Genomic DNA, 111,424 nt, shown 5'->3' with positions numbered 1-111,424 from the left:
CCATCAGGCGCGGGAGGCCGAGCTGCAGGGCCTTCCGTCCCTTCTTCGGCCGGAAAACCCGGTGCGGCGCGCCACGGGTCATTGCTAGCCTCCGCGGCATGCGTACCGCTCCGATCGAATAGCGCCCGGCACGAGGTTCCAGCCGCCTTGTGTCCGTACGCGCTAACGGAGTGTCACCACATGAACACCGCCCTCAGGCGGAACAAGAACTTCGCCCTGCTCCTGTCCGGCCAGATCGTCTCCAACGCCGGCGACCACATCCAGGACTTCGCCTTCCTCCTCCTCGTGCTGGCCATGACCGGGTCGGCCGCGCAGAGCGGGCTCGTCCTCGGCGTCAACACCGCCGCCTACCTGCTCGTCGGCCTGGCCGCCGGCGCGCTCGTGGACCGCTGGGACCGCCGGCGCACCATGATCTGGTGCGAACTCGGCCGCGCCGCCCTCGCCGCCACCGTCGCCGCCGCGCTCTGGCTGGACCGGCTCACCCTGCCCCACCTGTACGCGGTCGCGGCGCTCGGAGGCGTGCTGCACGCGCTCTTCCAGTCCGCGAGCACGGCCGCGCTGCCCACCATCGTCGGCCCCGCCCAGCTCGCCCGCGCCCTCGCCGTCACCCAGGGGACGCTCAACACGCTGCGGGTCAGCGGCGCCACCCTCGCCGCGGCCGTCCACGGGCTGGGCCGGACCGTGCCGTTCGCCGTGAACGCCGTCTCGTTCGTCGCCTCGGCCGCCAGCCTGCGGCTCATGCGGGCGTCCTTCCAGGAGGAGACCCGCCCGCCGGGGCCCGGCAGCCTCGTCGCGGAGATCCGCGAAGGGCTGACCTGGCTGTGGCGGCAGCCGGTGATCCGCCTGTTCGGCCTGCTCCAGACCGGCGACATGCTCAGGTACGGGGCCGGCTACCTGGTCATCATCACCCTGGCGCAGGGCGTGGGCGCCTCACCCCAGCAGATCGGGCTGATCTTCAGCGCGGCCGCCGCCGGGTCGCTGCTCGGCTCACTGCTGGCGGCCCGGCTCGCCGCCCGCTTCCCGATCGGCCGCCTCGCCGCGGCCATGCTGTGGGTGGAGGCCCTCGTCTTCCCCCTGTACGCGGCCGCGCCCGACGCCCTGCTCCTCGGCCTCGTCGCCTTCGCGGAATCGGTGCTGCCGCCCGTCTACTCGGTGGCCATGACCAGCCACCGCCTCGCCATCACCCCCGACCACCTGCGCGGCCGCACCTCGGCCGCCCTGGAGACGCTCACCATGGGCGCCCTGTCGGCGGGCACGATGGCGGGCGGCGCCATGATCGCCGCCTGGGGACCCAAGCCCGCCACCCTGACCCTGGCGGCCTGGCTCCTCCTCCTGGCCATCACCGCCACGGCCGCCCCATCCGTCCGCCGGATCCGGTGACCCCTCGCCTCACTGGTTCGAACCCGGTGCTGTACACCCTGGATATCCTCCGCACCCACCCGTTGCCCCGGGCTTCCCTTGACCCCGCACGCCCGCCCGTCCACGAAGGGCCCCGCTGCGCTCGGACGTTCTTTGGTGCCGGGCTTCGCCCGGCGGCTATCGCCCAGCCGGGACGGATGGCTCGAATTCCTTGACTCGGCGCGATGACGGGTGCGTCATCCGACGTCGTGCCGCTGACGCCGGGCGGCTGAACTTGATAGCCGTGCCCGCCTTCACCGGGCGACGTACTCTGCCAGCACGTTCGCCGCGCCCTCCGGATCGCGGCGGGACACCGGGCCGGGCACCGCATGCCTGCCCCGCCGTACCAGTCGAACGCTCGGACCGGGGTTGCCGCGCCGCCGCACAGATGCAGCCCTACGATTGCCACTGCATGGCTGAACCCCGTACGTGCTTGGGGGCGGTCGACGATCCAGGGTTCGTTTTCTCACCCTGGCTCACCGGAGAACGTGGCTCCAACTCCGTCCGTGCCTATTGTCGCTCAGGCGTATGTCGTCGAGGTGCTGCCCCTGTCGGTGACGGCTGCCATCATGCATGTGACTGATCACGGGAGTTACGGTGATGGACGTACACGAAGAATTTGGCTGGCTCGCAAAGCATGGCCCGTTCTATGACGTCTCCTGTGTCACCTTCGCCCGATCCCTCAGCCCTCGTGAGGCGTTGACGCGTCTAGGTGCAGACTGCAACGGGATCGGAGAGGTGACCTTCGAAGAGCACCAAGAACGAACGATGAGGTACATCGACTCGGACAACATGCGCACCAGCTATGTGGGCGCGCTGGAGATGAACGGCTGGACCGTTCTGATCCAGCTCTGGACTGGATCGATCGGCCTCAACAAGCGCCTACTCCGCAGCCTCTCTCAGGCGACTGAGGTGGTGTCGATCTATCGCAACCTCCATGCCACGGACTATTTCGTCTACGCGGTCGACAGTGAAGAGGTCACGAGCTTCGATCAATTGGTTCCTGATACACGCTTGGGCAGTGATCCCGACCGCCTGGCCAGCGAGATGCGCGAAGTCGGCCTGTCCTGGGAGGGGCCCGGTATCGACGCCCCCTTCCCCCGGTCTTTCGCTCTGGCGAAGAAGATCACTGGCTTTTCTTTCTCGGAGGACATGCTCAGCACACCATTCCTCGGTGCCGCGATCCGTGACTGATGACCGGATCCAACGCCCCTACAGTCGGTCGCGGTGGCAGGTCGATGAGAACGTGTCATCCGTGCCATTAGCGTGCCATTAGCTCCGACCGGGCGACATGACGATTGCTCGCCGGGGACGAGCGAGAGGGGAGCTGGGGCAGGTGTCGCGTTCGCCATGCTCACGGTCCGTTTTCCCGACCTCCCGACGAACCCTGAGGAGCCGCACCACGCCGCGTTCTGCCAAATCCGCCATCTGGCGCATCACGCCGACCGCAGTCTGTGTCAGGCCCCGGGGTCGACGTTCGGGTCTACTCTGGGGAAGGAGGACGACATGATCGACAAGAGCGACCAGGCGGACCCCGGCGCAGACGACACCGACGGGCAGCGCTGGGGGCAGCGGACCTTCAGCCCCGAGGTGGTCGAGCGAGCCCACGAGGAGATTCGCCGCCAGGAGGCGGAGCGCCGTCGGCGATTGTTCGGCGACCGGCAGCCGTTCGCGGTTCCCGAGGACATCATCGACTTCGAGCCGGAGGCTGGTGTGCCCGTCGACTACGCCTTGAATACCGCGGCGGCAACGGACGCCACGGGAGGGCGCATGTCGCACGAGCGGTGCTACGAGCTGTCGATCGCGGCGGCGCGGCAGCAGGGTTTCCTGACCCGTGCCCAACTGGCCCGGCTCGGGGTCGACGACGGTGAGCTGGACCGTCTCCGGGAGGCCGGGCTGCTGACCGAGCTCGACCACGGCGTCTACCAGCACGCCGCCAGCTCGGTGGCACTCAAATACGGCTATTCCTACGCCGCGTGGCTGGCGCTGGCTCCCGACCGGTTCCGCTGGGAGCGGCCGCAGACCGCGACCGACGACGCCGTGCTGTCGCACGAGTCGGCGGCCGGGCTGCTCGGCCTCGGGGCGCTCGCCGTGCCGCGGACGATCTTCACCGCGCCGGCCGAGCTGCCCGCGCCACGGGCCACGATCATCCATGTCGAACGGCTGGCGGCGGCGGACGTCACCGTCGTCGAGGGCATTCCGGTGACCACGCCCTTCCGGACGATCCTGGATCTGATGCGGGGCGGCACCGACCACGACGACTTCGGGCGCGCGCTCCAGGAAGCCGTCCGGCGCGATCTGGTGGACCTTCAGGAGGTCTATGACGCCATGCTGCCACTCGCTCCGGCCCACAGTTTCCCGACCGCCGGACCGGATTTCGTCGCCTACTTCCTGCCGGACCTCGACCCGTCCGGACTGACGCCGAGAAACTTGCGGGCCTATGCAGAGCTGACGGCTGCCGACAGCGTCGCTGAAGCGCAGAGCCGGGTCGCGGTCCTGTTGGCCGAGCTGCGTTATCCGACAGGTGCTCAGCACCCTGCCGACGACGGGCTGAGCCGGCAGATCGCCGCCGAGATCGTCGGGCGGCTGTGCCGGTAGCTCGACTCCCTGGAAGGCGAGGCAGACTCAGCTCTCTGAGTCTGTCCGTGCCACTCCGTCGCCATCGCTACCGCACGCCGACCGGCCGCTCGCTGCGCGGACGCGGGCGACTGACTCGCGAAGGTCAGCCGGCTCTGCCGCACTGAGCTGGAAGAGCAGCTCGTCCCGGTCGCGGACCGCTCGCGCAGTCCCGGGTCGCCGCACAAACCCTTAGCGCCGCCACTACCGCCGCGCCGCGCTCCTCGGGCGCCGCCGCGTAGGCCCGCACGTGGAGGTCGGCCTCGGCCGGTACGCCGTGGTCGGTGTGCAAGGTGAAGTACGGATGCACGAGCGTGTTGTTGGGGGTCTCCGGGTCTCGGTCGAGGCCGGGGTCCAGACGGGAAACGGCCTTTCCCATGGCCTTCCGGCGCGAGGATAGTTGCGGGCAATCGGCTTGTAAGCGGGCTCCGAAGAATGGGTGACATGACAGATTTCTCTGTGGTGCGCAGAGTCGCCCCCGGCCGCACCAGTGCCGTCCTCGTACTCCTCCTGCTTGTGCTCTCGGGATGCGGCTTCGCCGGTGGCGAGACCGGGGGCGCTGAGACCGCTCCGGCACCCGTGACCAGCCATACGACCAGCGAAAGTGCACCCGCTCAGGCGGAGAGCGCGCCGGCCCAGGAAGCGAATGACGAGCCTTCGACGGCGGTCGAGCCGGGCGGCACCCTGACCGACGGCAGCACGGTGTCGGCCGAGCTGACCCGGGCGGGGCAGAAAGACAAGTTCACCCTGGACCTGGGCGACGCCAAGGAGTTCTACGTCGCCGACATGCAGGGTGCCGACATCCAGTTACAGGTGTTCTCCGAAGTCGACGGCGAACCGCTGGGCCCGTCCAGCGTCGCGATGAGCTTCGGCACCTCGCTCTTCAAACTGACCAAGGTGGGCGGGCACCGGCTGGAGGTTTGGGGGAACACGAACGTCATAGGCGCGTACAGCTTCCGGATCGCGACCGTGAAGGTCCGCACCTTCCCCGTGGCGGTCGGCCTGCAGATCGGCGAGGGCAGCCCTGACGGGGCCGGGCGGCTGGACGTCCCCGGACGGATCGACCGCTTCGAGTTCGACTCCGACGGCGCGACGGCCGTCAAGGTCCTCGGGGGCGCGGGGGCGTGCACGGCCATCCAGCTGGAACTGTACGACGCCGCCGAGAAGAGCGTCGCCGACGCCCGGCAGCCTATCCCGCTGTGCGGCTACGAGTTCGACATCCCACTGTCGGGCGGGGACGGGCGCTATGCGCTGGTCGTCAGGTCGGGCGAGGCCAAGACCGGGGCGTACTCCTTCCAGATCGCGCGCGCCGGCTGAACGGTCAGGAACGGCGCAGGCTCCCGCGGTACTCCAGCGAGCCCGCGCCCTCCTGTCGTACGAGGTCCAGTGTCCCGGCGGCGTTCAGCGTGAGCGTCATGTCTCCGCCCGCGCACCGATCCCGCTGCGCCACGGCCATGTCGAGCACGGTGTCGCTCCTGACGCGAGTCAGCGTGGCCTGCTGGTCACAGTCGCCGTCGGCCCACGTCCCGGCGCTCTGCCCGCCCGGCAGGGTGACCGTGACCTCGACGCTCTTCTTACGGTTGTCCTGCGAGATGACCTGTCCCGTCCAAGTCCCCGCGAAGGCTTCGGGGATCCCGCCCGTCCCGGCCGTAGCCGATCTGGACGACGATGCCGGAGATGACGTCGAAGTCCGCCCGGAGGCCGATTCCCGGTCAGCGGGCGGATCGGACGCCGTCTGCGTCGTCGCCTCGCCGCCCTCGGCCGGGACGCCGATCGTCCCCGTCGCGTACAGCACACCGGCCGTCGCCAGAACCGCCAGGGTGATGGCGATCAACGGCAGGGCCGGCCGCATCCTCCGCCGGGTGACCGTCTCGCCGTACGAGAAGTCGCCCTGCCCCCGCACCGTCGATCCATCGAGGGGCGGCAGGGCCGGGCCGGATCCGGGCTCGGCCGGCAGCACCTTGGTCGGGCTCGGGGCCGGCCAGTCCGGGGGGACGTACGCGCTGGGAACCGGGCCGACGTCGGGAACCGTGACGGTGGAGGCTCCGGGGTCGACCAGGCGGATCAGCAGCGACCGGGCAGAGGGACGGGCCCGGGGATCCTTCGACAGGCAAGCGGCCAGGGTTTCGCGCAGGCTCTGCGGAATGCCGGAAAGGTCGGGCTCCAGGGTGAGAATGCGGTGGAAGACGGCGGCAACGGTGTCGCTGCCGAACGGCGCCCGCCCGGTCGCCGCATAGACCATGGTCGCGGCCCAGGCGAAGACATCGGCCGCTGAAGACCCGTACTCTCCCTTGAGCTGCTCAGGCGCCATGTACGGTGGCGTCCCCGACATCGTCGAGGTCGCCGTGCCGTCGCCGAGCGGCCGGGCGATGCCGAAGTCGACCACGCGTGGCCCGTCGGGACCGAGCAGCACGTTGGCGGGTTTGAAGTCCCGATGGACGACCCCGGCACCGTGGATGGCCGCGAGGGCGCTGGCCGTGCCGACCGCCAGCCGCTCCAGGTCGCCGTCCCGCAGGGGACCGCCCGCGCGTACCCGCTCCTGCAATGACGGGCCCGCGACGAATTCGCTCACCACGTACGGCACCGGCCCGTCAGGCTCGGCCTCCAGCACGCGGGCCGTGCAGAAGGGGGCCACCCGGCGGGCCGACTCCAGCTCCCTGGCCAGCCGGCGGCGGGTGTCGGGATCGTTCCCACCCCTGAGAACCTTGATCGCAACGCGGCCGCCGGACGCGCTCCGCCCCTCGTAGACGACCCCCTGTCCGCCCTCGCCCAAGCGTGCGACCACCTGGAACGCCCCGAGCACACGTGGGTCTCCCGGCTCCAACGGGCCAGCGGACATGATCTCCTCCACGCACGTTGGGCGAGCTGCCACCGGCACGCCGGGATTCTCCAGGATCATGTCAGATTTTAGTGACGATTCGTGGATCAAGCAGAAACGCCGGCGGCCCGCCCGGGAGTCGGGGCAGGCGCGCCGCAGTGCTTCCCTGTGTCCCACCTGAGGGCTGCCGGTCCGAGATCAGTGAGCTCCTCAGCGGTCGAGCCTGATGGAGGTGGGAAGACTCAGATTCACCGACCCTCGCCGAGGTTGATCGCCGGACACCTCCGGTGACTCGCCGACCGGCTTCACCCTCGTCCGAAGCCGGTCAGCCCCGTCATCGCTCGGCCGGCTCCTTGACCGCCACCGGAGCCTCGGCGTGCCTGCCCGCCGAGGGGCGGCCGGTGACGTAGGTGGCCAGCAGGAGCAGGAGGGCCGCCTGGGCGAGCATGCCGGGGGCCAGCGGCGGGGCGTCGCCGACCGACTTGGTGAACGCGTGCCACCATTGCCCGATCATCGACACTCCGTCGAGCGCGCCCGAGAAGGACCCCACCGTCATGTTGGCCGACACGTGCGCGAACACGCCGAAGGCCGAGGCGAGCAGCACCACGGCGGCGATCACCCGCACCGTGCCGGAGAGCCGGGTGGCCAGCAGCAGGAGAACGCCGACGGCGAGCAGCGTCAGCGCCGCCCACGGCACGAGCTGCTGGACGCTGCGCCAGTGGCGCTCCACGGCGAGCTCGAAGCCGGCGCCGAAGATGGCGATGACGGTCAGCGCGGCCAGGGCGCGCCGCACGAGCGTCGGGTTCACCGCGCACCCGCCGACGCCGCGACGAGGCTCGCACCGGCCGTGTGAGCCATGAGAGGCGCGTTCATTCTCACCGTTTTCATCGTGAAACCGTCTTTCCACGTCAGAGGCCTGCGCAACCCATGTTCGCCGGGCCGCCTGAAGACGACCTCTGCGGAACATGAAGACCATCTGAGAAAACCGGTCAATTGACTGCTCTGCTGCTGCGGCACGCACGCACCTTCGCCTAGCCAGGCGTTCCCAGCGCGCCAGCCGGTCAGCATCTTGTCCAGCCGGGCGGGGCCGCACTCTTCACGAGCCTTGTGGGCGGCGCGGGAGGTGGCCACGCACTGGTTCCACGCCCACCGGCACCGGTCCCACTCGGCCAGTAGCGCCGCGAGTGCGGTGGACGACACGCGAAGCCGGTAGGTGTACCGGGCATGCTCAGCCCCTCGGCATCATTTGGTGTCGTCATGGTGTCATTATGCCTCTGGCATGCCACCATGAACGTATGGAAACCGAGGTGCGCATCACCCTTCGACTACCCGCCGACCTCCACGCCCGGCTTACCGCTCAGGCGAAGACCGACCGGCGATCCCTCAATGCCGAGATCGTGCACCTACTGGAGGCCGCAATCGGCACTCCCCGGGTGAACAGCGATTCACCTTGAAGGCGAATCGCTGCTTCGCGGCCCCGCTACGCGGACAACCGGATTCCTCCCCGGCCTTAAGGCCGGAGCATCCTCCGGTTTATCCGGTGATGTCACGCCGCAGAGTGATGAACCGGGCGGCGAGCACCGCGGCGGCGATGTAACCGGCGAACAGCAGGCCGCCTCCCCAGGCAGGCAACAGCTCGCCGCCCGAGTCGAGCCGCATGCCGCCGAGCGCCCTGGCCGCCCCGGTAGGCAGCCACCGGAACACGTCGGGCACCAGCCAGGCCAGGAACGCGTCACCGTACATGAACAGCAGGCAGGCCAGGGCGATCGCGCCCACCTGGTGGCGGATCAGCGCGCCGAGCCCGACCCCGAGCAGCGCGTACAGGGTGCTGCCCAGCACCGCGCCGGTCAGCACCCACGGCACGTCGGAGCTCAGCGCGGGATGCCCTTGCGACGACAGGAGCGCCGCACCCGCCACCAGCGTCGCGAGCGCCGACAGCGCCGAGACGACCAGCCCCACCAGCCCGTAGACGGCCAGCTTGGCCAGCACCACCCGGCCCCGGCGGGGGCTGGCGAGGAAGCTCCAGGTGATCGTCCCGTGACGGAACTCGCCGCACATCCCCAGGATGCCGATGATCATCGTGAACACGTACGCCTGCTGCGCCATGTTGTAGACGTTGGCCATCCGGACGGCGTCGGACGCGGCCGGCATCAGCGCGGGCAGGCAGGCCCACAGCGCGCAGAACAACGGCGTGACCGCCACCAGCACCCTGGTCGTGCGGCTCGCGCGGGCCTTGAGCAGCTCGGCCTTGATGAGGGGGATCATCCCGCCACCTCCAGGTAGAGGTCTTCCAGACCGGCTCCGGCCAGGGGGCCGCTCCAGCGCAACCGCCCGGCGGCGATGATGACGACGTGGTCGGCGATCTGCTCGACCTCGGCCAGCACGTGGGTGGAGATCAGCACCGTGTGGCCCTCGTGGGCGTACGCCCGAAGGAAGCCGCGCAGCCAGCGCATGCCGGCCGGGTCGAGCCCGTTGGCCGGCTCGTCCAGGATGAGCGTGTCAGGCTCGCCGAGCAGGGCCGTGGCCAAGGCGAGCCGCTGGCGCATGCCCAGGGAGAAGCCGCCGACCCTCCGGTGAGCGGCCGCTTCGAGGCCGACCTGCTCCAGCACCCGGGCGACCCGGGCCGCAGGAAGGCCGGCCGCGATCCGTACGGCCTCCAGATGGGTGGCGGCGGTGAGGCCGGGATGGAAGGACGTGGCCTCCAGGACCGCGCCCACCCGCTCCAGCGGGCGGTCGAGCTCGTGGTAGGGCACGCCGCCGAGGACGGCCTCGCCGGACGTCGGCCTGACCAGCCCGAGGAGCATGCGCAGGGTGGTGGTCTTGCCGGCGCCGTTGGGGCCGAGGAAGGCGGTGATCGTGCCCTCGGGCACGGTGAAGGACAGGTCGTCGACGGCCAGGACCTTGCCGAACGACTTGCGCAGACGATGGACGCGGATCGAGGTCATGCGCCTACGATCGGTGATCGCGGGGTCGTCGCGCATGGGAGCAGGGGTTGATTTCCGTTCTCCAACCACGGGTTGATGTGCGGTGCGCGGCCCGCGATTACCTTGGGGGACGTGGCATTTCTCCGCAGCCGGGCGGCCCGCGTCACGGGGTTCGCCCTCGTGGCCCTCTACCTGCTCTGGGGGCCCTTCGCGATCGCGCACTCCAGGGCGACGGCTCAGGAGACGCTGCTCGCGCTGCTCGTCGGCGTCACCACCTGGGGCTGCGCGATCTGGCTGCTCCGCTCCCGCGCCGTCTCCGGCTACAACGTGCCACCGCTCCTGGTCACCGTCGTGGGGGCGGCGGCGATGCAGGCGATGGAGCCCTACACCGGTCTGGGCTTCGCCTTCTTCGCCGCCATCGCCGCGCCGCACAGGGTGCGGCTGCGCGCCGCCGTCCCGCTGACCGCGCTCCTGCTGGCCGCCCTGCCGCTGGTGTCCTACCTGACCGGGTTCGACATGGCGGCGGCGTGGGGGATGACGGCGGGGATGGCCTACACGGTGGTGTTCTCGTTCCTGATCTGGCACGTGTCCACGACCAAGCGGCAGGCGGTCGAGGTGGCCGAGGCCCGCGCGGGCGAGGCGGTGCTGCAGGAGCGCGCCCGCCTGGCCCGCGAGGTCCACGACATCCTGGCCCACGCGCAGTCCGCGCAGATCGTCCATCTGGAAGGTGCCCGTGTCCTGCTCAGGACGGGCGCCGACCCGGCGCTGGCGCTCGACCGGGTGGAGCGGGCCGTCCACCTCGCCAGGGTCGGCCTGGAGGAGACCCGTCGCGCCCTCGACACGCTGCGTGGCAGGGACCTGCCGCTGCCGGAGCGCCTCGAACGGCTCGCCGCCGAGTTCCGCGCGACCACCGGGGCGTCGTGCGTGCTCAGCGTCGACTCTGGGGCGGCCGGGCTGTCGGCGGAGGCCAAGCTCGCCGTCGCCCGCACCGCCCAGGAGGCGCTCACCAACGTCCGCAAGCACGCTCCCGGCGCGCCGGCCGAGGTGTCGCTGCGCCTGCTCGGCCGCTGGTGCGAGCTGGAGATCCGCGACGGCGGCGCCCCTGCGGCCCGCCTGCCCGGTCCCGGCCTCTCTGATACGGGAAGCCCTCCGGGCAACGGTCCTGCCCTGAGCAACGGGAGCGCTCAGCAGGGGAACGGCATCGGGCACACGGCTGACTGGCTCCACCCGTCAGGCAGTGATGACACATGTTCGTCTGGCGACGCCGACATCGGGGGTGTCAGGGATGGGGTTGGTGAAGGAGCCGCGGAGCCGGGCGGGCGGATGGCCGCGGGAAGCGGTGCGGGTTACGGGCTGATCGGCATGCGTGAGCGGGCAGAGCTGATCGGGGGGTCGCTGACGGCGGGGGCCGACGACGGAGGGTTCGCGGTGGTGCTGCGGGTGCCGGCATGACGGTGCGCGTGCTCGTGGCCGACGATCAGACCGTCGTGCGCGAAGGATTGGTGCTGCTCCTCGGGCTGCTCCCGGACACCGAGGTGGTGGGCGCCGCCGGTGACGGCGAGGAGGCGGTCAGGCTGGTGGCCCAACTGGCCCCGGACGTCGTGCTGATGGACCTGCGCATGCCTCGCATGGACGGGGTCGCGGCGACGCGGATCATCCGACGGGAGCACCCCTGTACGGAGGTCGTGGTGCTGTCGACGTACTCCGACGACGAGTCTGTCTTCGCGGCTCTGAGGGCTGGGGCCCGGGGTTACCTGACGAAGGACACCGACGCCGAATCCCTGGCCAGGGCCATCTCGGTGGTGGCTGACGGCGAAGCACACTTCGCGCCTCCGGTGCAACGCCGCCTGGCGGAGACCGTGGCGGGCGGTCCTGGGGATGGCGAGGTCTTGAGCCCTGGAGCGGGCTCAGGCAACGAGGAGAGGTGGGGGTACGCGGCGCCTGGGGATGCCCACGCGCCTGGGGATGCGCGGGGATTCGGCACGGGCGGGGGCGCTGGCGTTGGACAAGGTTTCAACAAAGGCGGGGACGCTGACGTCGGACGGGGATTTGGCACGGGCGGGGGTGCTGACGTCGGTCGGGGATTCGGCACGGGCTGGGGCGCTGACGTCGGACAAGGTTTCAACGAACGCGGGGACGCGGACGTCGGACGGCGCTTCAGCAGGAGTCGAGACTTCAACGGGAGGCGGAGGAACGCGGCGGGGCGGCGTGACGAGGCCGGGCCGGAGAATGTTCAGCCGAGGCGGCCTGACGGGCTGACGCAGCGGGAGGTGGAGGTGCTCGGGCTGATCGCCCAGGGCCGGTCCAATGCAGAGATCGCCGGGCAACTCCACATCTCCGAAGCCACCGTGAAGACCCACATCAACAACTTGTTCGCCAAAACCCGGGTCCGCGACCGCGCCCAGGCCGTCACCTACGCCTTCCGCCAAGGTCTGGCCCCGCCATGAGGACGGGACTTCATTACCGCTGGTAGGTCGGTGGTCTGGTCTGCCATGGGGACGGGATGTCTGGTGCGAGCGTCGTGCTGCTGGTGGGTCGGTGGTCTGGTCCTGTCATGAGGACGGGACGCCTGTGATGTCGGGGCTCCCATGCGATCACGCAGGCCGCCGTGTCAGCCGATGCTGATGTGTGGAAGGTAGGGGACGGCTCGAAGGCGAGATCGCTCCGAGCCATCCTCGATCTAGTCATGCTTGCTGATATCGGACGAGTCGATGATGAGGTATCCGCCTTGACGGCGGCATCTTCCAGGCGCTTGCAGAAACAAAGGATCCTCACGCTGTCGGATCCCTGCCCCGCTGAAACCGTCGCCGTCCAAGAGCTGCCCGACGCCAGGCAGCGAAATCCCGCGCCGTTCTCCTACACGGAGCGATGTCGCGCCTATAGGCCATATCGGTATCATCCTGCCGCCTCCAGCCTCCACGGCCAGGCAGGACTCGCTTTCGATCCACGTCACTCGTCCGGTCAGGGGAGAGTAGCCATTTGGTCGCGTGTCGTGTACGAGAATTTCAGGATCGGAACCGACCATGCAGACCCCCGGACACGCGGCCGTTGAGGAGGCCGTGGAAGGGATGAATGCGCATCCCGATAACAGCGCGATGCCGACCAGTGCGGTAGCGATGGGTGTGGACCTCATCATCGGGCCTCCTAGGGGATAGACAGAGGCTTCGGAGATAGCCATCGTCATCCGCGAGGGCACCCTCGAGGACCCCATAGGCTTCCGCGTCCCGATAGAAGGGGCCTCCGCTGTCGCCGAACGTGCAGGTGCTGCTGCCGTTGAGAATGCTCGTGAGAACCTGGCCACCGACAATGCCCCCGAGATCGCCGTCGTAGACGGAGTGGTTGAGTTGGACCACCGTGCCGCAATCACGCGTGGATTCTTTGCCGAACTTGCATACGGGGTCGCCAATCTTGGGCCCAGCGGACCGAGCGTCGGCGTAGCGCTTGGCACCCGTATCCCAGTGACACTTCGCGATCTTGAGGCGTTGGGGTTGCATGGCGACGGCCACCGCGTGATCATTCGGAGTTTGTGAAGACGACAAAAGACCGTGCGGTGGCCGCGAGCCACAGCGTAGACCTTGACGGCTGGTGGTCATCTTCAACGAGCTGATGACCCGGATCGCCGGAGCCGAACCGTGCCGCGCCGCCAGTGCGTATGTGCGCGGGCTGCTGGCCGACATCGACCGTAAGAACTGCTGGAACCTGGCCGAACATGCCGGGCTGCTCGGTCGTCCCGGACGAGATCGCCATGGTGCTGGCCGCGTTGGTACGCCGGGGCGCGCATCGACCAGGACGAGCCGGAGGGGCATCGATGGCTGCTGATCCGCCGGTCAAGGGCCGGGTTGGACTGGACCACCATCAGGTCGGAGCTGGACGGCCTGGCACCGGCATGTCACCTTGGCCATGCTCACGCCGGCCCTGGTGGCGGAAGCGGGGGATTGCTCAGCGCGGGGACACTTCGCCGGGTTCGTGATGCGCGCCGAGGAGGTGCTTCCGGCCCCAGTCGCCGAGCGGTGCCAGCGCTTCGTTGAGGGAGACGCCGAGCGGGGTGAGGGTGTAGGCGACCCGGCGCACCGCCCCTTCGAAGGCCTCGTCCCGGGAGACGATGCCGTCGTTCTCCAGCTCGCGCAGATGGGTGGTGAGGACTTTCTCGGTGACGCCGGGGATGCCGCGGCGCAGCTCGCCGAACCGGAGCGGGCCTTCGTCCAGGGCCCAGAGGATGAGCACCTTCCACTTGCCGCCGACCACGTCGATGGCCGCGTCGATGCCGCACACGTACGTGTCTCGCCTGGTCATGCACTTACCTTAAGGTAACCACCCACAAAAGAGTGCGTACTTGATCATGGTCCAGGGCGTGCCCGAACCTGGTGGACATGGATACCGGCATCACCTCGAAGACTCCCATCACCCTCCTGGGCCTCGGCGACATGGGGACAGCGCTCGCCCACTCCTGGCTCGCCGCGGGGCATCCGCTGACCGTGTGGAACCGTACCCGGGAGAAGGCCGAACCGCTCGTACGCGGCGGCGCGCGGGCGGCGGACACGGCGGCGGAGGCGGTCGCGTCGGCCGCCGGTCCCGTCGTCCTCTGCCTGCTGGACGACGACTCCGTGGGCGAGACCCTGGACGGCGCCGACCTGAACGGCAAGGACGTCGTCAACCTGACCACCGGCACCCCCGCCCAGGCCGGGCGGCGTGCCCGCTGGGTGAATGAGCGCGGGGCCCGTTTCCTGGACGGCGGGATCATGGCCGTGCCCCCGATGATCGGCCGTCCGGAGACCGGCGGCTACGTGTTCTACAGCGGCGACCGGGAGCTGTTCGACCGCCACCGCGAGGCGCTGGAGGTCCCGGCCGGGGCGGAGTTCGTCGGCGAGGACCCCGGCCACGCGGCGCTGCACGACATCGCCCTGCTCAGCGCGATGACCGGCATGCTCGCGGGCATCACCCACGCCTTCGCCCTGGTGAGCCGGGAGAAGGACCTCGACCTGGCCAGGTTCGCCGGGCTGCTCGCGGAGTGGCTCGGCGCGATGGCGGGCAGCAGCCAGGAGATGGCCGCGCAGCTGGTGAGCGGCGACTACACCGAGGGCGTCACCTCCAACCTCGCCATGATGACGGCGGGCAACGACGCGCTCCTGGCCACGGCGCGGGATCAGGGCGTGGATTCCCGGCTGCTCGTCCCGTACATGGAGCTGATGCGTCATCGGGTGGCCCAGGGGCACGGCGACGAGGGCCTGGCGGGCCTGGTGTCCCTGCTTCCGGCGGCTCACTAGGAGCGGGGCGGCTCTCGCCGGAGGCCCGCGATGACCATGTCGATGAGCAGCTCGTAGCTTTCGTCCAGGTCCTCCGGCAGTTGGAAGGCGCCGCGGGTCTCCAGCACCGCGAACCCGTGGGCGGCGGCGCGCAGGCAGCGCGCGGCGTGGATCGCCTGCGATCCCTCCAGGTCGTACGCGCGCAGCGCGGCCAGCAGGATGTCCACCAGCCGCTCGGCGATCGCGGCGGTGGCGGGCTCCGGGGACTGGAGGATGGCGGCGTAGCGGTGCGGGTTGCGGACCACGTACGCGCGCCAGGCCCGCATGAGCGCCCGCAGCGCGTCGTCGCCCGAGCGGCCGAGCACGGCCGCGTTCCCGTGCTCGGCGAACTCCTCCATGACCTGGCCGGACACCAGCACCCGCAGCTCGGCGAGGTTGCGCACGTGCTTGTAGAGCGACGGCGGCGCCACCCCGGCGCGGGCGGCGACCGCGGCGAGCGTGAGCGCGGCCGGCCCCGACTCGTCCACGATCTCCAGCGCGAGGCCGACCACCGCCTTGGCCGAGAGCGCGGCCCTAGCCATCCAGCCGCTCCTTCAGGAAGGTCAGGATGGCCCCGGCGACCTCGTCGGGATACTGCGCGTGCGGGTAGTGGCCCGCGCCCTCGATCATCACGACCCGGCCGATCCCGTCGGGCATCCCGGCGACCACACCCTCGGCCTCGGCGCGCGGGTCGTTCCAGTCGGGGTCGGCCGTGCCCATGACGACCAGCGCGGGGGAGCGGACGCCGGCCAGCTGGGCGCCGGCGTCCTTGGGCGCGGCCATGCCCATCTTGCTGATCACCGCCATCCGGCCGGGCCTGCTCAGGTCGCGGCCCAGCTCGTCCAGGTAAGCGGCGAAGTCGGCCGGTTTGCGGCCCGGGTAGGCGTGGTCCAGGTAGCGCTTCCACAGCCCGAGGCTGCGCAGCGTCCCGGTGGCCATCAGCAGCGACATGCCCTTGCGGTAGGCGGGGTTGCGCACGAGCCCGCCCAGGTCCGGCTGCTGGGGGCGGGTGAACGGGGCGATCTCCACCACGGCGCGCACCAGCTCGGGCTCCCGCGCGGCGGCGATGGTGGCCGCCCCGCCGGAGAACGAGTGACCCACGATCACGGCGGGCCCGCCCAGGTGGCGGACCAGGGCCAGGAGGTCGTGCGCGGTGTCGGTGCGCGAGTAGGAGGACCAGCCGAGCGTCGAGTCGCCGTGGCCGCGCAGGTCGGTGACCGCCACCCGGTATCCGGCGGCGGTCAGCCGCGGCGCCAGGAACCGGTAGGCGGCGCGGTCGTTGCCCATGCCGGGCGCCAGCACGACGAGCGGGCCCTCCCCGGACACCTCGTATCCGAGCCGCCCGCCTTCCACTTCCAGTGTCTCTGCCATGGTCCCGCCTCCAGCTACGATGTATAGCTTGAAAGCTAATGTCATTAGCCAGTGATGTCAAGGATCCGGGTCTGTCTCGGCCGTCCGGCCCGGCGTAGGCTTCGGGCATGTCGCGGCTGGCGATGGCGGACGAGCTGCTGATCCTGGCCCTGTGCGCGTCCGCCGACGGATGGGTCATCGGTCGCGACGGCAAGGTCAGGCTGCCGCCGCACCTCGACCTCGGGCTGGCGGCGGCCGAGCTCGCCGGGCACGGCCCGCAGCCGGGCCTGCCGCAGCGGATCGTCAGCGTCGCGGCGGGCCGCCCCCACCTGCGGCGCATCGCGGCGCTGCGCGAGCAGGGCAGGGTCGTCGTCTGCGAGCGGCCGGCGCGCGGGCTCTTCCACGACCGGACGGTGACGCGGCTGTCGGCGCCCGAGTACGGAGCCGAGTACGCGATCGTCGACCGGCTGCTCACCGCCCTGCGCGGCCTGCCCGCGCACCACGACACGGTGGCCCTGCTGGCCATCATGCGCGCCTGCGACCTGCACCGCCGGTGGTTCCGCGACCTGCCCAGGCGGGAGCGGGCACGCAAGATCGACGGGCTGACCAGGGACCACTGGCTGCGGGTGGCCGTCGAGTCGGCGATCGTCGCCGAGTTCGCCTGGTCCGCCGCCGCCAACGGCACGCTCTAGCGGCTCTCCCTGATCAGCCGAGGCTAAGCTGGGCGCCATGGAACTGCCGCCGGTGGTGGCGCGGATGTGGGGGCGCGAGCCGGTGCCGCGCCGCGGCCCGAAGCCGCGGCTCGACCTGGCGCGCATCGTGGCCGCCTGCATCGAGATCGCCGACGCCGAAGGGCTGGGCGGCGTCTCCATGGCGACCGTCGCCTCGCGCGTCGGCGTGGCCACCATGGCGCTCTACCGCTACGTCGGCAGCAAGGCCGAGCTGCTGACGATCATGGCCGACAGCGCCGCGCCCGACCCTCCCGAGCGTGACGGCCTGCCCTGGCGCGACTACCTCGGCCTGTGGGCCCGTGCCAACCGGGACTTCCTGCTGGCCCGGCCCTGGCTGCTCTCCGTCGACCGGTCCGTCCCGCCCGCCGGCCCGCGCGCCATGCTCTGGCTGGACCGGGCGCTGGCCGCGCTCGGCGACGCCGGGCTGGACGCGGGGGAGCGGGTCCGCGCCGCCACCACGCTCTCCGGGTACGCGGCCTCCGACGCCATGCTCACGTACGCGATGCGCGCCCCCGCCCCGGACGGCTACGACGGCCTTTCCGGAGCCGCCGACTACGGCCAGATGCTGGACGCGCTGCTCGACCCCGCGGTCTACCCGGCGCTGTCGGCGGCCGTGCGGGAGGGCGCGTTCCGCGGGGCGGAGGGCTGGACGGACGACGCCGACTTCACCTTCGGCCTGGACCTGCTGCTCGACGGCGTCGAGGCGCTCGTCGCCCGCCGCGCCCGCTGACCTGTCAGTGTCCCGGCCAGCCCGCCCGCGGGGCCGGGGCGTCGACGGCCAGCACCTGGCCGGTGCGCGGGCCGCCGAACGGGTCGGACGGGTTCCACTCGGCGGCCACGACATACAGCGTCCGCCCGTCCGGGCCGCCCAGCATGCACGCGAACGGGCCCCGGTCCAGCTCGACCCGCTCCAGCACCTCGCCGCCCTCGCGCACCCGCACCACCTCGTTGCCCCCGGTCGAGGTCCACACCGCGCCTTCCGCGTCCATGCAGATCCCGTCGGGGCCCAGCCCGGCGGCCCAGGTCCGGCGGTTCGACAGGCTCCCGTCGGACGCGACGTCGAACGCCGTGAGCGTGCCGGTGAACGACTCGGCGATGATCAGCGTACGGCCGTCCGGTGAGACGACCATGCCGTTGGGGAACGCGATGTCGCCGGCCACCTGCCGGGCCCGCCCGTCGGGGGTGATCAGCGCGATGTAGCCGGGCACGAAGTCCGGTCGCTCGTGCAGCGGCGTGTCCATGCCGTCGGCCATGGCCTTCTCCAGGAAGGCGAGGAAGTCGAAGTCGGCGCCGTTGACGTAGACGTTGCCGCGGCCGTCGACCACGATCTCGTTGAAGCCGGAGGGCAGGCCGCTGAGGTCGGCGTGCGGGACCAGCGAGCCGTCGGCCTCCCGGCGCAGCAGCCGGCCCCGGTCGGTGTGCTTGGGCACGATCAGCATCCGGCCGTCGGGCAGCCAGTCGATCGAGTGGGCGCCGACCCCGGGCTCGGAGAACACGACCTCGGCCCGGCCGTCCGGGCTCAGGGCGATCACCTCGTCGTCCCCCCAGTTGCAGAACCAGAGCCGGCCGTCGTGCCAGCGCGGCGACTCGCCGATGCCCAGGCCGTCCATCAGGATGCGCGGTGCCGTCATGTCTCGTCCCTCTCGTGGTCGTGGGTCTCACCCCTATACGAACGGCTCCCGCCCGGATCGACACACGCGCCGATGACGTCCAGGAGAATCGCGAAATCGGCGTCCCGCACCTCCCGCGCGTGGTGGCCGAACCGGCCGGCGGCCTCACTCGCGGCGTACCCGAGCACGGCGGTGCTGATCAGCCGCTCGGCGCGGGCGGCCCGCTCGTCGTCGAGCCCGGCTTCGCGCAGCGCCGCCAGCACGCCGTCGCGCACCCGCCGCGCCTGGTCCGTCTCGGCGGGCCGCCGCAGCAGCAACGGGAACACCGCCGGATGGCGGCCCGCCGAGGCCCTGACCGCGGTGGCCGTCAGAGCCAGCCGCTCCCGCCACGGCAGGCCGGGGTCCGGCGGCGGGAACTCGGTCAGCAGCGCCTCCACCAGCCCGTCGAGCAGGTCGTCCTTGCTTCGGACGTGCCGGTAGAGGGCCATCGCGGTGACGCCGAGCCGGGCGGCGACGGCCTGCATGGTCACCGCGTCGAGGCCGTGCTCGTCGGCGACCTCCAGCGCGGCGGCCAGGACGGCGGGACGACTGATCTGCGCGGGTCTGCCCATGGCATAAGTATATGACGTACGCTTACCTCATACACAAACGGAGGCGGCCATGCGGATCCTGCTGTCGGACGGGTCGGGCGTCACCTCGCGGCAGTGCGCCACCGTGCTGTCGCGGGCGGGGCACCACGTCGAGGCGCTCTCGCCCGATCCGCGCTGCCTGTGCGCGTTCACCCGGCACGTCCGCCGCGTGCACCGGGTGCCCTCCTACGGCGCCGACCCGTACGGCTGGCTGGAGGCCGCCACCGGCGTCTACCGGCGGGGCGGGTTCGACGTGCTGCTGCCGACGCAGGAACAGGTCGCGGTGCTGTCGCGGGAAGGCGGAGCCGGCACCGCCACCGCCGTGCCGCCCTTCGCGGCGCTCGCCGCGGTGCAGGACAAGGTGTCCGCACATGCCACGCTGGCCCGGTTCGGGCTGCCGCAGCCGGCGTCCGCCGTCGTACGCGACCTATCCGGGTGGGACGGCTATCCCGCGTACGTGAAGCGGCCGATCGGCACCGCCGGCAGCGGCGTGCGGCGGCTCGCCGGGCCGGGGGAGCCGCTCGGCCCCTCGTGGGACGGCGAGCCGGAGCTGCTGGTGCAGCGGGAGGTCCAAGGGCCGCTGGCCATGGTGCAGTCGGTGTTCGCCACCGGGGCGCTCGTGGCCTTCCACGCCTGCCTGCGGGTGCGGGAGGGCGCCAGGGGCGGCGCCGGGCACAAGCGCGGGGTGGCGCTGCCGGAGGTGCGCGAGCACCTGCGGGCTCTGGGCGAGGGGCTCGGCTGGCACGGCGCGCTGTCGGCGGACGTGGTGCTGGGCGCGGACGGGCCGGCGTTCATCGACGTCAACCCGCGACTGGTCGAGCCGGTCAACGCCCTGCTGTCGGGAGTCGACCTGATCACGCCCCTGCTCGACCTGGCGCTGGGGCGGGCGGCCCGGCCGCAGCCCGCCGCGGTGCCGGGCGTGCGGACGCACCAGCTGCTGCTCGCCGTCCTGGGCGCGGCCTCGCGCGGCCGCGCCGCGGTGCTGGCCGAGCTGACGGGCGCCGTGCTCCGCCGCGGTCCCTACGAGGGAGGCACGGAGGAGCTCACGCCGGGCTTCGACCCGCGGGCCATGGCCCTGGTGGCCGCCGCGGCCGGGGCCACGCTGGTGCGCCCGGCCGCCTGGCGGTGGTTCGCCTCGGGCAGCGTGACCGCGTACGCCCTCGAACCTGAGGGCTGGCGGCTCATCACGGGCGCGGCTCCGTGAACCGCAGCCGCATGGCCGGGTCGTGGGTGCGTACGAAGCCCAGCGAGGCGTAGAGCGGCTCGCCCTCCGCGGAGCTGCGCAGGTCGACCGTGGCGATGCCGCGCTCGCGATACCACTCGACCAGGGCGGTCACGCAGGCCCGCGAGTAGCCGCGCCGCCGGTGCTCCGGGTGGGTGGCGACGTTGAAGATGTAGCCGACCAGGCCCTCGAGGGCGCCCGGCCCGCCGAGCCGCTCCTCGACCGTGCCGGTCGCGCACGCGGCCAGCCCGCCGCCCGGCGCGTCCACCACGAAGGCGAGCATCCGCGGGTCCGGCTCGTCCAGCCGCGCCCGCAGTCTCCGCTCGGCCGCCTCGCGCCACCCGTCGTCCGCCGGCTCGCGGCCGGTCATGCTCGCCAGCATCACCGCTCGCAGCCGTACCAGCTCCGCGGCGTCCGCCGCCGTCGCCTTGCGCGCTCTGACCATCCCCCCGACGTTAGCGAGGCCGCTCGCCGGCGGGCAACGGGCTTTACCCGGCCAGGGCGCGGCGCAGGGCGGCGCCGAGTTCGGCGATCTGCCGCTGTGACACCTCGGCCGACAGGATGGCCTGCGAGCCGTGGAAGGTGCCGGACCACTGGTGCAGCTCGACCGACACGCCGGCCTGGAGCAGGCGCAGCGCGTACTCGATGTCCTCGTCGCGGTTCGGGTCGAGCTCCGCCGTGGCGATGTAGGCCGGCGGCAGGCCGGACAGGTCGGTGGCCCGCGCCGGTGCGGCGTACGGCGTGGCGGGCGCGGAGCCCAGGTAGTGTCCCCAGGCCGCGGTGACCTTGGCGCGGTTCATCCAGGGCGTGTCGGTGAAGTTCCGCGCCGACCACGTCTGCTGCCGGTCGTCGAGGCCGGGCTGGTTGAGCAGCTGGAAGCGGATCGGCGGCCCCTGCTGGTCACGCGAGCGCAGCGCCATCGCCGCCGCGAGCCCCGCCCCGGCGCTGTGACCGCCGACCGCGATCCGGGCCGGGTCGAGGCCCAGCTCGGCGGCATGCTCGGACGCCCAGGCCAGCACGGCGTAGCCGTCGTCCAGGGCCGCGGGGAAGGGGTTCTCGGGGGCCAGGCGATAGCCCACCGAGATCACCGTCGTGCCGGAGACGTCCGCGAGCCTGGCCGCCCACGGGTGCTCGGTGTCCACGTCACCCATGACGAAGCCGCCGCCGTGCAGCCAGATGATCGCGCCCTGCGCCCCGTGCGGGCGGTAGAGCCGTACGGGCACGCCGGGGTCGGCGGGCACCGTGTGGTCCTCGACGTCCATGTTCGAGGTGTCGGGCGCCGGGACCGAGGTGGCGAGTTCGGCGAAGCTCTTGCGCTCGACGACCGGGTCGGTCAGGTCGGCGCGGGGGAACAGCGGGATGAACGCTTCGAGTTCGGGATCCATGCCAGCCATACTCGCGTCCTCGCCGCCGGGGATCAGCCGCCAACCGTCGGGCATCGTGACCGGATCGTGCGCCGATCGGCGCGGCCCGCCCGGGTCAGGGCTGTCCGGCGGCGCGGCGCGCCAGGTAGCCGGCGATGTGGTCACGGGCCGCCGTCCGGGCGCGCGCGGCGTGCGCGTCGGCGTCGCGGGGCAGGCGGCCGCCCTTCGTTAGCAGGGTCGCGTAGCCGTGCGCCGCCGACAGGTGCACGTACACGAAGTCCAGCAGCTCGGCCCACGGGGTGTCGGCGGGCAGCACGTCCGCGGCCAGCCGGGTCAGCGTGTCGGTGAGCCGGCGGCTCTGCTCGTGGACGGTCTGGCAGTGCTCGGCGGCGAAGTCGTGGGTATAGACGAGTTCGACGCCGGCGCGATGGTCCAGCGCGTAGCGGGTATAGGCGCTTGCGGTGGCGGCGAGCCGGTCGGCCGGGTCGGGCCCGGCACGCTCGGCCGCCTCGGCGAGCAGGTCGGTGATCTCGCCGATGACGGCGGCCGCGCAGGCGGCGAGCAGCGCCTCCCGGTCGGGGAAGTGGCGGTAGGGCGCGGCCGACGACACGCCCGCCCGCACCGCGACCTTGGCCACGGAGAAGCCCGCGACCCCGGTCTCGGCCAGGAGCGCGATGCCTTCGCGGACCAGGCCGGCGCGCAGGTCGCCGTGATGGTAGCGGCGGCGCGGCGTCGTGGGACTGCTCACGGTGGACGATCCCCCCTTTCCGGATGTTAGAGTACTCTCACATTCTGATGTTAGAGTGCTCTTACATTCACCCACGGGAAGGTGAGCATCATGCGGCAGCGGAGCCTCGGACGGCAGGGCCTGACGGTCTCGGCGATCGGCTACGGAGCGATGGGCGTCTCCTTCGCCTACGGCCCCTCGGACAAGAAGGAGGGCGAGGCCACCATCCGCCGCGCCCACGAGCTGGGCGTGACGTTCTTCGACACCGCCGAGCTCTACGGCCAGGGCGAGAACGAGCGGATCGTCGGCGCCGCGCTCGCGCCGGTGCGCGACGAGGTGATCATCGCGACCAAGTTCGGCTTCGACTTCACCGGTACGAGACAGGGCGGCGTCGACAGCAGGCCCGAGCACATCCGCGAGGTCGTCGACAACAGCCTGCGCTACCTCGGCGTCGACGTCATCGACGTGCTCTACCAGCACCGCGTCGACCCCAGCGTGCCGATCGAGGACGTGGCGGGCACCGTCAAGGAGTTCGTCGACGCCGGCAAGGTCCGCTACTTCGGGCTGAGCGAGGCCGGGGCCGGCACCATCCGCCGGGCGCACGCCGTCCAGCCCGTCTCGGTCCTGCAGACGGAATACTCCCTGTTCGAGCGGGAGGTGGAGGCGCTCTTCCCGGTCCTGCGCGAGCTCGGCATCGGGTTCGTCGCCTACTCGCCGCTCGGCCGCGGCTTCCTCACCGGCCAGGCCAAGCCCGGCGCCGAGTACGAAGAGAGCGACATGCGCAGCTGGGACGCCCGCTTCCAGCCGGGCAACTACGAGAAGAACCTGGAGGCCACCCGCCTGCTCGGTGAGCTCGCCGCGGGCAAGGGGGCCACCGTGGCCCAGCTCGCCCTGGCCTGGCTCCTCGCCCAGGGCGACGACATCGTGCCCATCCCCGGCACCCGCAGCCCCGAGCGGCTGGCGGAGAACGTCGCCGCCGCCGACCTCGTCCTCGACGACGCCGACCTTACGCGGATCGCCGAGATCCTGCCGACCGGCGGCTACGGCGCCCGCTACCCGCAGGGCATGCTCCCCGTCTGGGACTGACCTCGGGTCACCGGCGGGTGCGCGGCACCACCAGGCCCGACTCGTACGCGGCCACCACGGCCTGCGTACGGTCGCGCAGCCCGAGCTTGGCCAGCACCCGGCTGACGTGCGTCTTCACCGTCTCCTCGGTGACCGTGAGCCGGGCGGCGATCTCCGGGTTCGACAGGCCCTCGGCGAGCAGGCGCAGCACCTGAGTCTCGCGCGGGGTGAGCGCGGCGATCGGCACCGCCTCCATCTCCGGCCGCAGCCGGGCGAACTCGCTGATCAGCCGCCTGGTCACGGCCGGGGCCAGCAGCGCGTCCCCGGCGGCGACCACCCGCACCGCGTCGAACAGCCGCTCGGCGGTGACGTCCTTGAGCAGGAACCCGCTGGCCCCGGCCCGCAACGCGTCGTAGACGTACTCGTCCAGGTCGAACGTCGTCAGGATGAGCACCCTCGGGCCCGAGCCGGCCAGCCGCCTGGTGGCCTCGATGCCGTCCATGCGCGGCATGCGCACGTCCATGAGCACCACGTCCGGCCGGACCTCGCCGCACACCCGCACCGCCTCCGCGCCGTCGGCGGCGGTGCCGGCCACCTCGAAGTCCGGCTGCGTGTCGAGCAACTCCCCGAACCCGGTACGCACCACGAGGTGATCGTCGGCCACCACGATCCGAACCCGCCCGCCACCTTTCCCGGCCGGGGGTGCTGGTCCGGGGGTGTGTTCGCCGCTCACGTCGTACTTTCCGGTCGGCGGCGTTTCACCGGGAACGCGGTCGCCTTCATGCCGTCGCCTCTCGTGGTAGGTGGGCTTCCACCAGGAATCCGCCGCCCTCGGCGGGGCCGGCTCGGAGGTCGCCTCCGGCGGCGGTGGCGCGCTCGCGCATGCCGGCCAGGCCGAAACCGCCGTCCGGGTCGGTGGGGAGCGTGCCGCCGTTGTCGCGGATGAGAAGAAGGAGACCGTCGCCGTCGTAGCGCAGTTCCACGTCGACCGCGGCGCCGGGGGCGTGACGGCGGGCGTTGGTGAGGGCCTCCTGCACGATGCGGTACGCGGCCAGCTCGACGCCCGGGTCCAGCGGGACCGGCGTGCCGCCGAGTATGAGCCTCGTGGCGGACCCGGAAGCGTCCCTTGACTCGTCGACCAGCTCGATCAGCTCCTCCAGCGTCAGCCCCGGCTGCGGGCGGCGCTCTACCTCGGTGTCCTCGCGCAGCACGCCGAGCAGCCGCCGCATCTCGGTCAGCGCGGCACGGGCCGTGTCGCCGATGGCGGACAGCCGTTCGGCGCCGGCGGCGGGCATCCCGGGGACGGCCAGCCTTGCCGACTCCGCTTGCACGGCGACCATGGAGACATGGTGGGCCACCACGTCGTGCAGCTCACGGGCGATGCGGGCGCGCTCGCCGCGGGCCGTGTGCTCCAGCAGGGTCCCGGCGATCTCCTGACGCGCCGCGCTCCCGGCCGCGGCGTCCGCGTGCGCCCGCCGCGCCGTCCCCGCCAGCGCCGCCGCAGGAGCAAGCGACCCCAGCACCAACACCAACCCCGCCGCCCCTCCAGCGGAGTCCGATCCTCGCCTGAAGTCCGCCGCTCCCGCGGAGTCCGCCGCTCCCGCGGAGTCCGCCGCTCCCGTGGAGTGCGGCCCTCCCGTGGAGTGCGGCGCTTCCGTGGAGTGCGGCCCTCCCGTGGAGTGCGGCGCTTCCGTGGAGTGCGGCCCTCCCGTGGAGTGCGGCGCTTCCGTGGAGTGCGGCGCTTCCGTGGAGTGGGGCGCTTCCGTGGAGGTCGGCCCGATTGACGGCGCGGGCCTTTCGTGTGGTGTCAGTTCTGTGGTGGATGTGGGCTCTCCTGATGGTGAAAGCCCTGGGGTCGGGGGTTGCGACGGTGCTGGGGTCGAGATCTGTGCCGGGACTCGTACGTCGGTCGCGGTCAGGGCAGGGAACAGGGCCAGCAGGGGAAAGGGGGCCGCGAGCAGTACGGCGAGCCGCCAGGAGCCGTGCCGCCCGAGCCGGTACCCGCAGGCGAGCTGGGCCGCCGCCCCCGCGACGGTCAGGGTCTGGAACGCCGTCAGGGACAGCAGCACCGACACGGTCACCACCGCGGCGGCCACGGCCGGTTGCCCGGGCAACAGCGCCGGCGGGACCGTGGTCGCCAGCCCCACCAGGAAGAGCATCGCCAGGGTGAGCGGCCGGGCTCCCTCCGCCCGCAGGGCGATCTCGCCGACCGCCAGCACCGCCGCCGACACCCCCGCCACCACGGGCGCGTGCCCCATGACCCATCGCCCGTACGTTCCTCCACCCACGACGGCCATTCTCTCGGTTCACCAGAAAGCTGACATCCCTCGTACGAGGGACGAAGAGGGCGTACGGCGGGACAGAACCTTCAGCCCGCACGGAGGAGAAGGGTGGGTGCGAGCCGGGGAATCCCCGCATGAGAGATCCACGACCGTCCGCCTCGCGGGGAAGTGAACGCGGGCGCGGCTCCCTCCGGTGCCCGAAAACGTCGAGGCGCCGGAATCCCTCGTGTGGGGAACGTCGGTGACCGGAGGTGCCGGAGTGTGGGGAACGTCGGCGCCCGGAAACGCCGGAGTCCCCCGTATGAGGGAGGCCGGGTCGCTGGAGGCAGGGAGGGAGAGGATCGCTCGGCGGCGTGACGACCCGGGGTGCCGCCGCTGCCTAGGCTGCGCGGCATGGAAGCGACGATCGAGGTAACCGGGCTGCGCAAGCGGTTCGGACGGACCGTGGCGCTGGACGGGATGACGTTCAGGGTGCCGCCGGGCCGGGTCACCGGGTTCGTGGGGCCGAACGGCGCGGGCAAGTCCACCACGATGCGGGTGATCCTCGGCCTGGACGCCCCCGACGAGGGCCGGGCGCTGGTCGGGGGCGTGCCGTACCGGAGTCTGGAGGAGCCGCTCACCCGCGTGGGCGCGCTGCTGGACGCGGGCGCGCTGCAGCCGAGCCGTACGGGCCGCGACCACCTGCTGTGGCTGGCCCACTCCCAGGGGCTCGGGGCGGCGCGGGTGGACGAGGTGATCGGCCTGGTGGGGCTGGGCGGGACGGCGCGCAGGCGGGCGGGCGGCTACTCGCTGGGCATGCGGCAGCGGCTCGGGATCGCCGCCGCGCTGCTCGGCGACCCGCCGGTGCTCATGCTGGACGAGCCGTTCAACGGCCTCGACCCGGACGGCATCGTGTGGATCCGCGGCCTGCTGCGGTCGCTGGCCGCCGAGGGCCGGGCGGTGCTGGTGTCCAGCCATCTGATGAGCGAGCTGGAGGGCACCGCCGGTCAGCTCGTCGTGGCCGGGCGGGGCCGGGTGGTGGCCGACATGGGCGTGGCCGAGCTGATCGAGGCGGCCTCCCACGACCGGGTGACCATCCGCACCACGGCCCGCTCCCGCGCGATGGAGACCCTGGCGGGGGCGGGCGCCACGGTCGCCGTCACGGGCGGCGACACCGTCACCGCGTCGGGGCCGTCCGCCGAGCGGGTGGTGGAGCTGCTGACCGGAGGCGGGGTGCCGTTCTCGGAGGTGACGGCCCACCGGGCCACGCTGGAGGAGGCGTACATGGAGCTGACCAGGGACGCCGTCGAGTTCCGCGCGGACGGGGCGGCCCGATGAGCCCGGCGGCCGGGTTCGCGCGGACGCTGCGCGCGGAGTGGACGAAGTTCCGCACGGTCCGCGGCTGGGTGCTCGGCACGGTGATCGCGGCGCTGCTCGTCCCGCTGCTCGCAGCGGTCTCCGCGGCGGGCAGCCACGCCTCGTGTGACAGGAACGGGGTCGAGACCGCCTGTCCCGAGCCGCCGCTGGGCCCTGACGGCCGCGCTGTGCGTGACAAGTTCTTCTTCGTGCACCGGACGCTGGACGGCGACGGCTCCATAACCGTGCGGCTGACGTCGATGTCCGGCATCATCACCTACCCGCCGCCGGACCACGACGAGATCGTGCCGGGGCTGGTGCCGTGGGCGAAGGCCGGAGTGATCGTCAAGGCGAGCATGGAGCCGGGCTCGTCCTACGCGGCGGTCATGGCCACCGGCGAGCACGGCGTGCGGATGCAGCACGACTACACCGGGGACGTGGCGGGCCGGCCCGGCGGGGCGCCGCGCTGGCTGCGGCTGACCCGCGCGGGAGAAACCCTCACCGGGTACGAATCCGCCGACGGACGGCAGTGGGCCGAGGTCGACACCGTCCGCCTGCCGGATCTGCCCGCCGAGGTGGAGATCGGCATGTTCGCCGCCTCGCCGGGTGACCTGACCGTGAAGCAGGCCGATCTGGGCGGGCTGATCGAGCAGATGCGGTTCACCGAGACCACCGCCGTGTTCGACCGGGTGAAGGTCGAGGGCGCGGCGCCCGGGGCGTGGCGGCACACCGACGTGAGCCCCACGCCCGGCACGAACCCCGGAGAGGTCCACCACCCGGGCAGCGCCGTGGAGTCGGGCGGCACGTTCACCTTGGTCGGGAACGGCGACATCGCGCCGGTCGGCACCGACGGCGGCATGGCGGTGGAGCTGACGCTGACCGGGGTGCTGTTCGCGCTGGTGGTGGTGGTCGTCGTGGCGGTGCTGTTCGTGACGGCCGAGTACCGGCGCGGGCTCGTCCGCGTCACCCTGGCGGCCTCGCCGCGCCGGGGCCGGGTGCTCGCGGCCAAGGCCCTGGTGATCGGCGGGGTCGTGTTCGCCGCCGGGCTGGTCGCCTGCGCTGTCGCGATCCCGGTCGGCAAGTGGCTGCTGCGGGGCAACGGCAACCACGTGCTGCCGGTGCCCGCGCTCACCGAGGTGCGGGTGATCGCGGGAGTGGCCGCGCTGCTGGCCGTGTCCGCCGTGCTGGCGCTGGCGCTCGGGACGCTGTTCAGGCGCAGCGCGGCGGCGGTCGTCACCGCGCTGGCGATGATCCTGCTGCCGCACGTGCTGGCCACCGCCTCCGTGCTGCCCGTCGAGCTGTCGCTGTGGCTGCTGCGGATCACGCCCGCCGCCGCGTTCGCCGTCCAGCAGAGCATCCCCGAGTATCCGCAGGTGGTCGACTTCTACGTGCCGCAGGGCGGCTACTACCCGCTGCCGCCGTGGGCCGGGCTGGGCGTGCTGTGCTGCTACGCCGCGCTCGCGCTCGGCCTGGCCGTGGTGAGGCTGAACAGGAGGGACGCGTGAACCGGGCGCTGCACGCCGAGTGGACCAAGCTGCGCACCGTGGCGGGGACCGGCCCCCTGCTGCTGCTCGCCGTCGTGCTGACCGTGGCCATGGGCGCCGCCCTGGCCGCCACGCTGACCTGCCCCTGGGGACGGTGCGCGCAGGACTCCGTCAAGCTCACGTTCAGCGGACTCCAGGCGAGCCAGGCATGCGTCGCCCTGCTGGCGGTGCTGGCCGTCGGCGGCGAGTACGGCACCGGCATGATCGGCACCACCCTGACGGCGATACCGCGCCGCGGGCGGGTGCTGGCGGCCAAGGCGGCCGTCGTCGCCGGGCTGACCGCGGTCGCCGGGACCGTCGCCGTCCTCGCGTCGGCGCTGGCCGGGCGGCTCATCCTGCCCGGCCGCGGCTACCCGGCACTGTCGCTCGCCGACGGGCCGACGCTGCGCGCGGCCGCCGGCTCGGTGCTCTACCTCGGGCTGGTCGCGCTGCTCGGCGTGGGGATCGCGATGGCCGTCCGCGATCCGGCGGCGTCGATCGCGGCCGTGCTCGGGCTGCTCTACCTGTTCCCGCTGCTGGCGCACATGGTGTCGGATCCGGGCTGGCACCGGGTCCTGTGGAGCCTGGCGCCGATGAACGCCGGCCTCGCCGTGCAGACCACCGTGAACGTGGCGAGCCTGCCGATCCCGCCCTGGGCGGGTCTCGGCGTGCTCGCGGCCTGGTCGGCGACGGCGCTGCTGGCCGGCGGGCTGCTGCTGCGGGCCCGCGACGCGTCGTGATCCGCATCGTCGACCGGCGCCATCGATTACTCTGTACGGCATACACAGTTTTGAGGAGTGCCGATGGAGATCCGGACGTTCAGGGAAGACGATCGAGCCGAGCTGCGCGAGCTGTTCGCGCGCGCGGGGGAGGGGTCGCCCACCGGCTCGCTGTGGGGGCACGCGGAGTCCGAGCGTGACATCTACCTGGAGCCCTACATGGACCGGGCGCCGGACTCGCTGTTCCTCGCCGCCGACCGGGGCGTCCTCGTCGGCTACCTGACCGGTTGCCTGGACGGCGCGGCGTTCCCCGGCGAGAGCGAGCGGATGACGCGGGCGATCAGAAGGCACCGGCTCTACCTGCGGCGCGGCCCGGCGGCCTTCTTCGCCCACGCCATGCTCGACGCGGCCGGTGCGGCGATCCGCCGTCAGCCGGCCCCCGGCGACTTCGAGGACCCGCGCTGGCCCTCCCACCTGCACATCAACGTCGCCCCTGAAGCTCGCGGCACCGGCGCCGCCCAGCGGCTCATGGAGTCATGGCAGCGGCGGCTCAAGGAGGCGGGATCGCCGGGCTGCCACCTGCAGACGCTGGTGGAGAACACCCGGGCGGTGCGGTTCTTCGAACGGGCCGGTTTCACCGCGCACGGCCCCGCGCCCCTGGTGCCGGGCCTGCGCCACCGGGGCGGGCGCGTCCACCAGCGGACGATGGTGTGGAGCCCGTAACTCAGTCCCAGGCGACCGGCAGGCTCTTCAGCCCGTAGATGTCCGCGGTCTCCGGGCGCAGCCGGACCTCCTCCGGCGGCACGGCCAGGCGCAGCGTGGGGAAGCGGGTGACCAGCGCGGGGAAGGCGACCCGCATCTCGACGCGGGCCAGCTGCTGACCCAGGCACTGGTGGATGCCGTGGCCGAACGCCAGATGCCCGCGGGCCTCCCGCCCCAGGTCCAGCACGTGGGGGTCGGCGAAGCGCTCGGGGTCGCGGTTGGCGGTGTTGTACGACAGGATGACCGTCGTCCCGGCCTCGACGGTCCGGCCGCCCAGCTCGACGTCCTCCAGCGCCGTCCGCGTGAACGTCTTGGCGACGCTCAGATACCGCAGCAGCTCCTCCACGGCCCGGTCGGTGAGCGCGGGGTCGGCGCGGAGCGCGGCCAGCTGCGCCGGGTTGCGCAGCAGCGCGAAGGTGCCCAGCGCCAGCATGTTCGCGGTGGTGTCGAGCCCGGCCGCGAGCAGGATGAGAGCGATGCCCCGCAGCTCCTCGTCGGTCAGGTCGCCGTCGGTGAGGTCGCTGAGCACGTCGTCGGTCGGGTTCGCGCGCTTGGCGGCCACCAGCTCCCCGAGATAGCGCTGGGTCGCCGTGTAGGCGGCGAGCATGTCCTCGTCGCTCGTCTCCCCGCTGAGGAACGAGTCGACCTGCTCCTGGAAGGAGCCCCGGTCCTCGTACGGCACGCCCAGCAGCTCGCAGATGACGATGGTGGGGACGGGCTTGGCGAACGCGGTCACCAGGTCCACCGGCGGCCCGGCCTTCTCCATGGCGTCCAGGTGGTCGGCGGTGATCTGCTCGACGCGCTCGGTGAGCTGCCGCATGCGCCGCACGGTGAACTTGCCCACCAGCGGTTTCCGGTAGCGCCCGTGCTGCGGCTCGTCCATGAGGAGGAACTCGCCGGGCGGCGCGGGAGGGATCTCCATGCCGCTGATGTCGATGGACGGGTGGAGCATGAGCTCCTTGCGCGAGCTGAACCGCGCGTCGGCCAGGACCGACCTGACCAGGTCGTATCCGGTGATCAGCCAGCCGGGCCTGCCCCCGGGGAAGGTGTAGCGGCTGATCGGGCCGTGCTCGCGGGCCTGGATCAGCTCGCCGGGCGGGTCGAAGGGACATCCGGGCCGGCGCGCGGTCGGCATCGTGGCGACGGTGTGTTCCATGGTCAATCCGCCTTGGTGTCGTGGTCGAACGGTCATCGCGTCCAACCTTCGCCTGCCCCTCTGACACCGGGCCGTCGCCGTGCTGACACGGCCGCTGACGCGACTGCTGACACGGCACAGCCTGCCGCCCCGGCGGTCCGGGACGCCGCCGGGGTTCGGCACAATGACCCCTGTGCGAGTTGGACTGCTCGGGCCGTTCGAGGTCCGCAACCCCGACGGGGCCGTGGTAGAGGTCCCCGGGGTCCGGCTGCGCGCGTTGCTCGCCGCGCTCGCCCTCGAACCCGGCCGGATCGTCCCCCGTACGAGACTGGTCGACTGGATCTGGGGGCGGCGACCGCCCGCGGACGCGGTGAACGCCCTGCAGGCGCTGGTGTCCCGGCTGCGCAGGGTGTTACCCGACGGGGTGATCGAGGCGGACTCCGGCGGCTACCGGCTGGCCGTCGCCCCCGATGCCGTGGACGCGTGCCGGTTCGAGCGCCTGACCGGTCAGGCCCGTGCCGCCGAGCCCGCGGCCCGGGCGGAGCTGCTGCGCACGGCCCTGGCGTTGTGGCGCGGCACGGCGATGGCGGACCTCGCGCTGCGGGACAGCGAGCTGTTCGACGCCGCCGTCAGGCGGCTGGACGAGCTCCACGTGGCCGCGCTCGGGGACCGGGTGGACGCGGACATCCGCCTCGGCCGCGGCTCGGAGCTGGTCTCTGAGCTGACCGACCTGGTCGCCGCGTACCCGCTGCGCGAGGGGTTCGTGGCGGCGTTGATGCGGGCGCTCGCCGAGGCGGGGCGCACGCCCGAGGCGCTGACCGTCTACCAGCGGACGCGCGAGCGGCTGGCCGAGGAGCTGGGCGCCGACCCGTCGGCCGAGCTGTCCGCGCTGCACGTCGCGCTGCTCCGCGGCGAGGTGGGCGAGCGGGCGGAGCACCGCAGGACCAACCTGCGCGCCGAGCTGACGAGCTTCGTCGGCAAGGACGAGGACGTCTCCGCGGTCGCCGCCCTGGCCGTCAGGCACCGGCTGGTCACCTTGACCGGGCCGGGCGGCTCGGGCAAGACGAGGCTGGCCGCGGAGACCGCGCGGACGATGCTGGCCGAGCTGCCGGACGGGGCGTGGCTGGTCGAGCTGGCCCCGGTGCGGGCGGGCGGTGAGCTGGCGCAGGCCGCGCTCACCGCGCTCGGCCTGCGCGAACAGGCCCTGCTCGGCGGCGTGCGGGGCGGGGACCGGACGGACCGGCTCATCGCCGCGGTCCGGGAACGCGCGATCCTGCTGATCCTGGACAACTGCGAGCACGTGATCGAGGAGGCCGCGGCCTTCGCCGATCGGCTGCTGGGGGAATGCCGGAGCCTGCGCATCCTGGCCACGAGCAGGGAGCCGCTCGGGATCACCGGGGAGGTGCTGTGGCAGGTCGAGCCGCTCGCGCTGCCCGCCGAGCGGGCGGACCCGGCCGAGATCGGGTCCTCGCCCGCGGTGCGGCTGCTGCGCGACCGCGCGCGCCTGGTGCGCCAGGACATCGGCGCCGACGCGGCCGCCCTGCCGGCCATGGCGCGGATCTGCCGGGCGCTCGACGGGATGCCGCTGGCGATCGAGCTCGCCGCGGCACGGCTGCGCACGATGTCCGTCGATCAGCTGGCACGCGGGCTGGACGATCGGTTCCGGCTGCTGACCAGCGGCAGCCGGACGGCGCTCCCTCGGCACAAGACGCTGCGCGCGGTCGTCGACTGGAGCTGGGACCTGCTGAGTGAGGCCGAGCGACGCGTGCTGCGGCGGCTCTCGGTGTTCTCCGGCGGGGCGAGCCTGGAAGCGGCCGTACGGGTGTGCGGGGACGAGTCGTCCGGCGGGGAGCAGGTGTTCGACGTGCTGACCGCGTTGATCGAGAAGTCGCTGCTGCTCGCCGACGGCGGGGGCGCGATGCGCTACCGGATGCTCGACACCATCAGGGAGTACGCGGCCTACCGGCTCGCCGAAGCCGGGGAGACCGAGCCCGCGCGCCGGGCGCACCTCGCGTACTTCACCGAGCTGGCCGAGACGGCCGATCCGCACCTGCGCCGGGCCGGGCAGCTGGAATGGCTGGCCACGCTCGACGCCGAGCACGACAACATCACCGCGGCCCTGCGCCGGGCGATCGCCGGGGGATGGGCGCAGGAGTCGATGCGGCTGGTCGCGGCCGCGGGCTACTTCTGGTATCTCGGCGGGCACCGAGCCGAGGGCGCCGAGCTGAGCGTCGCGGCGGCCTCGCTGCCCGGCGAGGTGTCCGACGAGGTGCGGGCGATGGCGTACCTCATCGTGACCATGTTCGTGACCGCCGGGATCGGCGGTGACCAGTATCAGGCGCGGGAGTGGATCCAGGAGGCGCACCGGTTGGCCCGGCGCAGCGGGTCCCGCCGCCCGCTGCTCGGCTTCGTCGAGCTGCTGGAGCGGACGCTGCGGGGCCCGGCGGAGTTCATGCCCGCGTTCGAGCCGCTCATCGCCGGCGCCGATCCGTGGGTGCGCGCGCAGGCCAGGCTCACCCGGGGCCGGTTCCGGCTCACGCTCGGCGGCGACGAGACCGACGTGGACCTCGACGCCGAGACCGCGCTCGCCGAGTTCCGCGCGCTGGGCGACCGGATGGGCATCGCGCTGGCGCTGACCTTCCTGGCCGACCGGCTCGCCACCCGCGGCGAGTTCGCCCGCGCCTGCGAGCACCACGAGGAGGTCGTCGGGGCGCTGACCGAGGTGGGCGCCGTCGAGGACGTGGTCGGCGTGCGGGCGCGGCAGGCCCAGCTGTACTGGCTGCTCGGCGACGAGCGGTCCAGCGCGTCCGCCATGGCGGAGGCGCAGCGGTGCGCGGGCGGGATCGTCTGGCCGGACGCGCTCGCCGAGCTGGCGCTGTCGAAGGCGCAGCTGGCGCGCTGGCGCGGCGAGCCGGGCCAGGCGCACGAACACCTGGCCACGGTGCGGGCGGTGATGGGCGAGCCGGGCATGCCCGGCTCGGTCCACGCCATGACCATGCACCTGTACGGCTACCTCACCGAGGACATCGAGGAGGGCCGCGCCTACCGGAGGGAGGCGTTCCACGCGGCCGCGGCCACGGAGCACCCGCACCCGCCGATGATCGCCGAGATGCTGATCGGGATCGCGGACCTCGCGCTGCGCCAGGGGGAGTACGAACAGGCCGTGCGGCTGCTGGCGGCGAGCGACGGTGTACGCGGCACGCCGGACCGTTCGCAGCCGGACGCCGCCAGGATCGCCGCGGCCACGCGGAGCCGCCTCGGCGAGACCGTGTTCGCCGAGGCGTTCCGTGCCGGTCAGCGGCAGGACTGGCGCGAGCTGGCCGGGATCACGCTCGCTTCGTGAACGTCCTGCGCGCCCACAGGTAGCCCACCAGCGTGAGCCCGGCGCACCAGGCGACCGCCGTGATGGCCGGGCCCGCCGACGGCGCGCCGGACAGCAGCCCGCGCAGGGTCTCGATGATCGAGGTGAACGGTTGGTACTCGGCGAACTGCCGCGCACCCGGCCCCATCGTCTCGGCCGGCACGAAGGCGCTGCTCAAGAAGGGAAGGAGCATCAGCGGGACTCCGGCGAGTCCCGCGCCTTCCGGCGTCTTCGCGGCGAGCCCGGACGCGACGGTCAGCCAGCCGATCGCCAGCACCGTCAACGCGACGATGCCGATCGCGCCGAGCCACTGCGGGAGACTCGCCGCCGGCCGGAATCCCAGCAGCACCGCCACCCCGATGATGATCGCGATGGCCACCATGGTCCGCAGCATGATCGCGATCACGTGCGCGTTCAGCACCGCGGCCCTGGACACATCCATGACGCGGAGCCGGTTGATGAATCCGGTCGTCATGTCCGAGTTCACCGCGGTCGCGGTGGGGCCGATGCCGTAGCCGATGGTCATGATGATCAATCCAGGCGTCGCGTAGTCGACGTAGTCGGCCCCGACGTCGAAAGCGCCGCCGAACACGTGGACCATGAGGAACATCACGAACACCGGCACGAACACGGCGTTGAACAGCGTCAGCGGATTGCGCATCGTGTGCCTGAAGTCGCGCCGCACCATGGTGGCGGAGTCCGCCAGGAAAGCCGAGAAGGCGTTCATCGGGCACTGACCTCCTTGTTGCCGTGCCCGGTGAGGGCGAAGAAGACGTCATCCAGATCCGGCGTGTGCACCGACAGTTCGCCGACCTCCACCGCATGCGTGTCGAGCCGTTCGAGCAGCGCCCGGATCGACCGCACCCCGCCGTCGCCGGGCACCCGCAAGGTCAGCTCCTCGTCGTCCCTCGTGGACCCGGGCAGGACCCGCGCCGCGGCGTCGAGTTCGTCCCGGCTGGTGAACCGCAGCCGGACATGACCGCCGGGAACCCGGCGCTTCAGCTCGTCGGCCGTGCCCTCGGCGACCAGCCGGCCCTGGTCGAGCACCGCGATCCGGTCGGCGAGCTCGTCGGCCTCCTGGAGATACTGAGTGGTCAGGAAGATGGTCGTGCCGTCGGCCACGAGTTCCCTGATGATCTGCCACATGGTGCGGCGGCTGCGCGGATCGAGTCCCGTCGTGGGCTCGTCCAGGAAGATGATCCGCGGCTTGCCGACCAGCGTCATGGCCAGGTCCAGCTTGCGGCGCATGCCGCCCGAGTAGGACGCCACCAGCTTGCCCGCCGATCCGGCCAGGTCGAACCGGTCGAGCAACCGGCCGGCGATCCTCCTGCCCTCCGCCCTGGGCAGGTGCAGGAGGTCCGCCGTCATCAGCAGGTTCTCCTCGCCGGTGAGGAGGTCGTCGACCGAGGCGAACTGCCCGGTGACCCCGATGGCCGCGCGCACCGCCTTGGTCTCCGTGGCCACGTCGTGCCCGGCGACGACGGCCTTCCCGGCGTCGGGGGCCAGCAGCGTGGTCAGCACGTGCACCGTCGTGGTCTTCCCGGCGCCGTTGGGCCCCAGCAGGGCGAAGACCGTGCCGGTCCGGACGTCCAAGTCGACGCCGTCGAGCACGACCTTGTCCTTGTACGCCTTGCGCAGCCCGGAGGCGGCGATGGCTGAATCGTTCATGGCGCCCACCATCGCCGGCCGCTCTGACACGGGGCCGTCGCCGGGCTGACGCGGCCGCTGACACGGCCCTGGCTACGAGCTCGGGCGCTCCCCGGCGTCCGCGCCGGCCAGGGGGATGCCGCGCACGGTGAGCACCATGAGGACGACGCAACTGGCGGTCAGCGCGATGTCGGCGACGTTGCCGACGAACAGGCCGCCGTAGTCGATGAAGTCGACGACATGACCCTGAGCGAAGCCCGGCGGGCGGAACAGGCGGTCGAGCAGATGGGAGGTCGCGCCGCCGAGCAGCGCGCCCAGCACGACGGTCCAGGCGGGCGAGCGCAGCCGCCGCCCGGTGTAGAGGATGCCGGCGACGGCGGCGGCCGCCGTCAGGGTGAACACCCACGTCGCCCCCGCCCCTATCGAGAACGCGGCACCGGGGTTGAACAGCAGCCGCAGCTGGATCAGCTCCGGGATCACCGTGACGCGCTCGCCGCCGGAGAGCGCCGAGACCGCCCAGAGCTTGGACGCCTGGTCCACGGCGAGCACCGCCGCCGCGAGCACCAGCATCCATCCGTAGGGCCGCATGCCCCGTCCCGGCTCCCGGGACCCTCGTCCGATCGGCACCTTCGACCTCGCCATCCGATGACCGTTTCGCCCAATCTAGCGGCCACGCGAGGGGGAGACGCCCGATACGGTCCGGGTGACGAGGAGGGCCGGCGGGCGGGGCTTCAGTCGGAGTCGACGCGACCCAGCGGGTCGGCGCTCTCCAGCAACGCCGCGCGCGCCGCCGCCCAGCCGGAATACTCCGGGTCGAGCGCGCTGCGCAGGTAGGCCGTGGTGAGCCGCTGGATCAGGGCGACCCGTTCGGGGTTCTCGTCCGTCGTCTCCGTGACGTCGCGGCCGACGATGCCGCCGAGCCCGTGCTCGGCCCCGAACAGCGTGAGCAGGCTCTTGCCGCCCGGGCTCAAGGTGTACGGGTCGGTGAACCAGTCCGGCCCCCGGACGCTCAGATGGGACTGGTCCCGGTCGCCCGCGACCACGAGGGCCGGTGTGGTCATGTGGCTGAAGTCCGGGTTCATGAAGGGCATGTGCTCGGCGGCGAACGGCGTCAGGTCGGCGCCGCCCCGGCCGGGCGCGGCGAGCAGCACACCCGCCTTGACCCTGGGGTCGGACAGGTCCTGCCCCGGCCCGCCTTCGGGGTCGACGATCCGCGCACCCAGCAGCATGCTCGCCGTCTGGGCGCCCCAGGAGTGCCCGGCCACGGCGACGCGGCTCCGGTCCAGACGCCCGCTCAGGCCGGGGACGGCGGCTTCGACCAGGTCGAGGTGGTCGAGTACGCGCTTCAGGTCCTCGACCCGGAACCGCCAGATCAGCGGTGTACGGGGATCGTCGGGCGGAAGGTTCAGCGTCCTGGAGTCGAGATGGGTGGGCTGGACCACCGCGAAGCCGTGGGCGGCCCAGAAGCCGGCCAGCGGGTCGTACCCGTCCATCGACCAGCCGAAGCCGTGCGAGAAGACGATGATCGGCAGGTCGCGCCCGGCGGCGGGCGCGGACACGCGCACCTGGAGGTCCTCACCCCGGCCGGGGGCCGGCAGCACCACCGGCCGCGCCGAGAGGACCGGGATGGGCGCGCCCTGGGCCGCGTGTGCGGGCGCGATGACTGATCGGCTCATAGGAAGGTCTTCCTCGTTCGTGGGTGAAGTGGCCGGCGTGGTTGGCCGGCGGGCGCCCGCTCTGGCATCATGAAGAAAACGGGACAGCGTCCCGTTTGACGATACGGGACACTGTCCCGTTTAGCAACACCGGAGGGACGGCGCGATGAACGACGGCGAGCGGGGCGCGGGGCGCGCGGCCCGGCCCAAACGGGCGGACGCCCGGCGCAACGAGAAGAACCTGCTCGACGCCGCCGGAGAAGTCTTCGTCACGTCGGGCGTCGACGCGCCGATACGCGACATCGCGGCCAAGGCGGGCGTCGGCACGGCCACGATCTACCGTCACTTCCCGACGCGGGCGGACCTGATCATCGCCGTCTACCGGCACCAGGTCGAAGCCTGCGCCGAGGCCGGTCCGGCCCTGCTGGCGACCAGTGCCACGCCGTACGCCGCCCTGGAGCGCTGGATCAACCTCTTCGTGGACTTCCTGGTCACCAAGCACGGGCTCGCCGCCGTCCTGCAGTCCGACAACGCCGGCTTCGACGCCCTGCACGCCTACTTCCTCGACCGGCTCGTGCCCGTGTGCGCCCGGTTGCTCGAAGCGGCGGCCGCCGCCGGCGAGATCCGCCCCGGCCAGGACGCCCTCGAACTCATGCGGGGCATCGGGAACCTCTGCGTCGGCGCCGGCGATCCCCGCTACGACGCCCGCCGCATGGCCGGGCTCCTCGTCGCGGGGCTGCGCCTCGGCTAGGGCCTCTCCTGGTCAGGAGACGGTCCACTGCTGGGCGGTGTTGCCGTTGCAGGTCCACTGGCGGACCTCCGCGCCCAGCGTGGTCACCCAGTTGTAGTCGTCCAGGCAGAGGCCGCTGTGCCGGTTGCGGATCCGCGCCGTGGCAGGGGTGGGCTCGCCCGAGGGGCCGGGGATCACGGTCGAGGTCGAGACGGGGACGCCGAGGTTGGGCGTGCCGTCGGCGTTCCAGGAGATCTTCTGCACCCGGGTGGTGCGGGTGGTGCCGCAGCCCTGGCTCGACGAGGAGTTGGCGTGGTAGGCGATCCAGGTCTCGGTGCCGTCGGGCGAGGTGAAGAAGGAGTGGTGGCCGGGGCCGTAGACGCCGTTCGCGTCGTTGCGCTGGAAGATCGGGCTGGCGAACTTGGTCCAGGACGCGGCCGACAGCGGGTCACCGCCGCGGTACTCCAGCATGCCGAGCTTGTAGTTGGGGCCGTTGCAGTGGCTGGCCGAGTAGGTCAGGAAGGTGCGGCCGCCCCGCTGCAGCGCGAAGGAGCCCTCGTTGACGGCGCCGTTCTGACGCTCCCAGTCCAGGGTCGGGGCCGAGATCCGCCTGCCGAACGCGCTCGCCGTCCACGGGTTCGACATCGGCGCGATGAACAGCGACTGCAGGCCGTCGGACGCGAACGCCGAGAACGTCATGTAGAGGTTGCCGTCGAGGGGGGCAGGCTGCCCTGCTCCACCGAGTAGTACAGGTACCAGCGGCTGCCGACCATCTCCAGGTGCGGCGCCCACATCGTGTTGCCGCCGGTCCGTACGACGACCTGCTCGGGCGCGCTGCGCAGCCCGGCGATCGTCGCCGAGCGGCGCATGACCACGTCGGAGTTCCACGTCGTGGCGACGTAGTAGTAGAAGCCGTTGTGGAAGACCAGCGTCGGGTCGGCGCTGTTGGGCGTCGGGACGACGGGGTTGGTGAAGGACGGGCCGGGCGCCGCCTGGGCGCGGCCGGTCGTGAACAGGGCTGACAGGACGATCGTGACGACGGCGAGCGTCAGGATCCGGCGCGCCGTGCCCGGCAGGGAAGCCAACACGAGGACTCCTTGGGGGGTGGGGTCGACCGGTTGTGTTAGCGCTAACACAACTGGTTGCTTCGTCGTGCTCACTTGCTGGTGGAGAGACGTGTGCCAAGTGTTAACGCCAACACCCCAACCGTCAAGGGCGCCTCCGCCGCTGGCTGGGAGGTGGGACAACCTTCAGAGTGCCTGAAGCTTCCGCTAAGCTTCAGTAACCCTGAAGGTTGGAGGATCGAACGTGAGGGATCACGTCCTGCTGTCCGTGCACGTCCTGGCGGCCATCGTGTTCGTCGGGGGCTCGGCCGTGGCCGCGAGCCTGTTTCCCCGCTACGCCCCCGTGGCGGGCCCACCGGGCGAGGGCGAGCGCAGCCCGTCCGTGGCCGCCGCGCTGCACCGCATCACCCGCGGCTACAGCCTGTTCGGTCTGGTGGTGCCCGCCGTCGGCATCGTGATGGCGCTCGCGCAGGGCCGGATGGGGGAGCTCTGGATCGTCGCCTCGATGGTGCTGACCGGCGTCGCGGCCGTCCTGCTGGCCACCCAGATCTACCCGCGCCAGCGGGACGCGCTGCGCGACCCGGACGACGGGAGCCGGCTGCGCGCGCTGTCCATGCTCGCCGGCTTCTACAACCTGGTCTGGGCGGCCGTGGTCGTGCTGATGGTCGTCCGGCCGGGAGCGTGACCGGCGATAGCGCCGGTCAAATCCGAATTGTGGTGAGTTGCGGCGTTTGTCAGATTGCATTACGTTGAGGCTTCATTTGCCCAGACCGTGCGTGCCCCACCCCCGGGGAGCGCACGGCCGCCGAATCCGTTCGCGGAGCCGGGGACCCATTCCCCTTGGGGTGAATCGGCGCACCACGCGCCGTAGGGCACTTCCACGCCCGAACCCGTCAGCTAACCCGGTAGGCGGCATGGAAGCTAGGAGCAAGCCCCCAGATGAACGTCACCCACCGGTTCGGCGGAGCGCTGATCGGCCTCGCCGTCGCCGCCGCGGCGCTGACCGCCGGCAGCACCGCCGCCCACGCCGCCCCGCCGGTCGCCACCCCCGTCGACGCCGCGCACGCCCCCGCCGTCCTGGCCACGGCCGCCCACCTGGTCGACGCCACCACCGGCCAGGTCCACTTCAGCAAGGAGGCCGACCTGCGCAGGCCGGTCGCCAGCCTCACCAAGATGATGACCGCGTACGTGGTGCTCCAGCGGGCCGAGCCCACCGACAAGGTCGAGGTCACCACCGCCGACGTCGGCTACGCCGCCAGGGGCGGCGCCGCGGTCGCCCACCTGCGCGCCGGCGACACGCTGACCGTCGAGGACATGCTGCACGCGCTCATGCTGCCCTCCGGCGCCGACGCCGCGCACGCGCTCGCGCGCACGTACGGGCCGGGCGTCGAGGAGTTCGTGGCCGCGATGAACGCCACCGCCCGGCAACTCGGCATGAACGACACGCTGTACGTCAACGCGGACGGCATGCCCTACGGCGGCGGCGGCCACTCCACCGCCCGCGACCAGGTCCGCCTGGCCCAGAAGGTGCTGGAGAACCCGACCCTGGAGAAGGTCACCTCGACCCAGTACCACACCGTCCCCGCGACCTCCGAGCGCCGTTCGTACTCGTGGCGCAACACCAACCGCCTGCTCGGCACCTCCGGCGCGCTCGGCGTCAAGACCGGCTACACCCGCGCCGCCGGTTACACGCTCGCCTTCGCCGCCGATCGGGGCGGCAGCCGGCTCGTCGGCGTCCTCCTCGGCGAGACCAGCTCCAGCCGCCGCTTCCAGACCGCCGAGGCCCTGCTCGGCTGGGCCGGCGCCGCGGCCGCACAGCGATAGCGGTCTCCGTGCGAGCGGCCCGGCCAGGGCCGCTCGTACGGACGGACCGCCGCACCCTCTAAGGTCCTGTTGACCATTTCAAGCCGCGTGAGAACGGGACCCCCCATGAACCTCGCACTGTGGATCGTCGCGGGCCTGCTGGCCGCCGTGTTCGGTGTGGCCGGGCTGATGAAGCTGGCGCAGCCCAAGGAGAGGCTCGCGGCCGCCGGCCTGGCCTGGACGGAGGACTTCTCCGTCGGCGCGGTCAAGGCCATCGGCGGGCTGGAGGTGCTGGCCGCGCTCGGGCTGATCCTGCCGGCGACGTTCGGCGTCGTCCCGATCCTCACCCCGCTGGCGGCGGCCGGGCTGGTCATCGTCATGATCGGCGCCGCGGTCACGCACGGCCGGCGCGGGGAGCATCCGGCGATCGCCGTCAACGTGGTGCTGCTCGTCCTGGCCGCGTTCGTGGCCTGGGGCCGCTTCGGCCCCCATGCCTTCTGACGTGACAGCTCGGCCCGGGATTCACGGGTGCGCCGTCGAGACCCGCTCCACCAGGTCAGGCTGGAAGACCACGTGACGGTGCTCGTGGCCGCCGGGGCTGTTGGCCTCCTCCAGCAGCATCAGCGCCGCGGTGCGGCCCAGCTGCTCGCGCGGCTGGCGGATCGACGACAGCGGCACGGCCGCCGCCGCGGCGAAGTCGATGTCGTCGTACCCGAGAATCGCCACGTCGGCGGGGACCCGCAGGCCGCGCTGGGTGAGCTCCTGCAGCACGCCCATCGCCACCAGGTCGTTCGCGCAGAACACGGCGGTGGGCCGCTCCTCGCGGGCCAGGCCGGCCAGCTCCTTGCCGGCCTGGCGGCCGGTGGCGACGGTGAGGTCCGGCAGCGGGATCACGGTCAGCTCGCTGTCCGGGCCCAGCACGCCGGCCAGGCCGTGGTGGCGGTCCTCCACCTGGCGGACGGGGAACGGCCCGCCGGCGAAGGCGATCCGCCGGTGACCCCGGTCGAGCAGGTGACGCCCGGCGAGCCGGCCGCCGAGCACGTCGTCCACCGAGACGGCGCACCCGTAGGAGTGGCGCGACGAGCTGTCGAACGTCACCACAGGGATGCCCCGGGAGATCAGCCCGCCCAGCCGCTCCCGCTGGCCCGAGGCGTTGACCGGGGTGATCAGCACGCCCAGCGGGCGCTCCTCCTCGAACATGCGCAGCAGCCGCGCCTCCCGGGCGGCGTCCTTGCTGCTGTTGACCACCATCACGTTGACGTCGACGTCCTGCGCGGCGGTCTCGACGCCGTTCAGCACGTCGATGAAGAACGGGTTGGTCAGGTCGAGCGCGACCACGGCGATCGTCGTGCTGCGCCCGGCCCGCAGCTGGCGGGCGGAGCCGTTGCGCACGTAGCCGAGCTGGGCCACCGCCGCCTCCACCCGCATGCGGGTCTCCCTGGCCACCATCTCGGGCCGGTTGAGCACGTTGCTCACGGTGCCGACGGAAACCCCGGCGAGTCGGGCGACGTCTTTGATGCTCGGCATCGTTCCTCGGTCATGAAGTGCGGCGGCGCTTGAACCGTATCAATGCTACGGGCGCCCCCGAGAGACCGCGTCTCAGCGCGGATCGCGCCGCAGCGGATGCTCGGGCGGCACCTCCACCAGCACGATCCGGTGCCCGTCGGGGTCGGCGATCCAGAGCTCGATCAGCCCCCACGGCTCCCGCCTGGCCTCGCGCAGCACGGTGACGCCCGCCCGCCGCAGCCGCTCCTCCTCCCGGCCCACGTCGCGGACCTGCAACCACAGCATCATGCGCTCGCCCGCCGGTCCGCCGGAATGCCCCGACAGTTCGAGGAACCCCTGCCCGAGGAAGAAGACGACGCCGGGATGGTCCGGCGGGCCGAACTCCCGGTAGACGGCCAGGCCGAGCGTCTCGGCGTAGAAACGGCGGCTGCGCTCCAGGTCACCGGGGCGCAGCAGTACGCGGCTGCTCAGCACTTCCATGACCCGGAGCGTTCCCCGCCGGCGCCGGTTCAGGCGCCGCCGGTCAGGACGGACGGCGCGCGTACACCTCGATCTCGATCTTCATGCGCGGGTCGGCGAGCCCGCAGACCAGCATCGTCGCGGCCGGGCGGACCTCGCCGAAACAGCGGCGCAGCGCGGGCCAGCAGGGCTCGAAGTCGGCGCGGTCGGGCAGCAGGTAGCGCACCCTGACCACGTCGCCGAAGCCGCACCCGGCCTCGGCGAGCGCCGACCCGATGTTGCGCAGGCACTGCTCGGCCTGCTCCACCACGTCGCCGGAGATCGTCATGGTGGCGTAGTCGAAGCCGGTCGTCCCGGACACGTGCACCCAGTCACCGTCCACCACGGCGCGGGCGTAGCCGATCTGCTCCTCGAAGACCGAACCGCTGAGGATGGCGCGTCGCTCTGTCATGCGCGGCACGATAGGTGATCGGCGGCGATACGTCGAAGACGCGTGGACTCATGGGCTGATATCTCTGGGCGTATGGACCGTCCCGAGCTTCCGCTGCACCACCTGCACGCGTTCGCCGTGCTCGCCGAGGAACTCCACTTCGGCCACGCGGCCGTCCGCCTCGGCATCGCGCAGCCGCCGCTGAGCCAGCAGATCCGCCGCCTGGAGGAGAGGGTCGGCCACCCGCTCTTCCACCGCGAGCCGGGCCGGATCTCCCTCACCGCCGCGGGCCGGGAGCTGCTGCCGGCCGCCCAGCGGGCCCTCGCCGGCGTCGCGGCCGGGCTCTCCGCCGCGCGGGACGCGGGAAGCGGGCGGACCGGCCGGCTGCGGATCGGGTTCGCCGCCTCACTGGCGCTGACCGTGCTGCCCGGCCTGCTGCGCGCCTTCCTGGAACGGTTCCCCGAGGTGCGGCCCGACATCCGCGAGATGACCACGGCCCCGCAGCTCGCCGCCCTGCACGACGGGACGATCGACGTCGGCCTGCTGCGCGAGCCGCACTCCGGTGAGGCGGAGCTCGGCTTCGCGACGGTGCTGACCGAGCCCTTCGTCGCCGTCCTGCCGTCCGCGCATCCGCTGGCGTCCCTCCGGTCCGTCCCGCTGACGCGGCTGGCGGACTCGCCGTTCGTGCTCCTGCCCCGCGCGGCGGGGCCGGGCCTGTACGACCAGATCACGGACCTGTGCGCCGGCGCGGGCTTCACCCCGCGGATCGGCCGGCACGCGGTGGAATGGCTGACGGTGTGCGCCCTGGTGGAGGCCGGGCTGGGCGTGTCGCTGGCCCCGGCGAGCATCCGGCGCGTCCGGCTCGCCGGGGTCGCCTTCCGCGCGATCACGCCCGGCACGGCCCGCACCCGCGTCGCCGCCGCCTGGCGCCGTGACGACCCGAACCCGGTGGTCGCCAACTTCCTGGCGACGCTGCCCTGACGAGGGGGTCACGCGACCTTGGCGGACGGCGCCTTCCACGTGTTGCACGCGCCCGGCTTGCCGGCCTTGTGGCCCTGCCCGGCCCAGTGAGCGCGGTTGGCGGGCTTGCCGTCGTTCTTGGCGAACCTGGCATACGCCTTGGGCTGAGCGGACTTGAGGAAGGCCGGCCAGTCCTTGACGGTGCGGCCCAGGCTCTTCACCGACACGCCCTGGAGGCAGTCGGACTGCAGGCCGTACCGGCGGTTCTGCTCGTTCATCACCTTCTCCGAGCCGTCGTTCCGCAGCGCCCACCAGGCCCGGCCGATGCCGGTCTGGCCGAGGACGACGCCGCTCCAGGTCCGGGTGAGCGAGGAGAGGATCTTGTCGTCCTTCTTCGCCCTGATCCAGTCGTCAGCCAGCCGCACCTTGATGACGGTGCCGCAGACCTCGGAGAAGGACTCGCGCAGGTCCATGCCGCTGGAGCAGGACTGGAGGTCGTCCTTGGCCCTGAACTCCACCTTGACCGGCTGGAAGTCCTTGATGGCCGGCTTCCACGCCTTGTTGAGACAGCCGACGAGCTTGGTGATGTACGTCCTGGTCGAGGCGGCGGTCGTGCCCTTGGCCGCCCCGCAGGAGACCTTGGGCAGCTTGGCCGCCTTGTAGAGCGCGTTGTGGGTCAGTTCAGGTGCGCCCTTGACCGGGTCGGCGTGGGCCGCACCTGACAGAAGCACCACACCGGCGGCCACCGCCGCAGACAAACGAATGATCATGACGCGGAATCGTACGGCCCGCGCCCGCGGAAAGGCCAGCCGTCACGTCACGTCACGGGTGATCATGACCGGGCAGGGCGCGTGCTGGGCGCAGTACTCGCTGGTGGACCCGAGCAGGACGCCTTCCAGCCGGCTGCGGCCGTGGGAACCGAGGACGAGCAGGTCCGCCTCGGCGCCGAGCCTCGTCAGCACGTCGGTGGGATGGCCCTGGACGACGAGGGGCCGGGCCTTGACCCCGGTCTCGGCCAGTTCGCGGTCCAGCGTGCGCTCGCCCCACTCCATCAGCCGGTCGGTGTCGGGCTTGACCAGTTCGACCCCGACGGAGTCCCAGTGCACGGCGTGCACGGCGTGCAGGTCGACGCCGCGCAGCGCGGCTTCCTCGGCCGCCACCCGCAGGGCGTGCCGGGCGTGCTCCGATCCGTCGACCGCGGCGATCACGTGGCTGTGCGAGTCGGACAGGCGCGGTAGGTCCGGGACGACGGTCACCGGGCAGGGCGCCTGGTACAGGCAGGCCTTGCTGACCGAGCCGAGCAGCAGCCCGGCGAGCCGGTTGTGGCCCCGCGAACCGACGACGAGCAGGTCGCCGGGGGAGCAGGCGGCGATGAGGCCGGCCGCGGCACCGCCGTGGCCGAAGCGCGGTTCGGCGTAGCCCCGGGTGATGTCGCCGGCCGCCCGGCGCAGGCCTTCCTCGGTCTTCTCGCCGGTCGCCGATGTCCGGTCCGGCAGGATCGTCCGGGGCTGGAGCTCGGCGCGGTGCAGGCGAGCCTGGCCGAGCGCCCACCCGAGCGCCCTGACGGAGCCCGGCGAGCCGTCGAATCCGGCGATGACGCGTTCCACGGAAATGTCCTCCTTGGCGTGGTGGAGCAGATGATCTCGCGGCGTGGTCGCTTGTCGAGGGCGGTGGGGCGCCCCATACCCCGGGTCACGCTCCGTACGCGGCTTCCTTGAGCCCGTCTGCCGATCGGGTGGAAAGGACTTTGGTCCTTCCCGAGATGACCTTCGGCCCCCGACCGGCGGCCTGAGCTCGCCCTACGTTGGTCACGTCCCTCCCGGAAGTGGAGCAACCGCCCGTGCCGACGACCCGTGCGCACCCCGGCCCCCGTCTGGCCGCCGGGCGGCTCCCCCTGCTGGGCGGGGCCGCGGTGGCGCTGGTCGCGGGCCTGTTCGGCGGAGTGGCCCTGCTGGTCGCCTGGCTGCCCGCCCCCGCGGCGTTCACGGAGCAGCACGGGCCGCTGATGGCGCTGGGCTTCCTGGGCACGCTGATCTCGCTGGAACGCGCGGTGGCGCTCCGGCAGCTCTGGGGATACGCGGCCCCCGCGCTGTCCGCTTTCGGGGCGGTCGCCCTGGCCGCCGGCGCCGAACAGGCAGGCAAGGCGGCGCTGACCGCCGCCGCCGGCTGGCTGGTGGCCGTCTACGTCGCGCTGCTGGGCCGGCGGGTGAGCCGCGAGACGCTCATGCAGCTGGCCGGCGCGCTGGCCTGGTTCGGCGGCGGCCTGCTGTGGCTGGCCGGACGGCCGATCCCGGAGCTGGTGGTCTGGTTCGCCGCCTTCCACGTGCTGACCATCGCCGCCGAACGGCTGGAGCTGGCGCACGTCGTCTTCCTGCGGCCCGGGGCGTGGGGCGGCCTGGTGGCCGCGGCCGCGCTGGTCGGCGGCGGCGCCCTCGTCTCGCTCGCCGGCCCGGCCATGGGCGCGCGGACGGCCGGGGCCGGGATGGTCCTGGTCGCCGTCTGGCTGGCCTGGCGCGACGTGGCCCGCCACACCGTCCGCGGCTCCGGCCTGCCCCGGTACGCGGCCGCGTGCCTGCTGGCCGGCTACGCCTGGCTCGGCGTGGCCGGAGTCCTGTGGGCCGCCACCGGCCTGTCGTCCGGCCGCTACCTGTACGACGCGGCCCTGCACGCGCTGTTCCTCGGCTTCGTGATGTCGATGGTCTTCGGCCACGCCCCGGTGATCCTGCCGGCGGTGCTGCGGGTGCGGCTCCCGTACCGGCCTGTTCTGTACGCGCCGCTGACGCTGCTGCACGTGGCCGTGGCCGCCCGGGTCGCCGGTGACCTGGCCGCCCTGGACGCGGTCCGCACGCTCGGCGGCGTCCTGGCCGTGTTCTCCCTGCTCTTGTTCGCCGGATGCGCGGTCGCGGCGTCGCGCTCGCGGTCCGGTCACGATAAGGAGGTGCCGGCGGTGAACCCCGTCGAGATCCGTAAGGGGCCGGGTGCCCCGAGCACGCCGCCGCAGCGCCCGCGCGCGTCGTGGCACCTGCGGGCGAACGCGATCGTGGTCGGCTGGCTGGCCCTCACCGTCGCGGTGGCGCTGGCCGGCGACGTGCTGCCGGCGCCGCGCTGGCTGCTGATCCACGTGTTCTTGCTCGGCGGGGTCTCCACCGCGATCCTCATCTGGAGCGAGCACTTCACCGTCGCGCTGCTGCGCACCAGGACCCCCGCGCAGACGGCGAGCCTCGCCCGGCTCGCGCTGCTCAACGCCGCCACGATCGCGATCCTGTACGGGGTCGCCGCCGGTCCCTGGCCGCTCGCCGCGGCCGGCGCGGGCGTGGTGGTGGCCGTGGTGCTGTGGCACGCGTACGTGCTGGTCGCGCTGCTGCGCCGGGCGCTGCCCGGCAGGTTCGGGCACGTCATCGGCTGGTACGTGAGCGCGGCCGGCGCTTTGGCGGCCGGTGGCGTGCTCGGCGGGCTGCTGGCCGCGCACGTCCTGCACGCCGATGCCCACGAGCGCATGCAGGCCGCGCACGCCGAGGTGAACCTGCTCGGCTGGGTGGGGCTGACCGTGCTCGGCACGCTGTTCACGCTGTGGCCGACCGTGCTGCGCACCCGCATGCCCGACCGGACCCGCAGGGCCTCCAGGATCGGGCTGTGGCTGGCCGCCCCCGGCTTGGCGGTGACCGTGGCCGGGCTGCTGACCGGCTGGCGGTGGGCCGCGCTCGCCGGGCTGGCCGCCTACGCGGCCGGCACCGTGGCGGCGCTGGCACCGCTGGCCGAGGCGGTGCGCCGGCGGCGCCCGCACACCGGGGCGGCCTGGACGATGGGAGCGGGCGTCGTCTGGTTCGGGATCGCGCTGGCCGCGAACCTGGCGATCGTGGCCACCCGCCCGGCCGCCGAGGTCACCGCCGGGCTGGATCCGCTGCTGCCGCTGGTGCTCGCCGGGTTCGTCGCCCAGGTGCTGCTCGGCTCGCTGCTGCACCTGCTCCCTGCGGTGCTGGGCGGCGGCCCGGCCCGTTTCAAGGAGAACGCGGCGCTGCTGGAGCGCGGCTGGGCGGTGCGGCTGGCGGCCTTCAACCTCGGGGTGCCGCTGCTGGCGCTGCCGGTGCCCGCGCCCCTGCGCCTGCTCGGCTGGGCACTCGTGCTCGCCGCGACCGCCGCGTTCGTGACCCTGGCCACGATCGCCCTGACCCGTTCCCGAGCGCTCGGGCGTACGCGCCCAGCAGCCGAGAAGACAACCGTCACGACACCAGGCCACGGCCCCACCAGCGGCGGCGCGACGCCCCTCATGGGACCCGACGGCGGCGCGATGAGCCCCATTGGACCCAGCGGCGCGACGCCCCTTATGGGACCCGGCGGCAGCGCGACGACCCGCCCCGGACCCGGCGGCGGCGCGACGACCCGCCCCGGACCCGGCGGCGGCGCGATCGCAGGAGGCGCTTCCGCCGACGGCGCGTCCCGCAGCGCCTCTGCTGGCGACGCGTCTCGCGGCGCCTCCATCGGTGGCGCGACGGCCGCCGACGCCGCCCCAGGCGCCGCCCCAGGCGCCGGCGGCGGTGACGGTGATGGTGAAGGGACTGGTGGTGGGTGGCTGCGGGCTTGGCCCGGGCTGGCCGGGGTGGTGGTGGGGATTCTGCTGACGGCGGCGGCGGTCGTGGTGTCGACGACCAGTGGTGAAGGGACGGCGGAAAGGGTCACCGCTACGGGGGCGCGGACGGTCGAGGTGACCCTGGCCGGGATGAGCATCAGGCCCTCGGTGATCGAGGCCGCGCCCGGCACCGTGCTGACGCTGCGCGTCACCAACACCGACGCCCAGCGGCACGACCTGCGGCTGGCCACCGGCGAGCGCACCCCGCTGCTGGGCCGCGGCGAGAGCGCCACGCTCACGCTGCCGCCCCTGGCGGAGGCGGTCGACGGCTGGTGCACCGTGGCCGGGCACCGCGCCGCGGGCATGACCATGCGCGTCGTCCCCGCCGGCACCGCGCACGGCGGCCACGCCACCGGCGGCGACACCGGCGGCGACACCGGCGGCGACACCGCGGCCCCCGCCCGCCTCGACCTGTCCGCGCCCATGTCACCGGAATGGACCCCGCACGACGCGACGCTCAAGCCCGCGCCGGGAGGCGTGGAGCACCAGGTCGAGATCCGCGTGGACGACCAGGCCGTCCAGGAGGTCGCGCCCGGCGTGCGGCAGCGCGTGTGGACGTTCAACGGCAAGGTCCCTGGCCCGGTGCTGCGCGGCAAGGTCGGCGACACCTTCACGGTCACGTTCGTCAACGGCGGCACGATGGGCCACGGCATCGACTTCCACGCCGGGGCGAACGCGCCGGACGAGGTCATGCGCACCATCGAGCCGGGCGAACGCCTCACCTACCGCTTCCGCGCCGGGCACGCCGGAGCCTGGCTGTACCACTGCTCGACCATGCCGATGACGCAGCACATCGCCAACGGCATGTACGGCGCGGTGGTCATCGATCCGCCGGGGCTGCCGGAGGTGGACCGCGAGTACCTCCTGGTGCAGGGCGAGCTCCACCTCGGCGAGCCGGGCGGCGACGCCCAGGTGGCCAAGATCCGCGAGGGACGCCCTGACGGCTGGATGTTCAACGGCACCGCCGCCGGGTACGACCACGCGCCGCTGGCGGCGAAGGCCGGGGAGCGGGTGCGGATCTGGGCCGTCGCCGCAGGTCCCAGCTCGGGCACGGCACTGCACGTCGTGGGGGCGCCGTTCGACACGATCTACAAGGAAGGCGCGTACCGGCTGCGGAAGGACGACGCGGGCGGCGCGCAGGTGGTGGATCTGGCCCCCGCCCAGGGCGGCTTCGCCGAGCTGGTCTTCCCGGAGGCGGGCACGTACCCGGTCGTGGACCACACGATGCGGCAGGCGGAGGCCGGCGCGCACGGCCTGTTCAAGGTGAGCGCCCGCTGAGCGGAGCCATGCCCGCCCTCGCACCCCACCGCCGCGCCAGGTGCGCACGTCGTGGGCGCCCCAGCGGCGGCGGGAGTCGTCGCCGAGAGTGGGCAGTTCGCCGACCAGGTCGAAGCGGCCCGGGCGTCGAGGAAGGTGAAACCGGCGAAGTTCAGCGGCCGGGTGAGGTGGGCGCAGACGTCAGGCACGCAGACGTCAGGCACGCAGACGTCAGGCACAGGGCGCGGCCGAGGAGGTTGGCGGTTCCGACCGGTCGTTGCCGACGATCGCCGGGGCGGTGGTGAGGGTGTCGAGCATCCACTGCAGGCCGGGGCGTGCCGTCGGCTGCGTGGGGCGGCGGCGCGGGATGGCGTTGCCGCCGTTGGCCTCGTGCGCGAGGCGCGGCAGGTGGGCGCGTTCGAGCCTGGCGTAATACTTCACGCTCATCCCGGCATACTTCACGCTCATCCCGGCCCGCTTGGGAGTGATCTTGGCGCGCCGGGAGGTGAGGAATTCGCGCACTTAGGATGGCCGGGTGTTCGCTCAGGCCGCGGTCGAATCCGGCGAGCGTCACTCCGGGGGATGCCGGTCGTGCTGTGGCTCGGCTACCAGGCTTGTGAACGTGATTTACATGCTGCCGTCGCGGCAGTTCGCCGTGATGTTGCCGCGGCTGACGGACGCGACCGGCCTGGACGGGCTCGCCGAGGCGGGCGAACGGGTCACGGTCCGGATCGAGCCGGCCGCAACCGGCTCTTGACCACCGGGGCGACCCTCGTGGCGCTCTGGCCGAGGTGGCCGGGCCTTGTGGTCAGGGACGGCCGATGCGGACCTTCCAGACAGTCGGGCCCGACTCGAGGTACTCCCAGGTGAACTCGCCCGGGTGCTCGGCGGCGAACTGGTAGTAGAGAGGTTTCGGGTCATGGTCGTTGACCAGCACGAACGCCGTACGCGCGGTCAGTTCGCCGAACGTGGCGAAGATCTGCTCGTGGCGCTGCGCCGGGACCAACCGGCGCACGTCGAGCTCCGGCGACTCGGCCGGGGCCCGCTCCTCCTCGACGGCCTCGACGGTGTCCGGCTCGCCGCCGAGGACCTCCTGCATGCCCTTGAGCAGGGCGGCGAGGTCGACTCCCGCGTCCGCCAGCGCGGGCAGCAGGATCTCGTTCTCCTTCTCCACGTGGCTCTGGAAGACGGCGTTCAGCGCCGTGGCTGCGGCGGAGATCTCTCCCGGGGAGCCGGCCGAGGCGAGGTCGCCGACCAGCTCGCGCAGCGTCAGGTGCTCGTCGTGCATCGCCCGCACCAGCAGCCTGGTCCTGGGCAGGTCGGCGGCGACGCGGTACACCGTCTCCTCCTCCGCCATGGCGTGCGGGAGCACCTCCTGGTTGCAGAAGTCGACCAGCACCCCGCGCCGGGCCGCGGGCGACGCCAGACGGTCGATCGAGCGGCTGATGGTGAGCGCGTGGTCGGACATGGTCCGGCCGAGCTGGTCGTGGTGGGCGCGGATCGTCGCCAGCACACCGTCCTGAGTGCCGCGGTCCGTGGATGCGGTCATGGGTTCAGCCTTTCTGTCGGGTGAGCAACGGGGCGCGGCCGCGCGTACTCGGCATGCTGAAACGCTAGGCCGCGGTTCCGGCCGGTGTCACCGGCTACAAGTCACCGGGCGGGCGGGCACTAGGACCCCGATTTCCGGGCCCTTCGCCTCTGGCGGGCGACGGCTCACGTAGCCTGCAGGTCACGCAGGCCCGGCTCCTCGGCCAACCGGCCGGCCTGCACCCAGTACCAGCCGAGCGAGGCGGTGAACCGCTCGGTCAGCCGCGTGTCGCCCAGGCTCATGGCGGCATCCAGCGCGCCGCGCAGGTTGGCGGCCTCGGCGTCCAGCCGCCGGATCCAGCGGTGCCGCGCGGGCCCGCTCCGGTACGACTCCGCGCACTCGGCGAGCTGGGTGTAGTAGGTGGCGTACCAGCTCAGGACGCGGTCGTGCTCGCCTGCCTCGCGCAGGCGCTCCAGCCCGTACGCGGCCACGGACTCCAGCAACCGGTACCTGTCGCCCGACCGTACGATCAGCGACCGGTCCACCAGCCGGGCCAGCAGGTCGGCGACGTCGTCCGGCGCGAGGTCCGACCCGCGGGCGGGCGGCGCTCCCTCGATCGGCAGAGGCACGGCGCAGACCCGTTCGGCGGCCTCCAGCGTGCAGCCGCCCACCTGGACGGCCAGGCGGCGCAGCACCACGCGTTCGGGCTCGGTGAGCAGCTCCCAGCTCCAGTCGAGTGCCGCCCTGAGGGTCCGCTGGTGGGCGGGGCCGGCCCGGCGTCCCGCCGACAGCAGCCGGAAGCGGTCGTCCAGCCGCGCCGCCAGGGCCGCCACGCCCAGCGAACGCGTCCGGGCGGCGGCCAGCTCCAGCGCCAGCGGGATGCCGTCGAGGCGGCGGCAGATCACCTCGGCGGCGTCGGCGTCCCCAGCGGTCAGCGCGAAACCCGGCTGCGCGTCGGCGGCCCGGGCGGCGAACAGCCGCATCGCCGCCCATACGTCCAGCGGCGGCACCTCCCGCACCACCTCGCCGGTCACCCCCAGAGGCTCCCGGCTGGTGGCGATCACACACAGCCCGGACCCACCGCGCAGCAGCCGCTCCACAAGCTCGGCCACCGCCTCCACCACATGCTCGCAGTTGTCGAGCACCAGCAGAGCCCGGCGATCGCCGAAGACCGCGGCGATCGACTCCCCCATTCCGCCGGGCACCCCCGGCACGGTCGCGCCCGCGCCGCCGCTGATCACTCCGCGCGTTGTCCCGTCGGCTTCGCCGTCGCCGGTCATGCCGGGTGCCGCCCCCGCGCCGCCGTCGTCGCGTACCCCGAGTGTCGTCGCGATGGTTTCGGCCACGTCCGGGCCCGCGGTGACCGATGACAGTTCCACCAGGTACGCGCCGCCGGGGAAGTCGCCGGCGAGCCGGTGGGCGGCAGCCAGGGCGAGGCGGCTCTTGCCGACGCCGGCCGTGCCGGTGAGCGTCACGAGCCGGGTGGCGGGTGGCAGCGCGGCCAGCTCGTCGAGGGCCTCGTCGCGGCCCACGAGCTCGGTGAGCGGTTCGGGCAGCCGGGCGGGGGCGGGCGCCGGGACGACCGCCGGGCGGCGCAGGCCGGGGCTCTGCTCCAGGATCGCCTGGTGGAGAGCGGCGAGCTCGGGACCGGGGTCGAGGCCCAGCTCGTCGCGGACGCGCTCACGCAGGGACCGGTAGACCTCCAGCGCCTCGGCCTGCCGCCCCGAACGGTAGAGGGCGCGCATGAGCAGGCCGTGGAAGCGTTCCCTCGTGGGGTGCTGAGCGGCCAGTTCGGCCAGCTCGCCGATCTGGGAGGAGTCCTGCCCGAGAGCCAGCCGTACGTCGGCGTAGTCCTCCAGAGCCGTCAGCCGCTGCTCCTCCAGCCGGGCCGCGGCCCCCCGCACGAGCGGTTCGCCGGGGAAGCCGGCGAAGGCCGGGCCGCGCCACCACGACAGCGCCTCGGCCAGCAGGGCGGCTCTCTCCCGGGGGTCCCCGGCGGCCCCGGCCCGGCCGGCGGCCTCGCGGAAGCGGCGGGCGTCGGTGTCGCCGCCGACCAGGTAGCCGGGCGACCGCGTGACGATCAGCTCCCTGGCACCCGGCTCCGCCTCGTCCAGCGCCCTGCGCAGCTGCGACGCCTTGGCGCGCAGCGCGCCCAGCGGGTTGCCCGGCGGCTCCGGCCCCCACAGGTTCCCGATCAGCCGGTCGGCGGCCACGACCTGCCCGTCTCCGGCGAGCAGGCAGGCCAGGAGCGCCCGTACCTTGAGCTCGGGCACGCGCACGGCACGCCCGTCGTCGGCGATCACCTCGAGCGGCCCGAGTACGGCGAAGCGCATGGATCTCACCCTAAGCAGTTCCGAACAGGACCCGAACGTCCGCCCTCCAGGCTGATCGCATGACGACCACCACGACTTCCCCCAGGACCGGGGCGCGGGCGTGGCTGGGGCTGCTCGTGCTCGCCCTGGCCACGCTCCTGCTCGCCGTGGACAACACGGTGCTGATGCTCGCGCTGCCTCACCTGGCCGCCGACCTGAACCCCAGCGCCACCGAGCTGCTGTGGATCACCGACGTGTACGGGTTCATGATCGCCGGATTCATCATCACCATGGGCTCGATCGGCGACCGGATCGGCCGCCGCAGGCTGCTGCTGATCGGTGCGGCCGCGTTCGCCGCCGCCTCGCTCGTGGCCGCGTACTCCACCACGACCGTGATGCTGATCGGCGCCCGCGTGCTGCTGGGGATCGCGGGCGCCACGATCGGGCCGTCCGCGCTGGCGCTGGTGGCCGGGCTGTTCGCCGACGCCAGGCGGCGCGCCCTGGCCATCGGCGTGTTCACCGCCTGCTTCATGGGCGGGGCGGCGGCCGGGCCGGTGATCGGCGGGGTGCTCCTGGAGCACTTCTGGTGGGGCTCGGTGTTCCTGATGGGGGTGCCGATCATGGTGGCCGTCCTGGTGGGCGGTCTGGTCCTGCTGCCGGAGACCAGGGCCGAGGGCTCCGGCAGGCTCGACCTGGCGAGCGTGGCGATGTCGCTGGCCGCGATCCTGCCGCTCGTCCACGGACTGAAGGAGCTGGCCGACGACCCGGGGCAGCCGGTGGCGTACGCGGCCCTCGGCGTCGGGCTGGCGTTCGGCTGGGCGTTCGTCCGGCGGCAGCGCCGGCTGGCGGAGCCGCTGGTGGACCTGCGCCTGTTCGGCGACCGCTCGTTCAGCGCGGCCCTGCTGATCCTGGCGCTGGCCATGGTGCTGCAGGGCGGCGTCTACCTGTTCGTGAGCCAGCACCTGCAGCTCGTCGAGGGCCTCTCGCCGCTGGCCGCGGGCCTGTGGATGGCCGTCCCCGCTCTGGGCCTGGTCGCGGGGTCGCTCGCGGCGCCGCTCGTCGCGGGCGTGTTCCGGCCGGGCCTCGTCGTCGGGGCCGGGCTGGTGATGTCCGCCGCCGGGTTCGCCGTCGTCGTGGCGGGCGACGGCCTCGGCACGCTGATCGCGGGTGTCACGATCGCCTTCCTCGGCATGGCGCCCGTGGGTGCGCTGGGGCTCGGCCTCATCGTCGGAGCGGCGCCGCCGGAGCGGTCCGGGTCCGCGTCGGCGATGGCCGAGTGCGGCGGCGAGCTGGGCATCGCGCTCGGCATCGCGCTGCTCGGCAGCGTCGGCACCGCCGTCTACGGCGGCACGGTCACCTCGCCGCACGCGGGCGGCTCGCTCGGCGAGGCGCTGACCGCCGCAGCCGCGCTGCCGCCGGGCCAGGCCGCGGACCTGGTGGCGGAGGCGCAGGCCGCCTTCACCCAAGGGCTGCTCGTCGTCACGGCCCTGAGCGGGGTGCTCATGCTCGGCCTGGCCGTGACCGCCATGACCTTGCTGAGGCATCTCCGCCCGATCGGCGGGGACCGGTAAGCACCGCCGCCGGAAGCGGGATGACGGCCCGCCGGGACGAGGGGCGAAGGTCCGTCCCATCACGGGACCGTGGCCTCTGACCCACGAGCCGGGATCGCCGGACGATGAGGGCATGAGAATCGGAATCAACGGCTGCTACGACAACGCATGGGGCTGTGCCGACCGGCTCGTGGAGATGGCCCAGCGGATGGAGGAGCCGGCATGTCAGCGGTGATGGTCGAGGGACTGCGCAAACAGTACGGGACGGTGAAGGCCGTCGACGGGGTGAGCTTCACCGTCGAACGGGGAGAGGTGTTCGCGCTGCTCGGACCGAACGGCGCGGGCAAGACCACCACGGTGGAGATCCTGGAAGGGCACCGCGGGCGCGACGCCGGTCACGTGTCGGTGCTGGGCTTCGATCCGGCCACCGGCGGCCGGGCCTACCGCGAGCACATCGGGATCGTCCTGCAGGAGGCCGGCTTCGAGGAGGAGTTCTCCGTCTTCGAGCTGGTGCGGCTGTACGCAGGCTTCTACCCGCGCCCACGCGATCCTGACGAGGTTGTCGAGCAGGTCGGGCTCCATGACAAGCGCGACGCCCGCGTGCGGACGCTGTCCGGTGGGCAGCGGCGCCGGCTGGACCTGGCGCTCGGCCTGGTCGGGCGCCCGGACGTGCTGTTCCTGGACGAGCCGACCACCGGCTTCGACCCGTCGGCCCGCCATCACGCGTGGGAACTGATCGACGGCCTGCGTTCGCTCGGCACGACGATCCTGCTCACCACCCACTACATGGACGAGGCCCAGCACCTCGCCGACAGGGTCGCGGTGCTGCGCGCGGGCCGGTTGGCCGCCTGCGGCGCGCCGGACACCCTCATCGCGGCCGAGCGGGCCAGCGTGCTGTCCTTCCTCCTGCCCGAGGGCACGGCCGCAGCCGACCTGCCACCGCTCACCGGCCGCGTCGAGGTGCGTGGCGCGGCGGTGTCGGTCGAGACCGCGCGGCCCGCCCACGACCTGCACGCGCTGACCGGCTGGTCGCTGGAGCGCGGCACCGAACTGACCTCGCTGACCCTGTCCCGGCCGTCGCTGGAGGACGTCTATCTCGACTTAGTCGGCGAGGCGCCATCATGATCGGGCGGCTGGTCCGGCACGAGACCCTCTCCTTCGTCCGCACCCCGATGGCGGCCTTCTTCACCGTCGCGATGCCCCTGCTGATGACGGTGATCGTCGGGGCGGCGGTGGGGAACCAGGTCGTCCAGCCCGGTACGGACGTGCGCGTCATGCAGTTCGTGATCCCCGTCATGGCCGTGTTCGGCGTCGCCCAGGGCTGCTTCGGCGCGCTCGCCATCCGCCTGGCGGATCTGCGTGACCGCGGCTGGCTCAAGCGGCTGCACGGCACGCCGGTGCCGGCCTCGGCGGTGCTCGCCGGGCTGACAGGGGCGTCGCTGGCGGTCGCGGCCACGACGGTGGCCGTGCTGCTCACCGTCGGCGGACTCTTCTACGGCACTCAGATGGTCTGGCGCACGCTGCCCGCTCTGCTGCTCACCCTGCTGCTCGGGGCGGCCTGCTTCACCGCGCTCGGCTTCGCGATGGTGGCGCTGCTGCGCAACGCGGCGGCGGTGCAGTTACTCGGCACCGGCCTGCTGCTGGCGCTGGCGTTCATCTCCGACGTCATCCTCGTCGGCGCCCGGCTGCCCGCCTGGCTGGACGTCGTGGGCTGGGTCTTCCCCTTGCGGCACTTCGCGCACGCCGTCCGCGACGCCATGAACCCGTTACTCACCGGAGCGGGCTTCCAGGCCGGCCACCTGGTGGTGCTGGCGGCATGGGGTGCCGGCGGCGCCGTGGTGGCCGTCTGGCGCTTCCGCTGGGAACGGCCCCAGGCCCATGCCCAGACCGCGAGGGCGGCGCGGAACCGGCGCCCCCTGCGGCAGGGGCGCCCCGCGCGATGGCGGCTGGTGACCGATCAGGTCACGCACGCGCTGGTCCGGTTGCGCAGGGACCTGTCCGCGGCGTTCTTCACGGTGATCCTGCCGGTCCTGCTGCTCGCGCTGATCTCATTGATCTTCGCCGGCGCCCGTGTCTCGGGGGTGCGGCTGCCGGTGTTCATGCTCGCCGCGATGATCACCTACACGGTGGGCGTGGCCTCGTACGTGAACATTCCCGACACGATCGCCGGCGATCGCGAGCGCGGCGTGCTCAAACGGCTGGCCGGCACCCCGCTGCCGCGCTGGGCCTACCACACCGGCCACCTCGCCACCGCACTGCTGGTCACCACGGCCACCACCGTCCTGCTGGCGCTGGTGGCCGCGCTCGGCCACGGCGTCAGGATCGGGCCCGGCGCGCTCGCCGGCATGCTCGCCGCGATCGTCCTCGGCACGGCGTGCTTCACCGTGCTCGGAGCCCTCGTGGTGGCGTTCGCGAGCAGGCAGCAGACCGTCAACGCCATCACCCTCGGCACGTTCCTCCCCCTGGCCTTCGTCTCCGACGTCTTCGTCATCGGGGGCGAACTCCCCGGCGCGCTGCGCATCGCCGGGGACGTCTTCCCGCTCAAGCACGTGTCGCACACGGTGCTCGCCACGCTGGCGGGACGGCCGTGGCCGTGGACGGACCTCGCCATGGTGACGTTCTGGACCCTGGGCGGGATGGCGGCCCTCGCCGTCGTGGAAGCTCGGCGCAGGACGGGCGGACGGCTCCAGCCGCCATGATCGCCGCAGGGGGCCGCCTCACGGCTCCAGCGACTCCGGGACGGAGTCGGACGGGCCGTAGGGCCGCTGCGTGTGGCCACCGGCGTCGTAGATCTTCACCCACTTGACGGAGGGGAACTGCTTGAGCGTCGGCCTGATCTGGTCGGCGACCGTGAACGTCGACCCTCCGCTGGTGAGACGGCCGGTCAGGTAGACCCTGGCGACTCCGTTCTTCACGGTGAGCCTGCTGAAGCCGGTGGCCCTGGAGCTGACGAAGCGCAGCCCGTGCGCCTTCTCCGCCTGGGTGGGACCGGCGAACAGCCGCTGCAGCGCGCCGTGGGCGGTGGCGGGTGGAATCACCGGCCGCCGTACGCCGGTGGTGTGCGGCTCCCGTCCGGTCTCGTACCTGGCGGTGTCGAGGAAGTGGGCACGTACCGGCACCGTCCGATGGGGCGTGGCGATGTCGATGACGACACGGCTCGGCCGGGTGAGCGTGTAGACCCGGTAGGGCGCGCGCCAGGCCAGCCCCGCGCCGAAGGTTAAGGCGGCCTCGAAGTCGCCGGTGTTGACGACCTGGATGAGGCCGGGCAGCGCGTACGTCCGGCTGGCCGGGCCGTAGGTGACCTTGCCGTTACGGTCGTGGCCGTCGGCCCCGGCGAAGCGGATCCGCAGCAGCGCGCTGCCCACCGCGTTCACCCGCCGGCCGGAGCCGTCGGCGATCAGCTTGGACACGTAGCGGACGTCCCGCTGGTCGGGCACCCGCCCGCGGAACTCGAAGACCAGCCGGTCCAGGCCGTTGTGGTGCGCGGCCCGGATCCCGACGAGCGTGGGCGTGGCCTGCTGGACGGCCTGCGCCGGTACGGCGAGCAGGCCCGTGGTGGTGGCCACCATCGTGGTGGCGATGAGGGAACGAATCGGGAGCATGTCGATCATCTTCTTCCCTGTGAGTGCTCCTGACCCCAGGGTGGACCCTCCGGCCGTCCCGCGACACCGGCGATCGTCCCCTCTCCCCAGGCCTTTCGGCGCGCGCCCGTCATGGTGCCGGAACTCCCGTACGAGGTCCGCGCCGCGGACCTCGTACGGGACTGCGCACGCCTCAGGCGTCGCGGGACAGGACGACCTTCAGCGCCCCGCTGCCCGCCGGGTCGGAGAACGTCTGGTATGCGGCCTCCATGTCGTGCAGGGCGTAGCGGTGGGTGACGAACACGGTCGGGTCGAGCCGACCGGCGGCGACCATGTCGAGCAGGGCCGGGGTGGAGTAGGTGTCGACGAGGCCGGTGGTGATGGTCAGGTTGCGGATCCACAGGTCTTCGAGGTGCAGGGTGACCGGAGCGCCGTGGACGCCGACGTTGGCGAGGTGCGCGCCGGGGCGGACGAGGCGGGTGCAGAGCTCGAAGGTCTCCGGGATGCCGACCGCCTCGATGGCGACGTCGGCGCCCAGGCCGCCGGTCAGCTCGGCGACCGCGGCCTCGGGGTCGTCCCCGGAGCCCACGAGAAGGTCCGCGCCGAGCCTCTTGGCCGCCTCCAGCCGGGTCGCGGCGGGGTCGACGGCGATGATGTGGCCGGGTGTGAACAGCCGCGCGGTCGTGATGGCGGCCAGGCCGATCGGTCCGGCGCCGACCACGACCACGGTGTCGCCGGGCCGGACCCGGCCGTTGAGCACGCCGACCTCGTAGGAGGTGGGCAGGATGTCGGCGAGCATGAGCGCCGCCTCGTCGGTCACGGCCTCGGGCAGCAGGTGGGTGGAGGTGTCGGCGTACGGCACGCGGACGTACTCGGCCTGGGTGCCGTCGATGCGGTGGCCGAGGATCCAGCCGCCGCCGCCCAGGCACTGTCCGTACATGCCGGTGCGGCAGTAGCGGCAGCGGCCGCACGCCGTGATGCAGGAGACCAGGACCCGGTCGCCCTGCTCGACGCCGGTGACCGCGCTGCCGGCCGCCACGACGGTGCCGACGGCTTCGTGGCCGAGGACTCTGCCCGGCTCGACCGCGGGCACGTCGCCCTTGAGTATGTGCAGGTCGGTGCCGCAGATCGTGACGGCGTCCACCCGTACGATCGCGTCCGTCGGGGAGGTGAGCTGCGGGTCGGGGACCTCTTCCCAGGTGCGCCGACCCGGCTCGTGATAGGTCATCGCCTTCATAGGAGCCTCCTTGTCCTTCCTGCCACGCTCCCGGCCGCGGGCGGGCGGGAGTAGGGGCGAAGGTCCCGCCGGGCGATACCCTTCGCCGGGAGAACGGGTCAGCGCGCCGGAAGTCCAGCGCGGCCACCACCGAGCGGGGCTGTTCGTAACCGGTGGCGAGCAGGAAGGCGGGGGCGCGACCGTAGCTCTTCATGCCGATGGCGTAGGAGCCGGGCTCCGGATGGGTCAGCTCGTCCACGCCGTGCGGGCGTACGGTGCCGCAGGAGTGGTCGTCGGGGTCGATGAGCGGGGCCCGCAGGCGGGTGGTGCCCAGGATCGGGTCCAGGTCCAGGCGGAGTTCGGCGGCGATGGCGTGGTCGGGGCGGAAGCCGGTGGCCGCGACGACACGGTCCGCGGCGAGCCGCCGTTCCGAGCCGCCGGCCTGCCGGGAGACCAGTTCGACGCCGGTTCCGCCCGGTCGTACGCGCACGGCTCGAATCTTGACGTTCGCGGCCGGTCCACCGATGTCGTCCGGCGGTACCGGTAAGGAAACGGTAAGGGGCCGGCGGCAGCCTGGAATCAACAGGTGAGCGGCACACCGGGCCGCGCACGCTGACCAAGGAGTGAGACCATGCGCAAGCTCATCGAGTCGACGTTCGTGTCGCTGGACGGCATCATCGACGACACCCGCCCCTCCACCGCGTCACGGGCCGAGCCCCAGCACTGGGGCCACCCGTACTGGGACGACGAGCACCACGGCTACGTCACGAACCTGTCCGCCTCGGCGGACGCCATGCTGCTGGGCAGGGTGACCTACGAGGGATTCGCCGAGGCGTGGTCGGCGCAGGACGGCCCCCAGGCCGAGGCCATGAACAAGATGCCGAAGTACGTGGCCTCGCGCACCCTGACCGAGACCACCTGGAACGCCACCCTCATCCGGGGCGACGTGGCCGAGGAGGTCGCGAAGCTGAAGGAGCAGCCCGGACAGAACATCATCAAGTGGGGCACCGGAGAGCTGGACCGCACGCTGGTGGAGCACGGCCTGGTCGACGAGTTCCACTTCTGGTACTTCCCGGTCGTCGTCGGGGCAGGCAAGCACCTGTTCGAGGGCGCGGGGTTCGACACGACCCACCTCAAGCTGGCCGAGGTGAACCGGTTCGGCTCGGGGATCGTCGTCCACGTCTACGTCCCCAAGTAGGTCACGTGCCCGGGGCGTCGTCGAGCAGCCGGCGCGCCCGCTCCAGCGAGAGCCCGCCACCGGCGGCGAACAGGGCGGCGAAGCCGGGCTCCGCGGCCTCGACCCCGCCGGTGATCCTCGCCAGCTCGTCGCGCTCGGAGTCGGACAGCGGCTGCCCGGATTCCCGCCACGCGGCCGCGGCGGCGCCGAGCGACCGCGCGGCCACGCCGGGCCGCCCGTCGGCCGCCGCCGCGGCGGCCATGCCCGCGATCGCCCAGGCCATGCCGCGGGCCGAGCCCTGGTCGCGATACGCGTCGAAGCCTTGCCGGAGCCAGGGGAGCGCGGCGGCGTGCTCGCCCCGCTCGCCGGCCAGCAGCCCCATCTCGACCAGCACCATCGACAGGTACGGCGGGTCGCCGTCTCCGGCCTGCCGGTCGCGGGCCTCGGCCAGCAGCCCGCGCAGGTGCTCCTCGGCGAGGTCGAGCCGGCCCGCCCGGCGGGCGGCGAAGGCCAGGCCGATGGTGGCGAACACCTCACCCGAGCGCTGACCCAGCTCCGCGGCCAGCCGCTTGGCCTGCTCGGCGTGGCGGAGAGCACGCAGTGGGTCCCCGGTCTGGACGTGGACCCAGGCCAGCCAGGCCTGCCGACCGGCCACGTCGGACCACAGCCCCAGGTCCTCGGCCATCCGCAGGTCGTCCTCCGCCAGCCGGGCCGCCTCCGCCCAGTCGCCCGTCAGGTCGGCCAGGCCGATCAGCCAGTCGCGGGCCTGGAGCACCCCCCAGTCGTCACCCAGGTCGCCGAACAGGGCCGCGCCGCGCCGGGCGTCGTGCTCCAGCGCGCCCTGGTCGCCGTGCAGGTGCGCGAGCATCGCGCGGGTGCTCAGCACCGCTGCCTCGCCCCACCGGTCGCCGGTCGCCCGGAACGTGTCCAGCGCCGGCTCCAGCAGCTCGCCGGTGGTCTTCTCGTCCCCGAAGTCGATGATGGACGCGGCCAGGAACCAGGCGGCGTGCGCCCGTCCGGCCTGGTCGGTCTCGGGGAACCCGCGCAGCGTCTCCGTCACCCGCTCCGGCCCGGCCTGTCCCAGGCGGATCGAGAGACCCAGGTGCCAGGTCCCGGCCCGGGCCCGGAGCTCCGGGGGAGCGTCGCCCGCCACGGCCAGCGCCGCCTCCAGGGCCCGGCGCGCCTCCGCGAACCGGCCCCGCAGGAACCAGTACCAGACCAGAGCGGTGGTGAGCCGCAGCGCCGGCTCGGCCGCGCCCTCGTGCCGGAAGGTCTCCAGGGCCGCCCGCATGTTCGCGGCCTCGGCGTCCAGCCGGCGCAGCCACTCCCGCTGGCCCGGCCCGCGCAGCCGGGGTCCGGCCTCTTCGGCCAGCGCCAGGTAGTGGCCGGCGTGCCGGCGCCGCAGCTCCGCCTCCTCGCCGCTGCGGCCCAGCTGGTCCAGGCAGTAGGCGGAGACCGACTCCAGCAGCCGGAACCGGGGCCCTTCCCCGCGCGTCACCAGCGAGCGGTCCACCAGCCCCGCCACCAGATCCAGCACCTCGCCGCCGGAGACCACGCCGCCGCGGCACACCGCCTCGGCCGCGGCCAGCGTGCACCCGCCCGGGTGGACGGCCAGCCGGCGCAGCACGGCCTGCTCGGGCTCGGTCAGCAGCCTCCAGCTCCAGTCGATCACCGCCGCGAGGGTGCGCTGCCTGGCCGGCGCGTCGCGCGGCCCGGAGCCGAGCAGCCCGAACCGGTCCCCTGGCACGCGCAGGCGCGCCGCCAGCTCCCGCACGCCGAGCGCCGGAGCCCGGGTGGCGGCCAGCTCCAGCGCCAGCGGGATGCCGTCCAGCCGCCGGCACACCTCGGCCACCCCCGCGACGGTGTCCGGCTCCGGGGCCAGCCCGGCCCGCGCCAGGAACAGGCGTACGGCGGGCGAGTCCGCCAGCCGGGCGGGGTCGTCGCTGTCGGGCACGTCCAGCGGCGGCAGATCCCGGCGGACCTCGCCGCGCAGCCGCAGCGGCTCCCGGCTGGTGGCCAGCACCCGCAGCTCCGGCACGGCCGGCAGCAACGCCCCCACCAGCTCGGCCACGGGGTCGATGACATGCTCGCAGTTGTCGAGGACCAGCAGCGTCCGCCGCCCGCGCAGGGCGCCCGCCAGCCGCTCGCCCGCCGGGCCCGGATCGCCGGGCGCGTCGGGGATGGACAGGACCGACAGGACCAGCTCCGCCGGGTCGCCCCGCCCGTCCCAGGCGGTCAGGTCAACCAGCCACACGCCTTCCGGGAACGTCTCGACCAGGGCGCGCGCGACGGCGAGCGCCACGCTGGTCTTGCCGACCCCGCCGGGGCCGGTGAGCGTGACCAGCCGGCCTGCGGTCAGCGACTCCCGCACCCGCCGCACGGCTGGGTCGCGGCCGACCAGCTCCGACACCGGCGCAGGGAGATTGGTCGTCGGCCTGGTCGACCGCGGTGCCGGTACGGGGGCGTCCTCCGCCGGGTCACCGGTGAGGATGGCCCGCTGCAACGCCACCAGCTCGGGGCCCGGCTCCAGGCCCAGCTCGCCGGCGAGCGCGCGCCGCAGCTCCTGGAAGCTGTCGAGCGCCTCGCCCGCGCGGCCGGCCCGGTAGAGGGCGCGCATGTGGGCCGCCCGCAGCCGCTCCCGGTAGGGATGCCCGGCGACCTGCTCGCCCAGCCCGCCGACCAGGTCGCCGTGCTCACCCAGCTCCAGCCGGGCTTCCGCCCAGGACTCCAGCGTGGCCAGCCGCTGCTCCTCCCATCTGGCCACGGCCACCCGGGCGAACTCCTCGTCGGCGAAGTCGGCCAGCGCGGGGCCGCGCCACAGCTCCAGCGCCTCGGCCAGCAGGCCCGCCCGCACCCGTGGATCGCCGGAAGTCCGCGCCTGCCCGGTCAGGGCCGCGAACCGCGCCGCGTCCACTGCGCCGGGCCCGGCGCGCAACGCGTACCCGGGAGGCTGCGACACCACCAGATTCCGGCCGTCAGGCTCCGCCCCGGCCAGGGCCCGGCGCAGCTGGGACACCCGGACGTGGAGGGCGGCCGTGGGATCGGCCGGTGCCGCCCCGCCCCACAGGTCCTCGACCAGCCGGTCCGCCGACACCGGACGTCCCTCGTGCACCAGCAGGTCGGCCAGCAGGGCCCGCACCATGCGCCCCCGGATCGAGACGGGCTCGCCGCGATCGGTCCACACGGCCAGCGGCCCCAGCACCCCGAATCGCATGACGACCTCCCGCCGCGGAAACCCCGCCGCGCAAGCTACCAGCCGCCGGCGAGGCACGCGCGCCGCGCCGGTGGCTGGTCAGCGGGTGGTGATGCCGATGCCCAGCGCGCGGACAGCGGCGCGGTGGCCAGGATCGCGATGACGGTGAGGACGCCGAAGGATCCACAGGAAGCCGAGCGCGATGGAGTCGGGGATCGCCAGGATCGCGAAGTACGGGATGCGCGCCCATGCTCCTAGCGCACCACCGCGGTGGCCGGCTGGCTGTGGGACCGCGGGTCGGCGAACGGGGCCCGGCCTGAGGGCGAGACCTGCGGATGACCTCGTCGCGACCTGGTGACGATGTGCGGGAGGCCGCCGCGGCGGCAGATTGAGCCGGGTGAACACCTCTCAACCGCGAAGGCGCCGTCCGGCGGTGTCTGTCCTGATCATCGCTGTCTGGTCGGTGAGCTATCTGGCCCTCGGCCTCCTCTGGGCGCTCGGCGGGCCCGGGTACCCCTTCGACGCCGGGCGTCCCGGCCCGGGCAACACCCTGCTCGACCCGCTCGCGCCCGCGGTCGGCGGGAGCGTGCTGACGGTGTCGGCGCTGGTGGCGGGCGGCGTCGCCGTGCTCGCCGTCAGGGGCCGGCTCACCCGGGCCGCCGCTGTCGTGGCCGTCGTGGCCGGAGCCGGCCTGGCGGTGCTCCTGCCGGACGTGCGCATCATGATGACGGCCGGGTACCTGCCCGTGATGCTCGTCGCCGTGCTCGCCGGCCAGGCCGAGTTCTCGCTGATCAAGTCCATGCTGACCTGGCCGAGCCTCAACCTGCTGATCCTGGCGGCGGCCGGCGTCAGCCTCATGGTCCTGGGGACGCGGGCGCTGCTCGCCGACCGGCCCGGCAGCGCCGCCGGCGCGCTCAGGGCCGGTCGGTACGCGGTCGCCGTCGCGGTCGCGGTCCCCGTCTTCTACGCCGTCACCCGCTTCGGTTGGCTGCTGGGGATCCCCGTCGGCATCAGCGACGAGTTCCTCGCGTACATCGACGAGATCACGCCGATCGGCGCCGGCCTCGCCGCCGTCGGGCTCCTCGGCGCGGTCCTCACCCTCGGCCTGGTGCGGCCGTGGGGGGAGGTATGGCCGCGCTGGGTGCCGTTCCTGCGCGGGCGGCCCGTCCCGGCGCGCCTGCCCGCCTGCGCGGCGCTGGCCGTCTCCCTGCCCATCACGTCCGCCGGGCTGATGTACGTACGCAAGAAACTCGGTGGCGAGCGGCTCGGCCCGGCCGGGGCGGGCGACGAGCTGGGCGCCTGGCTGCCGGAGATGCTGTGGCCGCTGTGGGGCGCGGCCCTGGCGGTGGCCGCCCTGGCGTACCTCAGCCGCCGGAACGCCGCGCACGGTCGCCGACCATAATGGCGGGTGTGAAAGAGTCCCCGTCTCCGGCCGAGGCCGCGGTGGACTCGTTTCTCCGCCGGCACCAGGTGAGCGGCGACGCCGTGCTCGCCGTCCTGCTCGCCGTGCCCCTCGGCCTGGTCTCGTTCGGCCTTCTCAGAGCCTCCGGCAGCCCGCTTTCCCTGCGCCTGTTCGCGGGGGCGGGGCTGCTGGTGCTGCACGGCTGCGTGGTCGCGCGCCGCCTGCGCCCGCTGACGGCGTACGGCCTGGCCGCCGCGGCGATGCTGCTGCTGGTGCTGCTGCCGCCCCTGCACGACCCGTCCGGCGTCTATTACCCGGCGGTGCTGCTGCCGAGCTCGCTGGTGTTCGGGCTGCTGCTCTACACGGTGTCCAGCAGGCTGGACCTGCTGCCCGGGCTGGCCTGCCTGGCCGTCGCCCTGACCGGGGTGGTCCTGGTCCTGGCGCGGTTCTGGGACCCGGCCTCGTGGGGAGGCTCGTCGGGCGGCTACGACCTGGTCGCCTGGCGGATCGGGCTGTCGGCCGGCCTGGTCGCCGTGACGGCGTGCCTGTGGTCGCTGGGCCGCCTCAGCCGGGTCCGGGCGTTGTTCCTGGCCGAGCTCAGGGCGAAGGCCGAACGCGCCGAGACCGACCGCGCGCGCGAGCGGGCCGAGGCGGCGCGGGCGGAGCGCGACCGGATCAGCCGCGAGATGCACGACGTGGTGTCGCACTCGCTCGCCGTCATGGTCAGCCAGGCCGAGGGAGGCAGGCTGTCCGGCCCGGGCTCGCCCGGCGCGGCCGTGTTCGCCACCATCGCCGGCGTCGGGCGCGACGCCCTGCGCGACATGCGCGGCCTGCTGGGTGTGCTCCGCGCCGACGGGGGCACCGCTCCGCAGCCGGGTCTCGGCGACCTCTCCGACCTGCTCGACCACGTACGCACGACAGGCGTCCGCGTCGCCGTGCGGGAGGCCGGGGACGCCCGGCCGCTGCGCCCCGCCGTCGACCTGACCGCCTACCGCGTCATCCAGGAAGGGCTGACCAACGTCATCAAGCACGCGGGGCCGGTGGCCGCCGCCGACCTGACGCTCGCGTGGCGTCCGGACGGCCTGCACATCACCATCAGAGACGACGGCGCCGGGCCGGCGGGAGCGGAGGCGGGCGTCGGGCTGGCCGGGATGCGCGAACGCCTCAGCATGGTGGGAGGCACCCTGGAGGCCGGCGGGCGCCCCGGGGCCGGCTTCGAACTGTCGGCCGCCGTGCCCTACGAGCCGAGGAGCCTGCCATCATCAGGATCATGATCGTCGACGACCAGGAGCTGCTGCGCAACGGCCTGGCCATGGTCGTCAGGTCCCAGCCCGACATGGAGGTCGCCGCCGAGGCCGGCGACGGGCTGGAGGCCCTGGAGACACTGGAGGCACTGAAGGGGCTGGAGTCGCGGCGCGTCGACGTGGTGGTGATGGACATCCGCATGCCCCGGATGGACGGCGTCGCCGCGACCCGGGAGATCCAGCGGCTGGACGACCCGCCCAAGGTGCTGGCGCTGACGACGTTCGACCTCGACGAGCACGCCCTGGCCGCGCTGCGGGCCGGCGCGAGCGGGTTCATGCTGAAGGACGCGCCGGGGGAGGAGATCATCGCCGCGATCCGGCACGTGCACCGGGGCGACTCGATCATCGCGCCCTCCACGACGCGGCGTCTCGTCCGGCAGCTCGTGACGAAGCCGGGCACCGACCCGGAGGCCGTGCTCGGGGCGCTCACGCAGCGTGAGCGCGAGGTCTTCCGCGGCCTGGCCAGGGGCGCCTCCAACGCCGAGATCGGGGCCGAGCTGTTCCTGTCGGAGGCCACGGTCAAGACGCACGTCGGGCGCATCCTGACGAAGTTCGGGCTGCGCGACCGCGTCCAGGCGGTGGTGCTGGCCTACGAGTCCGGTGTCGTCACCCCGGGTGAGGGCTGACCGGCGGGTGACGCTGGGGAGGCACCGTTCCCGACCCTGAGCAGATGGTGACGATGGTCCCGCCGTCGCGGGACCTCCTTCTCTGGTTACGCGGTCGTGCCGGGTGTGGCCTGGAGACGTGGGACACGGAAGGAGGCCGCCATGAACCTGCCTGAGCGGAGAGATGTCAGGTTCCCGTTCCCGGAGTTGCTGGAGTGGGTGGAGAACCCGATGTTCGGGTTCCGCCCGTTCGGTCAGCTCGTCCGGGTCGAGGACTACATCGCCGATGATCGGTACGTGCTGCGGGCCGAACTCCCCGGGGTCGACCCCGAGGAGGACATCGAGGTCACCGTGGACGGCGGCATGCTGCACATCCGCGCTGAGAAGACCCACCGGGCCACCGAGCCGCACCGCTCCGAGTTCGCCTACGGGGCGCTCTCGCGGACGGTGACGCTGCCCGCCACGGCCAGGACCGACGACGTCAAGGCCGTCTACAAGGACGGGGTCCTGGAGATCAGCGTGGGGCTGGAGGAGGAGAAGAAGGCCGAGGGCCGGCGGATCGCCGTCGAGCACTGACGCCACGACCGGGCGCGGACGGGGATGTCCCCCGCCCGCGCCCTTCGCGCGCCGCCTCGCGGCAGCGGTCCGCCGGGGGAGTGGTGACGGGACGAAGGTCCTCGTGCCGGGAGTCGTACGGCACTGCTCCTGAGACCGCGCATGCGGTGTGCTGTGGGTGACACGGAAACGGCGATCACCCTTCGGAAGGGGGCCATCATGGACGCCACCGTCAGCAGGCCCGTCAGGGAAACCGGCGCCGCGCAGGCGCGACGCCCGGTCGACTACGTCTGGGCGGTCGCCCGGATCTCGATCGGCTGGGTCTTCCTGTGGGCGTTCCTGGACAAGACCTTCGGGTGGGGGTTCGCCACTCCGGCCGACCGGGCCTGGATCTCGGGCGGCAGCCCGACGACCGGGTTCCTCAAGGGCACGGGTGAGAACGCGCTCGGCGGCCTCTTCTCGGGCCTGGCCGGTCAGGCGTGGGTGGACTGGCTCTTCATGGCCGGTCTGCTCGGCGTCGGCCTGGCGCTGGTCCTCGGGGTCGGCACGCGGATCGCGGCGGGCGCCGGCACCGCGATGCTGGTGCTCATGTGGGCGGCGGAGCTGCCCCTGGCCAACAACCCGTTCATGGACGATCACATCATCTACTCGATCGTCCTCGTCGGTCTCGCGCTCGCCGAAGCCGGACGCACCTGGGGGCTGGGCAACCTGCCGATCGTGCGGCGCACCGCCTGGCTGAAGTAGCGCGACCGATCCCGCGCCCACCTCCGGCAGCCGGAGGTGGGCGCCGGCATGCCCGGCTGGAAGACCCTGGTCAGGAGGACGAAAGCCTCTCGTTGAGGTGCCGTCACCGGGGGGACGATGGTTACATGAACCAGATCCTGCTCGGCTACGACGGCTCGGACTTCTCCGTGCAGGCGCTCGACTGGGCCCTGGACGAGGCCGAGCTCAGAAAACTGCCGCTGACCGTCGCCCACGCCTGGCAGTGGCCCTACGGCCAGGCGGCGGAGGAGGCCAAGGCCCACCTGCGCAAGGCGGCCGAGCACGTGCTGTGGCACGGCGCCGACTGCGCCCGCCAGACCAGCTCGGGCGTACGCGTCGAGACGGACCTCCACGAGGGATCCGCCGCCGAACGCCTCGTCGAGCTCTCCGAGGACGCCGCGCTCGTCGTGGTCGGATCGCGCGGGCTCAACACGCTGTCGAGAGCCGTCGTGGGCTCGGTGGCCGAGTACGTCGCCGTCCACGCCGCTTGCCCCGTGGTCGTCGTACGGGGGCCGGGACCGTTGCCCGTGACGACGAACCCCGGCCCGATCGTCGTCGCCGACCCGGCGCCGGACGCGGCCGTCCTGGAGTTCGCGGTCGAGGAGGCCGCGCTGCGCCAGTTGCCGCTCGCCGCCTCGGCGGACCTCGCCGAGCAGGCCGCGCGCCACCCGGGCGTGCGCACCGAGCCGCTCGCCGCCGGCGCGTCCGCCTCTCTCGTGGTCGCCGGCCGCGAGCACGCCACGCGCGCCGGTGTGGCGGGCGTGTTCCAGGGGCGCGTCCCGTGCCCCGTGGCGGTGGTGGGCGGCCGGAAGCCGGTCAGCGGGTCATGATGCTGATGCCGAGCATGCGGGCGCCGGTCTCGGTGCGCGGACGGTGCGTGCTTCCGGGCGCGAACACCACGTAGCTGCCCGGCCCGAGCCGCCGCCCCCGGTCGACGAACTCTCCGGAGATCACGTAATAGCGTTCCTCACCGTCGTGGACGTCGTCCTCCGGCCACTCCGTCCCCGGGGCGAAGTCGTACATCCACCCGCGCGCCCACTCCGTGGCGGGCAGGCGCCGCCGGATGATCCCGGGGACCACCTCGACCGGTTCGACCTCGTCCACGTGCAGGACCTGAACATCATCGGGCTCTCGCGTCATGGGACCCATCGTCGCGACGACGGGCCCCCGTGGCCCAGTGTCTGGAATGACGCCTTCGGGTACTTTTCTGCCATGAGTGTTCACCGGGTGGCCGCCCTGGTGCTGCCGCCGCAGTCCACGTTCGAGCTGGCCTGCGCCGCCGAGGTCTTCGGCATGAGCCGCCCCGGGCTGCCCGCCCGCTACGCGTTCGCCGTGTGCGGGGAGCGGCCGGGCGCGGTCCCGACCCTGGCGGGCTACGACATGGTCGTACGCCTGGGGCTGGCCGCGCTGGAGACCGCGGACACGGTGGTCGTCCCCGGCTGGCAGGACCGCGAGCGCCCCGCGCCGCCCGCCGTGATCGACGCGCTGCGGCGGGCGCACCGGCGCGGCGCCCGCATCGTCGCGATCTGCTCCGGCGCGTTCCTCCTGGCCCAGGCGGGGCTGCTCGACCACCGCAGGGCCACCACCCACTGGCGGATGGCCGCCGACCTCGCCGCGCGCTTCCCCGATGTCCAGGTCGAGCCCGACACGCTCTACATCGACCTGGGCGACGTCGCCACCAGCGCCGGCACCGCCGCGGGCATCGACCTGTGCCTGCACCTGGCCCGCGCCGACCACGGCGCCGCGCACGCCGCCAGGATCGCCCGGCACATGGTCATGCCGCCGCACCGTGAGGGCGGCCAGCTCCAGTACGCCGCCCAGGACCGCGACGGCCACCCGCCGGAGTCGCTCGCCCTCGTCCTCGACTGGGCGCTCGAACGGCTGCACGAGCCGCTCGGCGTCGGCGACCTCGCCGCCCAGGCCGGCATCTCCCCCCGGACCCTCGCCCGCCGGTTCGCCGAGCAGCTCGGCGTCACCCCCGGCCGCTGGCTGCTCCAGCAGCGCGTCGCGGCGGCCCGGACCCTCCTGGAGGAGACGGACCTCCCCGTGGAGACGATCGCGACCAGGGTCGGCCTGTCGTCGGCCGCCAACCTCCGCAGACGCTTCCACACCCTGGTGCGTACGACTCCCGCCGCCTACCGCCGATCCTTCGCGCCGTGCGGAGATCGCTGAAAACCGGTGGACGGCGTCGTTAGTGTGGCTCGCATGACTGTCGTGGACGTCGACCGGTTCGTGACCGAAGGATTCGCCAAGCTGGAGGCGGCCGTGCCCCGTGAGGTCGCGGACGCGGCCAGTGCGCAGGTGTGGCAGCAGATCGGGCTCTCGCCCGACGACCCCGCCGGCTGGCGGGAGCCGGTGGTGTGGACCGCCGACATGACCGGCCATGGCGCCTTCGGTGAGCTGGCGCGCAGCCCGCGGCTGCGCGAGGCGCTCGACGAGATCGCCGGGCCCGGTGGATGGGTGCCGCGCGCCGCCCTCGGCAACATGCCGATCCGCTTCCCCGGCAAGGCGCCGGTCGACGACCGGGGCTGGCACATCGACGCCTCGGTGGCCAGGCCCGACGGCTCGTGGGCCGTGTCGGGCCGGCCGGAGACGATGCTGCTGCTCGTGCTGCTGTCGGAGGTGGGCGACGACGACGCGCCGACCCGCGTCCGGGTGGGCTCGCACCGCGACGCCGCCGAGGCGCTGGGCGAGCGGGTGCTCGACCCGTTCGAGGCCGGGCCGCTGCTCGACGCCGCCTCCAAGGACCGCCCGGTGGCCCACGCGACCGGCCTGCCCGGCGACATGTACCTCCTGCACCCGCTGACCGTGCACGCCGCCGACGAGCACCGCGGCACCCGGCCGCGTTTCATGTCCCAGGGGCCGGTGTTCCTGAAGCAGCCGGTCGCCCCGGGAGAGGGCAACGCCCTGGCCCGCGCCCTGCTCTCCTGACTACCGGGCCGAGTAGCGTCCGGGCGTGCAGCCGTACTCCTTCACGAAGGCCGTGATGAACGCCGAAGGGCTGGAGTAGCCGACCCGGCGGGCGACCTCCGACACCGGCCGGGTCTCCAGCAGCGCGCGCGAGGTGCGCAGCCGCAGCTTGGTGCGCACCCGCGAGTAGGGCATGCCGAACTCGCGCTCGAAGTCGCGCTGCAGCGTCTTGACGCTGACATGCAGCCGCTCGGCCCACTCGTCGAGGCGGACGCTCTCGCCGGGGTTGTGCGACAGCTCGCGCACGACCGCCAGCGCGAAGCCGGTGCCCGAGCCGGGATGCCCGGCGGGCTCCGCGCCCGCCGGGGCGACCCCGGCCATGATGCGGGCACGCGCCTCCAGGGCGGCGGCCTCGTCGTGACCGGGACGCGCGATGGCCTCGATCAGCCGGGCCGCCTCGGGGGCGACGGAGACCGCTCCGGCCCGCAGCCCGCCGAGCGCCGCGGGGACCTCGCGCAGGCAGATCCGGTAGACCGTCTGCCGGTCGGCCGCGCGCACCTCGTGGGTGACCGCGCGGTGCGCCCAGAACGCCTCACGCGGGCCCACGAACTGCGCCTGCGCTCCGTGCCTGGCCGACAGCATGCCGTCGGGCGACCAGTAGAGCTGGTGGAGGAAGTCCTCGCGGCTCTCGCCGAACTCCAGCACGGTCGCCGACCGGTACTTGAGCACCAGGACGCCGGTGGGCCGGCCGAGACCGTAGCCGTACTCCTCGCACCGGAGCGGATCGGCGCCCGTCGGCCCCGCGAGGGACACGGTCTGACGTCTCAGCGACATCGGCTGACCTCCCGTCGACATCACAAGCAACTTAGGTAAGGGTAGCCTAACCATGCCTCGGCCAACTCGTGGCCTGGCCTTTCACCCTGTTCCGAGGAATGTTTCTGATGCGTTCTGCCCTGCCCTGGCGCACCGCCGGCGCCGTGGCCCTCGCGCTCGCCCTGGCGACCGGCTGCGGTACGGCCGAGTCCGGTGAGCCGCCCGCCGAGGCCGCCGCGACCCGGACCTTCACCGTCGACGACGGCGAGATCACCATCCCCGCCGACCCCAAGCGGGTCGTCGCGACCGGGTACGCGGTGCCCGTGCTGATCGAGGCCGATGCCGCCCTGGTCGGCATCTCCACGTGGAAGCGCGGCCTGCCGCTGATGTCCGAGGAGGACCTGGCGACGTACGACGGCCTGGAGAAGGTCGCGGGGGAGTCCGCCGCCGAGACCAACTACGAGGCCATCGCCAAGGTCAAGCCCGACCTGATCGTCATCGGCGTCCCCAAGCCGGTCCTCGCCGACGTGGACATCGAACGCCTCAAGTCGATCGCCCCGGTGGCCGTGATCGGCCCGACGGTGCCGTCGGCGTGGCGTGAGCTCTCGCGGCGCCAGTCCGACGCCGCGGGCCGCTCGGAGAACTTCGACGCCGCCAAGACCGCGTACGAGAAGAAGGCCGCCGAACTCACGGCCAAGTACAAGGACGCGGTGTCGGGCCTGAAGTTCGGCCATGTGGGCGCGTACGGGGACATCTCCGACGGCACGTTCCATCGTGAGTTCTCCGGGTCGTGGGGCCCGAACATCATCGAGGACGTCGGCGTCACCTACTACGGCGAGGTCAAGGAGAAGACCGGCGGTTCCGGCGACGTCTCGGAGTACCCCTCGATCGAGGAGCTGCCCAAGAGCCTCGGCGAGGCCGACGCCATCACCTACTCGGTCCAGGACGACGGCACGCCGAGCGAGGCCGTGAAGTACGTGCTCGACTCCGAGCTGTGGAAGGGCCTGCCCGCGGTCAAGGCCGGCAAGGTCTTCCCGATCCGCTACACCGAGGCCGCCACCTACGAGTCGGCGATGATGACCCTGGACGCCGTCGACGAGGCGCTCGCGCCGCTGCTCGCCTCATGAGGATGGAGCGCCACAACCCGCGTGAACGGGTCGCCGAGCACCACGTCAACGGCAACGGCGTCGCCCGCGTCGGCTACCCGATCGGCATCCGCACGGCCCCGGTCGCCGCCCGCGAGCTGATCACCCCGCGCATGCTGCGGCTCACGCTCAGGGGCCCGGAGCTGGAGGGGTTCCACAGCTACCAGGCCGACGACCACGTGAAGATCGTCTTCCCGGACGCGGACGGCACCCTGCGCCTCCCCGTGCCGAATGACGAGCAGATGCTCGACTGGCCCGACCCCTCGCCCACCACGCGCACGTACACCATCCGGCGGTACGACGCCGACTCCCGCGAGATCGACCTCGACATCGTGCTGCACGACGGCGGCGTGGCGGCCACGTGGGCGGCCACCGTCCAGGTGGGCGACGAGGTGTCCATCGCCGGACCGCCCGGAGCCAAGGCGTTCCCGCACACGTACGGCCACTACGTGTTCGCGGTCGACGCGACCGCGCTGCCCGCGGCGGCGCGGTGGCTGGAGGAGTCGCCGCCCGGCGTGTCCGCGCACCTCGTGATCGAGACCGACGACCCCGCCGAGCACGCCTACCCGCTCGCCGAGCGCGACGGCGTGGAGGTGATCCGGCTCGTCCGCGAGAACGGGCACTCCTCGCTCGCCGGCACGGTCCAGTCCCTCACGCTGCCGCCCGTGCCGGTCTTCCTGTACGCGGCCGGCGAGGCGGGCGACATCAGGCCGCTGCGCCAGTGGAGCGCGGGCCGGCTCGACTCGCTGTTCACCGGCTACTGGAAGCGTGGAGTCGCGGGGCTTGAAGACTGATCGGCGACGGGCGGCCATCCTCGTGGCCGCCCTCGCGCTCCTGCTCGTCGTGGCGGGCGTGAGCGTGTCCGTCGGCGCCCAGGCCATCGCGCCCGCCGAGGTCTGGCGCGCCTTCACCGCCTACGCCGGGACCGGCGAGCACCAGATCGTGCGCGGGATCCGGGTCCCGCGCACGGTGCTCGGCATCTTCGTGGGCGCCGCCCTGGGCACCGCGGGCACGCTGGTCCAGACGCTGACCCGCAACCCGCTGGCCGAGCCGGGCATCCTCGGGGTGACCGCCGGCGCGGGGTTCGCGATCACCGTCGGCGCCGTGCTGGGCCTGGCCGGGAGCCCGGCCGGGCAGCTCGGGCTGGCCTTCGCGGGCGCCGTGCTGGCCTCGGTCGCCGTCTACGCCGTCGGCTCGACCTCGCCGCTGCGGCTGGTCCTGACCGGCGTGGCGCTCAGCTCCGTCCTCGCGGGCGTCTCGCTCGGCATGCGGCTGATGCTGCCCGACGTGTTCGACACGTTCCGGTTCTGGTCCGTCGGAGCTCTGGCCGGGCACGAGCAGCAGCCGCAGACGCTCGCGCTCTGGACGATCGCGGTGGCGCTCGCCTGCTCTGTGGCGATCACCAGGCCGCTGAACGCGATGGTCCTCGGCGACGACGTGGCCAGGGCGCTCGGCGGGCACCTCGCGCGCACCCGGTTCGGCGTGCTCGTGCTGGTCACCCTGCTCGCCGGCGCGGCCACGGCCGCCGCCGGGCCGATCGCGTTCCTCGGGCTGATGGTGCCGCACCTGGGCCGCCGGGCGGCGGGCGCGTCGATCCCGTGGCTGATGGCCTACACGATGCTGCTGGGGCCGATCCTGCTGCTGGTCTCCGACATCGCCGCCCGCGTGCTGCTCCCGACGGGGGAGGTGCCGGTGGCCGTGGTCACCGCGTTCCTCGGCGCGCCGGTGCTCATCTGGGCGGTACGACGGCGCGGGGCGGTGCGGTCATGACCGGTCATGTCGTGCTGCGTGCGGGCACGTACTCGATCAGGGTGGCGCGGCGGCCGCTGGTGGCGTCGCTCGCGCTCGTGGCGGCGGCGCTGGTGCTGGCGTTCACGGCGCTGTGCTTCGGCGCCTCGTGGTCGCGTCCCGGTGAGGTGCTCGCGGCGCTGGCCGGCCACGGCGACTCCGTCGTGGTGGTCCGCGACTGGCGGCTGCCCAGGGTCGCCGCCGCGCTGGTCTTCGGAGCCGCGCTCGGGCTGGCCGGGGCGATCTTCCAGAACCTCACCAGGAACGCCCTCGGCAGCCCGGACATCATCGGGCTCGACGCCGGCTCCTACACCGGCGCGCTGTTCGCCATCACCGTGCTGAGCGGCACCTCCGCGCAGCTCTCCGTCAGCTCCGTCGCGGGCGGCCTGGCCGCGGCGGCGGCCGTCTCCTTCCTGTCGCTGCGCTCCGGGCTCAGCGGCATGCGGCTGATCGTCATCGGCATCGCCATGAACGCCATGCTGACCGCGCTGAACTCCTGGATCGTGCTGCGGGCCGAGCTCGAGGTGGCCATGGCCGCGACCGGGTGGAGCGCGGGCTCGCTGAACGGGGTCGACTGGGCCGAGCTCGTCCTGCCGTTCCTGGTCATCGGCGCGCTGACGCTGCTGCTGGTGACGCTGTCGTCCGGGATGCGCCAGGCCGCGCTGGGCGACGATCTCGCGGTCGCGTCAGGGGTGCGGCTGAACCTGCTGCGGCTGCTGCTCGTGCTGGCCGGCGTCGGCTGCACGGCCACGGTGACGGCGGTCGCCGGGCCGATCGTGTTCATCGCGCTCGCCGCGCCGCAGATCGGCCGGCTGCTCGCCGGGACGGCGGGGGTGGCGCTGATGCCCGCCGCGCTGACCGGCGCGGTGCTGCTGCCGGCCGCGGACCTCGTGGCGCAGGCCGTGTTCGCCCCCATCTCGCTGCCGGTCGGGGTGGTCACGACGGTGATCGGCGGCGGCTACCTCATCTGGCTGCTCGTCAGGAGGGCCGGGCGGACGTGAAACCGGTGGCGCGGCGGAGAACTGGTGCACGCCGCGTCATCCTCCGGGCCGCTCCCCGCGGCCGGCCGGACCGTCAGGCGCCCCGCCCGTCCCTGGACCGGCACCGTCCACGCGCTGCTCCGCCACCTGGCCGAGACCGGGTTCACCGGCTGCCCGGGGCGCGGAACCCGCGTGGCCGGGGTGGCCGTGACCGTCGTGCCCTGGTCACCGACATCGGCTCGTGATGTGGACCTGGGATCTTTCCCGCATGAGTACGGTCGCGCGACGCGTGGCGAGCTGGCTGGGGCTGGCCGGCCACCTGGGCACGCTGGTGCCCTTCTACGTCTCCAGCGGTCTCATGGCCCCCCTCTGGGCGATCATCGTGCTGTTCGCGGTGTGGCTGGCCCTGCTGGTGGCCGCGGTCCAGGCGGTACGGGCCCGCTCCCCGTGGGGATTGCTGGTGCCGGTGGTCTCGCTGGCCTTCTGGTGGACCGCCATGTCCGCGGGCGGGACGTTCCTGGGCTGGACCCCCTGAGTACGCGGACGATGATCGTCCGAAATTAGGCGGGGCTCCGGCCGCAGCACTCTTGACACTCCGCGGGGCGGGACTTAGCGTCTCTTTGCAGACGCATTTCGTCCAAATTAAATCCCCAGCGTACCGCCACGAAACCAGCTCCATAGCTCATCGCTCCAGCTACCGGAAGACGCCTGCGGGCGGGGTGCCGGCGCCCTCGTCACGCATGCCTTTGGCACGGTCCATAAGACCTTCCGCCACGCCTGGAAACCGCCACGAGCCGGGCGCGTCTTCCGCCTCGCCTCCTGGCTGACGCCCGGGAGCCCCCCAACCCCCCGCCACACATCCCGCCCGCATGCCTTCCTGCCCTTCGGCGTGCGGCCGGCGACGTCACCGCAAGGAGCCCCGCATGGTCAGTGAGCGTGTTCCACCGCAGAGCGAACCAGGCAACCCCGACACCGCCACGGTGGCGGATCCGCCGAAGCACCGGCCGGTCGTGGCGTGGGTCATCACGCTCATGCTGCTCGGCTGCACCCTGATCAGCTATCTCGACAGGGCCATCCTGGGGCTGGTCGCGCAGCCCGCGATGGCGGACCTCGGCCTGACGGCCGCCGAGTTCGGGGCCATCAGCAGCGCGGCGAGCCTGCTCAGCCCGATCGCGGCACTGCTGTTCGCCTTCGTGGCCGACCGGCTGCCGCTCAAGAACACCCTCTTCACCCTCGTGCTCGTGTGGTCGCTGCTCCAGCTGCCCATCTTCTTCGCCGCCTCGGCCGGGCTGCTGCTGGTGACCAGGCTCATCCTCGGCGCGGCCGACGCCCCCGCGAACTCGCTGATGCACTCGATCGCCTACTCCTGGTGGCCCAACGAGCGGCGCGGCCTGCCGGCGGCCATCCTGACCACCGGGGCGTCGTTCGGCAAGCTGATCTTCGCCCCGGTCATCGTCGTCATCATCGCCGCGTTCAGCTGGGAAGCCGGCTTCCTGACCGTGGCGATCATGGGCTTCGTCTGGTGCATCGCCTGGGCGTTCGTCGGCAAGGTCGGCCCGTACGCCGACGACGTGACGCCCGCCAAGGCGGAGGCCGTCGCGGAGGGCCCCGCCGACCCCACGGTGGGCAGGCGCGCGCCGCTGCTGTCCATCCTGCTGACCGGCACCTTCATCGGCTACCTCGCCGTCTTCACCGCGGCCGGGATCCTCGTGGTCATCGTGCTCACCTGGCTCCCGTCGTACTTCCAGGAAGGGCTGGGCTTCTCCGCCGTCATGGCCGGGTCGCTGTTCGGGGTGCCGAGCATCATGTCGGTGGTGTTCCTGTTCCTGTACGGGCCGCTGGGCGACAAGGCGCTCAGCAGGGGCGTGCCGGCCCGGGTGGTCCGCGTGCTCATCGGTGGCGCGCTGGTGGCGGCCGGCGGCCTGTCGCTGCTGGCCCTGCCGCTGGTCTCCGGCGTCGCCGGGCCCATGGCGCTGCTCATGCTCGGCTACGGACTGGTCACCAGCATCTACGCCGTCGCCAACCCGACCCTCGCCCAGATCGTGCCGGCCGCGCAGCGCACCAGTGTCCTGACGATCGGTCTCGCCCTGAGCGGCCTGCTCTCGGTGGTCGGGCCGTGGCTGGCGGGCGTGGTGCTCGACGCCGCCAAGGCGTCGGGGGCCGGGGCCGACGGATATCTCGACGTGTTCATGATGGCGGGCGGCATCGCCATCGCCGGCGGCGCGCTCTTCGCGCTGCTGGCCAACCCCGAGCGGGACGCGCTGAAGGTGGAGGCGGCCCGCGCCGCGCTCGCCGCGCGCAACGCCGCGTGACAGCCGGAAGCCCGGCAGTCCGAGCGGGCTGCCGGGCTTCCGCTATGCCGGCGTGACGCGGAAGACCGGGTACCGCGCGGCGATCCGCTCGAACTCCTCCAGCGGCGCCTCCTGATCCACGGGGATGTGGGTGCGGCCTCCGGGCGAGACGGCCAGGTAGCGGCGCAGGACGGGCGCGCGCGACCCGGGCTCCACCTCCTCCAGGCGCACGGCCTCGGTGCGGCCGCGGCGCAGGTCCGCCCGGCCTCCGGCCGCGCGGACGTTGCGCACCCAGTTGGTGTCCTGGCCGAGCATCGCCACCAGGTAGCGCTCACCCCCGAGGTCCGCGACGACCAGCGGGAAGGAGACGTCACGGCCGGTGCGCCGGCCTTTCACCCGGAGGGTCACCATCCGGCCGGTCCCCAGGATCCCCGCCGCGAACACGGTGGCCCAGGCCCGGTTGATCGCCCGGGCCAGGCGGTTGGGGCGCCCGCCCCGATAGAGCCAGCGGTCGAGGCGATGCAGTCGTGTGGCCTTCATGACTCTCCTGTCCAGTGTTCATGTACAGCGTTCATGTCCAATGTTCATGAACACCGTACATGAACATTGGACAGGATAAGGTTGCCGGGTGACTCCGGAGAAGCTGACCCGCCAGGCCGTCGTCGAGCGGGCGATGAAGATCGCCGCCACCGACGGGCTCCAGGCGGTCACCATCCGCCGCCTCGCCGCCGACCTCGGCGTCACCCCGACGGCTCTCTACTGGCATGTCAAGAACAAGGACGAGCTGCTCTCCGCGCTCGCCGACCACCTGCTCGCGGCGCTCGTCGCCGAGGTGGACCCGGGCCGGCCCTGGCAGCAGCGGCTGCGCGCGCTGGTCACCGCGCTGGTCGAGCAGACCCGCGCGCACCCCTATCTCGCCGCCCTGCTGCCGGTGATCGACAAGGGCACGGCCGAGGCCTACCACCGCGCCACCGACACCGTGATCGGGTTGCTCACCGAGGCCGGGTTCACCCTCCCGCAGGCCGACCAGGTGGCCACCTACCTGCTCATGGGCGCCACGGCCATGGTGTCCTGCCAGCCCGGCGGCGCCGGCGGCGACGAGGAGGAGGCCGCGGAGCTCAGCCGGCGGCAGCGCCTCGACCTCGAACGCCTGCCTCCCCGCCGCTACCCTCACCTGGCCGCCTTCGCGGCGACCCTCACCGGCCCTCCCGACCTCGACGCCTACTACTCCTTCGGCGTCGACCTGCTGCTGTCCGCGGTGGAGGCCATGGCGCCGGCCGCCGATCGCTGAGCGATGATCACCGAATCTGGCACACTGGGAGCGTGAGCGCACGAGGCCGTCCACCGGACCCCGACCTCGAGACCCGCGTCCACGCCGCGGCCCTCGAACTCTACGGGGAGGTCGGCTGGGCGGGGTTCAGCTTCGACGTGCTGGCCCGCCGGGCCCATGTGGGCAAGGCGACGCTCTACGGCAGGTGGGGGAGCAAGGAGAAGCTGATCGTCGACGCCCTGGCCACGGGGCTTCCGCGCCATCCGGAGGAGAAGGTCTCCGGTTCGCTGCGGAACGACCTGATCCGGATGGCGGGCGAGATCCTCGACAGCTACCTGGAACCCCAGGGGCTGGTCTACCTGAGGGCCCAGATCGAGGCCAGGGTCTATCCCGAGCTGTTCGGGCAGGCGCTGGAGACGTTCCAGCGCGAGCGCATCAGGATCGGCCGCGCCATCGTGATCGGCGCCATCGAGCGCGGCGAGCTGCCGCCGGGCACGTCGCCCGCGCTCGTGCTGGACGCGGTCGCCGGCGTCCTGACCAACCGTTTCCTCTCGACGCCGATCAGCCAGACGGCTTCCCTGGCCGCGCGCAAGGACGCGTACGCCGAGGAGACCGTGGACTTCGTGCTCTCCGCCGTCCACTACCGCGCTCCGGGATCTTGACACCGCCCGGCACCCGCTTTAGCGTCTAATAGACGGTTTTCGTCCGAAATTAGGGGTCTCATGACGGCTTATTCGCTGGATCATGTCGCTCTGGCCGTGCGGAGCTGGACCCAGGGCGGCCCGGTCCTGGCCGGCCGTTTCGGGGGCCGCTGGCGCCACGGTTTCGAGCAGGCCGGGGCCTTCAACCCCGCGCAGATCGAGTACGCCAACGGCATGCGGGTGGAGTTGCTGCAGCCCGGCTCCGACCCGGCGTCGTTCGTCCGCCGTTTCCTCGACGGCACCGGCGCGCGGGCCCGCCCGCACCACATCACCTTCAAGGTGCGCGACATCCGGGCCAGCCTCGGCGCGGCGGGCGCGGCCGGGTTCGAGCCGATCCTCGTCAACCTGGACTTCGAGGGATGGCAGGAGGCGTTCCTGCACCCCAAGGACACCGGTCTCGGCTTCCTCGTCCAGATGGCCCAGGCCGAGGAGATGCCGGAGGAGCTGGCCGGCGACATGCCCGGCCTGAGCCTGACGCCCCCGTGGCCCGAACCCGAGGTCGCCTGGGCGGCCCTGCCCGCGGTCGCCGGGCAGGTGTCGCGGTGGGACCCGGTGCGCCGGGTGCTCCGGGACGTCCTCGGCGGCACCGAGACCCCGCTGGAGCCCGGGATCTCCCGCTTCACCTGGCCGAGCGGGGCCGACCTGGTGCTCGCCACCGGGGAGGAGCCCGGCCTGCGGGCCCTCGCCTTCCGCGGCGACGGCGCGGTCTCCTGGGAGCTCGCCGACGTCCTGCGCGCCGCCGAGCAAGAGCAGATCGTGCCGGAGCTCGGCATCAGGGTCGCCGACCTGGCCTCGCAGCGGGTGGCCGGCTGAGCGCGATCGGGCCCGGAATTACGATGTGACCGTGACTCCGACACCCCGACGCGCGTCCCGCTCCCGAGAGGTCGCCGTGCCCAGCATCCGCGACGTCGCCGCCGCCGCCGGAGTGTCCTACCAGACCGTCTCCCGGGTGCTGAACGAGTCGCCGCGGGTGCGGCCCGAGACCCGCGCCGCCGTGCTGACGGCCATCGAGCAGCTCGGGTTCCGGCCCAGCCGGGCCGCCCGCGCGCTCAGCCTGGGCCGCGCCCCCGGCATCACCGTGGTGACGTCCAACACCGTCCTGTACGGCTACGCCGCCACGCTGCAGGGCATCGAGGAGGCCGCCCGCGCGGAGGGCATGGCCGTGGGCGTCAGGGTGGTGGAGTCGGCCGAGCCCGCCGAGGTGAAGCAGGCGGCCGACTACGTCGGCGACCCCAGCGCGGGCGGCGTGGTGGTGATCGCGTTCGACCCGATCGGCGTCGCGGTGCTGGAGGCGCTGCCGGACCACGTCCCCGCCGTCGCCGCCGCCGAGCCCGCCGCGCCCGAGCGCGGCCGGGTCGCGATCGCGCTGGACGAGCGCCGCGCCGCGGCCGATGCCACCCGGCACCTCCTGGCGCTGGGCCACCGCACCGTCCACCACGTCGCCATCCCGTCGGAGGGCGGCTCGGGCGGCCGGCTGGCGGGCTGGCGCGACGCGCTGGGTCAGGCCGGGGCCGACATCCCCGAGGTGCTCGGCTGCGGATGGGACATCGCCTCCGCCTACGCCGCCGGGCGGCGGCTGGCGGCGGACCCGGACGTGACGGCCATCCTGTGCGGCAACGACGACATCGCCCAGGGCGTGCGCCGGGCGCTGTACGACGCGGGCAAGGACGTGCCCGGCGACGTGAGCATCGTCGGCTTCGACGACATCCCCGGCTCCGCCTACTCGACCCCCGCGCTGACCACGGTCCGGATGGACTTCGCGGGGCTGGGGCGGGCCTGCTTCCGCGCGGCCGTCGCGGAGCTGGGCCGTCAGGAGCAGCCCCGGCCGGCCCTCGTGCCGCCGAGCCTGGTGGTGCGCGAGTCCACCGCGCCGCCGCCCGGTCCCCCGGACCGCCACGTAACGATCCCGTAAACAGGTCTTCCCTTCGCGGCGTGTGACCGATCACACTCGCCAATGTGACCGGTCACATCATCCAGTGAAGAGCGAGGTCCTGATGACTGCCGACGTTGCCGAACACCTGCGCTGGGGCCATGCCGGCCTCGCCGCCGTGGTGGAGATCCATCCGGATCGCCCGGTGGTGCTGCGTGAGCTGTCGGCGGGGCCGCCCGCCCTGGCCGCGCGGGTGTCGCAACCTCTGGTCGAGGTGCTGGTCCCGGGCGAGGGCCGGGCCAGGGCCTCGCAGCGGCTGTCGGAGACGGCGGTGGGCTGCCGGCTGCGCTACGCGGGCGCGGCGCAGTCGGCGGAGGGCGGCCGGCACGAGCTGCGGCTGCGGATGCGCGACGAGGCGTCCGGTCTCGCCGCCGAGGTGACGCTCCGCTCCCGGGAGGGGGTGCCGGCCGTGCAGGCGTCGGTACGGGTGACCAACCTGGGCCGGGAGCCGGTGCTGCTGCTGGCCGTCACGTCCTTCGCCGCGGGTTTCCTGGGCCGGCCGGTGGCCGACCTCGACGTGCTGTACGCGAGCAGCGAATGGCTGGGGGAGAGCCGGTGGACCAGGGAACCGCTCGGCGCGCGCATCGCCGATCTCGGCCTGGCGGGGCACGGCCAGCACGGCCGGGGCGCCTTCGCGCTGACCAGCACCGGCACCTGGTCCAGCGGCCGGCACGTGCCCATGGGCGGGCTGACCGACCGGGGCACCGGACAGACCTGGCTGTGGCAGATCGAGCACAACGGCCCCTGGCGCTGGGAGATCGGCGACCGGCTGGACGGCGCGTACGTGGCGCTGTCCGGGCCGGCCGACGCCGACCACCAGTGGAGCGAGCTGCTCGCGCCCGGCGAGTCGTTCACCACCGTGCCGGTCTCGGTCGCCGTCTCGGCCGACGGCGTGGAGGGGGCGGTGGCGGCCATGACCGCGCACCGCCGCGCCCTGGTGCGCCCCCATCCCGACCGGATCGCGCTGCCCGTGGTGTTCAACGACTACATGAACACCGTGATGGGCGACCCGACGACGGACAAGCTGCTGCCCCTCGTCGACGCCGCCGCCTCCGCCGGGGCCGAGGTGTTCTGCGTGGACGCCGGCTGGTACGACGACGGGGGCGACTGGTGGGACAGCGTGGGGGAGTGGGAGCCCTCCCGGACGCGGTTCCCCCGGGGCCTGGAGGAGGTGCTGGCCCGCATCACCGGCCACGGCATGACCCCCGGGCTGTGGCTGGAGCCGGAGGTCATCGGCGTGCGCAGCCCGATGGCCGGCAAGCTGCCCGCCGAGGCGTTCCTGCAGCGCGGCGGCGCCCGCGTCGCCGAGCACGGCCGCTACCACCTGGACCTGCGCCACCCGGCCGCCGTCGCGCACCTGGACCAGGTGGTGGACCGGCTGGTGGAGGAGCTGGGCGTCGGCTACTTCAAGCTGGACTACAACATCAACCCGGGTGCGGGCACCGACCTCGGCGCCACCAGCGCCGGCGCCGGGCTGCTCGCCCACAACCGGGCCCACCTGGCCTGGCTGGAAAGCGTGCTGGACCGCCATCCGCGCCTCGTGCTGGAGAACTGCGGCTCAGGCGCGATGCGCATGGACTACGCGATGCTGGCCCGCCTCAACCTGCAGTCCACCAGTGACCAGCAGGACTTCCTGCGCTACCCGCCGATCGCGGTCGCCGCGCCGCTGTCGGTGCTGCCCGAGCAGGCCGCCAACTGGGCCTACCCCCAGCCCTGGATGGCGGACGAGGAGATCGTCTTCACCCTGTGCACCGGCATCCTGGGCCGCCTCTACCTGTCGGGCAACCTGCACCGGATGACTACGGGCCAGCTCGCCCTCGTCCGGGAGGGCCTCCGGCTCCACCGGAGCCTCCGGGCCGACCTGCCGCGCGCCACGCCGTGCTGGCCGCTGGGCCTGCCGGGCTGGGACGACCCCTGGCTCGCCCTCGGCCTGCGCGCCGGCGACGCCACACACCTGGGCGTCTGGCGCAGGCCCGGCGCCACGGGCGCCACGGTGCTCCCGCTGCCTCACCTGACCGGGCGAGCTCTGCACGTGGAGATCGCCTACCCCGCCGCGGCGGACGGCTGGACCCACGCGTGGAACGCGCGCGCCGGCGAGCTGACCGTCACCGCCGGCGCCGCTCCCTCCGCCCGCATCCTGCACCTCCGTCCCCGCTGACCCCCCGAACGGGACGTTCGGCACTATCGTTGCCGAACGCGGATAAAGGAAGACAAACCGTGAAGCTCGTACAGCGCCTCGCCACCGCCGCGGCCCTCGTCCTGGCCGTCACGGCCTGCAGCGATCCCGCCGCCGGCCCCGCCGCGCCCGCCGAAGGCGCTTCACCGGCGGCCTGGCCCTCGCCCGCCGCCCGCCTGGACGGGACCACGCTCACCATCTGGGCCGCCCAGAACAGCAACACCGCGCCCAAGGCCGTCATCGACGCCTTCACCCAGGCCACCGGCGCCAAGGTCGAGGTCGTCACCATCCCCGACCCCTACGAGCAGGGCGTGCAGACCAAGGTGGCCACCGGCGACAAGCCGGACCTGGCCTTCTGGCAGCCCACCGCGTCCATGCTCACCGCGCTCAACGCCCGCGCCAACCTCCAGCCGCTCGACGGCGCCCCCTGGCTCTCCACGCTCTCGCCCGAGCTGCGCGACATCACGGGCCTGCTGGACGAGACCCGGTACGCCGCGCTCATCACCAGCCCCGCCGTCGAGGGCGTCTACTACAACAAGGAGGTCTTCGCCGCCAACGGCATCACCGGGACGCCGAAGAACTTCGACGAGATGGTCGAGGTGGCCCGCACGCTCAAGGGCAAGGGCGTCACGCCGTTCTTCGAGATGGCCGGCGACAAGTGGGCCACCCAGTGGTGGGTGCAGGTCCAGCTCGCCGACGCGGCCAAGGACGGCCTCTGGGACCGGGTCAACACCGGCAAGGAGACCTTCGAGGACAAGACCATCCTGGACGCGATCAAGAAGTACCGGGCCCTGATCGACGAAGCGCTCTTCAACGGCGACATCAAGACGGCGACGTTCGAGGACCAGGGCGAGGCGCTGCTGTCCGGCGAGGCCGCGATGGTGATGCAGGTGAACTCGTTCTTCGGCCAGCTGCAGGCCAAGGCCGGCACCGCGGAGCTGGACGAGAAGATCGGCTTCTTCCCGATCTCGCCGTCGGGCAACGTCGGCACCTTCATCCCCGACCAGTCCAACGCCCTGGTCGCCTTCCGCACCGGTGACGCCGCGCGCGAGGCCGCCGCCCGGCAGCTGCTCGCGTACTGGATGGGTCCCGGCTACGCCGGGTTCGCGGCCGACCGCAAGACCGTCTCGCTGCGTACGGACGTGCCCAGCCCGGACGGCGTGCCGCAGGCGCTGCTGGACGTGCACGCCTCGCTCGGCCGGTCGGCCGGCTCCATGCAGGCACTCGCGGTGGCCAACCCCGACCTGTACCTCAACCTGGCGGACATGGTCGTCGGCAGCCTGACCCCCGAGGAGGTGGCCGCCGCCACCCAGAAGCAGTTCGCCCAGCTCGCCAAGGCGGCCGGGGCCACCGGCTTCTGACCCACGCCCGTCCCGGCGGGAGGCCTCGGACTCCCGCCGCTCTCACCAAGGAGCCGCTCGTGCCGACCGGTCAGGAGACGCTCACCCACCCGCCCGCAGCACGCGGCGCGCCCGGCAGACGGCAGGGGCCCGCCGGGGCCGGGCGCGGCCGCACGCACCCGATGTGGTTCCTCGCGCCGGCGTTCGCCCTGCTGTTCGTGTTCTTCTTCCTGCCCACGCTGTTCAACTTCGTCTACGCCTTCACCGACTGGTCCAGCTTCAAGAGCGACATCCGTCCCGCCGGCTTCGACAACTTCGGCTTCCTGTTGTCGGACGGCACCCTGGTCGCCTCGCTGCGCGTCACGGTGGTCTACGCCGCGCTGGTGGCGCTGTTCCAGAACCTGTTCGGCTTCGGCCTGGCCGTCCTGCTGGAGAAGGACACCTGGCTCAACCGGACCGCCCGGCTGATCTTCCTCATCCCCGTGCTGATGTCCGCGCTGGCCGTCGGGTACGTCTTCCAGGCCCTGCTCAAGCCGGACGGCAGCCTCAACGACCTGCTCTCGGCCGTGACCGGGCAGCCCGTGACCGTCGCCTGGCTGGGCAGCACCACCTGGACGCTCGTCCTGGCCGCCGCCATCCACGCCTGGAAGTGGATGGGCCTGTCGATGCTCATCTACCTGGCCGGGCTCAAGACCATCCCGGAGGACGTCACCGAGGCCGCCCGCATCGACGGCGCCTCGCCCTGGCAGGCCTTCTGGTCGGTCCGCTTCCCGCTGCTGGCCCCGGCCGTCACCTTCAACGTCGCCACCGCGCTGCTCGGCTCCATGAACGGCTTCGACATCGTCCAGGCGCTCACCGGCGGCGGGCCCGCGCGCAGCACCGAGATCCTCAACATCTTCATCTACCGCACCTTCGGCCAGGGCCTGTTCGCCCAGGCCACCGCCATGAGCCTGGTGCTCTTCCTGATGGTGGCCCTGCTGGCCTTCCCGGTCATCCGCGTCCTGCGCAAGAGGGAGGACATCACGTGACAGTTCCGGCCTTCGGCGCCGTCCGCCGCCGCGTCCCGCCGTCCCGTTCCCGAGGGCTCGCCGCGCGGCTGCGCCCCATCGCCGTCGTCGCGCTCGTCGTGCCCGTCATGGGCGTGCCGCTGTGGCTGATCGTCGTGACCGCAGGCAAGTCCCAGGGCGAGGCCCTGTCGCCGGACCTCTCCCCGCCCGCGCGCTGGCGGCTGGGGGAGAACCTCGCCCAGGTCTGGCAGCAGGGCGAGGTGCCGGCGGCCTTCCTCGGCAGCCTGCTCGTCGTCGTCCCGTCCGTCGCGCTGGTGCTCACGCTCGGCTCGATGGCGTCGTGGATCCTGGCCCGCCGCGCCGGCCGGCTCAACGCGGTGCTGTACGCGCTCGCCATCAGCGGCATCGTGCTGCCGCCCGCCGTCGTCACCATCGTGCTCCTGCTTCGCCAGCTCGGCCTGGCCGGCAGCGCCGCCGGCATGATCGGCGTCTACGCCGGCATCTACCTGTCGACCGTCATCTTCTTCGTGACCGGCTTCATCAGGACCGTGCCGCTGTCGCTGGAGGAGGCGGCCCGGATGGACGGCGCGGGACCCGTACGCGTGTTCGTCTCGGTCATCCTGCCCCTGCTGCGCCCGGTCCTGGCCACGGCGACCATCCTCATCTGCCTGTACGTGTGGAACGACGTCTTCTACGCCTTCTTCGTCGTCGGCGGCCGCCTCGACACGCTGCCGCTCAACCTGTTCCAAGTCGCCAACGCCGGCCTGTATCTCAACAACTGGCACCTGATCTTCGCCTACATCATCCTGATGAGCCTCCCGCTGCTGGCCGTCTTCGCCCTCGCGCAGCGCAGGATCATCTCCGGGATCACCGGCGGCGCCGTCAAGTAAGCGCATCACCCCCCTTCAGGAGAGGACAGCCATGCACCTCCATCCGTTACTCCGGCATGCCTGCACGGCGGCGGCCATCGTGACGCTCGCCGCCCTGACCGCCGCCCCGGCGGGCGCGGCGGCCGCCCCCGACGTGGTCACGGTGGACTTCGCGCAGCGCACCGGGCCCGTCCACGGCGGGGCGACCGGCATGCTCTACGGCCTGGCGGACCCGGGCGTGCCGGGGGATGCGCTGCTCGCGGGCGCCCGGCCGCGCACCGTCGCCCAGAAGGCGCCGGACGGCGACCAGCACCCCAACGGCGACGCGCTCGTCGTGGCCGACTCCTTCTTCGCCGCCGGCGGTGAGGAGGTCGTCATCTACATGCAGGACGTCTACAGCCAGTGGCCGTACGAGAACCGCGGCATCGACGACTACCTCGCCAAGGTCGACGCGATGGTCCGCAAGGTCGTCCGGGAGCGGCCGCGCGACAAGGACAAGTTCGTCTGGGTGCCGTTCAACGAGCCCGACCTGATCTGGTACCAGAACTGGAACACCCTGAAGCAGAAGTTCTTCAGCGACTGGAAGGCCGTGTTCGAGCGCATCCGGTCGATCGACCCCACCGCCCGGATCGTCGGCCCCAACGAGGCGGGCTACAACCCCGGCCGCCTCCGCGACTTCCTCACCTGGGCCAAGGGCGCCACCTGCGCGGGAGACCCCGAGGGGAACTGCCTGCCGGACATCATGGCCTGGCACGAACTGCAGCGCGACCGGCTCGCCGACTACCGCGCCCACCACGCGCACTACCGGCAGCTGGAACGCGAGCTCGGCTTCGGCCCGCTGCCCGTCAACATCGACGAGTACGGCAACCGGCGTGACATGTCCGTCCCCGGCCAGATGATCCAGTGGATCTCCCTGTTCGAGGACACCAAGGTCGACGCCGACATGGCCTACTGGACCTACGCCGGCAACCTCGACGACCACGCCGTCCGCACCAGGCAGGCCAACGGCGGCTGGTGGCTGCTCAAGTGGTACGCGGACCTGACCGGGGAGACGGTGAGGGCGACCCCGCCGCGGCTGAACGCGGCCGACACGGTCCAGGCCGTGGCCGCCGTCGACGCCTCGGCGCGGCGCGGCACCATCCTCGTCGGCGGCGGCTCCGAGCCGGTCCGGCTCGACGTCTCCGGGCTCGGCCGGGACGTCTTCGGCACCCAGGTCGACGTCGTCGTGTCCAGGACGACCTGGACCGGGTACGAGGGCGACGCTCTCAAGCCGCCCGTGATCGCGGCCAGGCGCGCGGCCGTGCCGTCGGGCAGCCTCCAGGTGGACCTGCCCGGCGGCGACGTCATGGCCGCCTACCGGGTCACGATCGTCCCCTCCAGCGGCGCCGCCCCGAGTCCGGACGCGCCGTGGACGGCGTCGGCCGAGGCGGAGTCGGCCACCCTCACCGCGGCCCGGGCCTTCGACCAGGACACCACGGCGGACCCGCAGAAGTACGCGACCTCCGGCAAGCGGGACGTCGGCGCCATGAACCAGACCGGCTCCGCCGTGACGTTCCCCGTCACCGTCCCCCGCGACGGCCGCTACCGGCTCGGTGTCTACCAGGGCGCGAACAAGGCCCCGGGCAGGCACGCCCTGTTCGTGGACGGCGCCTTCCGCCAGATCGTGCAGTACTCCGCGAACCTCGGCTGGACCTACCGGGGCCGCACCGACGTGGAGATCCAGCTGACCGCCGGCACCCACCAACTGTCCCTGCGCACCAGCGCCGACGGCACGACCAGACTGCCCGGCAGCGACATCACTCTCGACAGGTTCGACCTCACCGAGATCACCGGGGAAGAGCGGGCGGCGTACGCCGCCGACGAGGCGCGGCTGTCCGGCGGCGCCCGGATCACCCGCGAGGGCCAGGGTCCCGCCGTCGCCCTCGGCGGCGACGCGCGCGCCAGGTTCTTCGTCGCCGCCGGCCACGACGGCTACTACGACCTGACGCTCTCCTACCGGGCGCGCGGCGCCGGCGACCTCCGGGTCCGGCTCGACGGGCGCGAGATCTCCGGCCTGCGGGCGACGCGCCCCGGTGAGGCCGCCTCCCGGGCGCGGGTGTACCTGCCGGCCGGCGTCTCCACGGTCGACGTGGGCGGCCCGGCGGGTCTGGAGCTGCGCGGGGTCGCGACCGTCCGGGCCGCGGGGGCCGACACCGCCGTCCACCGCGTCGAGGCCGAGCGGGCCGCGCTCGCGGGCACGGCGAACGTGACCACCGTCCCCGCGTCGAGCGGCTCGAACGCCTCCGAGGGCGCGTACGTCGGCTACCTCGGCAACGGCGCGGGCAACACGCTCACGCTGGAGCGCCCGGCCGGCTTCGGCCCCGGCGCGTACGTCCTGCTGGTCCACTACGCCAACGCCGACACCAACACCGGCCACCCCTACAACACCGACGTCATCAACCGGTTCCTCGACATCACCGAGACCGGCGGCATGACGGTCCGCGGCGTGTTCCGGCACAACTACGCCTGGGACAACTTCTGGCCGCAGGCGACGCCCCTCACCCTCACCACCGAGCGGGGCGCGATCGTCCTGGGCAACGCGGACGCGTACGGCCCCAACGTCGATCGGGTGGAGCTCGCGCGCCTCGTCCTCGACGTGGACAACCAGGCACGCTGACCGCCGCCGGCCCGCCGCACCCCAGGTGCGGCGGGCCGTCTCGGGTATTGACCGCCCCGGTACGGACGATCACACTGGCGGGAATGCCGGGGGAGTGATCCGTTCCGAAATGTTAGCGATAACATCCCGTCTGGTGAAGGAGACGCGCATGTCGAGAGCCCTTTCCCGGTTGGGCGCGGTGCTCGCCGCCGCCTGCCTGCTGTTCGCGTCGTTGTCCGTGGCCGACCAGAAGGAGGCCGCCGCGCTGGAACCTTTCACCGGATATCTGATGGCGCACTTCACCGGGGAGTCGGCCAACGGGGAGCAGATCTACCTCGCCCACAGCGACGACGGGCTGCACTGGACCGACCTGAACAACGGCGCGCTCGTCCTGCGCTCCACGGTCGGCACGCGCGGGGTCCGCGACCCCGCCCTGGTCAGGTCGCCCGCCGGTGACCGCTACTGGATCGTCGCCACCGACCTGCGCATCGCCGCCGGCACGTCCTGGAGCGACGCCGCGAACCGGGGGAGCACCTCGCTCGTCGTGTGGGAGTCGGCCGACCTGGTGAACTGGTCGGCCCCACGGCTGATCAACGTCGCCGGCGCCATCCCCGGCGCGGGCAACGCCTGGGCGCCCGAGGCCATATACAACCCGGCCACCGGCGACTACGTCATCTACTGGGCGACCAACTCGCCGCGCGACGGCGTGACCAAGCACCGCATCTGGTACGTACGCACGAGCGACTTCCGCAGCTTCACCGCGCCGCAGCCGTTCATCGAGCGCGGCGGCGCCCAGGGGATCATCGACACGCAGATCGTCGAGGTGCCCGGCGCCGTCGGCGGGTACCGCTACTACCGGGCGTCGGCCGACGGGCACATCTCGATCGAGGCCGCCAACTCCATCCTCGGCTCCTGGACCAGCCTCGGGAACCTGTCACACCTCGGCATCTCCAACGGCACCGGCGGCGGCAACGTCGTGGAAGGCCCGATGTGGATGACGTTCAACGACCGCGACGAATGGGCGCTCTGGCTGGACCAGTTCGCCACCGGCCGCGGCTACATGCCCATCACCTCGACCAACCTGGGCAGCACGCGGAACTTCCGCACGCGCTCCGACTACGCCATGGGCGCCGGCCGCAAACGGCACGGCTCCGTGCTCAGCCTGACCGCCGCCGAGGAGGGCCGGGTGCTCGGCCGCTGGGGCGCGACCCTGCCGGTCAATCGCATCCAGTCGTACAACCTCCAGGACCGGTACGTCCGGCACGCGGACTTCGACGTGCGCCTCGACGCGAACGTCAGCCCGGCCCAGGACGCGCAGTTCCGGCTGGTGCCGGGCCTGGCGAACGGCTCCGGGTACGTGTCCTTCGCGTCGGTGAACTACCCCGGCTACTACCTGCGGCACTACGGGTACGACCTGGTGCTGGCGCCCGACGACGGCACCGTCGTCTTCGCCGCGGACGCCACCTTCCGCCAGGTCCCTGGGCTCGCCGCCTCGTCGTGGACGTCGTTCCAGTCGTACAACTATCCCGACCGGTACCTCCGGCATTCGAACTACCTGCTCAGGATCGACCCGATCACCGACGCGCAGGGTCGCGGCGACGCCACCTTCCGCGTCGTGGGCGGCTGACGGCCATCGGGCAGGCGTTCGGAAGATGGTCCATCGGACGCCGCCGCGGGACTTTCGTCCCTGCCGTGCACGGGCCCGCGCCGGAAACCTGGGCGGTGTCCGGCCGACGCCGGACCCACCAGCGTGACGACGTCAGGAGCGATACGTGAGCATGCTGCAGGCAGCGGTGACCCTGCTGGGCGCGGTGGGCGCGGCGATGGTGCTGTCGGGACCCGTCATGGCGATCCAGGGGGTCAGGGGGCGCGCGGAGATCCGCCGGGAACTGCGCGGCCAAGGCATCAGCTTCCCCCGCACGGGACCGCCCGCCGTGCTCGCCGGCCGGGCGGTCGTCACCGGCCCTCAGGCCCGCGCGTTCGCCGACGTGATCGGCGACAACGTGCTGGCGGCCACCGGCGGCCGGACCTACGCACAGGTGAGCGCCGAGCTGATGGCCGCGCCCGGCGGTGACGACGAGCTCGCGGCGCTGCGCCAGACGGCCTTCACCGGGCAGATGCTGCGCGCCTCGCTGCTCAACGCCTACCAGGCATGGCAGGTCACCACCCTGGTCATCGGCCTGGGCGCGCTGCTGACCGCCACCGGCGCCGCCCTGCTCACCGCGAGCATCGCCCTCGCCCCCTGAACCCTGGAGCAACCTCCTTGACCACCGACCCCACCTCCACCACCACCGACCTCACCGCGGCCACACACCCCGCCGCAGACACAGACCCCGCTCTGACGGCGCGGCCGTTGCGGCGTGCGCGTCGTGACGTCGGCGCCGCGCCGTTCATCGTCATCTGGGAGGCCACCCGCGCCTGCCCGCTGGCCTGCCTGCACTGCCGCGCCGAAGCCCGGCCCGACCGCCATCCTGGCGAGCTGAGCACGCACGAGGCGCGGGAGCTGATGCGCCAGGTCGCGGCCTTCGGCCGTCCCGCGCCGCTGTTCGTGATCACCGGAGGCGACCCCTTCGAGCGTCCCGACCTGTTCGACCTCGTACGGTACGGCCGCGAGCTCGGCCTGGCCCCCTCCGTCTCGCCCTCGGCCACGCCCGCGCTCACCCCCGCCAATCTCAGCAGGCTGCACGAGGCCGGCGCGGCCGCGATCTCGCTCAGCGTGGACGCGGCCACGGCCGCCCGCCACGACGAGTTCCGCGGCTACGACGGCGTGTTCTCCCGCACCCTGGCCGCCTGGCGGGCGGCGCGCCAAGCCGGGCTCAAGGTGCAGATCAACACCACAGTGACCCGCCGCAACCTGTCCCAGCTGCCGGACATCGCCCGGCTGGTACGCGACCACGGCGCCATGCTGTGGAGCGTCTTCTTCCTCGTACCCACCGGCCGCGGCAGGGCCCTCGCGGCGCTGAGCCCGCAGGAGGCCGAGGACGTGCTGCACTTCGTCCACGACCTCGGCACCGTCGTCCCGGTCAAGACCACCGAGGCACACCACTTCCGGCGCGTCGCCGTACAACGGCTCATCCTGGCGGAACGCGGCGCCGACCATGCCGCCGAGCTCGGGCTCGGTCCGCTCTACCGGGATCTGCGGCGGCGCGCCCGGCGCGCCGGGCTGATCAGGGAGCGGCGGGCCCGCCGCCCGCCGGTCGACGTCAACGCCGGTCGCGGCCTGGTGTTCGTCTCCCACACCGGGAGCGTGCACCCGTCCGGGTTTCTCCCCGTGGCCTGCGGCGACGTGCGCGAGCGGCCGCTGACCGAGATCTACCGGAACGCTCCGCTGTTCCGCGCGCTGCGCGATCCCGGGCGGCTCTCCGGACGCTGCGGCGCCTGCGAGTTCCGGGCCGTCTGCGGCGGTTCACGCTCTCGCGCGTACGCCTGCACGGGCGACGTGTTCGCCGAGGAGCCCTGGTGCGGCTACCAGCCGGGCAGCTTCCCCTACCAGCGGGAGCTCACGCCCTACCTCCCGCAGGAAGAGGCCCGAGAGAGGTAGGGCCCTCACGGGAGGCGGCCTCGGCAGAGCCGAGCGCCTACCCGTCCCCGGCGCTCCGCAGCGGGCAGCACGCGTCGTGGACGGGCCGTGGTGGCTCAGGGCGATCACGGTCCGAGCTGGTTGGTACGCGTCGTGGACCGGCCACGGCCGCTCAAGGCGACCATGGTCCCTCGGCGAGGCGTTCGACCGTCCAGGCGAGCCCGTGTCTGGCGGTCTCGGTGTCCGGCGTGCGCGTGTGCGGCCCGCACAGCAGTACGGCGAAGTCCGCCACGTCGGCCAGCGCCCACCGCAGCCGGTAGAGCGCGATCGCCGCCACGTCCACCTGCCTGCCGGTGGCCCGTACGTAGGCGTCCAGCGCGGCCGGGTCGGGAGAGACCACGGCCAGGTCGCGCTCGGGCACCGCCAGCCCGACCGTGTCCCAGTCCACCAGCAGCAGCCGGCCGTCGTCGCGCCTGATCAGGTTGCCGGGATGCGGCTCACCGTGCGTGACCACGAGCCCGTCCCCGCGCCCGCGCACCCGTCCGGCCAGCTTGTCGAACTCGGCCAGCCGCTCCAGCACGGCACCGGCGTGCTTCCTGAGCAGCACGCCCGCCTCCGCCGAGAACGGTCCGTCACCGCCCGGGTCCGCCAGCGACTCCACCAGCCGGTCGCGCCCCGGCACGTCCAGGACGGCGACGGGCGTCGTCTCCGGCGGGACGCGGCCGTGCAGGTCAGCGAGCAGCGCCAGCAACCGGTCGCGCTCCTCGGGCGTCTGCTCCTGCCTGAAATGACCGGACATGCCCGCTTCCCAAGGGAAGACGGTCACCGCGTACCGCGGCCCCGCCGCCATCACCGGATCGCCGCCGCGGGACCGTACCGGAGCCACCACGAACTCCAGCCCGTCACGCTCGCGCAGCACCGCCGCGGTCTCCATGGCCCGCCTCAGCCCTGGCAGCCCGTGCTCCTTGCGCGCCGGGTCCGACACCGTGGCGAACCACCGCCGGCCGCCGGTGTCGAGCACCGTCCAGTGGTAGTCGCCGAACCCCACCGGCGCGTACGCGACCTGTTCGGCCGCCACGCCGAACTCCCGCAGCGCCGCCACCAGGTCGGCCTCGCCGAACCCGTCCGGAAGATCTTCCATCGGCCCAGGTTAACCCCGGCGGCCGACCGGCTGCTCGGGCAGGCGGGCGACGACCTCGCCGGGGAACAGGCCGTGGCGCAGCACCACCCGGCCGCGGGCGTGGTGGCGGGCGCGGACGCCGGCGTCCTCCTCGGCGGCGAAGACCTCGGCCATCCGGATCGCGAGCAGCACCTCCGTGAGGCCGACGCCCTCGGGGACCGTGCCCGCACGGGCGGCGTCCTCGACGAGCGTCCGGAAGGCGTCCGCCGTACGGGCGGCGAGATCGTCGAAGCGGCCGGCCGAGCGCGGCAGGATCGGCGCGATCGAGCGGCTGGCGAGCTGCATGTCGAGCACGAACTCGAACAGCTCCAAGGCCCCGGAATCGCTGCCCCGCAGCTCCGCGGCGCGTTCCTCGATCCGGACGATGTTGTCCTCGTAGACCGTCGCCGCGAGCTCCTCCCTGGAGCCGAAGGTGCGGTAGAGGGTCGTGCGGCTGACGTCGGCCGCCCGCGCGATCTCCGCCAGCGCCACCTCGTGCCCGTGCTCCGCGAAGACCGCCGGGCGGCCGCGAGCAGCCGCCCGCGGTTCCGCACGGCGTCGCGCCGCCTGAGCCCGGAACCCTACGATAAGCAGAAACGTACAGTGATGTACGGATACGTTGCGGCGTCGCCGACATCGCCGCCGAAGGTCTGGAGCGTCAACGGCGGAGGCGGGTTCCGCGACTGAGCGGTTCCGGCCGTGCGGATCTTCCAGGACAGATGCGCTTGTTGTTGATGTTGAGGCAATATGGTCTGCGGCAAGGACATCATGGCGAAAAGTGCGGGGGGAGCAGTCGGTGGCGGACCTCGGCCTCCACTTCCAGGCGCTTGAAGAGTGCGCGTCGGCCGCGCGTAAGGCGGCCAGCCGGCTCTCCGAACTGGGCGACGACTATCCGGTCACGGGCACGAGTTCGTCGATCTTCGGCAAGCTGACCGACTCCTCCGGCCTGGCGACCCTCGTCGACGACGTCGAGAACACGGTCGACACCGAGCTCGGCCACGCCGGCAGGAAGCTCAGAGGCGTGGAGCGCGCCCTGGACAAGGTGGAGCAGAACGTCCGCACCGCCAACAACGCCAGCGGCGCGGCGGCCTGATGGACCTGGCCACCCAGATCTCGCAACTGCCCGGCTCGCGCAGCGGGGAGCTCGCCGACATCCTGCGCAGCGTCAGCGGCAACCCCGAGGACATCCGCGCCATCGCCACCAGGTGGCGGTCCGCCGCGGGCACGGTGAGCGAGCAGACCGGGCGCGTCACCACCGCGGTCAACGACGTCGACACCGCCTGGGAGGGCGCGTCGGCCGACGCCTTCGACGGGTACATGGGCAAGTACGACAAGGCGGGGACCGCGCTCCACGACGTGCTGGAGGACAGCGCCGCCTCTCTCGACACGGCGGCCGGGGCGCTGGAGACGGCCGAGTCGGAGATCACGTCGATCTGCAACCGCCTGGTCGAGTACGCCGACGAGCACAGCGACGACAGCGACGCCGTCGCCACCGAGGTCGGCAACGCGATCGACGCCGCCACGCCGCACAAGACGGAGGCCAACACCGCCGTCACCACCGCCATGACCAAGATCCAGGGCTACCTGGACGACCACGAGTCGACCTTCGCGGCCATCAAGGCGCCCGGCGACCAGACGTTCGTGCCGGCGCCGGGCCACACCGTCGTGTGGGAGCCGTCGACGCTGCCGGACGACTTCATGAGGACGACGTACCAGAGCGGGGGCGACGGCACACCGCCCGGCGGGACCACTCCGTACTCCGCGACCGGTCCGGGCACCGGGACCACCTCGTACGCGGGCGGCTCCGGCGCGCCGCCGCAACCGCTGTCGTTCGCGCCGGGCACCGCCACCGGCGACCGCATCGTCGAGGCCGCCCGCATGCACCTCGGCAAGCCGTACGTGTGGGGGGCCAACGGGCCGAGCGCCTTCGACTGCAGCGGGCTCGTCTACTACACACTCAACCAGGCGGGCGTGAAGATCGGCGACACGACCGCCGCCGGATACCAGGCGAGCGGCAAGCCGGTCAGCACCCCGCAACCCGGCGACATGGTCTTCTTCGGCCACCCGGCCGGCCACGTGGGCGTCTACATCGGCAACGGCCAGATGATCCACGCGCCCCGGCCGGGGTCCGAGGTCATGGTGGCGAGCGTCGCCGCCGACGGGCGGCCCGTCAGCTACCGCCGCTTCACCTGACCCTCTCGGGCCGGCCACCGCTCCGGGGGCGCGGTCAGGCCTTCGGCTCCTGCGAGATCCGCAGCATGTTGCCCGAGGGGTCGCGGAACGCGCAGTCGCGCGGGCCCCAGGGCTGGTCGATGGGCTCCTGGAGCACCTCCGCGCCGGTCGCCCGGACCCTTTCGAAGGTCGCGTCGAGATCGTCGGTGCGGAAGATGATCATCGGCAGGGCGCCCTTGACGAGCAGCTCCTGGAGGGCGTCGCCGTCCTCCTGGGACCGGCCGGCGTGCGGCGTGGAGATCACGATCTCCACGCCCGGCTGGTCAGGGCTGCCGAGGGTGACCCAGCGGAACTCGCCGGACGGGACGTCGTTGCGCACCTCGAGGCCGAGCCCGTCGCGGTAGAAGGCGAGCGACTCGTCGACGTCGTTGACACTGATGTGGCAGTACTGCAAGGCGATGGTCATGCCGGCAACGCTAGGCGGCGGATTCGCGGCGCGCTTCTCGGATCGTGCTCGAAGCGTTTCTGGCCGGGCGGGTGCGGATCTTCGCCACGCACGGCGGCATCGCCGACACGGCGTGGTGCTCCCTGGCGCGGTAGGCGCTCGGCGTCTCACCCAGCAGCTCGGTGAACCGCGAGCTGAACGAGCCGAGCGAGGTACAGCCGACCGCCATGCACGCGTCGGTCACGCTGGCGCCCGCGCGCAGCAGCGCCATCGCCCGCTCGATGCGGCGGGTCATGAGGTAGCTGTAAGGCGTCTCGCCGTAGGCGGCCCGGAACTGCCGGGAGAAGTGGGCCGGAGACATGAGCGCGTGACGGGCCATCGTCGGCACGTCGAGCGGACGCGCGTACTCCCGGTCGATCAGATCCCGCGCCCGCCGCAGGTGGGTGAGGTTGTCGAGATCCTGCGGGGTCATGACGCCAGCGTATAACGACCCCGTAGCCCGCGAGCCCGTGGGGCCAGGCCGCGAACGGGCCATCGGCGGCGATCCCCGGGCCTTTGGTCCCTGACGAGACCGCGGCCGGGCGCGGGATCGTAGGCCCATGTCACCTGTCATCCCCGCACCGGAGACGTCCCGATGACCGCGCCCCCGTTCGCGACACCCGGCGGCGTGAGCCGGATGGTGAACGCCGCCGCCGCGGCGCCGTCGGTGCACAACACCCAGCCATGGCGCTTCCGCTGCGCCGACGAAGAGACCATGGAGCTGTACGCCGACCTCGGCAGGCTGCTCCGGGTCACCGACCCGCTGGGCCGCGGGCTCGGCGTCAGCTGCGGGGCCGCGCTGTGCAACCTCCGGCTGGCGGTCCGGATGACCGGGCACGACGCCCACGTCGTGACGCTGCCCGACCCCGCCCACCGCCCCGACCTGCTGGCCCGTGTGCGCGCCGTCCCCGCGGGGCCGCCCGGCCAGGACGAGCGCCTGCTGTACGAGATGATTCCGCACCGGCGCACCAACCGCTTCCCCTTCGACGGCCGCCGGCTGCCCACCGCGGTCCTGGTGGAGCTGGTCCACGCCGCGCACGCGGAGGGCGCCACGCTGGTCCTGCTGAAGGGCCGGACGGCCCGGCGCGTGCTCGGCATGATCGGCGCGGCCGAGGCCACGCTCGCCGCCGAGGAGTCCTACCGCGCCGAGCTCGCCCGCTGGACGGCTCCCGGCCGCCGCGACGGCGTGCCCCGGCACGCCGTCGGCCCCCGCCCGCGCGACGGCGAGCTGCCCATGCGGGACTTCCGCCTGGGGGAGGGGCGGCACGCGGAGGGCGCGCCGAGCGCCGCCTTCGAGGCCGATCCGCAGCTCGCGGCCCTGTTCACCAGGGGTGACGGGCCGCTCGACTGGCTGCGCGCCGGGCAGGCGCTCCAGCGGGTGCTGCTCACCGCGACCGCGCGCGGCGTGGCGGCGTCGCTGTTCAGCCAGCCGCTCGACCTGCGGCCCGCCCAGCACTCCGGCGACCGCGCCGGGCCGCTGGGCCACGTCCAGATGCTGATCAGGCTCGGGTACGGGCCACCGGTCCCGAGAGTGCCGCGCCGCCCGGCGTTCGAGGTGCTCGACCCGGTGGAGGCCGCGCGCGAGCCGGTGGGACGGAGCGCGATCGCCGGAGTTGACGAGCCGCCTCGTGCTGTGACATTCTGAGGGCGGCACCGAGGTTGACGCTTTTAGTACGCGTGGACATTCGTTTCCCGAGTGCGTTATGATGCTCCCTCGCGCTGCCACGCCGCCCCGGATTTCCGCCGGGGCTTTCGGTGTGCGCGCAGCTCGACTCCATCCGTGTTCTCCGGAAGGACATCTGTTGGCAGCCTCGCGCAACGCCTCCGCCGTACCCGCTGGTCCCCGTCGCGTCTCTTTCTCGCGTATCCAGGAGCCGCTCGAAGTTCCTGACCTTCTCGCTCTGCAGACCGAGTCGTTCGACTGGCTGCTCGGCAACGAGAAGTGGAAGGGCCGGGTCGAGGCGGCTCGCCAGGCCGGTCGCAAGGACGTCCCGACCCAGTCGGGCCTCGAAGAGATCTTCGAAGAGATCAGTCCCATCGAGGACTTCTCGGGGACCATGTCCTTGTCGTTCCGCGACCACCGGTTCGAGCCGCCCAAGTACTCCGTAGACGAGTGCAAAGACAAGGACATGACCTACTCCGCCCCGATGTTCGTCACGGCGGAGTTCATCAATAACACCACCGGTGAGATCAAGAGCCAGACGGTGTTCATGGGTGATTTCCCGCTCATGACGCCGAAGGGCACGTTCATCATCAACGGCACCGAGCGTGTCGTGGTCTCGCAGCTGGTGCGTTCGCCGGGGGTCTATTTCGACCGCAGTGTCGACAAGACCTCCGACAAGGATCTGTTCGGCTGCAAGGTCATCCCGTCGCGGGGTGCCTGGCTGGAGTTCGAGATCGACAAGCGCGACAGCGTCGGTGTGCGCATCGACCGTAAGCGCAAGCAGGCCGTCACCGTGCTTCTCAAGGCACTGGGGTGGACCAGCGAGCAGATTCTCGAGCGGTTCGGCCGTTACGAGTCCATGCGCGCCACGCTGGAGAAGGACCACACCGCGGGTCAGGATGACGCCCTGCTCGACATCTACCGCAAGCTGCGGCCGGGTGAGCCGCCGACCAAGGAGTCGGCGCAGACCCTGCTGGAGAACCTGTATTTCAACCCGAAGCGTTACGACCTGGCGAAGGTCGGCCGCTACAAGATCAACAAGAAGCTCGGCGTCGGCGCCGACATCTCCCAGGGCACGCTGACCGAGGAAGACATCGTCTCGATCATCGAATACCTGGTGCGGCTGCACGCCGGCGAGACCTCGATGGGTGAGGCCGTCGTGGAGGTCGACGACATCGACCACTTCGGCAACCGCCGCATCCGCAGCGTCGGCGAGCTCATCCAGAACCAGGTCCGCCTGGGCCTGGCCCGCATGGAGCGCGTCGTCCGCGAGCGGATGACCACGCAGGACGTCGAGGCGATCACGCCGCAGACCCTGATCAACATCCGCCCGGTGGTGGCGTCGATCAAGGAGTTCTTCGGCACCTCCCAGCTGTCCCAGTTCATGGACCACACCAACCCGCTGGCCGGCCTGACGCACAAGCGGCGGCTGAACGCGCTCGGCCCCGGTGGTCTGTCGCGTGAGCGGGCGGGCATGGAGGTCCGCGACGTGCACCCGTCCCACTACGGCCGGATGTGCCCGATCGAGACTCCCGAAGGCCCCAACATCGGCCTGATCGGCTCGCTCGCCTCATTCGCCAGGCTCAACCCGTTCGGCTTCATCGAGACGCCTTACCGCAAGGTCGTCGACAGCAAGGTGACCGACCAGATCGTGTACCTCACCGCCGACGAGGAAGACCGCTACGTCATCGCCCAGGCCAACTCCCCGCTGTCGGCCGACGGCGGGTTCGCCGAACGGCGCGTGCTGGTCCGCACCAAGGGCGGCGAGTTCGAGTACGTACGCTCCGACGACGTGCACTACATGGACGTGTCGCCGCGCCAGATGGTGTCGGTCGCCACCGCGATGATCCCGTTCCTGGAGCACGACGACGCCAACCGCGCGCTCATGGGCGCCAACATGATGCGCCAGTCGGTACCGCTGCTCAAGAGCGAGGCGCCGCTGGTCGGCACCGGCATGGAATACCGTGCCGCGACCGATCCCGGCGACATGGTGATCGCGGAGAAGGCAGGGGTGGCCGAGGAGGTCTCGGCGGATTACATCACCGTGGCCAACGACGACGGCACCCGCACCACCTACCGGGTGGCCAAGTTCAAGCGGTCCAACCAGGGCACCTCGTTCAACCAGAAGCCGATCGTGGCCGAGGGTGACCGGATCGAGGTCAACCAGGTCATCGCCGACGGTCCCTGCACCGAGAACGGCGAGATGGCGCTGGGCAAGAACCTCCTGGTGGCGTTCATGCCGTGGGAGGGCCACAACTACGAAGACGCGATCATCCTGTCCCAGCGGCTGGTGCAGGACGACGTGCTGTCCTCGATCCACATCGAGGAGCACGAGGTCGACGCCCGTGACACGAAGCTGGGCCCTGAGGAGATCACCCGGGACATCCCGAACGTCTCCGAGGAGGTGCTGGCCGATCTCGACGAGCGCGGCATCATCCGGATCGGCGCCGAGGTGGTTCCCGGCGACATCCTGGTCGGCAAGGTCACGCCGAAGGGTGAGACCGAGCTGACTCCGGAGGAGCGGCTGCTGCGGGCGATCTTCGGTGAGAAGGCGCGTGAGGTGCGTGACACCTCGCTGAAGGTGCCGCACGGTGAGCAGGGCAAGGTCATCGGGGTTCGGGTGTTCTCCCGTGAGGAGGGCGACGAGCTGCCGCCGGGGGTCAACGAGCTGGTGCGCGTGTACGTGGCGCAGAAGCGTAAGATCACCGACGGTGACAAGCTGGCCGGCCGTCACGGCAACAAGGGCGTCATCTCGAAGATCCTGCCGGTGGAGGACATGCCGTTCCTGGAGGACGGCACGCCGGTCGACATCATCCTCAACCCGCTGGGCGTGCCCGGCCGGATGAACGTGGGCCAGGTGCTGGAGACCCATCTGGGGTGGATCGCCGCCCGGGGCTGGGACATCACCGGCATCCAGGAGGCGTGGGCCGAGCGGCTGCGCGAGAAGGGCTTCGAACGCGTCGAGCCCGGCACCAACGTGGCCACGCCCGTCTTCGACGGCGCCCACGAAGAGGAGATCATCGGTCTGCTCGACAGCACCGTGCCCAACCGCGACGGCGACCGGCTGGTGGAGCGCAGCGGGAAGGCCCGGCTGTTCGACGGCCGCTCCGGCGAGCCGTTCCCGCACCCCATCGCCGTGGGCTACATCTACATCCTGAAGCTCCACCACCTGGTCGACGACAAGATCCACGCGCGGTCGACCGGCCCGTACTCCATGATCACCCAGCAGCCGCTCGGCGGTAAGGCCCAGTTCGGCGGCCAGCGCTTCGGTGAGATGGAGGTGTGGGCGCTGGAGGCCTACGGCGCCGCCTACGCCCTGCAGGAGCTGCTGACCATCAAGTCCGACGACGTTCTCGGCCGGGTGAAGGTCTACGAGGCCATCGTCAAGGGCGAGAACATCCCCGAGCCCGGCATCCCGGAGTCCTTCAAGGTGCTGATCAAGGAGATGCAGTCGCTCTGCCTCAACGTCGAGGTGCTCTCCAGCGACGGCATGTCCATCGAGATGCGCGACACCGACGAGGACGTCTTCCGCGCCGCGGAGGAGCTCGGCATCGACCTGTCCCGGCGTGAGCCGAGCAGCGTGGAAGAGGTCTGACCCGGGCTCGGAGCCGGACGGCACGTCTCGGGCGAGGACGAGCGCCATCAGGCACTCGTCCTCGCCGGACCGCCTCACACCCGGGAACCAACCCGGGTTGTCAGCGCGCCCGCCGTGCCTCGCGGTCGATCGCCCAGGCGTCCGCCACCGGGCCCACGTGCCCGAGCTTGTCGGGGTTGATCACCGCGCGGATCGTCTGGATCCGCCCGTCGAGGACGTCCAGCGCCAGGGTGTGGAGCACCTTGCCGTCCCGGTCGCGGAAGATCGCGCCCGGCTCGCCGTTGACGTCGTGCGGCTCGAACGCCACGTCGATCAGGGCCATCCGGGGGAAGACGGAGGCGAGCAGCCTGGCCACGTTCCCGGCGCCGGCGACGGCCCTGGCCAGTTGCGGGGCCTTGCCGCCGCCGTCGCCGACCATCGACACGTCGGCCGCGAGCAACTCCTGAAGGCCGGCGACGTCGCCTTCGCGCAGGGCGTCGAAGAACCGCGACGCCAGGGCCTCCCGCTCCCTGCGATCCGCTTCGAAGCGGGGCCGTCCCTCGGTCATGTGGCGCCGCGCCCGCACGGCGAGCTGGCGGCACGCCGCCTCCGAACGTCCGACGGCCGCCGCTACCTCGGGGAAGCCGAAGCCGAACACCTCCCGCAGCACGAAGACCGCCCGCTCCAGCGGGCTGAGCCGCTCCAGCAGCAGCAGGGCCGCCGTCGACACCGAGTCGGCCAGCTCCGCCGACCGCTCCGGATCCTCGTAGGGGTCGGCCAGCAGCGGCTCCGGAAGCCACGGCCCGACGTACTCCTCCCGCCGGACGCGGGCCGAGCGCAGCACGTCGATCGCGATCCTGGTCACCGTGGCCGACAGGAAAGCCCTGACCGACCTGGGCCGGGCGGGGGAGGCCTGGAAGCGCAGCCAGGTCTCCTGGACCGCGTCCTCGGCCTCGCTCACACTGCCCAGGATCCGGTACGCGATCGAGAACAGCAGCGGCCGCAGCTCCTCGAACTCCTCGGTCCTGCTCATGACGGCTCCTCCCCGCCGGTCAGCCGACGAAGGAATCGGGGCCGAAACGGCCCCACGCGATGAACGCGGCGATGGCGAGATATACCAGGTTCAGCGCCGAGAGGGAGTACTCGCCGCGGCGGCCGTGCGTGATCATCGCCCCGATCATCAGCAGGACCCAGCACACGGCGGTCACCGGCACCAGAACCGGCGCGATGCCGAGCACGGCGGGCAGGATCAGGCCCAGCGCGGCCAGGAGTTCGAGAACGCCCAGGGTCTTGACGAAGCCCGCGCTGACGTCACCGGTCCATCCTCCGCCGTGGGCCGCGGCCAGTTTCTCCCTCGGCACGAAAGTCTTGGTGATGCCGCCGAGCAGGGCAACCGCGGCCAGCAGTCCGGCAGCGATCCACAGCGCGAGATTCATCGTCCATCCCTCAATCGAAGATTGCCTCTACCCCGTAGACGAGACAGCGGCTCCCGCCTGTGACATGCCGGTTAAGCCCGCCATGTCGAGAACGGGCGCCCGGCTCCGTCCTCGCGGGTGACAGGCTCCACGACTGCCAGGAGGCCGGAATGCGGAAAGTGATCGCGAACGAGTGGATGACGCTGGACGGGGTGGTGCAGTCACCCAGCTATGCCGACGAGGACGCGGCCGGCGGCTTCACGCACGGCGGCTGGCACGCCCGCTACTTCGACGACCTGTCGATGACGTGGGTGATCGACAACGTCCGCGGCGCGGGCGGCTACCTGCTGGGGCGCGGCACGTACGAGATCTTCGCCGCCCACTGGCCGGACGCGCCGCAGGACCAGCAGGTGCTCGCCGAGCCCCTGAACGCGTTGCCGAAGTACGTCGCCTCGACCACCCTCGCCGAGCCGCTCGGCTGGCGGAACGCGAGACTGCTGGGGAGTGATGCCGGCGCGGCCGTGCGAGCGCTGAAGAAGGAGGAAGGCGGCGACCTGCATGTGATCGGCAGCCCGGGGCTCGTCCAGACCCTGCTGGCCCTGGGCCTGCTGGACGAGCTCCGGCTCATGATCGACCCGCTGGTGGTGGGCGGCGGCAAGCGTCTCTTCCGTGACGACGGCGCGCTCCGGTCGCTGCGGCTGACGGACAGCCAGGTGACCAGCACGGGCGCGATCATCGCGACCTATGCCACCACGGGCGGCTGACCGCCGCCGGTGTCCCCTCATCCAGCCGCCGGGGCGGGCTCGTGCGCGGGCACCGGCTTGGTGAGGAAGGCCGTCGCGCCGTCGGACGACTCCGTCCGGTAGCCCTGGGCGTGGTAGAGGGCGAGGTTGCGGCGGCTCTCGGCGCCGGTGCGCAGCACGAAGCGGCGGCAGCCGGCCTCGGCCGCGGCTTCGGCCCGGCCCAGCAGCCAGCGCCCCACGCCCCGCCCGCGCAGGTCGGGGACGACGCCGAGCCGGCCCACGTGCCAGTCGTCGTCCACGCGCCGCGCCCGTACCATGCCCAGGAGCCGGCCGTCCTGCCACAGGCCCGTGGTGTGCCAGGTGGCCAGCCATGCGCCCACCCGCTCCAGCGACTCGCCGAGGGCGGGGACGGCCAGCGTGTCGTTGGCCAGCGCCTCCTCCATCCAGCAGCAGCGCTGCAGGACCAGGACCTCCCCGGCGTCGCCGGGAGTCAGCTGTCTCACGTACGAGCCCGGCAGCGGCCCCGGCTGGGACCGGGCCTGCTCGCGCAGCGGCCGGAGGGCGTGGGCGACCCGGACCAGCTCGTCCAGGACCCCCACGGCGATCGCGGCGCGGCCGGCGTCGGGGCGGACCCGCCCGTTCTCCATGGTGTCGCCGATGCGCAGGGCGAGCGTGGCGCCCAGGGGCACCAGCCGCAGCGTGGTCACCACCTGCTTGGCGTGCTGGACCGACCGGGTGCCGGCCGAGGTGTTGCCGTAGCTGACGAACCCCATCGGCTTCCACGCCCACTCGCGGCCTAGGTAGTCGAGGGCGTTCTTGAGGATGGCGGGCATGCCGTAGTTGTACTCGGGGGTGACCGCGATGAAGCCGTCGGCCGCGTCCACCGTCGCGCTCCACCGCTTGGTGTGCTCGTGCCGGTAGACGCCGGACGCGGGCTCGTCCTCCTCGTCCAGGAACGGCAGGCCGAGGTCGCGCAGGGCCACCGGCACGAGCTCCACGCCGAGCTCCGCGGCGCGGGGCGCGACCGTCTCGGCCAGCCACTCCGCCACCGCCGGGCCCCGGGCGCCGGGACGGGAGCTGCACATCAGGACGAGGACCCGCACAGTTTTCGTTGACATGGAAACGAACGTAGCTGGTAACTTGTTTACATGTCAAAGAAACCGCCGGGGACGGTCCGCTGGCTCGACCCGGACGAGGAACGGGCCTGGCGCGCCCTGCGCCGCATGATGATCGCCGTCCAGTCGCGCACCGCGCACGACCTGGCCGCGATCGGCCTGTCCGATCCCGACTACGAAGTGCTGAGCACGCTCTCCGAGCGTCCGGGCCGCACCAGCACGCTGCGCGAGCAGGCGGCCAAGATGGGCTGGTCACGCAGCCGCCTGTCCCGGCACGCCACCCGCATGGAGGCCCGGGGACTCCTGCGGCGCGAGCCCGATCCGGCCGACGGCCGGGGCTGCTATCTCGTCCTCACCGAACGCGGCCTGGAGACGCTGGAGGACGCCGCCCCCGCCCACCTGGAGTCGGTCCGCCGCCACGTCATCGACCGGCTCTCACCCGCGGACCTCTCCGCCCTGGAGACCATCGCCCGCAAGCTCGACGGCTGAGGTACGGCCGGATCAGCGCCGCTCCTCCGGCCCGCCCGGCCGGCCCCGGAGGTAGGCGAGGACGGCGAGGACGCGGCGGTGGTCGTCCCCCGCCGGGGGCAGGTCGAGCTTGGCCAGGATGCCGGCGATGTGCTTGGACACCGCCGCCTCGGAGACCACCAGCGCGCGGGCGACGGCGGCGTTGGAGCGGCCCTCCGCGACCAGTCCGAGCACCTCACGCTCCCGCGGGGTCAGCCGGGACAGCGGCGCGCGGCGGCGGCTCAGCAACTGCCGCACCACCTCCGGGTCCACGACCGTGCGCCCCGCGGCGACCCGCTCCACCGCGTCCACGAACTCCCGCACGTCGCCGATCCGGTCCTTCAGCAGGTAGCCGATGCCGGAGCCGCCGTCCGAGTCGAGGAGTTCGGCCGCGTACGTCTGCTCGACGTACTGGCTGAGCACCAGCACGGCGAGCCCCGGGTGGGAGGCGCGCAGCGTGAGCGCGGCGCGGAGCCCCTCGTCGGTGAAGCCGGGCGGCATGCGGACGTCGGCGACGACGATGTCGGGCTCGTGCTCGGCCACGGCGGCGATCAGCGCCGCGCCGTCGCCGACCGAGGCGACGACCTCGTGGCCGAACCGGTCGAGGAGCCCGGCGAGCCCCTCACGGAGCAGCACACCGTCCTCGGCGAGGGCTACCCGGAGACGGGGCATGGGATCTCCACACGCAGCGACGTCGGCCCGCCCGGCGGGCTGGACAGGGTCATCAGGCCGTCGGTGACGGCCACGCGGTCCGCGAGCCCGGCCAGCCCGGACCCGGCCGCCGGGTCGGCGCCCCCCACCCCGTCGTCGCCCACCTCCAGCACCAGCGCGCCGTCGCGGAGCCGGGCGCGCACGAAACCGCGCCGTGCCCCGCTGTGCTTGGCGAGGTTGGCCATCGCCTCCGACACGACGTAGTAGGCGGTCACCTCGATCGACGGCGGCAACCGGCCGGGCAGCGAGACGTCGACGTCGACGGGAACGGGGGAGCGGCCCGCCACGTCGCGCACGGCCGCGCCGAGCCCTCGGTCGGTGAGCACCTGGGGGTGGACGCCCCTGATCAGCTCGCGCAGCTCGGCCAGGGCGCGCCCGGCCTCCTCGTGCGCCTCGGCGAGCTGCGCCTCGGCGGGCGAACCCGGAGGCAGGTCGAGCCGGGCCAGCCCGAGCTTCATGCTGAGGGCCACCAGCCGCTGCTGGGCGCCGTCGTGCAGGTCACGCTCGATCCGGCGGCGTTCGACCTCGAACGCGTCGACCAGCCGGGCGCGCGAGCGGATGATCTCCGCGTCGCGCGGCGCCAGGACAGCCCGTACGAGCAACGCGCGGGTGCCGGCCCACGCGGTCATCATGTACGCGAAGAGCGGCGACAGCAGCAGCCCGGCGGCGATCAGCGGGAGGCTCTCCACCAGGTGCAGGCTCGGCTGGAACGGCGCCGACAGCAGCATCAGCGGCAGCCAGATCGCCGACGAGACGAATCCCAGGTCCATCCACCACATCACGGACACCGCGATGACGGTGAACCCCAGCTCCCGCCAGGTCGCCTGCTCGCGCAGGCGGGTGGCGAGCCAGGCGCGCGGACCGGGCCGCGGCGGCCTGACGTGCGGGTCGTCGACGGGCGCGCGGTCCACCAGCCGGAGCCGCCACCGCTCGAACGCCGCCGCCGGCAGGGAGAGCACGGCCAGCGCGAGCAGCACGCCCCCCGCCGCGACCCCGACGCCGTAGGCGTAGGCCGCGTAGATCGCCACGCACGCCGCCACCGCGTGGATCGCGCTGCCCAGCAGGTAGGCCAGCGACCGCCAGGGCCACGACGAGCGGAGGAACGCCGACGGCCGGCGGGTCACGGCGGCCAGGGCGGTGGGGGCGAGCACCCCACGACGCTAACCGATCCCGGTGCGCGGGCACGGTAGTGCTGGGTCTACCTCTGCCTCACTCACGGCGGAGGCTTCGGGAAAAATGTCGCGGTGGGATGTCGAGAACGCCTGCGCGGCTCCGTCCCAGAGTCGAGCACGGCCACCATGGCCGTACCGCACCAAGGAGGACATCATGGCCAAGTACCTGCTGCTCAAGCACTACCGGGGCGCCCCGGCAGCGGTCAACGACGTGCCGATGGACAAGTGGACGCCGGAGGAGGTCACGGCCCACGTGAAGTACATGGACGACTTCGCCGCCCGGCTCGAAGGCACCGGCGAGTTCGTCGACGGTCAGGCGCTCTCCCCGGAGGGCACGTTCGTCCGCTACGACGGCGAGGGGCGGCCGCCGGTCACCGACGGCCCGTTCGCGGAGACGAAGGACCTGATCGCCGGCTGGATGGTGATCGACGTCGACAGCTACGAGCGGGCGCTCGAACTGGCCGCCGAGCTGTCCGCGGCTCCGGGCGCGGGCGGGGAGCCGATCCACGAGTGGCTCGAACTGCGCCCGTTCCTGACCGCGCACCCGACCATCACGGAGTGACGAACGGTGGATGAGTCCCTCCTGCGGACCCTCACCCCCACCGTGATCGGCGTTCTCGTCCGCCGCGGAGCGGACTTCGCGGCGGCCGAGGACGCCGTGCAGGACGCCCTGGTCGAGGCCGTACGCGTGTGGCCGGACGACCCGCCACGGGACCCGAAGGGCTGGCTGGTCACCGTGGCGTGGCGCAAGTTCCTCGACGCCGCCCGCGCCGACACCTCCAGGCGGCACCGCGAGGAGCGCGCCGAGGGTGAGCCCGTGCCCGGGGCGGGGGAGGAGGTGGACGACACGCTCCAGCTGTACTTCCTGTGCGCGCACCCGTCCCTGACACCGGCTTCGGCCGTAGCGCTCACGCTGCGCGCGGTCGGCGGCCTGACCACGCGTCAGATCGCGCAGGCGTACCTCGTGCCGGAGGCGACCATGGCCCAGCGGATCAGCAGGGCCAAGCGGACCGTCGCGGGCGTCCGGTTCAACCAGCCGGGTGACGTCGCCACCGTGCTGCGCGTGCTCTACCTGGTCTTCAACGAGGGCTACTCCGGTGACGTCGACCTCGCCGCCGAGGCGATCAGGCTCACCCGCCAGCTGGCGGCCAGGATCGA

109 protein-coding genes and 1 riboswitch (1 of these 110 cut by a window edge) are annotated in these 111,424 nt (G+C 72.7%); of the genes, 64 read left to right on the top strand and 45 right to left on the bottom strand.

Annotation, left to right across the window (positions count from 1 at the left end):
• The first annotated feature begins 180 nt into the window (after positions 1-180).
• The 4 genes from FR742_RS17095 to FR742_RS17080 all read left to right on the top strand — a co-directional run bounded on the left by FR742_RS17095 (position 181) and on the right by FR742_RS17080 (position 5,331).
• Entirely contained in the window at positions 181-1,380 is a 1,200-nt protein-coding gene (locus tag FR742_RS17095) for an MFS transporter (RefSeq protein WP_148031859.1), read from the top strand.
• Positions 1,381-1,998: 618 nt separating this feature from the next.
• Complete coding sequence (locus FR742_RS17090) at positions 1,999-2,592, top strand: DUF6461 domain-containing protein (RefSeq protein WP_148031858.1); 594 nt, start codon at positions 1,999-2,001, stop codon at positions 2,590-2,592.
• A gap of 312 nt (positions 2,593-2,904) precedes the next feature.
• A complete protein-coding gene (locus FR742_RS17085) occupies positions 2,905-3,996 on the top strand; it encodes a type IV toxin-antitoxin system AbiEi family antitoxin domain-containing protein (protein ID WP_187281184.1) in 1,092 nt (363 codons plus the stop codon).
• A 462-nt stretch (positions 3,997-4,458) separates the two neighbouring features.
• Entirely contained in the window at positions 4,459-5,331 is an 873-nt protein-coding gene (locus FR742_RS17080; RefSeq protein ID WP_148031856.1) for a hypothetical protein, read from the top strand.
• A gap of 4 nt (positions 5,332-5,335) precedes the next feature.
• Here the strand turns inward: FR742_RS17080 and FR742_RS17075 are convergent, their stop codons facing one another.
• On the bottom strand, positions 5,336-6,853 hold the full coding sequence (locus FR742_RS17075; RefSeq protein ID WP_187281183.1) for a serine/threonine-protein kinase: 1,518 nt from the start codon (positions 6,851-6,853) through the stop codon (positions 5,336-5,338).
• Positions 6,854-7,166: 313 nt separating this feature from the next.
• Entirely contained in the window at positions 7,167-7,640 is a 474-nt protein-coding gene (locus tag FR742_RS17070; protein WP_261808580.1) for a hypothetical protein, read from the bottom strand.
• Positions 7,641-8,127: 487 nt separating this feature from the next.
• On the opposite strand from FR742_RS17070, the gene FR742_RS17060 reads away from it, so the two are divergent.
• On the top strand, positions 8,128-8,286 hold the full coding sequence (locus FR742_RS17060) for a toxin-antitoxin system HicB family antitoxin (RefSeq protein ID WP_148031854.1): 159 nt from the start codon (positions 8,128-8,130) through the stop codon (positions 8,284-8,286).
• Positions 8,287-8,365: 79 nt separating this feature from the next.
• On the opposite strand, the gene FR742_RS17055 is transcribed toward FR742_RS17060, so the two are convergent.
• Together FR742_RS17055 and FR742_RS17050 are read right to left on the bottom strand one after the other, a co-directional pair.
• A complete protein-coding gene (locus tag FR742_RS17055; RefSeq protein ID WP_148031853.1) occupies positions 8,366-9,097 on the bottom strand; it encodes an ABC transporter permease in 732 nt (243 codons plus the stop codon).
• On the bottom strand, positions 9,094-9,777 hold the full coding sequence (locus FR742_RS17050; RefSeq protein ID WP_148031852.1) for an ABC transporter ATP-binding protein: 684 nt from the start codon (positions 9,775-9,777) through the stop codon (positions 9,094-9,096). Before FR742_RS17050 ends, FR742_RS17055 begins: the two co-directional genes overlap by 4 nt.
• Positions 9,778-9,888: 111 nt before the next feature.
• Between FR742_RS17050 and FR742_RS17045 the strand changes: the two genes are divergently transcribed.
• Together FR742_RS17045 and FR742_RS46380 are read left to right on the top strand one after the other, a co-directional pair.
• Positions 9,889-11,208 (top strand): sensor histidine kinase, encoded by a 1,320-nt coding sequence (locus FR742_RS17045; RefSeq protein WP_187281182.1) that lies wholly within the window; start codon positions 9,889-9,891, stop codon positions 11,206-11,208.
• Complete coding sequence (locus FR742_RS46380) at positions 11,205-12,203, top strand: response regulator transcription factor (RefSeq protein ID WP_315970617.1); 999 nt, start codon at positions 11,205-11,207, stop codon at positions 12,201-12,203. The genes FR742_RS17045 and FR742_RS46380 overlap by 4 nt, the downstream gene beginning before the upstream one ends.
• A 558-nt stretch (positions 12,204-12,761) precedes the next feature.
• Here the strand turns inward: FR742_RS46380 and FR742_RS17030 are convergent.
• The gene (locus FR742_RS17030; protein WP_148031850.1) at positions 12,762-13,262 is read right to left on the bottom strand and encodes a hypothetical protein; all 501 of its coding nucleotides are present in this window, start codon (positions 13,260-13,262) and stop codon (positions 12,762-12,764) included.
• A gap of 79 nt (positions 13,263-13,341) precedes the next feature.
• On the opposite strand from FR742_RS17030, the gene FR742_RS17025 reads away from it, so the two are divergent.
• The gene (locus FR742_RS17025; protein ID WP_148031849.1) at positions 13,342-13,575 is read left to right on the top strand and encodes a hypothetical protein; all 234 of its coding nucleotides are present in this window, start codon (positions 13,342-13,344) and stop codon (positions 13,573-13,575) included.
• A 120-nt stretch (positions 13,576-13,695) separates the two neighbouring features.
• Here FR742_RS17025 and FR742_RS17020 read toward each other — a convergent pair whose 3' ends face one another.
• On the bottom strand, positions 13,696-14,049 hold the full coding sequence (locus FR742_RS17020; protein ID WP_148031848.1) for a helix-turn-helix domain-containing protein: 354 nt from the start codon (positions 14,047-14,049) through the stop codon (positions 13,696-13,698).
• 77 nt (positions 14,050-14,126) lie between these two features.
• Between FR742_RS17020 and FR742_RS17015 the strand changes: the two genes are divergently transcribed.
• On the top strand, positions 14,127-15,020 hold the full coding sequence (locus FR742_RS17015; protein WP_148031847.1) for an NAD(P)-dependent oxidoreductase: 894 nt from the start codon (positions 14,127-14,129) through the stop codon (positions 15,018-15,020).
• Here FR742_RS17015 and FR742_RS17010 read toward each other — a convergent pair.
• The gene (locus FR742_RS17010) at positions 15,017-15,580 is read right to left on the bottom strand and encodes a TetR-like C-terminal domain-containing protein (protein ID WP_148031846.1); all 564 of its coding nucleotides are present in this window, start codon (positions 15,578-15,580) and stop codon (positions 15,017-15,019) included. The two genes, FR742_RS17015 and FR742_RS17010, sit on opposite strands and share 4 nt — an antisense overlap.
• Positions 15,573-16,409, bottom strand: coding sequence for an alpha/beta fold hydrolase (locus FR742_RS17005; RefSeq protein WP_148031845.1), 837 nt, complete (start codon positions 16,407-16,409; stop codon positions 15,573-15,575). The genes FR742_RS17010 and FR742_RS17005 overlap by 8 nt, the downstream gene beginning before the upstream one ends.
• 107 nt (positions 16,410-16,516) lie before the next feature.
• Between FR742_RS17005 and FR742_RS17000 the strand changes: the two genes are divergently transcribed.
• Complete coding sequence (locus FR742_RS17000) at positions 16,517-17,080, top strand: GPP34 family phosphoprotein (RefSeq protein ID WP_148031844.1); 564 nt, start codon at positions 16,517-16,519, stop codon at positions 17,078-17,080.
• A 37-nt stretch (positions 17,081-17,117) separates the two neighbouring features.
• Positions 17,118-17,849, top strand: coding sequence for a TetR/AcrR family transcriptional regulator (locus tag FR742_RS16995; RefSeq protein ID WP_148031843.1), 732 nt, complete (start codon positions 17,118-17,120; stop codon positions 17,847-17,849).
• A gap of 4 nt (positions 17,850-17,853) precedes the next feature.
• On the opposite strand, the gene FR742_RS16990 is transcribed toward FR742_RS16995, so the two are convergent.
• Entirely contained in the window at positions 17,854-18,750 is an 897-nt protein-coding gene (locus FR742_RS16990; protein WP_148031842.1) for an SMP-30/gluconolactonase/LRE family protein, read from the bottom strand.
• On the bottom strand, positions 18,747-19,340 hold the full coding sequence (locus FR742_RS16985; protein WP_148031841.1) for a TetR/AcrR family transcriptional regulator: 594 nt from the start codon (positions 19,338-19,340) through the stop codon (positions 18,747-18,749). The genes FR742_RS16990 and FR742_RS16985 overlap by 4 nt, the downstream gene beginning before the upstream one ends.
• A 49-nt stretch (positions 19,341-19,389) precedes the next feature.
• On the opposite strand from FR742_RS16985, the gene FR742_RS16980 reads away from it, so the two are divergent.
• Positions 19,390-20,562 (top strand): hypothetical protein, encoded by a 1,173-nt coding sequence (locus FR742_RS16980; protein ID WP_148031840.1) that lies wholly within the window; start codon positions 19,390-19,392, stop codon positions 20,560-20,562.
• Here FR742_RS16980 and FR742_RS16975 read toward each other — a convergent pair.
• From FR742_RS16975 to FR742_RS16965, 3 genes are all read right to left on the bottom strand, one after another.
• A complete protein-coding gene (locus FR742_RS16975; protein ID WP_148031839.1) occupies positions 20,543-21,025 on the bottom strand; it encodes a GNAT family N-acetyltransferase in 483 nt (160 codons plus the stop codon). The genes FR742_RS16980 and FR742_RS16975 overlap by 20 nt on opposite strands.
• Before the next feature lie 43 nt (positions 21,026-21,068).
• Positions 21,069-21,974 carry an alpha/beta hydrolase gene (locus FR742_RS16970; RefSeq protein WP_261808579.1) on the bottom strand — a complete coding sequence of 302 codons (906 nt, stop codon included), beginning with the start codon at positions 21,972-21,974 and terminating at the stop codon, positions 21,069-21,071.
• An 85-nt stretch (positions 21,975-22,059) separates the two neighbouring features.
• Positions 22,060-22,692: a TetR/AcrR family transcriptional regulator gene (locus FR742_RS16965; protein ID WP_148031838.1), complete on the bottom strand. Its 633-nt coding sequence runs from the start codon at positions 22,690-22,692 to the stop codon at positions 22,060-22,062.
• Between the two features lie 90 nt (positions 22,693-22,782).
• Here FR742_RS16965 and FR742_RS16960 point away from each other — a divergent pair, with 90 nt between their 5' ends.
• Complete coding sequence (locus FR742_RS16960; RefSeq protein ID WP_148031837.1) at positions 22,783-23,757, top strand: aldo/keto reductase; 975 nt, start codon at positions 22,783-22,785, stop codon at positions 23,755-23,757.
• Positions 23,758-23,764: 7 nt separating this feature from the next.
• Here FR742_RS16960 and FR742_RS16955 read toward each other — a convergent pair whose 3' ends face one another.
• Both FR742_RS16955 and FR742_RS44605 read right to left on the bottom strand, forming a co-directional pair.
• Entirely contained in the window at positions 23,765-24,403 is a 639-nt protein-coding gene (locus FR742_RS16955; RefSeq protein ID WP_261808578.1) for a response regulator transcription factor, read from the bottom strand.
• Between the two features lie 112 nt (positions 24,404-24,515).
• Positions 24,516-26,024, bottom strand: a complete 1,509-nt coding sequence (locus tag FR742_RS44605; protein ID WP_222708961.1) for a sensor histidine kinase — start codon at positions 26,022-26,024, stop codon at positions 24,516-24,518.
• A gap of 387 nt (positions 26,025-26,411) precedes the next feature.
• Here FR742_RS44605 and FR742_RS16945 point away from each other — a divergent pair, with 387 nt between their 5' ends.
• From FR742_RS16945 to FR742_RS16930, 4 genes are all read left to right on the top strand, one after another.
• Positions 26,412-27,335, top strand: a complete 924-nt coding sequence (locus FR742_RS16945) for an ATP-binding cassette domain-containing protein (RefSeq protein ID WP_148031835.1) — start codon at positions 26,412-26,414, stop codon at positions 27,333-27,335.
• A complete protein-coding gene (locus FR742_RS16940; RefSeq protein ID WP_148031834.1) occupies positions 27,332-28,858 on the top strand; it encodes an ABC transporter permease subunit in 1,527 nt (508 codons plus the stop codon). Before FR742_RS16945 ends, FR742_RS16940 begins: the two co-directional genes overlap by 4 nt.
• Entirely contained in the window at positions 28,855-29,616 is a 762-nt protein-coding gene (locus tag FR742_RS16935) for an ABC transporter permease (protein ID WP_148031833.1), read from the top strand. Before FR742_RS16940 ends, FR742_RS16935 begins: the two co-directional genes overlap by 4 nt.
• A 63-nt stretch (positions 29,617-29,679) precedes the next feature.
• Entirely contained in the window at positions 29,680-30,318 is a 639-nt protein-coding gene (locus FR742_RS16930) for a GNAT family N-acetyltransferase (protein ID WP_148031832.1), read from the top strand.
• A gap of 1 nt (position 30,319) precedes the next feature.
• Here the strand turns inward: FR742_RS16930 and FR742_RS16925 are convergent, their stop codons facing one another.
• The gene (locus tag FR742_RS16925) at positions 30,320-31,513 is read right to left on the bottom strand and encodes a cytochrome P450 (RefSeq protein ID WP_148031831.1); all 1,194 of its coding nucleotides are present in this window, start codon (positions 31,511-31,513) and stop codon (positions 30,320-30,322) included.
• A gap of 163 nt (positions 31,514-31,676) precedes the next feature.
• Here FR742_RS16925 and FR742_RS16920 point away from each other — a divergent pair, with 163 nt between their 5' ends.
• Positions 31,677-34,835 (top strand): BTAD domain-containing putative transcriptional regulator, encoded by a 3,159-nt coding sequence (locus FR742_RS16920; protein ID WP_148031830.1) that lies wholly within the window; start codon positions 31,677-31,679, stop codon positions 34,833-34,835.
• On the opposite strand, the gene FR742_RS16915 is transcribed toward FR742_RS16920, so the two are convergent.
• From FR742_RS16915 to FR742_RS16900, 4 genes are all read right to left on the bottom strand, one after another.
• Complete coding sequence (locus FR742_RS16915; RefSeq protein ID WP_148031829.1) at positions 34,819-35,580, bottom strand: ABC transporter permease; 762 nt, start codon at positions 35,578-35,580, stop codon at positions 34,819-34,821. The two genes, FR742_RS16920 and FR742_RS16915, sit on opposite strands and share 17 nt — an antisense overlap.
• Positions 35,577-36,521 (bottom strand): ATP-binding cassette domain-containing protein, encoded by a 945-nt coding sequence (locus tag FR742_RS16910; RefSeq protein WP_148031828.1) that lies wholly within the window; start codon positions 36,519-36,521, stop codon positions 35,577-35,579. Before FR742_RS16910 ends, FR742_RS16915 begins: the two co-directional genes overlap by 4 nt.
• Positions 36,522-36,593: 72 nt before the next feature.
• Positions 36,594-37,088, bottom strand: a complete 495-nt coding sequence (locus tag FR742_RS16905) for a signal peptidase II (RefSeq protein WP_148031827.1) — start codon at positions 37,086-37,088, stop codon at positions 36,594-36,596.
• Positions 37,089-37,231: 143 nt separating this feature from the next.
• Positions 37,232-38,176 carry a chlorophyllase/cutinase-like alpha/beta fold protein gene (locus tag FR742_RS16900; protein WP_148031826.1) on the bottom strand — a complete coding sequence of 315 codons (945 nt, stop codon included), beginning with the start codon at positions 38,174-38,176 and terminating at the stop codon, positions 37,232-37,234.
• Between the two features lie 145 nt (positions 38,177-38,321).
• Here FR742_RS16900 and FR742_RS16895 point away from each other — a divergent pair, with 145 nt between their 5' ends.
• The gene (locus tag FR742_RS16895) at positions 38,322-38,906 is read left to right on the top strand and encodes a TetR/AcrR family transcriptional regulator (protein ID WP_148031825.1); all 585 of its coding nucleotides are present in this window, start codon (positions 38,322-38,324) and stop codon (positions 38,904-38,906) included.
• Positions 38,907-38,918: 12 nt separating this feature from the next.
• Here FR742_RS16895 and FR742_RS16890 read toward each other — a convergent pair whose 3' ends face one another.
• Positions 38,919-39,584, bottom strand: a complete 666-nt coding sequence (locus FR742_RS16890) for a family 43 glycosylhydrolase (RefSeq protein WP_222708960.1) — start codon at positions 39,582-39,584, stop codon at positions 38,919-38,921.
• Positions 39,581-39,973 carry a family 43 glycosylhydrolase gene (locus FR742_RS45225; RefSeq protein WP_222708959.1) on the bottom strand — a complete coding sequence of 131 codons (393 nt, stop codon included), beginning with the start codon at positions 39,971-39,973 and terminating at the stop codon, positions 39,581-39,583. The genes FR742_RS16890 and FR742_RS45225 overlap by 4 nt, the downstream gene beginning before the upstream one ends.
• Before the next feature lie 220 nt (positions 39,974-40,193).
• On the opposite strand from FR742_RS45225, the gene FR742_RS16885 reads away from it, so the two are divergent.
• From FR742_RS16885 to FR742_RS16875, 3 genes are all read left to right on the top strand, one after another.
• Positions 40,194-40,634 (top strand): hypothetical protein, encoded by a 441-nt coding sequence (locus FR742_RS16885; RefSeq protein WP_148031824.1) that lies wholly within the window; start codon positions 40,194-40,196, stop codon positions 40,632-40,634.
• Positions 40,635-40,742: 108 nt separating this feature from the next.
• A riboswitch (cyclic di-AMP (ydaO/yuaA leader) is annotated at positions 40,743-40,876 on the top strand.
• A 12-nt stretch (positions 40,877-40,888) separates the two neighbouring features.
• Positions 40,889-41,773, top strand: a complete 885-nt coding sequence (locus tag FR742_RS16880; RefSeq protein WP_148031823.1) for a D-alanyl-D-alanine carboxypeptidase family protein — start codon at positions 40,889-40,891, stop codon at positions 41,771-41,773.
• 105 nt (positions 41,774-41,878) lie between these two features.
• The gene (locus tag FR742_RS16875; protein ID WP_148031822.1) at positions 41,879-42,253 is read left to right on the top strand and encodes a DoxX family protein; all 375 of its coding nucleotides are present in this window, start codon (positions 41,879-41,881) and stop codon (positions 42,251-42,253) included.
• Between the two features lie 21 nt (positions 42,254-42,274).
• Here the strand turns inward: FR742_RS16875 and FR742_RS16870 are convergent, their stop codons facing one another.
• From FR742_RS16870 to FR742_RS16860, 3 genes are all read right to left on the bottom strand, one after another.
• Positions 42,275-43,279: a LacI family DNA-binding transcriptional regulator gene (locus FR742_RS16870; RefSeq protein ID WP_148031821.1), complete on the bottom strand. Its 1,005-nt coding sequence runs from the start codon at positions 43,277-43,279 to the stop codon at positions 42,275-42,277.
• 72 nt (positions 43,280-43,351) lie between these two features.
• Positions 43,352-43,738, bottom strand: a complete 387-nt coding sequence (locus FR742_RS16865; protein WP_148031820.1) for a VOC family protein — start codon at positions 43,736-43,738, stop codon at positions 43,352-43,354.
• A gap of 43 nt (positions 43,739-43,781) precedes the next feature.
• Complete coding sequence (locus FR742_RS16860) at positions 43,782-44,168, bottom strand: RidA family protein (RefSeq protein ID WP_148031819.1); 387 nt, start codon at positions 44,166-44,168, stop codon at positions 43,782-43,784.
• 72 nt (positions 44,169-44,240) lie between these two features.
• On the opposite strand from FR742_RS16860, the gene FR742_RS16855 reads away from it, so the two are divergent.
• Complete coding sequence (locus FR742_RS16855; RefSeq protein ID WP_148031818.1) at positions 44,241-45,128, top strand: LysR family transcriptional regulator; 888 nt, start codon at positions 44,241-44,243, stop codon at positions 45,126-45,128.
• Between the two features lie 8 nt (positions 45,129-45,136).
• On the opposite strand, the gene FR742_RS16850 is transcribed toward FR742_RS16855, so the two are convergent.
• Positions 45,137-45,877: a hypothetical protein gene (locus FR742_RS16850; RefSeq protein ID WP_148031817.1), complete on the bottom strand. Its 741-nt coding sequence runs from the start codon at positions 45,875-45,877 to the stop codon at positions 45,137-45,139.
• A 42-nt stretch (positions 45,878-45,919) separates the two neighbouring features.
• Positions 45,920-46,714 (bottom strand): universal stress protein, encoded by a 795-nt coding sequence (locus FR742_RS16845; protein WP_148031816.1) that lies wholly within the window; start codon positions 46,712-46,714, stop codon positions 45,920-45,922.
• A 233-nt stretch (positions 46,715-46,947) separates the two neighbouring features.
• Here FR742_RS16845 and FR742_RS45860 point away from each other — a divergent pair, with 233 nt between their 5' ends.
• A complete protein-coding gene (locus FR742_RS45860; protein WP_261808577.1) occupies positions 46,948-51,012 on the top strand; it encodes a multicopper oxidase domain-containing protein in 4,065 nt (1,354 codons plus the stop codon).
• A gap of 210 nt (positions 51,013-51,222) precedes the next feature.
• Here the strand turns inward: FR742_RS45860 and FR742_RS16830 are convergent, their stop codons facing one another.
• The gene (locus tag FR742_RS16830; protein WP_148031815.1) at positions 51,223-51,438 is read right to left on the bottom strand and encodes a hypothetical protein; all 216 of its coding nucleotides are present in this window, start codon (positions 51,436-51,438) and stop codon (positions 51,223-51,225) included.
• Positions 51,439-51,613: 175 nt separating this feature from the next.
• Here FR742_RS16830 and FR742_RS45855 point away from each other — a divergent pair, with 175 nt between their 5' ends.
• Positions 51,614-51,748 (top strand): hypothetical protein, encoded by a 135-nt coding sequence (locus FR742_RS45855; protein WP_261808576.1) that lies wholly within the window; start codon positions 51,614-51,616, stop codon positions 51,746-51,748.
• Between the two features lie 51 nt (positions 51,749-51,799).
• Here FR742_RS45855 and FR742_RS16825 read toward each other — a convergent pair whose 3' ends face one another.
• On the bottom strand, positions 51,800-52,540 hold the full coding sequence (locus FR742_RS16825; RefSeq protein ID WP_148031814.1) for a DUF2249 domain-containing protein: 741 nt from the start codon (positions 52,538-52,540) through the stop codon (positions 51,800-51,802).
• Positions 52,541-52,704: 164 nt separating this feature from the next.
• The gene (locus FR742_RS16820) at positions 52,705-54,852 is read right to left on the bottom strand and encodes a BTAD domain-containing putative transcriptional regulator (protein ID WP_148031813.1); all 2,148 of its coding nucleotides are present in this window, start codon (positions 54,850-54,852) and stop codon (positions 52,705-52,707) included.
• Between the two features lie 59 nt (positions 54,853-54,911).
• Between FR742_RS16820 and FR742_RS16815 the strand changes: the two genes are divergently transcribed.
• The 3 genes from FR742_RS16815 (at position 54,912) to FR742_RS16805 (ending at position 59,080) form a co-directional block, all read left to right on the top strand.
• Entirely contained in the window at positions 54,912-56,402 is a 1,491-nt protein-coding gene (locus FR742_RS16815) for an MFS transporter (RefSeq protein WP_148031812.1), read from the top strand.
• A gap of 201 nt (positions 56,403-56,603) precedes the next feature.
• A complete protein-coding gene (locus tag FR742_RS16810) occupies positions 56,604-57,506 on the top strand; it encodes an ABC transporter ATP-binding protein (RefSeq protein WP_148031811.1) in 903 nt (300 codons plus the stop codon).
• On the top strand, positions 57,503-59,080 hold the full coding sequence (locus FR742_RS16805; protein WP_148031810.1) for an ABC transporter permease: 1,578 nt from the start codon (positions 57,503-57,505) through the stop codon (positions 59,078-59,080). Before FR742_RS16810 ends, FR742_RS16805 begins: the two co-directional genes overlap by 4 nt.
• Before the next feature lie 18 nt (positions 59,081-59,098).
• Here FR742_RS16805 and FR742_RS16800 read toward each other — a convergent pair whose 3' ends face one another.
• Together FR742_RS16800 and FR742_RS16795 are read right to left on the bottom strand one after the other, a co-directional pair.
• Positions 59,099-59,983 carry a GerMN domain-containing protein gene (locus FR742_RS16800; RefSeq protein ID WP_148031809.1) on the bottom strand — a complete coding sequence of 295 codons (885 nt, stop codon included), beginning with the start codon at positions 59,981-59,983 and terminating at the stop codon, positions 59,099-59,101.
• A gap of 172 nt (positions 59,984-60,155) precedes the next feature.
• A complete protein-coding gene (locus FR742_RS16795; RefSeq protein ID WP_148031808.1) occupies positions 60,156-61,199 on the bottom strand; it encodes a zinc-dependent alcohol dehydrogenase family protein in 1,044 nt (347 codons plus the stop codon).
• A gap of 220 nt (positions 61,200-61,419) precedes the next feature.
• On the opposite strand from FR742_RS16795, the gene FR742_RS46375 reads away from it, so the two are divergent.
• Both FR742_RS46375 and FR742_RS16785 read left to right on the top strand, forming a co-directional pair.
• Positions 61,420-61,725 (top strand): hypothetical protein, encoded by a 306-nt coding sequence (locus FR742_RS46375; protein ID WP_187281180.1) that lies wholly within the window; start codon positions 61,420-61,422, stop codon positions 61,723-61,725.
• Positions 61,726-61,809: 84 nt separating this feature from the next.
• Positions 61,810-62,376, top strand: coding sequence for a dihydrofolate reductase family protein (locus FR742_RS16785; protein WP_148031807.1), 567 nt, complete (start codon positions 61,810-61,812; stop codon positions 62,374-62,376).
• A gap of 1 nt (position 62,377) precedes the next feature.
• Here FR742_RS16785 and FR742_RS16780 read toward each other — a convergent pair whose 3' ends face one another.
• A complete protein-coding gene (locus tag FR742_RS16780; protein WP_148031806.1) occupies positions 62,378-65,569 on the bottom strand; it encodes a BTAD domain-containing putative transcriptional regulator in 3,192 nt (1,063 codons plus the stop codon).
• Positions 65,570-65,981: 412 nt separating this feature from the next.
• Between FR742_RS16780 and FR742_RS44595 the strand changes: the two genes are divergently transcribed.
• The 6 genes from FR742_RS44595 to FR742_RS16755 all read left to right on the top strand — a co-directional run bounded on the left by FR742_RS44595 (position 65,982) and on the right by FR742_RS16755 (position 71,006).
• The gene (locus FR742_RS44595; protein WP_187281179.1) at positions 65,982-66,950 is read left to right on the top strand and encodes a hypothetical protein; all 969 of its coding nucleotides are present in this window, start codon (positions 65,982-65,984) and stop codon (positions 66,948-66,950) included.
• An 8-nt stretch (positions 66,951-66,958) separates the two neighbouring features.
• Positions 66,959-68,224, top strand: coding sequence for a sensor histidine kinase (locus tag FR742_RS44590; RefSeq protein ID WP_187281178.1), 1,266 nt, complete (start codon positions 66,959-66,961; stop codon positions 68,222-68,224).
• Positions 68,221-68,880 (top strand): response regulator transcription factor, encoded by a 660-nt coding sequence (locus tag FR742_RS16770; protein ID WP_148031805.1) that lies wholly within the window; start codon positions 68,221-68,223, stop codon positions 68,878-68,880. Before FR742_RS44590 ends, FR742_RS16770 begins: the two co-directional genes overlap by 4 nt.
• Before the next feature lie 141 nt (positions 68,881-69,021).
• Positions 69,022-69,435 carry an Hsp20/alpha crystallin family protein gene (locus FR742_RS16765; RefSeq protein ID WP_148031804.1) on the top strand — a complete coding sequence of 138 codons (414 nt, stop codon included), beginning with the start codon at positions 69,022-69,024 and terminating at the stop codon, positions 69,433-69,435.
• Positions 69,436-69,633: 198 nt separating this feature from the next.
• Positions 69,634-70,158: a DoxX family membrane protein gene (locus FR742_RS16760; protein ID WP_148031803.1), complete on the top strand. Its 525-nt coding sequence runs from the start codon at positions 69,634-69,636 to the stop codon at positions 70,156-70,158.
• 125 nt (positions 70,159-70,283) lie between these two features.
• On the top strand, positions 70,284-71,006 hold the full coding sequence (locus tag FR742_RS16755) for a universal stress protein (protein WP_148031802.1): 723 nt from the start codon (positions 70,284-70,286) through the stop codon (positions 71,004-71,006).
• Here the strand turns inward: FR742_RS16755 and FR742_RS16750 are convergent.
• Positions 70,993-71,316 carry a cupin domain-containing protein gene (locus tag FR742_RS16750; RefSeq protein WP_148031801.1) on the bottom strand — a complete coding sequence of 108 codons (324 nt, stop codon included), beginning with the start codon at positions 71,314-71,316 and terminating at the stop codon, positions 70,993-70,995. The two genes, FR742_RS16755 and FR742_RS16750, sit on opposite strands and share 14 nt — an antisense overlap.
• Before the next feature lie 72 nt (positions 71,317-71,388).
• Between FR742_RS16750 and FR742_RS16745 the strand changes: the two genes are divergently transcribed.
• The gene (locus tag FR742_RS16745; RefSeq protein ID WP_148031800.1) at positions 71,389-72,348 is read left to right on the top strand and encodes a helix-turn-helix domain-containing protein; all 960 of its coding nucleotides are present in this window, start codon (positions 71,389-71,391) and stop codon (positions 72,346-72,348) included.
• A gap of 33 nt (positions 72,349-72,381) precedes the next feature.
• On the top strand, positions 72,382-73,107 hold the full coding sequence (locus tag FR742_RS16740; protein ID WP_148031799.1) for a phytanoyl-CoA dioxygenase family protein: 726 nt from the start codon (positions 72,382-72,384) through the stop codon (positions 73,105-73,107).
• On the opposite strand, the gene FR742_RS16735 is transcribed toward FR742_RS16740, so the two are convergent.
• The gene (locus FR742_RS16735; RefSeq protein WP_148031798.1) at positions 73,108-73,920 is read right to left on the bottom strand and encodes a helix-turn-helix transcriptional regulator; all 813 of its coding nucleotides are present in this window, start codon (positions 73,918-73,920) and stop codon (positions 73,108-73,110) included.
• A gap of 107 nt (positions 73,921-74,027) precedes the next feature.
• Here FR742_RS16735 and FR742_RS16730 point away from each other — a divergent pair, with 107 nt between their 5' ends.
• From FR742_RS16730 to FR742_RS16705, 6 genes are all read left to right on the top strand, one after another.
• On the top strand, positions 74,028-75,026 hold the full coding sequence (locus FR742_RS16730; protein WP_148031797.1) for an ABC transporter substrate-binding protein: 999 nt from the start codon (positions 74,028-74,030) through the stop codon (positions 75,024-75,026).
• Between the two features lie 2 nt (positions 75,027-75,028).
• Entirely contained in the window at positions 75,029-75,838 is an 810-nt protein-coding gene (locus FR742_RS16725; protein ID WP_261808575.1) for a siderophore-interacting protein, read from the top strand.
• Positions 75,828-76,814 carry an iron ABC transporter permease gene (locus FR742_RS16720; RefSeq protein ID WP_148031795.1) on the top strand — a complete coding sequence of 329 codons (987 nt, stop codon included), beginning with the start codon at positions 75,828-75,830 and terminating at the stop codon, positions 76,812-76,814. Before FR742_RS16725 ends, FR742_RS16720 begins: the two co-directional genes overlap by 11 nt.
• Positions 76,811-77,833 carry an iron chelate uptake ABC transporter family permease subunit gene (locus tag FR742_RS16715; RefSeq protein ID WP_148031794.1) on the top strand — a complete coding sequence of 341 codons (1,023 nt, stop codon included), beginning with the start codon at positions 76,811-76,813 and terminating at the stop codon, positions 77,831-77,833. Before FR742_RS16720 ends, FR742_RS16715 begins: the two co-directional genes overlap by 4 nt.
• A 247-nt stretch (positions 77,834-78,080) precedes the next feature.
• Positions 78,081-78,347 (top strand): hypothetical protein, encoded by a 267-nt coding sequence (locus FR742_RS16710; protein ID WP_219545885.1) that lies wholly within the window; start codon positions 78,081-78,083, stop codon positions 78,345-78,347.
• Positions 78,348-78,735: 388 nt separating this feature from the next.
• Positions 78,736-80,124 (top strand): MFS transporter, encoded by a 1,389-nt coding sequence (locus FR742_RS16705; RefSeq protein ID WP_148031793.1) that lies wholly within the window; start codon positions 78,736-78,738, stop codon positions 80,122-80,124.
• Between the two features lie 42 nt (positions 80,125-80,166).
• Here FR742_RS16705 and FR742_RS16700 read toward each other — a convergent pair whose 3' ends face one another.
• Positions 80,167-80,643 carry a nitroreductase/quinone reductase family protein gene (locus tag FR742_RS16700; RefSeq protein WP_148031792.1) on the bottom strand — a complete coding sequence of 159 codons (477 nt, stop codon included), beginning with the start codon at positions 80,641-80,643 and terminating at the stop codon, positions 80,167-80,169.
• A gap of 88 nt (positions 80,644-80,731) precedes the next feature.
• On the opposite strand from FR742_RS16700, the gene FR742_RS16695 reads away from it, so the two are divergent.
• The 12 genes from FR742_RS16695 (at position 80,732) to FR742_RS16625 (ending at position 95,572) form a co-directional block, all read left to right on the top strand.
• Positions 80,732-81,394 carry a TetR family transcriptional regulator gene (locus FR742_RS16695; RefSeq protein WP_148031791.1) on the top strand — a complete coding sequence of 221 codons (663 nt, stop codon included), beginning with the start codon at positions 80,732-80,734 and terminating at the stop codon, positions 81,392-81,394.
• Positions 81,395-81,426: 32 nt separating this feature from the next.
• Positions 81,427-82,035 (top strand): TetR/AcrR family transcriptional regulator, encoded by a 609-nt coding sequence (locus FR742_RS44585; protein ID WP_187281177.1) that lies wholly within the window; start codon positions 81,427-81,429, stop codon positions 82,033-82,035.
• Positions 82,036-82,095: 60 nt separating this feature from the next.
• Complete coding sequence (locus tag FR742_RS16680; protein ID WP_148031790.1) at positions 82,096-82,887, top strand: VOC family protein; 792 nt, start codon at positions 82,096-82,098, stop codon at positions 82,885-82,887.
• 31 nt (positions 82,888-82,918) lie between these two features.
• The gene (locus FR742_RS16675; protein WP_148031789.1) at positions 82,919-83,986 is read left to right on the top strand and encodes a LacI family DNA-binding transcriptional regulator; all 1,068 of its coding nucleotides are present in this window, start codon (positions 82,919-82,921) and stop codon (positions 83,984-83,986) included.
• A gap of 82 nt (positions 83,987-84,068) precedes the next feature.
• Complete coding sequence (locus FR742_RS16670) at positions 84,069-86,162, top strand: alpha-galactosidase (RefSeq protein WP_148031788.1); 2,094 nt, start codon at positions 84,069-84,071, stop codon at positions 86,160-86,162.
• A 59-nt stretch (positions 86,163-86,221) separates the two neighbouring features.
• Entirely contained in the window at positions 86,222-87,541 is a 1,320-nt protein-coding gene (locus FR742_RS16665; RefSeq protein WP_148031787.1) for an ABC transporter substrate-binding protein, read from the top strand.
• Positions 87,542-87,600: 59 nt separating this feature from the next.
• The gene (locus tag FR742_RS16660) at positions 87,601-88,548 is read left to right on the top strand and encodes a carbohydrate ABC transporter permease (protein WP_222708958.1); all 948 of its coding nucleotides are present in this window, start codon (positions 87,601-87,603) and stop codon (positions 88,546-88,548) included.
• Positions 88,545-89,417 carry a carbohydrate ABC transporter permease gene (locus FR742_RS16655; RefSeq protein ID WP_222708957.1) on the top strand — a complete coding sequence of 291 codons (873 nt, stop codon included), beginning with the start codon at positions 88,545-88,547 and terminating at the stop codon, positions 89,415-89,417. Before FR742_RS16660 ends, FR742_RS16655 begins: the two co-directional genes overlap by 4 nt.
• Before the next feature lie 31 nt (positions 89,418-89,448).
• Positions 89,449-92,052, top strand: a complete 2,604-nt coding sequence (locus FR742_RS44580) for a CBM35 domain-containing protein (protein ID WP_187281176.1) — start codon at positions 89,449-89,451, stop codon at positions 92,050-92,052.
• 148 nt (positions 92,053-92,200) lie between these two features.
• Complete coding sequence (locus tag FR742_RS16635) at positions 92,201-93,658, top strand: glycoside hydrolase family 43 protein (RefSeq protein WP_148031786.1); 1,458 nt, start codon at positions 92,201-92,203, stop codon at positions 93,656-93,658.
• 145 nt (positions 93,659-93,803) lie between these two features.
• Positions 93,804-94,277: a hypothetical protein gene (locus FR742_RS16630; RefSeq protein ID WP_148031785.1), complete on the top strand. Its 474-nt coding sequence runs from the start codon at positions 93,804-93,806 to the stop codon at positions 94,275-94,277.
• A 17-nt stretch (positions 94,278-94,294) separates the two neighbouring features.
• Complete coding sequence (locus FR742_RS16625; protein WP_261808574.1) at positions 94,295-95,572, top strand: TIGR04053 family radical SAM/SPASM domain-containing protein; 1,278 nt, start codon at positions 94,295-94,297, stop codon at positions 95,570-95,572.
• A 151-nt stretch (positions 95,573-95,723) separates the two neighbouring features.
• On the opposite strand, the gene FR742_RS16620 is transcribed toward FR742_RS16625, so the two are convergent.
• Positions 95,724-96,692: a phosphotransferase gene (locus tag FR742_RS16620; RefSeq protein WP_187281175.1), complete on the bottom strand. Its 969-nt coding sequence runs from the start codon at positions 96,690-96,692 to the stop codon at positions 95,724-95,726.
• Positions 96,693-96,701: 9 nt separating this feature from the next.
• The gene (locus FR742_RS44575; RefSeq protein ID WP_261808862.1) at positions 96,702-97,298 is read right to left on the bottom strand and encodes a TetR/AcrR family transcriptional regulator; all 597 of its coding nucleotides are present in this window, start codon (positions 97,296-97,298) and stop codon (positions 96,702-96,704) included.
• Positions 97,299-97,506: 208 nt separating this feature from the next.
• On the opposite strand from FR742_RS44575, the gene FR742_RS16610 reads away from it, so the two are divergent.
• Together FR742_RS16610 and FR742_RS16605 are read left to right on the top strand one after the other, a co-directional pair.
• Positions 97,507-97,803: a hypothetical protein gene (locus FR742_RS16610; protein WP_148031783.1), complete on the top strand. Its 297-nt coding sequence runs from the start codon at positions 97,507-97,509 to the stop codon at positions 97,801-97,803.
• Positions 97,803-98,903, top strand: a complete 1,101-nt coding sequence (locus tag FR742_RS16605) for a WXG100 family type VII secretion target (protein WP_222708956.1) — start codon at positions 97,803-97,805, stop codon at positions 98,901-98,903. Before FR742_RS16610 ends, FR742_RS16605 begins: the two co-directional genes overlap by 1 nt.
• Positions 98,904-98,937: 34 nt before the next feature.
• Here FR742_RS16605 and FR742_RS16600 read toward each other — a convergent pair whose 3' ends face one another.
• The gene (locus FR742_RS16600; RefSeq protein WP_148031782.1) at positions 98,938-99,348 is read right to left on the bottom strand and encodes a VOC family protein; all 411 of its coding nucleotides are present in this window, start codon (positions 99,346-99,348) and stop codon (positions 98,938-98,940) included.
• Positions 99,349-99,358: 10 nt separating this feature from the next.
• The gene (locus FR742_RS16595; RefSeq protein ID WP_148031781.1) at positions 99,359-99,799 is read right to left on the bottom strand and encodes a helix-turn-helix transcriptional regulator; all 441 of its coding nucleotides are present in this window, start codon (positions 99,797-99,799) and stop codon (positions 99,359-99,361) included.
• A 162-nt stretch (positions 99,800-99,961) separates the two neighbouring features.
• Between FR742_RS16595 and FR742_RS16590 the strand changes: the two genes are divergently transcribed.
• Together FR742_RS16590 and rpoB are read left to right on the top strand one after the other, a co-directional pair.
• The gene (locus FR742_RS16590) at positions 99,962-101,011 is read left to right on the top strand and encodes an Acg family FMN-binding oxidoreductase (RefSeq protein WP_148031780.1); all 1,050 of its coding nucleotides are present in this window, start codon (positions 99,962-99,964) and stop codon (positions 101,009-101,011) included.
• A 157-nt stretch (positions 101,012-101,168) separates the two neighbouring features.
• Entirely contained in the window at positions 101,169-104,624 is a 3,456-nt protein-coding gene (gene rpoB / locus FR742_RS16585) for a DNA-directed RNA polymerase subunit beta (RefSeq protein ID WP_222708955.1), read from the top strand.
• A gap of 100 nt (positions 104,625-104,724) precedes the next feature.
• Here the strand turns inward: rpoB and FR742_RS16580 are convergent, their stop codons facing one another.
• Together FR742_RS16580 and FR742_RS16575 are read right to left on the bottom strand one after the other, a co-directional pair.
• Positions 104,725-105,636 (bottom strand): RNA polymerase sigma-70 factor, encoded by a 912-nt coding sequence (locus FR742_RS16580; RefSeq protein ID WP_148031779.1) that lies wholly within the window; start codon positions 105,634-105,636, stop codon positions 104,725-104,727.
• 19 nt (positions 105,637-105,655) lie between these two features.
• The gene (locus FR742_RS16575) at positions 105,656-106,039 is read right to left on the bottom strand and encodes a DoxX family protein (RefSeq protein ID WP_148031778.1); all 384 of its coding nucleotides are present in this window, start codon (positions 106,037-106,039) and stop codon (positions 105,656-105,658) included.
• A 149-nt stretch (positions 106,040-106,188) separates the two neighbouring features.
• Here FR742_RS16575 and FR742_RS16570 point away from each other — a divergent pair, with 149 nt between their 5' ends.
• Positions 106,189-106,782 (top strand): dihydrofolate reductase family protein, encoded by a 594-nt coding sequence (locus FR742_RS16570; RefSeq protein ID WP_148031777.1) that lies wholly within the window; start codon positions 106,189-106,191, stop codon positions 106,780-106,782.
• Between the two features lie 17 nt (positions 106,783-106,799).
• Here the strand turns inward: FR742_RS16570 and FR742_RS16565 are convergent, their stop codons facing one another.
• Positions 106,800-107,879, bottom strand: coding sequence for a bifunctional NAD(P)H-dependent oxidoreductase/GNAT family N-acetyltransferase (locus FR742_RS16565; RefSeq protein ID WP_148031776.1), 1,080 nt, complete (start codon positions 107,877-107,879; stop codon positions 106,800-106,802).
• A gap of 30 nt (positions 107,880-107,909) precedes the next feature.
• Here FR742_RS16565 and FR742_RS16560 point away from each other — a divergent pair, with 30 nt between their 5' ends.
• The gene (locus FR742_RS16560; RefSeq protein ID WP_148031775.1) at positions 107,910-108,365 is read left to right on the top strand and encodes a MarR family winged helix-turn-helix transcriptional regulator; all 456 of its coding nucleotides are present in this window, start codon (positions 107,910-107,912) and stop codon (positions 108,363-108,365) included.
• A 12-nt stretch (positions 108,366-108,377) separates the two neighbouring features.
• On the opposite strand, the gene FR742_RS16555 is transcribed toward FR742_RS16560, so the two are convergent.
• Both FR742_RS16555 and FR742_RS16550 read right to left on the bottom strand, forming a co-directional pair.
• Positions 108,378-109,055 (bottom strand): response regulator transcription factor, encoded by a 678-nt coding sequence (locus FR742_RS16555; RefSeq protein ID WP_148031774.1) that lies wholly within the window; start codon positions 109,053-109,055, stop codon positions 108,378-108,380.
• On the bottom strand, positions 109,037-110,245 hold the full coding sequence (locus tag FR742_RS16550) for a sensor histidine kinase (protein ID WP_148031773.1): 1,209 nt from the start codon (positions 110,243-110,245) through the stop codon (positions 109,037-109,039). Before FR742_RS16550 ends, FR742_RS16555 begins: the two co-directional genes overlap by 19 nt.
• A 175-nt stretch (positions 110,246-110,420) precedes the next feature.
• Here FR742_RS16550 and FR742_RS16545 point away from each other — a divergent pair, with 175 nt between their 5' ends.
• Together FR742_RS16545 and FR742_RS16540 are read left to right on the top strand one after the other, a co-directional pair.
• Complete coding sequence (locus tag FR742_RS16545; RefSeq protein ID WP_148031772.1) at positions 110,421-110,828, top strand: YciI family protein; 408 nt, start codon at positions 110,421-110,423, stop codon at positions 110,826-110,828.
• A 6-nt stretch (positions 110,829-110,834) separates the two neighbouring features.
• Positions 110,835-111,424: the 5' portion of an RNA polymerase sigma factor gene (locus FR742_RS16540; protein WP_148031771.1), read on the top strand. 556 nt of this gene lie beyond the right edge of the window; only the first 590 of its 1,146 coding nucleotides appear in the window; it begins with the start codon at positions 110,835-110,837; the stop codon falls past the right edge of the window.

Origin of the sequence: Nonomuraea sp. C10 (genome assembly GCF_008017515.1) — a bacterium.
In the GTDB taxonomy this organism is placed as follows: domain Bacteria; phylum Actinomycetota; class Actinomycetes; order Streptosporangiales; family Streptosporangiaceae; genus Nonomuraea; species Nonomuraea ferruginea.
Note: the sequence above shows the minus strand (reverse complement) of the source record. Positions and strands in the feature narration are given on the sequence as shown.

Bases quoted from the DNA above. Each gene is read 5' to 3' on its own strand.
- FR742_RS16805 (WP_148031810.1), top strand. From the start codon at position 57,503: ATGATCGGGCGGCTGGTCCGGCACGAGACCCTCTCCTTCGTCCGCACC.
- FR742_RS17095 (WP_148031859.1), top strand. From the start codon at position 181: ATGAACACCGCCCTCAGGCGGAACAAGAACTTCGCCCTGCTCCTGTCC.
- FR742_RS16570 (WP_148031777.1), top strand. From the start codon at position 106,189: ATGCGGAAAGTGATCGCGAACGAGTGGATGACGCTGGACGGGGTGGTG.
- FR742_RS17050 (WP_148031852.1), bottom strand. From the start codon at position 9,777: ATGACCTCGATCCGCGTCCATCGTCTGCGCAAGTCGTTCGGCAAGGTC.
- FR742_RS16545 (WP_148031772.1), top strand. From the start codon at position 110,421: ATGGCCAAGTACCTGCTGCTCAAGCACTACCGGGGCGCCCCGGCAGCG.
- FR742_RS16875 (WP_148031822.1), top strand. From the start codon at position 41,879: ATGAACCTCGCACTGTGGATCGTCGCGGGCCTGCTGGCCGCCGTGTTC.
- FR742_RS16990 (WP_148031842.1), bottom strand. From the start codon at position 18,750: ATGACGGCACCGCGCATCCTGATGGACGGCCTGGGCATCGGCGAGTCG.
- FR742_RS16930 (WP_148031832.1), top strand. From the start codon at position 29,680: ATGGAGATCCGGACGTTCAGGGAAGACGATCGAGCCGAGCTGCGCGAG.
- FR742_RS16800 (WP_148031809.1), bottom strand. From the start codon at position 59,983: ATGCTCCCGATTCGTTCCCTCATCGCCACCACGATGGTGGCCACCACC.
- FR742_RS16680 (WP_148031790.1), top strand. From the start codon at position 82,096: ATGACGGCTTATTCGCTGGATCATGTCGCTCTGGCCGTGCGGAGCTGG.
- FR742_RS17015 (WP_148031847.1), top strand. From the start codon at position 14,127: ATGGATACCGGCATCACCTCGAAGACTCCCATCACCCTCCTGGGCCTC.
- FR742_RS16555 (WP_148031774.1), bottom strand. From the start codon at position 109,055: ATGCCCCGTCTCCGGGTAGCCCTCGCCGAGGACGGTGTGCTGCTCCGT.
- FR742_RS16770 (WP_148031805.1), top strand. From the start codon at position 68,221: ATGATCGTCGACGACCAGGAGCTGCTGCGCAACGGCCTGGCCATGGTC.
- FR742_RS17055 (WP_148031853.1), bottom strand. From the start codon at position 9,097: ATGATCCCCCTCATCAAGGCCGAGCTGCTCAAGGCCCGCGCGAGCCGC.
- FR742_RS16980 (WP_148031840.1), top strand. From the start codon at position 19,390: ATGCGGATCCTGCTGTCGGACGGGTCGGGCGTCACCTCGCGGCAGTGC.
- FR742_RS16975 (WP_148031839.1), bottom strand. From the start codon at position 21,025: ATGGTCAGAGCGCGCAAGGCGACGGCGGCGGACGCCGCGGAGCTGGTA.
- FR742_RS16745 (WP_148031800.1), top strand. From the start codon at position 71,389: ATGAGTGTTCACCGGGTGGCCGCCCTGGTGCTGCCGCCGCAGTCCACG.
- FR742_RS16595 (WP_148031781.1), bottom strand. From the start codon at position 99,799: ATGACCCCGCAGGATCTCGACAACCTCACCCACCTGCGGCGGGCGCGG.
- FR742_RS16760 (WP_148031803.1), top strand. From the start codon at position 69,634: ATGGACGCCACCGTCAGCAGGCCCGTCAGGGAAACCGGCGCCGCGCAG.
- FR742_RS16925 (WP_148031831.1), bottom strand. From the start codon at position 31,513: ATGGAACACACCGTCGCCACGATGCCGACCGCGCGCCGGCCCGGATGT.
- FR742_RS16995 (WP_148031843.1), top strand. From the start codon at position 17,118: ATGGAACTGCCGCCGGTGGTGGCGCGGATGTGGGGGCGCGAGCCGGTG.
- FR742_RS16985 (WP_148031841.1), bottom strand. From the start codon at position 19,340: ATGGGCAGACCCGCGCAGATCAGTCGTCCCGCCGTCCTGGCCGCCGCG.
- FR742_RS16900 (WP_148031826.1), bottom strand. From the start codon at position 38,176: ATGAGCCGATCAGTCATCGCGCCCGCACACGCGGCCCAGGGCGCGCCC.
- FR742_RS16575 (WP_148031778.1), bottom strand. From the start codon at position 106,039: ATGAATCTCGCGCTGTGGATCGCTGCCGGACTGCTGGCCGCGGTTGCC.
- FR742_RS16795 (WP_148031808.1), bottom strand. From the start codon at position 61,199: ATGAAGGCGATGACCTATCACGAGCCGGGTCGGCGCACCTGGGAAGAG.
- FR742_RS16670 (WP_148031788.1), top strand. From the start codon at position 84,069: ATGACTGCCGACGTTGCCGAACACCTGCGCTGGGGCCATGCCGGCCTC.
- FR742_RS16780 (WP_148031806.1), bottom strand. From the start codon at position 65,569: ATGCGATTCGGGGTGCTGGGGCCGCTGGCCGTGTGGACCGATCGCGGC.
- FR742_RS16905 (WP_148031827.1), bottom strand. From the start codon at position 37,088: ATGCGGCCCTACGGATGGATGCTGGTGCTCGCGGCGGCGGTGCTCGCC.
- FR742_RS17090 (WP_148031858.1), top strand. From the start codon at position 1,999: ATGGACGTACACGAAGAATTTGGCTGGCTCGCAAAGCATGGCCCGTTC.
- FR742_RS17075 (WP_187281183.1), bottom strand. From the start codon at position 6,853: ATGTCCGCTGGCCCGTTGGAGCCGGGAGACCCACGTGTGCTCGGGGCG.
- FR742_RS16820 (WP_148031813.1), bottom strand. From the start codon at position 54,852: ATGCGCTTCGCCGTACTCGGGCCGCTCGAGGTGATCGCCGACGACGGG.
- FR742_RS16700 (WP_148031792.1), bottom strand. From the start codon at position 80,643: ATGAAGGCCACACGACTGCATCGCCTCGACCGCTGGCTCTATCGGGGC.
- FR742_RS16735 (WP_148031798.1), bottom strand. From the start codon at position 73,920: ATGTCGCTGAGACGTCAGACCGTGTCCCTCGCGGGGCCGACGGGCGCC.
- FR742_RS16815 (WP_148031812.1), top strand. From the start codon at position 54,912: ATGACGACCACCACGACTTCCCCCAGGACCGGGGCGCGGGCGTGGCTG.
- FR742_RS16730 (WP_148031797.1), top strand. From the start codon at position 74,028: ATGCGTTCTGCCCTGCCCTGGCGCACCGCCGGCGCCGTGGCCCTCGCG.
- FR742_RS17005 (WP_148031845.1), bottom strand. From the start codon at position 16,409: ATGGCAGAGACACTGGAAGTGGAAGGCGGGCGGCTCGGATACGAGGTG.
- FR742_RS16825 (WP_148031814.1), bottom strand. From the start codon at position 52,540: ATGACCGCATCCACGGACCGCGGCACTCAGGACGGTGTGCTGGCGACG.
- FR742_RS46380 (WP_315970617.1), top strand. From the start codon at position 11,205: ATGACGGTGCGCGTGCTCGTGGCCGACGATCAGACCGTCGTGCGCGAA.
- FR742_RS16750 (WP_148031801.1), bottom strand. From the start codon at position 71,316: ATGACGCGAGAGCCCGATGATGTTCAGGTCCTGCACGTGGACGAGGTC.
- FR742_RS17000 (WP_148031844.1), top strand. From the start codon at position 16,517: ATGTCGCGGCTGGCGATGGCGGACGAGCTGCTGATCCTGGCCCTGTGC.
- FR742_RS16830 (WP_148031815.1), bottom strand. From the start codon at position 51,438: ATGAGCGTGAAGTATTACGCCAGGCTCGAACGCGCCCACCTGCCGCGC.
- FR742_RS16855 (WP_148031818.1), top strand. From the start codon at position 44,241: ATGGACCGTCCCGAGCTTCCGCTGCACCACCTGCACGCGTTCGCCGTG.
- FR742_RS17010 (WP_148031846.1), bottom strand. From the start codon at position 15,580: ATGGCTAGGGCCGCGCTCTCGGCCAAGGCGGTGGTCGGCCTCGCGCTG.
- FR742_RS44580 (WP_187281176.1), top strand. From the start codon at position 89,449: ATGCACCTCCATCCGTTACTCCGGCATGCCTGCACGGCGGCGGCCATC.
- FR742_RS46375 (WP_187281180.1), top strand. From the start codon at position 61,420: ATGGGTCAGCTCGTCCACGCCGTGCGGGCGTACGGTGCCGCAGGAGTG.
- FR742_RS16785 (WP_148031807.1), top strand. From the start codon at position 61,810: ATGCGCAAGCTCATCGAGTCGACGTTCGTGTCGCTGGACGGCATCATC.
- FR742_RS16920 (WP_148031830.1), top strand. From the start codon at position 31,677: ATGACCCCTGTGCGAGTTGGACTGCTCGGGCCGTTCGAGGTCCGCAAC.
- FR742_RS16590 (WP_148031780.1), top strand. From the start codon at position 99,962: ATGACCGCGCCCCCGTTCGCGACACCCGGCGGCGTGAGCCGGATGGTG.
- FR742_RS16755 (WP_148031802.1), top strand. From the start codon at position 70,284: ATGAACCAGATCCTGCTCGGCTACGACGGCTCGGACTTCTCCGTGCAG.
- FR742_RS16810 (WP_148031811.1), top strand. From the start codon at position 56,604: ATGTCAGCGGTGATGGTCGAGGGACTGCGCAAACAGTACGGGACGGTG.
- FR742_RS16600 (WP_148031782.1), bottom strand. From the start codon at position 99,348: ATGACCATCGCCTTGCAGTACTGCCACATCAGTGTCAACGACGTCGAC.
- FR742_RS16895 (WP_148031825.1), top strand. From the start codon at position 38,322: ATGAACGACGGCGAGCGGGGCGCGGGGCGCGCGGCCCGGCCCAAACGG.
- FR742_RS16960 (WP_148031837.1), top strand. From the start codon at position 22,783: ATGCGGCAGCGGAGCCTCGGACGGCAGGGCCTGACGGTCTCGGCGATC.
- FR742_RS16880 (WP_148031823.1), top strand. From the start codon at position 40,889: ATGAACGTCACCCACCGGTTCGGCGGAGCGCTGATCGGCCTCGCCGTC.
- FR742_RS16890 (WP_222708960.1), bottom strand. From the start codon at position 39,584: ATGACGTTCTCGGCGTTCGCGTCCGACGGCCTGCAGTCGCTGTTCATC.
- FR742_RS16865 (WP_148031820.1), bottom strand. From the start codon at position 43,738: ATGGAAGTGCTGAGCAGCCGCGTACTGCTGCGCCCCGGTGACCTGGAG.
- FR742_RS16635 (WP_148031786.1), top strand. From the start codon at position 92,201: ATGTCGAGAGCCCTTTCCCGGTTGGGCGCGGTGCTCGCCGCCGCCTGC.
- FR742_RS16945 (WP_148031835.1), top strand. From the start codon at position 26,412: ATGGAAGCGACGATCGAGGTAACCGGGCTGCGCAAGCGGTTCGGACGG.
- FR742_RS16910 (WP_148031828.1), bottom strand. From the start codon at position 36,521: ATGAACGATTCAGCCATCGCCGCCTCCGGGCTGCGCAAGGCGTACAAG.
- FR742_RS16725 (WP_261808575.1), top strand. From the start codon at position 75,029: ATGGAGCGCCACAACCCGCGTGAACGGGTCGCCGAGCACCACGTCAAC.
- FR742_RS17020 (WP_148031848.1), bottom strand. From the start codon at position 14,049: ATGACCAGGCGAGACACGTACGTGTGCGGCATCGACGCGGCCATCGAC.
- FR742_RS16765 (WP_148031804.1), top strand. From the start codon at position 69,022: ATGAACCTGCCTGAGCGGAGAGATGTCAGGTTCCCGTTCCCGGAGTTG.
- FR742_RS17060 (WP_148031854.1), top strand. From the start codon at position 8,128: ATGGAAACCGAGGTGCGCATCACCCTTCGACTACCCGCCGACCTCCAC.
- FR742_RS16940 (WP_148031834.1), top strand. From the start codon at position 27,332: ATGAGCCCGGCGGCCGGGTTCGCGCGGACGCTGCGCGCGGAGTGGACG.
- FR742_RS16870 (WP_148031821.1), bottom strand. From the start codon at position 43,279: ATGCCGAGCATCAAAGACGTCGCCCGACTCGCCGGGGTTTCCGTCGGC.
- FR742_RS16605 (WP_222708956.1), top strand. From the start codon at position 97,803: ATGGACCTGGCCACCCAGATCTCGCAACTGCCCGGCTCGCGCAGCGGG.
- FR742_RS16740 (WP_148031799.1), top strand. From the start codon at position 72,382: ATGACTGTCGTGGACGTCGACCGGTTCGTGACCGAAGGATTCGCCAAG.
- FR742_RS16850 (WP_148031817.1), bottom strand. From the start codon at position 45,877: ATGATCATTCGTTTGTCTGCGGCGGTGGCCGCCGGTGTGGTGCTTCTG.
- FR742_RS16705 (WP_148031793.1), top strand. From the start codon at position 78,736: ATGGTCAGTGAGCGTGTTCCACCGCAGAGCGAACCAGGCAACCCCGAC.
- FR742_RS16970 (WP_261808579.1), bottom strand. From the start codon at position 21,974: ATGGCTGGCATGGATCCCGAACTCGAAGCGTTCATCCCGCTGTTCCCC.
- FR742_RS16580 (WP_148031779.1), bottom strand. From the start codon at position 105,636: ATGAGCAGGACCGAGGAGTTCGAGGAGCTGCGGCCGCTGCTGTTCTCG.
- FR742_RS16860 (WP_148031819.1), bottom strand. From the start codon at position 44,168: ATGACAGAGCGACGCGCCATCCTCAGCGGTTCGGTCTTCGAGGAGCAG.
- FR742_RS16715 (WP_148031794.1), top strand. From the start codon at position 76,811: ATGACCGGTCATGTCGTGCTGCGTGCGGGCACGTACTCGATCAGGGTG.
- FR742_RS16565 (WP_148031776.1), bottom strand. From the start codon at position 107,879: ATGTCAACGAAAACTGTGCGGGTCCTCGTCCTGATGTGCAGCTCCCGT.
- FR742_RS16710 (WP_219545885.1), top strand. From the start codon at position 78,081: ATGAGTACGGTCGCGCGACGCGTGGCGAGCTGGCTGGGGCTGGCCGGC.
- FR742_RS16915 (WP_148031829.1), bottom strand. From the start codon at position 35,580: ATGAACGCCTTCTCGGCTTTCCTGGCGGACTCCGCCACCATGGTGCGG.
- FR742_RS17080 (WP_148031856.1), top strand. From the start codon at position 4,459: ATGACAGATTTCTCTGTGGTGCGCAGAGTCGCCCCCGGCCGCACCAGT.
- FR742_RS17085 (WP_187281184.1), top strand. From the start codon at position 2,905: ATGATCGACAAGAGCGACCAGGCGGACCCCGGCGCAGACGACACCGAC.
- FR742_RS16560 (WP_148031775.1), top strand. From the start codon at position 107,910: ATGTCAAAGAAACCGCCGGGGACGGTCCGCTGGCTCGACCCGGACGAG.
- FR742_RS16620 (WP_187281175.1), bottom strand. From the start codon at position 96,692: ATGGAAGATCTTCCGGACGGGTTCGGCGAGGCCGACCTGGTGGCGGCG.